Annotated in this window: 103 protein-coding genes and 1 pseudogene (1 of these 104 cut by a window edge); 47 read left to right on the top strand and 57 right to left on the bottom strand. The window is 72.3% G+C overall.

The features are described from left to right. Positions 1-465: 465 nt before the first annotated feature. Positions 466-1,431, bottom strand: coding sequence for a pirin family protein (locus OOJ98_RS27205; protein WP_267057669.1), 966 nt, complete (start codon positions 1,429-1,431; stop codon positions 466-468). A gap of 114 nt (positions 1,432-1,545) precedes the next feature. Here OOJ98_RS27205 and OOJ98_RS27200 point away from each other — a divergent pair, with 114 nt between their 5' ends. Together OOJ98_RS27200 and OOJ98_RS27195 are read left to right on the top strand one after the other, a co-directional pair. Then, the gene (locus tag OOJ98_RS27200) at positions 1,546-1,911 is read left to right on the top strand and encodes a M48 family metallopeptidase (protein WP_267057668.1); all 366 of its coding nucleotides are present in this window, start codon (positions 1,546-1,548) and stop codon (positions 1,909-1,911) included. Positions 1,912-2,147: 236 nt separating this feature from the next. Beyond that, the gene (locus OOJ98_RS27195) at positions 2,148-3,197 is read left to right on the top strand and encodes a M4 family metallopeptidase (protein WP_267057667.1); all 1,050 of its coding nucleotides are present in this window, start codon (positions 2,148-2,150) and stop codon (positions 3,195-3,197) included. Here the strand turns inward: OOJ98_RS27195 and OOJ98_RS27190 are convergent. The 4 genes from OOJ98_RS27190 to OOJ98_RS27175 form a co-directional block, all read right to left on the bottom strand. Next, positions 3,160-3,750: an MgtC/SapB family protein gene (locus OOJ98_RS27190; protein WP_267057666.1), complete on the bottom strand. Its 591-nt coding sequence runs from the start codon at positions 3,748-3,750 to the stop codon at positions 3,160-3,162. The two genes, OOJ98_RS27195 and OOJ98_RS27190, sit on opposite strands and share 38 nt — an antisense overlap. A gap of 330 nt (positions 3,751-4,080) precedes the next feature. Next, complete coding sequence (locus OOJ98_RS27185) at positions 4,081-5,205, bottom strand: phosphodiester glycosidase family protein (protein WP_267057665.1); 1,125 nt, start codon at positions 5,203-5,205, stop codon at positions 4,081-4,083. Between the two features lie 435 nt (positions 5,206-5,640). Next, positions 5,641-6,120 carry a GNAT family N-acetyltransferase gene (locus OOJ98_RS27180; RefSeq protein WP_267057664.1) on the bottom strand — a complete coding sequence of 160 codons (480 nt, stop codon included), beginning with the start codon at positions 6,118-6,120 and terminating at the stop codon, positions 5,641-5,643. Positions 6,121-6,130: 10 nt separating this feature from the next. Continuing rightward, entirely contained in the window at positions 6,131-7,138 is a 1,008-nt protein-coding gene (locus OOJ98_RS27175) for a helix-turn-helix transcriptional regulator (protein ID WP_267057663.1), read from the bottom strand. 60 nt (positions 7,139-7,198) lie between these two features. On the opposite strand from OOJ98_RS27175, the gene OOJ98_RS27170 reads away from it, so the two are divergent. From OOJ98_RS27170 to OOJ98_RS27160, 3 genes are all read left to right on the top strand, one after another. After that, positions 7,199-8,416, top strand: coding sequence for an MFS transporter (locus OOJ98_RS27170; RefSeq protein ID WP_267057662.1), 1,218 nt, complete (start codon positions 7,199-7,201; stop codon positions 8,414-8,416). 63 nt (positions 8,417-8,479) lie between these two features. Beyond that, positions 8,480-9,208 (top strand): rhomboid family intramembrane serine protease, encoded by a 729-nt coding sequence (locus tag OOJ98_RS27165; RefSeq protein WP_267057661.1) that lies wholly within the window; start codon positions 8,480-8,482, stop codon positions 9,206-9,208. A gap of 65 nt (positions 9,209-9,273) precedes the next feature. Further along, positions 9,274-10,287, top strand: coding sequence for an SDR family NAD(P)-dependent oxidoreductase (locus OOJ98_RS27160; RefSeq protein ID WP_267057660.1), 1,014 nt, complete (start codon positions 9,274-9,276; stop codon positions 10,285-10,287). Positions 10,288-10,301: 14 nt separating this feature from the next. Here the strand turns inward: OOJ98_RS27160 and OOJ98_RS27155 are convergent, their stop codons facing one another. Continuing rightward, positions 10,302-11,741, bottom strand: a complete 1,440-nt coding sequence (locus OOJ98_RS27155; protein WP_267057659.1) for an NAD(P)/FAD-dependent oxidoreductase — start codon at positions 11,739-11,741, stop codon at positions 10,302-10,304. A gap of 126 nt (positions 11,742-11,867) precedes the next feature. On the opposite strand from OOJ98_RS27155, the gene trxA reads away from it, so the two are divergent. The 10 genes from trxA to OOJ98_RS27105 all read left to right on the top strand — a co-directional run bounded on the left by trxA (position 11,868) and on the right by OOJ98_RS27105 (position 23,183). Continuing rightward, complete coding sequence (gene trxA, locus OOJ98_RS27150) at positions 11,868-12,248, top strand: thioredoxin (RefSeq protein ID WP_267057658.1); 381 nt, start codon at positions 11,868-11,870, stop codon at positions 12,246-12,248. A gap of 318 nt (positions 12,249-12,566) precedes the next feature. Further along, complete coding sequence (locus OOJ98_RS27145; RefSeq protein WP_267057657.1) at positions 12,567-13,097, top strand: hypothetical protein; 531 nt, start codon at positions 12,567-12,569, stop codon at positions 13,095-13,097. Positions 13,098-13,613: 516 nt separating this feature from the next. Continuing rightward, complete coding sequence (locus OOJ98_RS27140; RefSeq protein ID WP_267058262.1) at positions 13,614-15,773, top strand: hypothetical protein; 2,160 nt, start codon at positions 13,614-13,616, stop codon at positions 15,771-15,773. Positions 15,774-15,873: 100 nt separating this feature from the next. Continuing rightward, positions 15,874-17,424: a GT4 family glycosyltransferase PelF gene (gene pelF, locus OOJ98_RS27135; protein WP_267057656.1), complete on the top strand. Its 1,551-nt coding sequence runs from the start codon at positions 15,874-15,876 to the stop codon at positions 17,422-17,424. Further along, positions 17,421-18,809 (top strand): hypothetical protein, encoded by a 1,389-nt coding sequence (locus OOJ98_RS27130; RefSeq protein ID WP_267057655.1) that lies wholly within the window; start codon positions 17,421-17,423, stop codon positions 18,807-18,809. The genes pelF and OOJ98_RS27130 overlap by 4 nt, the downstream gene beginning before the upstream one ends. Before the next feature lie 105 nt (positions 18,810-18,914). Then, positions 18,915-19,916, top strand: coding sequence for an SDR family NAD(P)-dependent oxidoreductase (locus OOJ98_RS27125; protein ID WP_267057654.1), 1,002 nt, complete (start codon positions 18,915-18,917; stop codon positions 19,914-19,916). Positions 19,917-19,947: 31 nt separating this feature from the next. Further along, positions 19,948-20,661, top strand: coding sequence for a sugar phosphate nucleotidyltransferase (locus OOJ98_RS27120; protein ID WP_267057653.1), 714 nt, complete (start codon positions 19,948-19,950; stop codon positions 20,659-20,661). Positions 20,662-20,668: 7 nt separating this feature from the next. After that, positions 20,669-21,577 carry an NAD(P)-dependent oxidoreductase gene (locus OOJ98_RS27115; RefSeq protein WP_267057652.1) on the top strand — a complete coding sequence of 303 codons (909 nt, stop codon included), beginning with the start codon at positions 20,669-20,671 and terminating at the stop codon, positions 21,575-21,577. Continuing rightward, complete coding sequence (locus OOJ98_RS27110; RefSeq protein WP_267058261.1) at positions 21,574-22,236, top strand: spherulation-specific family 4 protein; 663 nt, start codon at positions 21,574-21,576, stop codon at positions 22,234-22,236. Before OOJ98_RS27115 ends, OOJ98_RS27110 begins: the two co-directional genes overlap by 4 nt. After that, on the top strand, positions 22,233-23,183 hold the full coding sequence (locus tag OOJ98_RS27105; RefSeq protein WP_267057651.1) for an endo alpha-1,4 polygalactosaminidase: 951 nt from the start codon (positions 22,233-22,235) through the stop codon (positions 23,181-23,183). The genes OOJ98_RS27110 and OOJ98_RS27105 overlap by 4 nt, the downstream gene beginning before the upstream one ends. A 16-nt stretch (positions 23,184-23,199) precedes the next feature. Here OOJ98_RS27105 and OOJ98_RS27100 read toward each other — a convergent pair whose 3' ends face one another. From OOJ98_RS27100 to OOJ98_RS27080, 5 genes are all read right to left on the bottom strand, one after another. Continuing rightward, positions 23,200-24,123: an AEC family transporter gene (locus OOJ98_RS27100; RefSeq protein ID WP_267057650.1), complete on the bottom strand. Its 924-nt coding sequence runs from the start codon at positions 24,121-24,123 to the stop codon at positions 23,200-23,202. A gap of 43 nt (positions 24,124-24,166) precedes the next feature. Continuing rightward, positions 24,167-24,334 carry an aldehyde dehydrogenase family protein gene (locus OOJ98_RS27095; protein ID WP_267057649.1) on the bottom strand — a complete coding sequence of 56 codons (168 nt, stop codon included), beginning with the start codon at positions 24,332-24,334 and terminating at the stop codon, positions 24,167-24,169. A gap of 166 nt (positions 24,335-24,500) precedes the next feature. Next, entirely contained in the window at positions 24,501-25,685 is a 1,185-nt protein-coding gene (locus tag OOJ98_RS27090) for a thiolase family protein (RefSeq protein WP_267057648.1), read from the bottom strand. 143 nt (positions 25,686-25,828) lie between these two features. After that, a complete protein-coding gene (locus OOJ98_RS27085) occupies positions 25,829-26,128 on the bottom strand; it encodes a hypothetical protein (protein ID WP_267057647.1) in 300 nt (99 codons plus the stop codon). 57 nt (positions 26,129-26,185) lie between these two features. Next, entirely contained in the window at positions 26,186-27,208 is a 1,023-nt protein-coding gene (locus OOJ98_RS27080; RefSeq protein WP_267057646.1) for a LacI family DNA-binding transcriptional regulator, read from the bottom strand. Positions 27,209-27,445: 237 nt separating this feature from the next. Between OOJ98_RS27080 and OOJ98_RS27075 the strand changes: the two genes are divergently transcribed. Beyond that, positions 27,446-28,693 (top strand): MFS transporter, encoded by a 1,248-nt coding sequence (locus OOJ98_RS27075; RefSeq protein WP_267057645.1) that lies wholly within the window; start codon positions 27,446-27,448, stop codon positions 28,691-28,693. 433 nt (positions 28,694-29,126) lie between these two features. Further along, positions 29,127-29,837, top strand: coding sequence for an alpha/beta fold hydrolase (locus tag OOJ98_RS27070; RefSeq protein WP_267057644.1), 711 nt, complete (start codon positions 29,127-29,129; stop codon positions 29,835-29,837). A 115-nt stretch (positions 29,838-29,952) separates the two neighbouring features. On the opposite strand, the gene OOJ98_RS27065 is transcribed toward OOJ98_RS27070, so the two are convergent. From OOJ98_RS27065 to OOJ98_RS27050, 4 genes are all read right to left on the bottom strand, one after another. Next, positions 29,953-30,591, bottom strand: coding sequence for a cysteine hydrolase family protein (locus OOJ98_RS27065; protein WP_267057643.1), 639 nt, complete (start codon positions 30,589-30,591; stop codon positions 29,953-29,955). 141 nt (positions 30,592-30,732) lie between these two features. Further along, the gene (locus OOJ98_RS27060; RefSeq protein ID WP_267057642.1) at positions 30,733-31,725 is read right to left on the bottom strand and encodes a GlxA family transcriptional regulator; all 993 of its coding nucleotides are present in this window, start codon (positions 31,723-31,725) and stop codon (positions 30,733-30,735) included. Positions 31,726-32,217: 492 nt separating this feature from the next. Continuing rightward, on the bottom strand, positions 32,218-32,916 hold the full coding sequence (locus tag OOJ98_RS27055) for an SDR family oxidoreductase (protein WP_267057641.1): 699 nt from the start codon (positions 32,914-32,916) through the stop codon (positions 32,218-32,220). Positions 32,917-33,407: 491 nt separating this feature from the next. Next, positions 33,408-34,892 (bottom strand): APC family permease, encoded by a 1,485-nt coding sequence (locus OOJ98_RS27050; protein ID WP_267057640.1) that lies wholly within the window; start codon positions 34,890-34,892, stop codon positions 33,408-33,410. Between the two features lie 157 nt (positions 34,893-35,049). Here OOJ98_RS27050 and OOJ98_RS27045 point away from each other — a divergent pair, with 157 nt between their 5' ends. Both OOJ98_RS27045 and OOJ98_RS27040 read left to right on the top strand, forming a co-directional pair. Further along, positions 35,050-36,225 (top strand): ROK family transcriptional regulator, encoded by a 1,176-nt coding sequence (locus OOJ98_RS27045; protein ID WP_267057639.1) that lies wholly within the window; start codon positions 35,050-35,052, stop codon positions 36,223-36,225. 89 nt (positions 36,226-36,314) lie between these two features. Further along, positions 36,315-36,791, top strand: a complete 477-nt coding sequence (locus OOJ98_RS27040) for an SRPBCC family protein (RefSeq protein ID WP_267057638.1) — start codon at positions 36,315-36,317, stop codon at positions 36,789-36,791. Here OOJ98_RS27040 and OOJ98_RS27035 read toward each other — a convergent pair. Then, the gene (locus tag OOJ98_RS27035; protein ID WP_267057637.1) at positions 36,748-38,166 is read right to left on the bottom strand and encodes an AMP-binding protein; all 1,419 of its coding nucleotides are present in this window, start codon (positions 38,164-38,166) and stop codon (positions 36,748-36,750) included. The genes OOJ98_RS27040 and OOJ98_RS27035 overlap by 44 nt on opposite strands. A 243-nt stretch (positions 38,167-38,409) precedes the next feature. Here OOJ98_RS27035 and OOJ98_RS27030 point away from each other — a divergent pair, with 243 nt between their 5' ends. Continuing rightward, positions 38,410-38,871 carry a type II toxin-antitoxin system PemK/MazF family toxin gene (locus tag OOJ98_RS27030; RefSeq protein WP_267057636.1) on the top strand — a complete coding sequence of 154 codons (462 nt, stop codon included), beginning with the start codon at positions 38,410-38,412 and terminating at the stop codon, positions 38,869-38,871. On the opposite strand, the gene OOJ98_RS27025 is transcribed toward OOJ98_RS27030, so the two are convergent. Further along, a complete protein-coding gene (locus tag OOJ98_RS27025) occupies positions 38,825-39,742 on the bottom strand; it encodes a TIGR02452 family protein (protein ID WP_267057635.1) in 918 nt (305 codons plus the stop codon). The two genes, OOJ98_RS27030 and OOJ98_RS27025, sit on opposite strands and share 47 nt — an antisense overlap. A gap of 135 nt (positions 39,743-39,877) precedes the next feature. On the opposite strand from OOJ98_RS27025, the gene egtA reads away from it, so the two are divergent. From egtA to egtD, 4 genes are read left to right on the top strand one after another with little or no spacing between them, the layout of a single operon-like run. Further along, positions 39,878-41,131: an ergothioneine biosynthesis glutamate--cysteine ligase EgtA gene (gene egtA / locus OOJ98_RS27020; RefSeq protein WP_267057634.1), complete on the top strand. Its 1,254-nt coding sequence runs from the start codon at positions 39,878-39,880 to the stop codon at positions 41,129-41,131. After that, the gene (egtB, locus tag OOJ98_RS27015) at positions 41,128-42,426 is read left to right on the top strand and encodes an ergothioneine biosynthesis protein EgtB (protein WP_267057633.1); all 1,299 of its coding nucleotides are present in this window, start codon (positions 41,128-41,130) and stop codon (positions 42,424-42,426) included. Before egtA ends, egtB begins: the two co-directional genes overlap by 4 nt. Beyond that, entirely contained in the window at positions 42,426-43,178 is a 753-nt protein-coding gene (gene egtC, locus OOJ98_RS27010; RefSeq protein ID WP_267057632.1) for an ergothioneine biosynthesis protein EgtC, read from the top strand. Before egtB ends, egtC begins: the two co-directional genes overlap by 1 nt. Then, positions 43,178-44,140 carry an L-histidine N(alpha)-methyltransferase gene (egtD, locus tag OOJ98_RS27005; RefSeq protein ID WP_267057631.1) on the top strand — a complete coding sequence of 321 codons (963 nt, stop codon included), beginning with the start codon at positions 43,178-43,180 and terminating at the stop codon, positions 44,138-44,140. Before egtC ends, egtD begins: the two co-directional genes overlap by 1 nt. A gap of 54 nt (positions 44,141-44,194) precedes the next feature. Here egtD and OOJ98_RS27000 read toward each other — a convergent pair whose 3' ends face one another. Then, positions 44,195-44,641 (bottom strand): nitroreductase family deazaflavin-dependent oxidoreductase, encoded by a 447-nt coding sequence (locus OOJ98_RS27000; RefSeq protein ID WP_267057630.1) that lies wholly within the window; start codon positions 44,639-44,641, stop codon positions 44,195-44,197. A gap of 238 nt (positions 44,642-44,879) precedes the next feature. Between OOJ98_RS27000 and OOJ98_RS26995 the strand changes: the two genes are divergently transcribed. Then, positions 44,880-45,371, top strand: a complete 492-nt coding sequence (locus tag OOJ98_RS26995) for a DUF2243 domain-containing protein (protein ID WP_267057629.1) — start codon at positions 44,880-44,882, stop codon at positions 45,369-45,371. After that, on the top strand, positions 45,368-46,201 hold the full coding sequence (locus OOJ98_RS26990; protein WP_267057628.1) for a cytochrome c oxidase assembly protein: 834 nt from the start codon (positions 45,368-45,370) through the stop codon (positions 46,199-46,201). The genes OOJ98_RS26995 and OOJ98_RS26990 overlap by 4 nt, the downstream gene beginning before the upstream one ends. Here the strand turns inward: OOJ98_RS26990 and OOJ98_RS26985 are convergent. The 3 genes from OOJ98_RS26985 to OOJ98_RS26975 all read right to left on the bottom strand — a co-directional run bounded on the left by OOJ98_RS26985 (position 46,181) and on the right by OOJ98_RS26975 (position 49,646). Then, positions 46,181-47,542, bottom strand: coding sequence for an NAD(P)/FAD-dependent oxidoreductase (locus tag OOJ98_RS26985; protein WP_267057627.1), 1,362 nt, complete (start codon positions 47,540-47,542; stop codon positions 46,181-46,183). The genes OOJ98_RS26990 and OOJ98_RS26985 overlap by 21 nt on opposite strands. 261 nt (positions 47,543-47,803) lie before the next feature. Then, positions 47,804-48,298 (bottom strand): peptidylprolyl isomerase, encoded by a 495-nt coding sequence (locus OOJ98_RS26980; RefSeq protein WP_267057626.1) that lies wholly within the window; start codon positions 48,296-48,298, stop codon positions 47,804-47,806. A 97-nt stretch (positions 48,299-48,395) separates the two neighbouring features. After that, positions 48,396-49,646 carry an extracellular solute-binding protein gene (locus OOJ98_RS26975; protein WP_267058260.1) on the bottom strand — a complete coding sequence of 417 codons (1,251 nt, stop codon included), beginning with the start codon at positions 49,644-49,646 and terminating at the stop codon, positions 48,396-48,398. 276 nt (positions 49,647-49,922) lie between these two features. On the opposite strand from OOJ98_RS26975, the gene OOJ98_RS26970 reads away from it, so the two are divergent. Beyond that, the gene (locus OOJ98_RS26970; protein ID WP_267057625.1) at positions 49,923-50,144 is read left to right on the top strand and encodes a dodecin; all 222 of its coding nucleotides are present in this window, start codon (positions 49,923-49,925) and stop codon (positions 50,142-50,144) included. A gap of 242 nt (positions 50,145-50,386) precedes the next feature. On the opposite strand, the gene OOJ98_RS26965 is transcribed toward OOJ98_RS26970, so the two are convergent. Then, positions 50,387-50,875, bottom strand: coding sequence for a hypothetical protein (locus tag OOJ98_RS26965; protein WP_267057624.1), 489 nt, complete (start codon positions 50,873-50,875; stop codon positions 50,387-50,389). A 105-nt stretch (positions 50,876-50,980) separates the two neighbouring features. Between OOJ98_RS26965 and OOJ98_RS26960 the strand changes: the two genes are divergently transcribed. The 3 genes from OOJ98_RS26960 (at position 50,981) to OOJ98_RS26950 (ending at position 56,483) form a co-directional block, all read left to right on the top strand. Then, positions 50,981-51,985 carry an LLM class flavin-dependent oxidoreductase gene (locus OOJ98_RS26960; RefSeq protein WP_267057623.1) on the top strand — a complete coding sequence of 335 codons (1,005 nt, stop codon included), beginning with the start codon at positions 50,981-50,983 and terminating at the stop codon, positions 51,983-51,985. 185 nt (positions 51,986-52,170) lie between these two features. Beyond that, positions 52,171-54,507 (top strand): excinuclease ABC subunit UvrA, encoded by a 2,337-nt coding sequence (locus tag OOJ98_RS26955; protein WP_267057622.1) that lies wholly within the window; start codon positions 52,171-52,173, stop codon positions 54,505-54,507. 227 nt (positions 54,508-54,734) lie between these two features. Next, the gene (locus tag OOJ98_RS26950) at positions 54,735-56,483 is read left to right on the top strand and encodes a carbohydrate binding domain-containing protein (protein WP_267057621.1); all 1,749 of its coding nucleotides are present in this window, start codon (positions 54,735-54,737) and stop codon (positions 56,481-56,483) included. A gap of 81 nt (positions 56,484-56,564) precedes the next feature. Here the strand turns inward: OOJ98_RS26950 and OOJ98_RS26945 are convergent, their stop codons facing one another. Genes OOJ98_RS26945 through OOJ98_RS26935 form a run of 3 tightly spaced genes read right to left on the bottom strand, consistent with a single transcriptional unit; the run spans position 56,565 to position 59,984 of the window. Continuing rightward, complete coding sequence (locus OOJ98_RS26945) at positions 56,565-57,320, bottom strand: succinate dehydrogenase/fumarate reductase iron-sulfur subunit (RefSeq protein ID WP_267057620.1); 756 nt, start codon at positions 57,318-57,320, stop codon at positions 56,565-56,567. Beyond that, on the bottom strand, positions 57,317-59,266 hold the full coding sequence (locus OOJ98_RS26940) for a fumarate reductase/succinate dehydrogenase flavoprotein subunit (RefSeq protein ID WP_267057619.1): 1,950 nt from the start codon (positions 59,264-59,266) through the stop codon (positions 57,317-57,319). The genes OOJ98_RS26945 and OOJ98_RS26940 overlap by 4 nt, the downstream gene beginning before the upstream one ends. Before the next feature lies 1 nt (position 59,267). Next, positions 59,268-59,984, bottom strand: a complete 717-nt coding sequence (locus OOJ98_RS26935) for a succinate dehydrogenase (protein ID WP_267057618.1) — start codon at positions 59,982-59,984, stop codon at positions 59,268-59,270. Between the two features lie 83 nt (positions 59,985-60,067). Here OOJ98_RS26935 and OOJ98_RS26930 point away from each other — a divergent pair, with 83 nt between their 5' ends. Then, a complete protein-coding gene (locus OOJ98_RS26930) occupies positions 60,068-60,970 on the top strand; it encodes a LysR family transcriptional regulator (RefSeq protein WP_267057617.1) in 903 nt (300 codons plus the stop codon). 107 nt (positions 60,971-61,077) lie between these two features. Here OOJ98_RS26930 and OOJ98_RS26925 read toward each other — a convergent pair whose 3' ends face one another. The 3 genes from OOJ98_RS26925 to OOJ98_RS26915 form a co-directional block, all read right to left on the bottom strand. Beyond that, on the bottom strand, positions 61,078-63,252 hold the full coding sequence (locus tag OOJ98_RS26925; protein ID WP_267057616.1) for a bifunctional diguanylate cyclase/phosphodiesterase: 2,175 nt from the start codon (positions 63,250-63,252) through the stop codon (positions 61,078-61,080). After that, entirely contained in the window at positions 63,249-64,061 is an 813-nt protein-coding gene (locus tag OOJ98_RS26920; RefSeq protein WP_267057615.1) for an SAM-dependent methyltransferase, read from the bottom strand. Before OOJ98_RS26920 ends, OOJ98_RS26925 begins: the two co-directional genes overlap by 4 nt. Before the next feature lie 256 nt (positions 64,062-64,317). Then, positions 64,318-65,271 (bottom strand): SCO0930 family lipoprotein, encoded by a 954-nt coding sequence (locus tag OOJ98_RS26915; RefSeq protein ID WP_267057614.1) that lies wholly within the window; start codon positions 65,269-65,271, stop codon positions 64,318-64,320. Between the two features lie 226 nt (positions 65,272-65,497). On the opposite strand from OOJ98_RS26915, the gene OOJ98_RS26910 reads away from it, so the two are divergent. The 3 genes from OOJ98_RS26910 (at position 65,498) to OOJ98_RS26900 (ending at position 67,641) form a co-directional block, all read left to right on the top strand. Next, complete coding sequence (locus OOJ98_RS26910) at positions 65,498-66,088, top strand: hypothetical protein (RefSeq protein ID WP_267057613.1); 591 nt, start codon at positions 65,498-65,500, stop codon at positions 66,086-66,088. Positions 66,089-66,112: 24 nt separating this feature from the next. After that, positions 66,113-66,877, top strand: a complete 765-nt coding sequence (locus tag OOJ98_RS26905; protein WP_267057612.1) for a DUF4239 domain-containing protein — start codon at positions 66,113-66,115, stop codon at positions 66,875-66,877. A 203-nt stretch (positions 66,878-67,080) separates the two neighbouring features. Further along, on the top strand, positions 67,081-67,641 hold the full coding sequence (locus tag OOJ98_RS26900) for a hypothetical protein (RefSeq protein WP_267057611.1): 561 nt from the start codon (positions 67,081-67,083) through the stop codon (positions 67,639-67,641). A gap of 93 nt (positions 67,642-67,734) precedes the next feature. On the opposite strand, the gene OOJ98_RS26895 is transcribed toward OOJ98_RS26900, so the two are convergent. Continuing rightward, on the bottom strand, positions 67,735-68,220 hold the full coding sequence (locus OOJ98_RS26895) for a hypothetical protein (RefSeq protein WP_267057610.1): 486 nt from the start codon (positions 68,218-68,220) through the stop codon (positions 67,735-67,737). A gap of 329 nt (positions 68,221-68,549) precedes the next feature. Between OOJ98_RS26895 and OOJ98_RS26890 the strand changes: the two genes are divergently transcribed. Beyond that, positions 68,550-69,209: a class F sortase gene (locus OOJ98_RS26890; protein ID WP_267057609.1), complete on the top strand. Its 660-nt coding sequence runs from the start codon at positions 68,550-68,552 to the stop codon at positions 69,207-69,209. A 9-nt stretch (positions 69,210-69,218) separates the two neighbouring features. Here the strand turns inward: OOJ98_RS26890 and OOJ98_RS26885 are convergent, their stop codons facing one another. After that, entirely contained in the window at positions 69,219-70,079 is an 861-nt protein-coding gene (locus OOJ98_RS26885) for a polysaccharide deacetylase family protein (RefSeq protein ID WP_267057608.1), read from the bottom strand. Positions 70,080-70,208: 129 nt separating this feature from the next. Further along, positions 70,209-73,478: a bifunctional lysylphosphatidylglycerol synthetase/lysine--tRNA ligase LysX gene (gene lysX, locus OOJ98_RS26880; protein ID WP_267057607.1), complete on the bottom strand. Its 3,270-nt coding sequence runs from the start codon at positions 73,476-73,478 to the stop codon at positions 70,209-70,211. Positions 73,479-73,549: 71 nt separating this feature from the next. Between lysX and OOJ98_RS26875 the strand changes: the two genes are divergently transcribed. Next, a complete protein-coding gene (locus OOJ98_RS26875; protein WP_267057606.1) occupies positions 73,550-74,029 on the top strand; it encodes a universal stress protein in 480 nt (159 codons plus the stop codon). A 16-nt stretch (positions 74,030-74,045) separates the two neighbouring features. Here the strand turns inward: OOJ98_RS26875 and OOJ98_RS26870 are convergent, their stop codons facing one another. Then, entirely contained in the window at positions 74,046-75,236 is a 1,191-nt protein-coding gene (locus OOJ98_RS26870; protein WP_267057605.1) for a CapA family protein, read from the bottom strand. A gap of 325 nt (positions 75,237-75,561) precedes the next feature. On the opposite strand from OOJ98_RS26870, the gene OOJ98_RS26865 reads away from it, so the two are divergent. After that, the gene (locus tag OOJ98_RS26865) at positions 75,562-76,185 is read left to right on the top strand and encodes a sigma-70 family RNA polymerase sigma factor (protein WP_267057604.1); all 624 of its coding nucleotides are present in this window, start codon (positions 75,562-75,564) and stop codon (positions 76,183-76,185) included. Here OOJ98_RS26865 and OOJ98_RS26860 read toward each other — a convergent pair. Continuing rightward, on the bottom strand, positions 76,086-76,292 hold the full coding sequence (locus OOJ98_RS26860; RefSeq protein ID WP_267058259.1) for a zf-HC2 domain-containing protein: 207 nt from the start codon (positions 76,290-76,292) through the stop codon (positions 76,086-76,088). The genes OOJ98_RS26865 and OOJ98_RS26860 overlap by 100 nt on opposite strands. Positions 76,293-76,414: 122 nt before the next feature. On the opposite strand from OOJ98_RS26860, the gene OOJ98_RS26855 reads away from it, so the two are divergent. Further along, complete coding sequence (locus OOJ98_RS26855; RefSeq protein ID WP_267057603.1) at positions 76,415-76,909, top strand: hypothetical protein; 495 nt, start codon at positions 76,415-76,417, stop codon at positions 76,907-76,909. A 90-nt stretch (positions 76,910-76,999) separates the two neighbouring features. Here the strand turns inward: OOJ98_RS26855 and OOJ98_RS26850 are convergent, their stop codons facing one another. The 4 genes and pseudogenes from OOJ98_RS26850 to OOJ98_RS26835 form a co-directional block, all read right to left on the bottom strand. Further along, positions 77,000-78,226, bottom strand: coding sequence for a sensor histidine kinase (locus tag OOJ98_RS26850; protein WP_267057602.1), 1,227 nt, complete (start codon positions 78,224-78,226; stop codon positions 77,000-77,002). Next, positions 78,223-79,899: a cation acetate symporter gene (locus OOJ98_RS26845; RefSeq protein WP_267057601.1), complete on the bottom strand. Its 1,677-nt coding sequence runs from the start codon at positions 79,897-79,899 to the stop codon at positions 78,223-78,225. Before OOJ98_RS26845 ends, OOJ98_RS26850 begins: the two co-directional genes overlap by 4 nt. 65 nt (positions 79,900-79,964) lie before the next feature. Continuing rightward, a pseudogene (locus OOJ98_RS26840) lies at positions 79,965-80,318 on the bottom strand (hypothetical protein); the annotation flags it as partial. A gap of 45 nt (positions 80,319-80,363) precedes the next feature. After that, the gene (locus tag OOJ98_RS26835) at positions 80,364-81,110 is read right to left on the bottom strand and encodes a LytTR family DNA-binding domain-containing protein (RefSeq protein ID WP_267057600.1); all 747 of its coding nucleotides are present in this window, start codon (positions 81,108-81,110) and stop codon (positions 80,364-80,366) included. 72 nt (positions 81,111-81,182) lie between these two features. On the opposite strand from OOJ98_RS26835, the gene OOJ98_RS26830 reads away from it, so the two are divergent. After that, complete coding sequence (locus OOJ98_RS26830) at positions 81,183-81,800, top strand: zf-HC2 domain-containing protein (RefSeq protein WP_267057599.1); 618 nt, start codon at positions 81,183-81,185, stop codon at positions 81,798-81,800. Between the two features lie 43 nt (positions 81,801-81,843). Here OOJ98_RS26830 and OOJ98_RS26825 read toward each other — a convergent pair whose 3' ends face one another. The 7 genes from OOJ98_RS26825 to OOJ98_RS26795 all read right to left on the bottom strand — a co-directional run bounded on the left by OOJ98_RS26825 (position 81,844) and on the right by OOJ98_RS26795 (position 91,285). Next, the gene (locus OOJ98_RS26825; protein WP_267057598.1) at positions 81,844-82,704 is read right to left on the bottom strand and encodes an Fpg/Nei family DNA glycosylase; all 861 of its coding nucleotides are present in this window, start codon (positions 82,702-82,704) and stop codon (positions 81,844-81,846) included. 29 nt (positions 82,705-82,733) lie between these two features. Continuing rightward, positions 82,734-84,068 carry a wax ester/triacylglycerol synthase family O-acyltransferase gene (locus OOJ98_RS26820; RefSeq protein WP_267057597.1) on the bottom strand — a complete coding sequence of 445 codons (1,335 nt, stop codon included), beginning with the start codon at positions 84,066-84,068 and terminating at the stop codon, positions 82,734-82,736. A 194-nt stretch (positions 84,069-84,262) separates the two neighbouring features. Further along, a complete protein-coding gene (locus OOJ98_RS26815) occupies positions 84,263-86,254 on the bottom strand; it encodes a SpoIIE family protein phosphatase (protein ID WP_267058258.1) in 1,992 nt (663 codons plus the stop codon). 175 nt (positions 86,255-86,429) lie between these two features. Beyond that, positions 86,430-87,461, bottom strand: coding sequence for a hypothetical protein (locus tag OOJ98_RS26810; RefSeq protein WP_267058257.1), 1,032 nt, complete (start codon positions 87,459-87,461; stop codon positions 86,430-86,432). 124 nt (positions 87,462-87,585) lie between these two features. Next, positions 87,586-88,752, bottom strand: coding sequence for a DUF6777 domain-containing protein (locus OOJ98_RS26805; protein WP_267057596.1), 1,167 nt, complete (start codon positions 88,750-88,752; stop codon positions 87,586-87,588). A gap of 138 nt (positions 88,753-88,890) precedes the next feature. After that, positions 88,891-90,939 carry a S9 family peptidase gene (locus OOJ98_RS26800; protein WP_267057595.1) on the bottom strand — a complete coding sequence of 683 codons (2,049 nt, stop codon included), beginning with the start codon at positions 90,937-90,939 and terminating at the stop codon, positions 88,891-88,893. A gap of 172 nt (positions 90,940-91,111) precedes the next feature. Then, positions 91,112-91,285 (bottom strand): hypothetical protein, encoded by a 174-nt coding sequence (locus OOJ98_RS26795; RefSeq protein ID WP_267057594.1) that lies wholly within the window; start codon positions 91,283-91,285, stop codon positions 91,112-91,114. 342 nt (positions 91,286-91,627) lie between these two features. Here OOJ98_RS26795 and OOJ98_RS26790 point away from each other — a divergent pair, with 342 nt between their 5' ends. Continuing rightward, positions 91,628-92,221 carry an inositol oxygenase family protein gene (locus OOJ98_RS26790; protein ID WP_267057593.1) on the top strand — a complete coding sequence of 198 codons (594 nt, stop codon included), beginning with the start codon at positions 91,628-91,630 and terminating at the stop codon, positions 92,219-92,221. 87 nt (positions 92,222-92,308) lie between these two features. Here OOJ98_RS26790 and OOJ98_RS26785 read toward each other — a convergent pair whose 3' ends face one another. The 3 genes from OOJ98_RS26785 to OOJ98_RS26775 form a co-directional block, all read right to left on the bottom strand. Further along, positions 92,309-93,835, bottom strand: a complete 1,527-nt coding sequence (locus OOJ98_RS26785; protein WP_267057592.1) for an SDR family NAD(P)-dependent oxidoreductase — start codon at positions 93,833-93,835, stop codon at positions 92,309-92,311. A 142-nt stretch (positions 93,836-93,977) separates the two neighbouring features. Further along, positions 93,978-94,526, bottom strand: a complete 549-nt coding sequence (locus tag OOJ98_RS26780; protein WP_267057591.1) for a Clp protease N-terminal domain-containing protein — start codon at positions 94,524-94,526, stop codon at positions 93,978-93,980. A gap of 1 nt (position 94,527) precedes the next feature. Then, positions 94,528-94,770 carry a hypothetical protein gene (locus tag OOJ98_RS26775; protein WP_267057590.1) on the bottom strand — a complete coding sequence of 81 codons (243 nt, stop codon included), beginning with the start codon at positions 94,768-94,770 and terminating at the stop codon, positions 94,528-94,530. A 318-nt stretch (positions 94,771-95,088) separates the two neighbouring features. Between OOJ98_RS26775 and OOJ98_RS26770 the strand changes: the two genes are divergently transcribed. Continuing rightward, positions 95,089-96,066 (top strand): DMT family transporter, encoded by a 978-nt coding sequence (locus OOJ98_RS26770; protein ID WP_267057589.1) that lies wholly within the window; start codon positions 95,089-95,091, stop codon positions 96,064-96,066. On the opposite strand, the gene OOJ98_RS26765 is transcribed toward OOJ98_RS26770, so the two are convergent. After that, positions 96,036-97,259 (bottom strand): transglycosylase family protein, encoded by a 1,224-nt coding sequence (locus OOJ98_RS26765; protein ID WP_267057588.1) that lies wholly within the window; start codon positions 97,257-97,259, stop codon positions 96,036-96,038. The genes OOJ98_RS26770 and OOJ98_RS26765 overlap by 31 nt on opposite strands. Before the next feature lie 231 nt (positions 97,260-97,490). On the opposite strand from OOJ98_RS26765, the gene gndA reads away from it, so the two are divergent. After that, complete coding sequence (gene gndA / locus OOJ98_RS26760) at positions 97,491-98,933, top strand: NADP-dependent phosphogluconate dehydrogenase (protein WP_267057587.1); 1,443 nt, start codon at positions 97,491-97,493, stop codon at positions 98,931-98,933. Between the two features lie 394 nt (positions 98,934-99,327). Here gndA and OOJ98_RS26755 read toward each other — a convergent pair whose 3' ends face one another. Then, positions 99,328-100,257 (bottom strand): aspartate/glutamate racemase family protein, encoded by a 930-nt coding sequence (locus OOJ98_RS26755; protein WP_323177941.1) that lies wholly within the window; start codon positions 100,255-100,257, stop codon positions 99,328-99,330. A 95-nt stretch (positions 100,258-100,352) separates the two neighbouring features. Beyond that, positions 100,353-100,808, bottom strand: coding sequence for an aspartate 1-decarboxylase (gene panD, locus OOJ98_RS26750; RefSeq protein WP_267057586.1), 456 nt, complete (start codon positions 100,806-100,808; stop codon positions 100,353-100,355). 560 nt (positions 100,809-101,368) lie between these two features. On the opposite strand from panD, the gene OOJ98_RS26745 reads away from it, so the two are divergent. From OOJ98_RS26745 to OOJ98_RS26730, 4 genes are all read left to right on the top strand, one after another. Further along, positions 101,369-102,598 carry a YhgE/Pip domain-containing protein gene (locus OOJ98_RS26745; RefSeq protein WP_267058255.1) on the top strand — a complete coding sequence of 410 codons (1,230 nt, stop codon included), beginning with the start codon at positions 101,369-101,371 and terminating at the stop codon, positions 102,596-102,598. Between the two features lie 486 nt (positions 102,599-103,084). Next, a complete protein-coding gene (gene guaD / locus OOJ98_RS26740) occupies positions 103,085-104,686 on the top strand; it encodes a guanine deaminase (protein ID WP_267057585.1) in 1,602 nt (533 codons plus the stop codon). A gap of 124 nt (positions 104,687-104,810) precedes the next feature. Then, positions 104,811-105,308, top strand: a complete 498-nt coding sequence (locus OOJ98_RS26735; protein ID WP_267057584.1) for an NUDIX domain-containing protein — start codon at positions 104,811-104,813, stop codon at positions 105,306-105,308. A gap of 95 nt (positions 105,309-105,403) precedes the next feature. Next, the gene (locus OOJ98_RS26730) at positions 105,404-106,099 is read left to right on the top strand and encodes a sugar phosphate nucleotidyltransferase (RefSeq protein WP_267057583.1); all 696 of its coding nucleotides are present in this window, start codon (positions 105,404-105,406) and stop codon (positions 106,097-106,099) included. Between the two features lie 6 nt (positions 106,100-106,105). On the opposite strand, the gene OOJ98_RS26725 is transcribed toward OOJ98_RS26730, so the two are convergent. From OOJ98_RS26725 to OOJ98_RS26700, 6 genes are all read right to left on the bottom strand, one after another. Continuing rightward, positions 106,106-107,281, bottom strand: coding sequence for a DegT/DnrJ/EryC1/StrS aminotransferase family protein (locus tag OOJ98_RS26725; protein ID WP_267057582.1), 1,176 nt, complete (start codon positions 107,279-107,281; stop codon positions 106,106-106,108). After that, positions 107,236-108,309 carry a CDP-glucose 4,6-dehydratase gene (gene rfbG, locus OOJ98_RS26720; protein ID WP_267057581.1) on the bottom strand — a complete coding sequence of 358 codons (1,074 nt, stop codon included), beginning with the start codon at positions 108,307-108,309 and terminating at the stop codon, positions 107,236-107,238. The genes OOJ98_RS26725 and rfbG overlap by 46 nt, the downstream gene beginning before the upstream one ends. Before the next feature lie 18 nt (positions 108,310-108,327). Then, entirely contained in the window at positions 108,328-109,104 is a 777-nt protein-coding gene (locus OOJ98_RS26715; protein ID WP_267057580.1) for an SDR family NAD(P)-dependent oxidoreductase, read from the bottom strand. Further along, on the bottom strand, positions 109,085-109,876 hold the full coding sequence (locus tag OOJ98_RS26710; protein ID WP_267057579.1) for a hypothetical protein: 792 nt from the start codon (positions 109,874-109,876) through the stop codon (positions 109,085-109,087). Before OOJ98_RS26710 ends, OOJ98_RS26715 begins: the two co-directional genes overlap by 20 nt. After that, positions 109,873-110,622 carry an SDR family NAD(P)-dependent oxidoreductase gene (locus OOJ98_RS26705; protein ID WP_267057578.1) on the bottom strand — a complete coding sequence of 250 codons (750 nt, stop codon included), beginning with the start codon at positions 110,620-110,622 and terminating at the stop codon, positions 109,873-109,875. Before OOJ98_RS26705 ends, OOJ98_RS26710 begins: the two co-directional genes overlap by 4 nt. A gap of 73 nt (positions 110,623-110,695) precedes the next feature. Next, positions 110,696-111,202 (bottom strand): VOC family protein, encoded by a 507-nt coding sequence (locus OOJ98_RS26700; protein WP_267057577.1) that lies wholly within the window; start codon positions 111,200-111,202, stop codon positions 110,696-110,698. 224 nt (positions 111,203-111,426) lie between these two features. Between OOJ98_RS26700 and OOJ98_RS26695 the strand changes: the two genes are divergently transcribed. After that, positions 111,427-111,891: a hypothetical protein gene (locus tag OOJ98_RS26695; RefSeq protein WP_267057576.1), complete on the top strand. Its 465-nt coding sequence runs from the start codon at positions 111,427-111,429 to the stop codon at positions 111,889-111,891. On the opposite strand, the gene OOJ98_RS26690 is transcribed toward OOJ98_RS26695, so the two are convergent. Beyond that, on the bottom strand, positions 111,876-112,543 hold the 3' portion of the coding sequence (locus tag OOJ98_RS26690; protein ID WP_267057575.1) for a class I SAM-dependent methyltransferase. The gene runs 601 nt beyond the window's last position; the window shows 668 of its 1,269 coding nt (coding positions 602-1,269); its start codon lies off the right edge, out of view; it ends in the stop codon at positions 111,876-111,878. The genes OOJ98_RS26695 and OOJ98_RS26690 overlap by 16 nt on opposite strands.

The following is a 112,543-nucleotide window of genomic DNA, read 5'->3' as shown; positions in this document are numbered from 1 at the left end:
GGTGCGCATCTACGACACATATTGCGTTCTTGCGGAGTCTGCCAGGCCGGGTGGGTTCTCTGAGGCCGCCCACCCGCGCCTCAGGGATCCTTCGGTGTGTGGGATCCCTACAAGGCAACTCCTCGCGAGACGGGTTCGATCACCCGTCTGGGCACATGGCAATGCACCGGCGAACCTCCTGCCCGAACTACTCCTTGCCGGGCGTGTGTCAGATCGGTGGCAAACCGCACGAGCAGCGGAGCCGTGACCCGCGAGCCATGAGAGGCATACGTGACGGCACGTCAGGAAAGTCGGCATTGAGTCAGCATTCGGGCCGAACCCTGCCGCAGAAGCCCGAACTTGCGACGACAGGCCAGCCCCCGGCGGCGGGGTCACAGGCGCCTCAGCAACTGTGCGCCGCCGCAGGGGGTACCTCCCCGCCATACGGAGCCCGTAGCCAAAACTTGCGGCCGGGTTCGCCGCAGCTCAGCGCACGCGCCCCCGCGGCTTCAGCGGCACCGGCGGGAGTGCCGGCGCCGGGATCGGGGGGCCGTCGTATCCCTTCACCTCACCGAAGCGCGAGCCCGTCATCCACTCCGAACGGGCCTGCTGGATCTCCTCGTTGGTGCGGCCGATGAAGTTCCACCACATGAGGATCTCCTCCTCGAACGGCTCGCCGCCGAGCAGCATGACCGCCGCGTCGGAGTCCGCGCGTACGGGGAGTTCGGTGCGGCCGCAGCCGAGGTAGAGCATCGAGCCGGGGAGGACCGGGACGTCGTCCACGTGGGCCTCGCCCGACATCGCGAGGACCGCGTACTCGAAGTCCGGGTTCAGCGGGAGCCTCGCGTCGGCGCCCGCCGCGAGGGCCAGGTCGGCGCCGACGATCGGGGTGTAGGTGGAGCCCGGCGAGAGCGCGCCGTCGAGTTCGCCGAGGATGACCGTGGCGTCAACGCCCGGCGCGGTGGCGTGGGGCAGGTCGGCGTGGTGCTGGAAGTGCGGCTCGACGTCGCGGTGGGCGTCGGGCAGGGCGACCCACAGCTGGGCCCCCTCCAGGAACCGGCTGTGCGACCTGGGCGTCTCCTCCGAGTGGCTGATGGCGCGGCCGGAGGTCATCAGGCCGAGCTCCCGGGGGCGTACGGTCTGGAGGCTGCCCAGGCTGTCCCGGTGCAGCACCTCCCCCTGGTGCAGCCAGCTGACGGTCTGCAGACCCATGTGGGGGTGCGGCGCGACCTGCATGCCCGCTTCGTCGGCGATGTCGTCCGGCCCGTAGTGGTCGACGAAGGCCCACGCGCCGACCATCCGCCGGCCGAGGTTCGGCAGCAGCCGCCGCACTTCGGTGGACTCGCCGAGCCGCACGGTGCGGGGTGACAGAAGCTCACGCACCGGTTCCGCCACGACGAAGCCGCGTCCGCCGCAGACGGACAGCGTGGGCCGGCGATCGAGATTGCTCATGCGGTCAACCTACTCTCCCGCCGCACCCCCTCAGCACTAGTGGAATGTTCAACCACATTCCGGTGTTGAGCACTCCGTACGGCCCCGGAGCGGGGCCCTCGGACGGGAAGTGCCATGAGCGCGGTACGCAGTGAACACACCGACAGCTACTACGAGTTCGGCACCCCCGCCGAGCGCTGGGCGCGGGCCGGCCTGTTCTTCGAGGCCAAGGAGTATGTCACCGCCGCGGCCATCCTCACCGGCCTCGTCGCCGAGGCGCCCGAGCAGGTGGCCCCGCGCCTGCTGCTCGCCCGCGCCTACTACCACTCCGCTCGACTCACCAAGGCCGAGGCGGAGTTGCGGGCCGTGCTCGACCGCGACCCGGTGGAGCACTACGCGGCGCTCATGCTGGGCCGCACCCTGGAGCGCCAGGGCCGCCCGGATGACGCGGCGCCGTATCTGCGCGTCGCCGCCGCCCTGGCGGGCCAGTTCCCGCAGTGAAGCCGTCCCCTCCGGGCCCCGTTCACCGCGACTGAAGGGCGCCCGCACGCAAAGGGGCCGTGGCCGAGGGGCGCTCACCCCCTGACGCCGGACGCACCCAGGACGACGCCCCTGCGGGCCGGGACCGAATAGCACGGATGCCCCTCCCCCGCGAGGGGCATCCTTCGGGCAGCGCATTCCAGCCAACTCGACTGCGGGCAGTGACAGTTCCATCACTCTGTGCCACATTGCTGCCCATGAACAATCCCGCCGTTTTCTGCGCCGTCGTGCCTCCCCACGTCCTCGACCGGCTCGCCCAGCACGAGGACCCCGCGGTGTACGGGCCCGCCCGCCGCACCCTGCAGCACGACGCCCAGCTGCGCACCCAGCGCCGGATCACCACGGTCCGTGCCACCGCCGCCCCCACCGGCACCCCGTCCGACAAGCCCCGGCGCACCATCTACGACGCCGGGCACCAGGAGACGCTTCCGGGCACCGAGGTGCACACCGAGAGCGACCAGCCCTCGTCCGACGCCACCGTCAACCGCGCGCACGCCGGGCTGGGTGCCACGTTCGAGTTGTATCTGAAGGCGTACGGGCGCCACTCCATCGACGACTCCGGGCTGCCCCTGCTCGCGTCCGTGCACTACGGCGAGGGGTACGACAACGCGTTCTGGAACGGCGATCAGATGGTGTTCGGCGACGGCGACGGCGAGCTCTTCCTCGACTTCACGCTGCCGGTCGACGTCATCGGCCACGAACTGACGCACGGGGTCACGCAGTACACGGCCAACCTCGACTACTTCGGCCAGTCGGGCGCGCTCAACGAGTCCGTCTCCGACGTGTTCGGCTCGCTCATCAAGCAGTACGCGCTCGGCCAGAGCACCGACCAGGCGGACTGGCTCATCGGCGCCGGGCTGCTCGGGCCCCGCATCCACGGCGAGGCGCTGCGCTCGATGAAGGCGCCGGGCACGGCGTACGACGATCCTCAGCTCGGCAAGGACCCCCAGCCGGCCGTGATGGCCGACTACGTACGCACGAGCCGCGACAACGGCGGGGTGCACATCAACTCGGGCATCCCCAACCACGCCTTCTACCTCGCCGCCACCGCGCTCGGCGGCAACGCGTGGGAGCGGGCCGGGCGGATCTGGTACGCCACGCTCACCGGCGGCGAGCTGGGCACGGACGCCCAGTTCGCCGACTTCGCCCGGCTGACGGCGAAGACCGCGCGCGGTCTGTTCGGCGACGGCGACGAGATCCAGGCGGTGCTCAAGGCCTGGTCCCAGGTGGGCGTGCCGACGACCTAGCTCCCGCTCGGTGCGCGGCGGCCCGGTCGCACGGGACCGTCGCGCGCACGCGGGCCGGCGCCCCTCCCGCGTCGGGCTCATCGGCGCGGCTGGTCTCGCCGCAGGAACCGTCGGACGCCTCCGGGTCGTGCTGCGGGGCGCGGTCGATGAGCCGCGCGGCCGGCCGCAGCAGCAGGTGGACGCCGAGGACGGTGACGGTGCCGAGCAGTGCGAGGTCGAGCCGGCCCGATGCCGCGAGCACTCCCAGCGCGGCCGAACACCACAGGGTGGCCGCGGTGTTGAGGCCGCGGACGGAGGCTCCGTCGCGCATGATGACGCCGGCGCCGAGGAATCCGATGCCGGAGACGACGTACGAGGCGACCCGGGTGGGGCTCGTCTCGTCGCCGACGGCCTCGCTGTAGAGGACGAACAGGGTGGCGCCCGCGGCGACGAGGGCGTTGGTGCGCAGCCCGGCGGTGCGGGCGCGCCACTGCCGCTCGACACCTATGAGGGCGCCGCAGCCGACACCGACGGTGAGGCGCAGGGCGAAGTCGACGGTGGTGAGGGCGGTCATGGGAACTCCTCTCACCCGGCCGGAGTTCCGGCCGGACGCGCCGGCCGCCCGGCGGCGCGCCGAGGAGCGCTACCGGGGGCCGGTGGGGCGGGGGGACGGGGGCAAGGGGTCGCTCGGCCGGTGCCGGCCGGCGCGTCCGCGACTTCGCTGCATGCCCTCACCCCCTCCCTCTCTCGTCCGTCTCTCGTGCGTCTTCTGTCCTTCGGCGGCTCCCAGGGGCCCCTGAGGGGCCCTCTCAGGGGCAAGGCCCCCGGCCGTTCCGCCGACGCCGACCCTAGACCTTATTTGCGTATCAACGCAAGTAGGGTGCGGATGGCGTGCGGCCCGCGCTCATTTCGCGTAGACGGCCACGAAGTCCCGCGTGGCCTGGTTGTAGTAGCGCTCCGGCGGGTTGTCGAAGTCGAGGATGTTGGTGGGCTCCGGGTCGGCCGGGTTCTTCGCGCCGTCGTAACTCATGAAGGAGGGCCAGGCGCGGTTCATGTCGAGCGGCATCGCGCGCACGGCGCCCGCCTGCCGCATGAGCTCGGCCAGGGTACGGGCGGTCAGGGCCTGGCCGACGACCATGATGACGTCGCCCTGCGCGGTCACCCCGACGCCCGAGCGCTCCACGAACATCCGGCTCTGGTCGGTGGCTCCCCACTTGGAGTCGACGTCGATGTCCGGGACGACCTGGCCGTTGTCGACCATGAGCTCCAGACACTGGCGCACACCGGCCACATCGCGCGACATTCCCACATCGCGTCCCCACTGGCCGATCTTGATCGAACCGTCCTTGTAGAAGACCTCCGACGCCGCACCGTCGCGCAGTTGGCCGGCCGTGTCGCCATGGAGGAAGAAGCCACCTCGCGAGCCGCCGTCGGTGACCTTGAAGCCGCCGTTCCAGGTGGCGAGCAGACCGGTGCGGCCGCCCTGGGGGATGGTGGGCGGCACGTCGAAGGAGCCGCCGGGCTCGCGCACTCCGGGGTGCAGTTCGAAGCGCGCCTTCTTGCCGCTGATCCAGGCGACGGCCGCCTGGTAGGAGGTGTGGTCGCCGTCGGGGCGTACGTAGGTGCCCTGCACCACGGGCTCTCCGTGCGCGACGCTCAGGACGCGCCACACCCCCTCTCCGGGCAGGCCGGGGGTGACCAGGGGCCGCATCGGGGCGCGCAGGGGTACGTCCCGGTGGCTGATCGGCACGGCCGGGGCCGTCGCCTTCATGCGGGCCAGCGCCGCGCTCGGCAGGTCGCCGCCGACCTGCGGCGGGTCGAGGTCGTACTGGAGGTTCTCCAGCTTGTCGACGACCGGACCCATCTCGTGCTCGCGGGCCCATCCGGCGAGCCGGGCCGCCGTGCTGTCGTCGCCGGGATAGGTGAGCGCCTCCCCCACCGAGTAGCCGACGGTCCCCACGCACAGCAGACACACCGCGAGCGCTCCACGGGTGGCCAGCCCGCGCCGCTTGAGCTGATGCGGCGTCAACTGGCTCCGGGGCTTCCACGGCATCCGGCGCCGCCGGCCGGTCGCTCCCCCCACAGCGGTGGCCCCAGCCCCAGGACCGCTTCCGTCCTGTCGAACCCCGCCGTCCACCGACCGTCCCGCCCTGTCCGCCATGTCGCCCTCTTTCGGCCGTACGGGGACCTCGCGGCCCCTCGCGCGAAGGCGTTTCCCCTCCGCGGGCGGCGGCCGAGGAGGCCCGCCATGCCGATTCACAACATAAGCGCGCTTATCAGACATCTCGACCGGTGTGGAGCGACCGGATGACCCGCTCCGCGCGCCACCGACGCGTGGCGCTCCCCGCGAAGTGACGGATGCTCACGTGCGCGGCTCCGTCGGCGGGGAGCGCCGCCGCCCCCGCTCCGGTGGGCGGCACCGAGAGAGCGCCATCAGCGGGCACAACCGCACGGGATGCTGCAACTACCGCTGTTCCGTGGGGAGTTCGAGCTCGGGACGGTCCCACATCACCGCGGGCGGGCGGGCCCGAACCGTGCCGGTCCGCCGCGCGCCCACACCGAGATAGAAGCCTTCGGCCGGCGGGTGCGACACGATCCGCACCCTGTCGATTCCGGCGGCGCGCGCCTCGCCCCTCATATGGGCGATGAGGAGGCGGCCGACGCCGAGCCCCTGGGCGGCGTCCGCGACGAACATCAGGTCCAGCTCCGGCGGGCTCAGGATCAGCGCGTGGAAGCCGAGCACCCGGTCGTCCGGTCCGAGCGCCACGAAGACCCGGTGGGCCTCGATGTAATCCGGGCCGACCCGGTACCCGGCGATCATCGGCGCGTACGGACCCTCGTAGGCGCTCGACGTGCGGACCAGGCGCGTCAGCCGCTTGGCATCCCGAGCGACCGCCCGGCGCACCCGCACCTCGCGGCCCGTACCCGTAACGCGTGAAGTCATGGGGCGAGTATTACTCAGGCGGGGGCGGGGCGATCGGCCGCCCTTGTTCCCGCCCCCCGGTCGCCGCGACGAGCACGTCCCCCGCCGGGCCCCGGAAGTAGAGGACCGAGCGCCCCGCCCGGCGCCGCCCCACGAGCCCGGCGTCCAGGAGGACCTTCAGATGACGGCCCACCGAGCCGAGTCCTTGGCCCGTCGCGGCCACCAGGTGGGTGGTGCTCATCGGGGCGCCCAGCAGGACGAGCACCCGCGCGCGGGCCGGTCCGAGCAGCGCGCCCAGGGCCTCGGGGGCCGGCGCCCGGCCCGCGTCGGCGAGCGCTCCGTTGCAGGTGTACACGACGGCGTAGTGGTCCTGGTCGTCCCAGGTGACCCAGCGGTGCCGCGGCGTGACGGGCAGGAACAGCAGCCGGGCCGCCGAGATGTCCCGCGGCGCGCAGTCGTCCACGGTGATCTGGAGCCTGCTCTCACCGAGCCAGCGCATTCCGGGGCGCATGTCGTCGAGGACCGCGGCCCAGCCGCCCCGGCCCAGCCGCTCGGTCCGCGCGATGATGTCCGCCTCCATGACCCGGCGCCGCCGCGGCCAGTCCGGCCGGACCGCGTGCTCCCACACCCAGTCGAGCAGGTCGGCCGTGCGGTCCTGCAGGTCGCAGCGGAGCAGCGCGGCGGGCAGCGGGCGACCGGTCGTCTCGGCCAGGTCCGCGTGGACGGTCGCCGTCGGGGTGGCGCGGATCTCCGCCAGCTCCTCGTGGAAGGAGCGCTCCGCGGCACCCGTGGGTGTGGGCACGAGATAGTCGGCGGTCCAGCGGGCGGTGCGTACCGTGTCCATCAACCGTGCCGTGACCGGGTCGTTGGTCAACCGCGCCCGGAATGCGGGCAGTTGGGCGGCGAGCCAGGTGCGTTCACCGGGGTGGGCTGCTGCCGGCGCGAGCAGCGCGAAGAGGCTCGCGGTGGTCTCGGCCAGGGGTGACACGACGAACCGGCTGCCGGCCAGGGTGTCTGCGCCGACCTGCCACCACCCCATGGTTTCGCCTCCCCGCGCAACAGTAACGTCCGCGCGCAGCGGCCATCGAGACTCCCCGGCATGCCTCCCCGTCAAAAGCTCCGTGACACACCGGAGTTCACGCCCTTCCTCCTGGTCGCCACCCTGCAGGTCGCCGCGGCGACGGTCAGCTCTCTGGCGCTCGCCACGCTCGTCTACGCGGCCACCGCCTCGCCGTTCCTCGCCGCGCTCAGCATGTTCGGCGCCTCCCTCACGCAGGTGGCCGGGGCGGTCCTGTTGATGTCGGCGGCCGACCGGCTCCCGCCGCGCGCCGCGACGGCCGCGCTCGCGCTGTTCTTCGCCGTGGGCACCGCCGTGCTCGCCGTGCCGGGTCTGCCTCTCGGTGCCGTCTTCGCCGTCCTGCTCTGCCAGGGCCTCGCCGCCTCGGTCGGTGGCGGGGTGCGCTACGGGCTGCTCGGCGAGATCCTGCCGAGGGAGCACTACGTCCTGGGCCGCTCGGTGCTCGGCATGGGCGCCGGCACCGTGCAGATCTGCGGGTTCGCCGTCGGCGGCGTCCTGGTCGGCGCGGTGAGCCCGCGCGGGACCCTGCTGGGGGCCGCGGGCCTGTACGCGACGGCTGCGGCGGTCGCACTGACGGGGCTGCGCCGCCGGAAGCCGAGAGCCGTGGGGCGCGCCTCGATCGGTGAGACCCGGCGCGTCAACTCGCTTCTGTGGAGCTCGCGTTCACGGCGTCTGCTCTATCTGGCGCTGTGGGTCCCCAACGGTCTGATCGTCGGGTGCGAGTCGCTGTTCGTTCCGTACGCGCCGGGCCACGCGGGGCAGCTCTTCGCGGCCTCGGCCCTCGGCATGCTGGCCGGGGACACCGTCGCGGGGCGGTTCCTGAGCGTGCGGCTGCGGCGCCTGCTCCCCGTACCGCTCCTGCTGCTGCTCGCGGCCCCCTATCCGCTGCTCGCCCTGCGTCCGCCGCTGCCGGTCGCCGTCGTGGCGCTGTTCATCGGCTCCCTCGGCTACGCGGCCGGCCTGCTCCAGCAGGAGCGGCTCGTGGGGCTGGTCCCGGTCGACGTGATGGGGCAGGCGCTCGGGCTGCATTCGTCCGGGATGCTCGCCTGCCAGGGCGTGGGCGCCGCGTTGGCCGGGGCGGTCGCGCAGGGCCGCTCGGCCGGGGCCGGGATGGCGGTCATGGCGGTGGCGTCGGTCGCCGTCACGCTCGGTCTTGCGGTGGAATCAGGACGAATTCGGCGGTCCCGCCGGGGCGTTGAGCGTCAACTCCCCGCACCGCAGCAGGCGTCCGGGGGGTGAGGGGGCGTGGCCGATACCGCGTGGTGATGTCGGGGCAGGACGGTCACGGGGTAGATAAGGATCATGACCGACCATATTGTCTCGCCCGTTCTGTACGTCGTGATGATCGTCCTGGTCATGAAGGTCATGGACGGTCTGCCCCAGCACAGGTTCAGCCGGCGCGAGCCACCCTGGGTGGCGATCGGGCTCTGGCTGATCGTGGCGATCCCCTCGCTGCTCCAGTTCGCGTTCCCGGTCATCTACGACGTGCTGCACCGCGACTCGGACCAGATCATCGACCACGGCCAGTGGTGGCGGGTGTACACCTCGTTCATGGTGCAGGACGGCGGGGTCGGCGGAACCGCGTTCAATCTGTTCATCCTGGCCCTCTTCGGCTTCGCCGCCGAACGGGTGTGGGGGACGCGCATGCTGCTGGCGTTCGTCCCCGCGCTCATGCTGGTGTTCAGCGTCGACACGTTCCTCGTCCACGGGCCGCCCGGAGGCGGGAACTCCGGCCTGACCTTCCGGCTCGCCACCAGCATCGTGGGGCTCGCCCTGCTCACCCGTCCCTGCCGGCGCCACTATCTGATGGCTGCCGCGATCGTCGTCGACGGCGCGGTCCTGCTGCTGCTCGGCGACGGACACGGCGAGCCGATGATCACCGGCATGGTCGCGGGCCTGATCGCCGCCCTCGTCCAGCGCCGCCGACCCCGTGTGTGGCGGCCCGTCGCGGACGACCCCGCCGCCGCGCGGCCGCGCTCCACCGAGCGCGGGCGGAGCCCGGAGGCGGAGGACGGCCTGGAGAGCGGCTGACCCCATGGGCCGTACGAGGGAAGGGAGTTGACTGAGAGCGCGCTCCAGCTCGTAGCGTCGGCACCATGAATTCTTCGCGACAGCACACCCCCCAGCGCGCGATCGGCTCCGGATTCGGGGCGCGGAGCACCGCGGCCGATGTCCTCGCGGGGATCGATCTGACCGGGAGACTCGCCGTCGTCACCGGCGGCTATTCGGGCATCGGCCTGGAGACGACCCGCGCCCTCGTCGGCGCGGGCGCCCGCGTCGTGGTCCCCTCCAGGCGGCTCGACGTGGCGGAGGCCGCGGTGGCGGGGCTGCCCGGTGTGGAGGTCGAAGCGCTCGACCTGTCCGACCTCGACAGCGTCCAGGCCTTCGCCGGCCGGTTCCTCGCCTCGGGCCGCGGCATCGACGTCCTGATCAACAGCGCCGGAGTCATGGCCTGCCCCGAGACCCGGGTGGGTCCGGGCTGGGAAGCCCAGTTCGCGACCAACCACCTCGGCCACTTCGCCCTGGCCAACCGGTTGTGGCCGGCCCTCACCGCGGACGGCGGCGCCCGGGTCGTCGCGGTCTCCTCGCGCGGCCACCAGCTCAGCCCGGTCCGCTGGGACGACCCGCACTTCGAGCAGGGCTACGACAAGTGGACGGCGTACGGCCAGGCGAAGACCGCCAACGCGCTGTTCGCCCTGCATCTGGACGTCCTCGGCCGCGACGTCGGGGTGCGGGCCTTCTCGCTGCACCCCGGGGAGATCAACACCGCGCTGGTGCGCCACGTCTGTGACGAGGAGCGGATCGCGGCGGGCTGGGTCGACGCCGAGGGCACCTGGTCGCCCGACTTCAAGACCCCGCAGCAGGGCGCCGCCACCCAGGTGTGGGCGGCGACCTCCCCGCGCCTCGCCGGCCTGGGCGGCGTCTACTGCGAGGACTGCGACATCGCGGAGCCCGCCGCGGCCCCGGTGCCGGGCGGCGCCGCCGACGGCGAGCTCGACCGCTCCGTCCTCACCAGCGGCGTCGGCCCGCACGCGAGCGATCCCGCGCAGGCCGCCCGGCTGTGGACGCTGTCGGCCGGGCTCACCGGCGTCGACGCGTTCGCGGTGTAGCGCCGCGCACGGCCTCAGCCCCGGTACGTCTCCAGGAGGCGCAGCCACACCTCGCTGATCGTCGGGTACGAGGGGACCGCGTGCCACAGGCGCTCCAGCGGGACCTCGCCCGCGATGGCGACCGTCGCCGAGTGGATCAGCTCGCCCACGCCGGGCCCGACGAAGGTGACGCCGAGCAGGACGCCCCGGTCCTCGTCGACGACCATGCGGGCCATGCCCTTGTATCCGTCGGCGTACAGGCCCGCGCCCGCCACGCCGCTCATGTCGTAGTCGACGGCCCGCACCCGGCGGCCGGTGGCCTGTGCCTCGGCGAGGGTGAGGCCCGCCGACGCGGCCTCCGGGTCGGTGAAGACCACCTGCGGGACGGCCGCGTGGTCGGCGGTGGCGGTGTGCGCGCCCCAGGGGTCGCTCTCCAGGACCGGGGTGCCCGCGGCGCGGGCGGCGATGGCCGCGCCGGAGATCCTGGCCTGGTACTTGCCCTGGTGGGTCAGGAGCGCGCGGTGGTTGACGTCGCCCACCGCGTACAGCCATTCGCTGCCCTCGACGCGGCAGGAGTCGTCGACGGGCAGCCACGAGCCGGGGTCGAGTCCGATGGTGTCCAGGCCGATGTCGTCGGTGCGGGGTGCGCGGCCGGTGGCGAAGAGGATCTCGTCGGCCTCCAGGCGTGCGTCGCCCTCGGGTCCGCGCACCGACACCGTCACGGCGCCGGTCGCCGCGTTGCGGACGACGTCCGTGACGGAGGTGTGCGTACGCACCTCGGCGCCGGCTTCGCGCAGCGCGTCGGCCACCAGCTCGCCGGCGAAGGGCTCCATCTTCTCCAGCAGGCCCCCGCCGCGCACCAGCACGGTGACGCGGGCGCCGAGCGCCTGCCAGGCGGTGGCCATCTCGACGGCCACCACTCCCCCGCCGACCACGACGAGGCGGTCCGGCACCCGCTGGGCGCTGGTGGCCTCGCGGCTGGTCCAGGGCCGTACATCGGCGAGGCCCGGCAGGTCGGGCAGCTGGGCGCGGCTGCCGGTGCACACGGCCACGGCGTGCCGGGCGGTGAGCACGTGGTGCTCGCCCTCGGGGCTGGTGACGCTGACCTTGCGGGTGCCGTACAGGCGCCCGTGGCCGCGGTAGAGGTGGACGCCGATGCCGTCGAGCCATGCGACCTGGCCGTCGTCCTTCCAGTGCGAGGTGTACTCGTCCCGGTGGGCGAGGACGGCCTCGGCGTCGAGCGGGCCCTGCACCGCCTGGCGCAGCCCCGGCACCCTGCGCGCCTCGGCGCGGGCGACGACGGGGCGGAGCAGCGCCTTGCTCGGCATGCAGGCCCAGTACGAGCACTCGCCGCCGACCAGCTCGCTCTCCACCACCGCACAGCTCAGGCCGGCCGCGCGCACCCGGTCCGCCACGTTCTCGCCGACCGGGCCCGCGCCCAGGACCACCACGTCGTATTCCTCTGCTTCCGTCATGGGCCCAGTCTGGTGTGCGGTGTACTCCGTGGCCACAGGGGCACCCGCCAAGGAAGGAATACCGCGGCTGAGCACGCGGTTGTGCGAGGCGGCCCCACCCCCGGGGGCCGGGAAGAGGTGCAGGTAATGGCGACTGTCGAGCTGACCAAGGACAACTTCGACTCGGTCGTGTCCGGCAACGGGTTCGTGCTGATCGACTTCTGGGCTTCCTGGTGCGGCCCGTGCCGGCAGTTCGCCCCGGTGTACGACGCCGCGTCCGAGCGCCACGAGGACCTGGTCTTCGCGAAGGTCGACACGGAGGCCCAGCAGGAGCTGGCGCAGGCCTTCGACATCCGGTCGATCCCCACGCTGATGATCGTCCGTGACAACGTGGCGGTCTTCTCGCAGCCGGGCGCGCTGCCCGAGGCGGCTCTTGAGGACGTCATCGGCCAGGCCCGCGCGCTGGACATGGACGAGGTCCGCAAGTCGGTCGAGGCCGAGCAGCAGAAGGCCGAGCAGCAGAAGTAGGGTTCTCCCGCCCGGCAGGAGGCGCGTCGCGCGCCTCCCCCACGTCCACGCGGCCCCCTCCCCGTCCCGGGAGGGGGCCTTTGTCGTGGCCGGAGCGGAATGCGCCATTACTGACGGCGGCGGGCAGGGTCGGTTATCGGTCAGCTGTTCGTGCCGGGCGAGTGGGGCCGGCGCTCCGGGCTGCGCGGCTCGTTCGGTCAAGAGGCCAACGGGCGCCATTCCACAGCGAGTTCACAGCCACAGGGTTCGAGCCACGGGTTCTCCACACTGTGGCGATCCGGCGGACGTTGCGTGTTCTTCCTCCTACTCTCCGTCCTCATGCGAATCACACACCTGAGGCGTTTCAGCCTCGCCGCGGCCCTCGCCTCCTCCCTCGCCCTGTTCGGCGTGAGCCAGTCCGCAAGCGCCGACACCCCCGATGTGAGCTTCAGTGCCGACCAGACGGCGGCGACGCCCGGCAGCACGGTCAACCTGAGCATGACGTTCACGAACAACCAGACGACCGACGTGTGGTTCGTCTACCAGTCGGTGCAGCCCACCTGGGCGACCACCCAGCGCCCCGATCTCAAGTACTCGCTCGCCTCGTGTTCCGGCACGGGTGTGACCTGCACCGGGACCGGCACCACCACGATCGGCGTCAACTACTCCGTGCCGGTCGCGCCGGGCACCAGCCGCACCGTCACCATCCCGGTGCAGGTGGCGGCGGACTCCGGCTGCAACGGCAATATCGCGTTCTACTCGTACGTCTACTACGAGTACAACGACAGCCAGAGCCACAAGGACGGCGTCTTCAACTCCCCGACGATGCGGGTCAACTGCGCCACTCCCGCCCCGGCGGGCGCGCACTAGCCCTTGGACGGCCGCCGTTGGCGGCGGCCCGCGAACACCGGTCGGCCCATCCCCCCGGGTCGGCCGGTTTCGTATGTCCGAAAACAATCGCACGGGGCCCGGAATCGCGTGAATGTTTCGCTCGCGTGGCCGAAAACCGGATACGTCCCGGATCGCCTGGTTGTCTGGACCATTGGTGGTTTGCGCCCGCGTGCGCCCCCTGCACCGAAAGCGTTTGCCGCACGGAGCCGCTCAGGTTTTACGGGCCCGGCGCGACCCGGCGCGTTCGCCGATCGGCGCTCCCCAGGGGTCGTGCACCCGCCTGCGCCCCATCACGACGTACACAATTTTTCGTCATGTTTCACAGTAGCCACTCGAAAACTCCTCGAAGACCCGCACTATGTGACGCGTCAGAGCGGAACGGGGCGCCCTCCTCATCGGGGCGCGGCCGTTACGCCGTGGGCGGGGTCCGGGCAGGCAGGGGAGAGCCGAACGGACCTCCAGGGGAGGGGACTTCACCGCGTGAAGCGGAACACACTGCGCAGACGCACCATCGGCCTCGCCGTTGGCACCGTGCTGCTCGCCATGGGATTACCGGCCACTTCGGCGTACTCGGCGACGCCCACGCCGCGCATCGACCTCAGGGTCCTCGTCGTCTCCGACGGCGGCCCGGCCACCGCGGCCATCACCGCCGAGCTGGACGGCGAGGGCACCCCGTACACGGTGGTCGACCTGCAGCAGTCGGGCCGGCCGGTGATCGACGCGGCGTTCCTCGCGGACACCGTGGGCGGTGCGCCCCGGGCCAAGTTCCAGGCCGTGGTGCTGCCGAACGACAACCCCTTCCCGGCCGGTTCCGCCGAGATGACCGCGCTCTCCGCGTACGAGAAGACGTATGCGATACCCCAGGTCGACGCCTACACCTACGCGCGTCCCCAGGTGGGTCTGCAGCCGGCCGCCACCAGCGGCTACAGCGGATCCGTGGACGGCCTCAAGGCCCAGGTGACCACCGCCGGGCGCGCCACCGGCCCGTTCGGCTACCTCAATGCGAGCGTCCCCTTCGAGGACAACTCGCCCACGGTGAGCGAGAGTTACGCCTTCATCGCCCAGCCCGCCGCGGGGGCGGACTTCACGACCTACGTCGAGGCGCCCATCCCCGGCAGGAGCGGCAACGGCAGCCTCGTCGGCGAGTACCGCCACGACGGGCGCCGCGAGCTGGTCGTCACGTTCGCGTACAACCAGTATCAGGAGCAGTTCAAGCTCCTCGCCCGCGGCATCGTCGACTGGATGACGCAGAACGTGCGGCTCGGCGCCTCGCGCAACTACTTCGCGGTCCACGTGGACGACGTCTTCGCCGGGGACGACCGGTGGGACCCGAACCTCAACTGCACGCCGGGCGATGTGGACTGCCCGCCCGGACAGGGCGTCGAGGACTCGATCCGGATGACTCCGGCGGACGTGCAGAACGCCGTCGCCTGGGAGAAGGACCGCCGCTTCACGCTCGACCTCGCCTACAACGGCGGCGGCAGCGTCGAGTACCGCGAGAACCACGACGGCGTCGACGAGCTCGCCGACCAGTTCGTGGCCGACAAGAACGACTTCCGCTGGATCAACCACACCTACGACCACGCGTTCCTCGGGTGCGAGCAGAACGTCACGGTCGTCCCCTGGAAGTGCGCCACCAACCCGAACGGCTCCACCAAGTACGTGAGCCAGGCCGAGATATCCAAGGAGATATCGGACAACCAGCAGTGGGCGCAGGGCGTCGGGCTGCCCACCGAACCCGATGAGCTGATCACCGGCGAGCACTCCGGGATGAAGCTCCTGCCGCAGCAGCCGCAGGACAACCCGTATCTGGCTCCGGCGCTGAGCGCCAACCATATCGACTGGCTCGGCGCCGACATGTCGCGCGACCCGGTCCAGCGCCAGGTCGGCCCCGCGCAGACCGTCGCCCGCTACCCCATCAACATCTTCTACAACGCGGGCCACGTCGCCGAGCAGGTCGACGAGTACAACTGGATCTACACCAGCCGCACGCAGGGCGGCAGCGGCCTCTGCGACGACCTGCCGAACACCACGTGTCTGCCGGCGCCGCTCGACGCGGCCACCGGATACTCCGGGTACATCGTGCCCCTGGAGACGCAGACCGCCCTCGGCCACGTCCTGGGCAACGACCCCAGGCCGCACTTCATCCACCAGTCGAACCTCGCCGAGGACCGCATCGGCTACCCCGTCCTCGACGGAGTGCTCGACCAGTACAAGACGCTGTACGCGGCCAGTGCCCCGCTGGTGAACCTGCGGATGAAGGACATCGGCGCCGAACTGCGCAGCCGGGGTGCCTGGAACACCGCGGTGAAGGCCGGCCAGGTCACCGCGTACCGGATCGGCGACAGCGTGACCGTGCAGGCCCCCGCGGGCGTGGCCGTCACCGCGACGATGCCGGGCGGTACCCAGCAGGTCCTGACCGGTGGCACCACGGCGTTCGGCCAGGCCTACGCGGGCAGCGTGTCGGGCTGGGTGTCGCCGCAGTCCGGGCAGAGCAGCGTCGCCCTGACCCTCGCGCCGGCTCCCGCCAAGGCGCTCGCGCCGCAGGCCCGTCCCGCGTCGTCCGCCGGCCGCGCGACGTCGTCGACCGCACCGCGCACGCCGGTCCCCGCCGGTGTCACCAAGCCGGTTCCCTACAGCGCCGGGCGGCGCTGACGCCGGTCCGCCACCACCCCGAACGCTCGCCGCCACCGCGGCGGCGGGCCGCCGGGCCTACTTCACCACCCACCGCTCTCTTCAGCCGCGGAGCGCACGCATGCACGTACCACACCGCGCGCCGCGCTCCGGCGCTGCGCGGGTCACCCTGCTCACCGAGGGCACCTATCCGCACAGCCACGGCGGGGTGAGCGTCTGGTGCGACCAGCTCGTCACCGGAATGCCCGACATCGATTTCGACATCATCGCGGTCACCGGCACCGGACGGGAAGCCACCGTCTGGGACCTCCCGCCGCACGCCTCCGAGGCCGTCTCGGTCCCCATGTGGGGCCCGCCCCCCGGAGGCTCGGCCCCGCGCGGCCGACAGGAACGGCGCCTCATGACGGCGTACGAACGCTTTCTGACCGCCCTGCTCGACCCGTCCGCGGAGGACGGATTCGGGCCGGCGCTCTACGAGATGGCCCGCGCCGCACGGGACGGGCAGCTCAGCCCCGCACTCCGTGGCGACGCGGCGATACGGGTCCTGACCGAGGTCTGGAACCGGCCGGGGCTCGCCGTGCGCGAGGCCCGGCCCACCCTGCACGACGCGGTCACCGCGACCGGGCTCCTGGAGCACGCGCTGCGGCCGCTCGCCGCGACCCCGCCGAGCCAGGGCGTGTCCCACGCCGTCAGCGGCGGAGTGGCCGTGCTGCCGGGGCTCGTCGGCGCCGAACTGCACGGCGTGCCGCTGCTGTTGACCGAACACGGGGTCTATCTGCGCGAGCGCTATCTCGGCTACCGGGCCGCCCCGTACCGCTGGCCGGTCAAGGCGGTGCTGCTCGGGTTCTTCCGGCTGCTCGCCGAGGAAACGTACCGGCGGGCCGCGCTGATCACGCCGGGCAACCAGTACAACCGGCTGTGGGAGGAGCAGGGCGGGGCCGATCCCCAGCTCATACGCACCGTCTACAACGGGGTCGACCCGGCGGCGTTCCCGCCCGCCGGACCGGAGCCCACCGCGCCGACGCTGAGCTGGGCCGGGCGGGTCGACCCCATCAAGGACCTGGAGACCCTCATCCGCTCCTTCGCCAAGGTGCGCGCCGAGCTCCCCGCGGCCACCCTGCGTCTGTTCGGCGGCACGCCGCGCGGCGGAGAGGCCTACCGCGAGCGGTGCGAGGCGCTCGCCGACTCGCTCGGCCAGGGCGACGCGGTCACCTTCGAGGGCCGGGTCGAGGACATCAGGGACGCCTACGCCGCGGGCAACGTCGTGATGCTCTCCAGCATCAGCGAGGGCTTCCCCTTCACCCTCATCGAGGCGATGAGCTGCGGCCGGGCCACCGTCTCCACGGATGTGGGCGGGGTGCGCGAGGCGGTCGGCGAGGCCGGTCTCGTGGTGCCGCCGCGCGACCCGGACGCGATGGCGGCGGCCGCCCTGGAGCTCCTGGGCGACCCGGTGCGGCGCGCGGCGATGGGGGAAGCGGCCCGGCTGCGCGTCGTCGAGCAGTTCACGCTGCGCCAGACCGTCGACACCTTCCGCGCGATCTATCTCGAACTGTCCGTTCGCGGCGGGGTCGTCCCGGCGCGGCGGAGCAAGGACAGCGCGGACGCCACCATGGCGCTGCGCCTGGTGCGGGCGGGGACGCCGGCCGACGAGCCGGTGCGGGTGGCGGGGTGAGCGGGCCCATCCGTCTGGAGCCGCCCGACGGCCGCGACGACACGCTGATGCTCCGGCTCGCCAAAGAGTCCACGATGACGCTGCGTCTGCCGGGCCGGCGCTCCGCGCGCTGGGGCAAGGACGCCGCGGTCGACCGGCTCGCGGCTCAACTGGCCGAGCAGATAGGGCCGGCGGTGCACGCCTACGAGGTGGCCGCGCTGCTCGAATCGGAGGGCCTGACGGCCCAACAGATCGCGGACGAGTACGGGCACGGCAATCTGTTCTCGCTCGCGGAGGACCTGTACACGCGGGTGCCGCGCAGCTTCCCGGAACCGCCGGCGGCCGCCGATCCCTGGAAGCCCGATCCGGTGCGCTGCGGGCTGCGCGGCGCCCTGTTCGCGCTTCCCGGGCTCGCCTATCCGCTGACCGCCCGGCTGTGGCAGAGCGACCGGGCGGTGCTCGCCCTGGTCGTGGCGGGCCTGATCTCGTGGGCCTGGGGGCAGGGGCTCGGCCACCGTGCCTATCTGCGGATGGCCTCGGGCCGGGCCGAGGCGGCCCGCACGCTGCGGGCGGGCGCTCCGCTCGGCGCGCTGCTCGCCTTCGGCACGGGCCTGGCGATCGTGGGGCCGACTCCCGCGGCGTTCTTCGTGGCCGGCCAGTCCTGCTATCTCGCGGCGGCCGGGATCCTGCTGGTGCTGGCGCGCGAGCGGCTCCTGCTGGGGGCGCTCGCCCCGCTGATGGCGGGGGCGGCGGCGCTGCCGTTCAAGGAGCCGGGCGTGCCGCTGCGGATCGGGATCAGCGTGCTGACCCTTGCCCTGGTGGTCGGGGCCGTCGTCCACTGCCTGCGGGAGACGCTGAAGCTTCCCGCGGCGACGGCGCCGGTGACCCCGCGGCTCGTGGCGTCCCTGCCCTACGGTCTGTTCGGGCTGGCCGCCGGGGTGCTCGTGGCCTTCGCCGGGCAGCGCCATCCGCTCGCCGTGATCGCGCTGACGCTCAGCATGGGCCCCGCCGAATGGCTGCTCTACCGCTACCGCGGCATGTCGGTCGCGGCGCTGCGGGCAACGGCGACCCCTGCCGCGTTCCGGTGGCGCTCGGCCGCCGTACTGGGAGGCTGCCTTGCCGTCTATCTGCTTCCGCTGTTCCCTGCGGCGCTGCTGACGGGCGCCGAGCCCGCGCCGCTGCTCGCGCTCGCCGCGCTGCTCTGGACGGCGCTGCTGCTCCAGGCGTTCGGCATCGCCTGGCTGCCGGCCGCCGTGAGTCTGGCGGCGGCGGCCGGGGTCGCCTCGGCCGGCCTGATGGCGCCCCTGCCCGGCCTGCTCACCCAGTACCTCTGCTGTACGGCCGCGGCCCTGGTCCTGACGGGCAGCACCCTGCACCTGCTCGGACGGCCGACCGCGCACTCCTGACCCACGCACCACGGCTCCGGCCGGCGCACCAGCCGCACCACGAGCCTCACAGACCGCACCTGAATGATCACCGTACGTACCGAACCACCTTGAGAGGAGCGGCAGTTGACCTCCGCACCGCTTGTCGCCGTCACCGGAGCCGAAGGCTTCATCGGCTCCCACCTCACCGAGGCCCTCGTCGCCTCCGGCCACCGCGTGCGCGCGATGGCCCAGTACAACTCGTTCTCGTCCTACGGCTGGCTGGAGACGCTCTCCGCGGACGTCCTCGACCAGGTGGACATCGTCCTCGGCGACGTCCGCGACCCGGGCTCGGTGCGCGGCCTGGTCGAAGGGGCGGAAGCCGTCTACCACTTGGCGGCGCTCATCGCGATCCCGTACTCCTACCAGGCCCCGCACAGCTACGTGGACACCAACGTCACGGGCACCCTCAACGTCCTGGAGGCGGTGCGGGCCCTGGAGACGCCGCGCCTGGTGCACACCTCGACCAGCGAGACGTACGGCACCGCGCAGACCGTGCCCATCACCGAGGACCACCCCATCAACACCCAGTCCCCGTACGCCGCTTCGAAGGCCGGCGGGGACCGGCTCGCGGACAGCTACTTCGCGAGCTTCGCCACACCCGTGGTGACGCTGCGCCCGTTCAACACCTACGGGCCGCGCCAGTCGATGCGTGCGGTGATCCCCACCGTCATCGGCCAGGTCGCGTCCGGATCGCGCACGATCACCCTCGGCGATCTGCGCCCGACCCGTGACTTCACCTTCGCCGCCGACACCGCGCGGGCCTTCCTCGCGGTGGGCACCGCGCCCGCCGAGCGAGTGGTGGGGCGGACGTTCAACGCCGGGACCGGCACCGAGATATCGGTCGGGGACCTGGTGCGGCTCATCGGCAAGGTGATGGGCGCCGAGCTCGACGTCCGCGAGGACGAGCAGCGCATCAGACCGGCCAACTCCGAAGTGATGCGCCTGGTGGCGGACGCGAGCCGGCTGACCGAAGCCACCGGCTGGCAGCCGGGGTTCGGCCTGGAGTCGGGCCTGGAGCGGACCGCGGAGTTCTTCCGCGACCCGGGCAACCTCGCGCGCTACAAGACCGGCATCTACAACATCTGACTCTGCAGTCCCCACTCTCAGGGAGGCTCCCATGCACGCAGTGATACTCGCCGGAGGCAAGGGCGTCCGGCTGCGGCCGTACACCACGGCGCTGCCCAAGCCGCTGGTCCCGATCGGCGACCAGCACGCGATCCTGGAGATCGTGCTGCGGCAGCTCGCGGCCGCCGGGTTCACCAGCTGCACCATCGCCATCGGTCACCTGGGCCAGATCATCCGGGCCTATGTGGGCGACGGTGACCGCTGGGGTCTGAAGATCGACTACAGCACCGAGGAGAGCCCGCTCGGCACCATCGGCCCGCTGCTCACCATGCGCGACCGGCTCCCGGAGTCCTTCCTCGTCATGAACGGGGACATCCTCACGGACCTCGACTACGCGGACGTGCTCAACCAGCACCGCACCAGCGGCGCGCCGCTGACCATCGCCACCTACGCCCGCAAGGTCCACATCGACTTCGGGGTGCTGACCACCGTCGACACCAAGGTGGTGGCGTTCACCGAGAAGCCGAGCATGGACTACCGCGTGTCGATGGGGGTGTACGGCCTGTCCCTCAGCACGCTGGCCGACTACACCGAGGGCCTCCCGCTGGGCTTCGACGAGCTCGTCCTCGACCTGCTCAAGGCCGAAACCCCGCCGCACGCCTACGCGTTCGAGGGCTACTGGCTCGACATCGGGCGCCCGGACGACTACGACCGGGCCAACGCCGAGTTCACCACCCACCGCTCCCTGTTGCTCAAGGGGGCCTGACCGTCCCATGCGCATCCTCGTACTGGGTCACAGCGGCTACCTGGGCGGCCATGTCGCCCGGGAGCTGCGCGCCCTGCCCGGCGTGCAGTTCGTCGCCGGGGGGCGGGGGCCCTCCGCCGATCTGACGGTGGACCTCGCCACCGTCACCCCGGGCCCGCTCGCCGAACGGCTCTTCGCGTTCGCCCCCGACGCCGTCATCAACTGCGCGGGGGCGGTGGGCCCGCAGCCGGTGGCGCTGGCCGACGTCAACGTCCGGGCGCCCGCCGTGCTCTGTGCGGCGCTGCGCGAGGCCGCGCCCGGCGCGCGCCTCGTCCACCTCGGTTCGGCCGCCGAGTACGGGCCGACCGGGATCGGCGAGCGCGTCACCGAGCAGTGGGCGGCGCGCCCCACCACGCTGTACGGCGCGACCAAACTGGCCGGCACGGTGGCCGTCACCTCGTCGGGTCTCGACGCGGTGGTGCTGCGGATCACCAACCCGGTCGGTCCCGGCGCGCCGGCCGCGGGGCTGCCGGGCCGGCTCGCCCGGCGGCTGCTCGACCTCGATCCGCACTCCGTGGTGCGGCTCGGTGATCTCTCCGCGCACCGCGACTTCGTCGACGTGCGGGACGTCGCACACGCCGCGGTCCTCGCCGCGACCGGCGGCACCCGGCTGCCTCCCGTGCTCAACATCGCCACCGGACAGGCCGTGCCGGTACGGGAGTTGGTGCACGAGCTGGTCCGTGTCGCGGGGTTCGAGGGCCGGATCGAGGAGGACGCCGAAGGCTCGGTCCGGTCCGCGGACGTGCCGTGGCAGTGCTCCGATCCCAGCGCGGCGCGCGCCGCGCTCGGCTGGTCCCCCCGGCACTCGCTCGCCGATTCGGTGTCCGCGCTGTGGACGGCCGTACGCGCCGAGCCCGACCGGGAACCGGTGCACTGATGCTGCTGGTTCCGCTCTATGTCCACCCCGCCGAGGACCCGGACGCCTGGCGGCGGCTCGCCGAGGCGGCGGCCGATCTCTACGGGGTGGTGCTCAACGCGGCGGACGGGCCGGGCGAGTTCCCCGACCCGGCCTTCACCGGCCCGGTCGAGGCGCTGCGCGCGGCCGGTGTCCGGGTGCTCGGCTACGTCGATCTCGACTACGGCGCCCGCCCCGCGGACGCCGTGGTGCGGGACATCGAGCGCCACCGCGCGTGGTACGGCGCGGACGGCTTCTTCCTGGACCGGGCCCCCGCCGACCGGACCGGGCTGCCGTTCGTGCGCCGTGTGGCACGGGCCGCGCGCCGGGCGGGCGGGACGAGCCTGGTCCTCAACCCGGGTGTGCACCCCGCGCCCGAGTATCTGAAGGTCGCCGATCTGATCGTCACCTTCGAGGGACACTGGTCGACCTATGTGTCCACCTTCACCAGGCCCGGCTGGGCCGACCGGCAGCCGCCGGAGCGCCTGTGCCACCTGGTGTACGGCGTGCCCGACGCGTTTCTCGCGCTCGCCCTGCGCACGACGGGTGAGCGGGGCGCGGGTGTGTGCTGTGTGGTCGGGCGCGAGTTGCCCAATCCGTGGGCGGCGCTGCCGCCCGTGCTTCCCGGAAAGACACCATGAACCGCACCCCGGCCCGCCCCTGGACGGCGCACCTCGCCGCCGTCGCCGCCCTACTGCTCCTCGCCACGGCCTGCTCGTCGGGCGCCTCCGACGACGACGCGGACGGCCCCGACGAGCCCACGCCGACAGCGAGCGCGCCCGCCCCCTCCCACTCCGCCTCCTCCCCCGCCTCGCCTTCGCCCAGCAGATCCGGCGCGTCGCCGTCGCCCGCCTCCCCGTCGCCTTCGGGAAGCGGCCCGGCCGGGGCCCGGATCTGGCAGCCCCGGCCCGGCACCGCCTGGCAGTGGCAGCTCAACGGCCGGGTGAAGGAGGGTCCCGATGTGCCGGTGTACGACATCGACGGCTTCGAGAACACCGCGGCCGACGTCGCCGAGCTGCACAAGCGGGGCCGCAAGGCGATCTGCTACATCAACGCCGGCGCCTGGGAGAACTTCCGGCCCGACAAGGAGGACTTCCCCGCCGCGGTGCGAGGTGAGAACAACGGGTGGGACGGCGAGCGCTGGCTCGACATCCGGCGCATCGACGTGTTGCGGCCGCTGATGGAGCGCCGCTTCGACATGTGCAAGGAGAAGGGCTTCGACGGGGTCGAGCCGGATCTGATGGACGGCTACATCAACAAGACGGGCTTCCCGCTCACCGCCGCCGACCAGCTCGCGTACAACCGCATGCTCTCCACGATCGCGCATGCGCGGGGCCTCGCGGTGGGGCTGAAGAACGATCTCCAGCAGATCCCGCAGCTGGTGGGTGACTTCGAGTTCGCGGTCAACGAGCAGTGTGCACAGTACGAGGAGTGCGCCCAGCTCACGCCGTTCGTGAAGGCGGACAAGGCGGTGTTCCACGTCGAGTACGAGCTGCCCACCAAGGACTTCTGCGCCGAGTCCGACAAACTGGGGCTCTCCTCGATGCGCAAGAACCTCAAGCTGGACGTCTGGCGTCAGCCCTGCTGACCCGCGGACCCGGTCCTCAGCCGAGGAGGACCGCGATCAGGGAGAGGGACGCCATCGACAGCAGCGTCGAGAGCAGCACGGTGTCGCGGGGCAGCGCGGTGTCGAGCCGGTACTCGGAGGCGAAGATGAACGCGTTCTGCGCCGTGGGCAGCCCGGAGCAGAGCACCACCGCGAACAGCTCGTGCCCGTCGAGGTCGAACACCCACTTCCCGAGAGCGTAGGCGAGCAGCGGCTGGACGGCGGTCTTCAGCGTGACGAGCAGCGTGCGCTCGGCGCGCTCCCCCGGGTCGGCCGCGGTGCGTGTGGTCAGGGACATGCCGAGCGCGAACAGGGCGGCCGGGACGGCGCCGCCGCCGAGGATGGTGAGCGGCGAGGTCACCTCGTCGGGCAGCTTCCAGCCGAGCGCGGCGACCGCCACACCGGCGATGGAGGCCCCCACCACCGGGTTGCGGACGGGGAGTTGGAGGATGCGCAGCCAGGGCCTGCCCGTGTCCTGGCGTACGTCGAGCTCTATGAGCACCAGGATCACGGGGGTGATGAACAGCATCTGGAAGAGGGCCGCCGCCACGATGAACGAGGTGTCGTGCAGGACGTGCACCGCGACCGGGATGCCGAGGTTCGCCGAGTTGACGTAGGAGGCGGCCATCGCTCCGATCGCCTGCTCGGCCTTCTTGCGCCGGTACAGCCGCGCGCTCGCCACGAGCCCCGCCGCGAAGACCGCGACCAGGGCGAGGGCGAAGACCGCGACGCCCGGCTGGGCCAGCTCGCCGGGCCGTGACTTCGCCATCGTCAGGAAGAGCAGCGAGGGCATGGCGAAGGTGAACGCGAAGCGGCCCAGCACGTGTTGGGCCTGGTCGCCCAGCAGGTCGAACCGTCCGGCGGCCCAGCCGAACGCGGTGATGATCCAGATGGGCAGGAAGCCGGAGACAACCGAGTGCACGGCCTCAGGATGCCCGACCGGTGTCCGCTGCCCGCGACTGGGGTCACGCCGTCCGGACGGCGCCGGCCCAGCGCAGGACCGCCGCGCGCGCGATGTGCGGGGTGCGCGCCCAGGCGGTCTGCGCAGCCGCCGCGCACACGGCCGCCACCGCGACGTCCTTGTCCGCGGCGAGGTTCACGACGCCGAGCGATTGCCCGGTGGCGGGCTCCACGACCTCCCGCTCGCACCCGGAGAGCGGTGCGGGCTGCCACGTCCGGGGGTCGAGCAGTCGGGGTGCGGCAGTCGGAGATCGGCAGTCGGGGTTCGGCGTGCACCCACGCGCCTATGACCGGGTCGCGTCGGCCCGACCCCTCATGTCACGTACGGCACACGCCTGTTCAGCGTTCCAGGACGAGGGCGAGGCCCTGGCCCACGCCGATGCACAGGGCGGCGAGCCCGGTGCCGGAACCGGCGGCGGCGAGCTGGTGGGCGACGGCCCCGGCCAGCCGGGCGCCGGAGGCGCCGAGGGGGTGGCCGATGGCGATGGCGCCGCCGCGCGGGTTGACGACGGCGGGGTCGAGGCCGGGCCAGGCGGCGAGGCAACCGAGGGACTGGGCCGCGAACGCCTCGTTCAGCTCGAAGGTGGTGAGGTCGCCGAAGTCCCTGCCCGCCTTGGCGAGCGCCTTGCGGACGGCTTCGACGGGGCCGAGCCCGAAGAGCTGCGGTTCGATGCCGGTCACGGCGGAGCTGCGGATCCGGGCCAGCGGCTCCCGGCCGGTGGCGCGCAGCCCCTCCTCGTCGACCAGGAGCAGGGCCGCGGCTCCGTCGTTGAGCGGTGACGCGTTGCCCGCGGTCACCGAACCGTCCGCGCGGAAGGCGGGCTTGAGCCGGGCGAGCGCCTCCAGGGTCGAGGACTCGCGGATGCACTCGTCGCGCGTCAGCCCGACACCGTCGTACGGGACGACCTCGCCGTCGTAGAGACCCTTGGCCCAGGCTTCGGCGGCCTTGCGGTGGCTGTCGAGGGCGAACGCGTCCTGCTGCTCGCGGGTGATGTGGTGCTTGTCGGCGATGAGTTCGGCGCCCTCACCGAGGGCGACGGTCCACTCGGCGGGCATCTTCGGGTTGGTCATGCGCCAGCCGAGGGTGGTCGAGTACATCTGCTGGTGACCGGCGGGGAAGGCGCGCTCGGGCTTCTGGACCACGAAGGGGGCGCGGGACATCGACTCGACGCCGCCCGCCACCGCGATCGAAGCGTCGCCGACGGCGATGGCGCGCGCCGCCTGGATCACGGCTTCGAGGCCGGAGCCGCAGAGGCGGTTGACGGTGACGCCGGGCACCGAGACGGGCAGCCCGGCCAGGAGCACCGCCATGCGGGCCACGTCGCGGTTGTCCTCCCCCGCGCCGTTCGCGTCGCCGAAGTACACGTCGTCGATGCGGGCCGGGTCGAGCTCCGGCGCACGGTCCACCAGCGCCTTCACCACGTGCGCGGCGAGGTCGTCGGGCCGCACGGAGGCGAGCGCACCCCCGAACTTGCCGATCGGGGTGCGGACGGCGTCGACGATGTACACGTCGCGGATGCTCATCGGGTCTCTCCCACGGATCTCTCCACCGCTGCCGGGCCGCCACGACGGCGTCCCGTTCGCCCAGTGAAGTGATGTTCATGAATGGTCGCGCCCGAGTCTCTGCTCCCCGCCGCCCGCTGTCAACGGGCCCCCGAAGACCGGGTTCAGGCGCGCGCGGACCCCGGCACCTCCCTGACCACCGCGGTCAGGCCGATGTCGAGCTCGGAGCCGTCGACGAGCAGCGCCTCCACCGCGTGCGTGGCGGAGTCGATCTCGGCCTCGATGCCGTGGCCGGCGTAGCGCGGGTATCCCGAGACGCCCGTCTCGCCGGTCGCCTCGACGACGGCGGACCGTACGGCGCTGTCCGCGACGGAGGCCCTCCCCCGGTCCTCGACGTGTTCGGGCACCAGCAGGATCTCGAAGCGCCGCGGGTGCCGGCTCGCGTAGTGCGGTTGGTTGCTCATGCTCCGACGCTAGACATGCGGAGCGCCGCTCGCACGCCGTCCCTGCACCATCCGGCTTCAGCTCGATTCGCGCGGCAGCGCGCGGGCGCCCATCAGGTCGTGGCGTTCGGGCGCGCCGTCGGGGTCGCGCACCACCCGGTCGACCAGTTCGGCCAGGTGGCGGCCGGTCACCATCTCGACGTGGACGGTGCTGAGGCGGGGGCGCAGCAGCCGGCCGAGGAGGAGATCGTCGGCGCCGATCACGGCGGCCTCGCCCGGGACATCGATGTCAGCGTCCTGGAGGGCGCGCATCAGGAGCATCGCGTACTCGTCGTTGTAGGCGAACACCGCGTCAAGGCCCGACTCCCGCCAGCGGCCCGCCAGTTCGGCCGCCGACTCCTCCGTGTACGCCATCGTCACGGGCTCGACCGCGGCATCGGTGCCGTGCACGGCCTTGCGGGCACCGGCCAGGCGCGGCGTGGAGAAGAGTTCCAGGCCGGGTTCGGCGGGCATCAGGACGCCGATGCGGCGCCGGCCGCGGTCGCGCAGATGGCCGACGGCGCGCTCGCCGATCTCGCGCTGGTCCATGACGAGCGCGTGCGCGCCCTCGACGCGCTGCGGGCCCAGCGTGATGACCGCGCGGGCGCCGGAGCGCTTGAGGAGCTGGACGCCCTGCGGGGTGAGCGCGATCTCGCCGAGGGAGACCACGGCGACGGGCCGCAGCTCGGCCCAGGCGCGGGCCGCCTCGTCGGCGCCGAGGCCCAGGCTTCCGTACTGGACCACCGTGTAGTCGAGCCGGCGCAGCTCCCACTGGAGCTCGTTGAAGAAGCGGCTGTAGAGCGGGCCCACCGGGATGTGCGCGGTGGGCAGCAGCACGATCCGGGTGTGCCCGGCGCGCAGGCTGCGCGCCGCGGCGTGCGGCACGTACCCCAGCTCCTCGGCGGCGGCGCGGACCTTGATCCGGGTCGGTTCGCTGATCCGCACGGCCGAGGTGTTGTTGAGCACGTAGCTGACGGTCGCCCGGGAGACCCCGGCCAGGCGGGCCACATCGGCGCTGGTCGGGACGGGACGGTCGGCAGGCTGCTTGGGTGTCTGGCTCATCGCGCTCGGCATCTTTCCAGACGGGTACGGGCCAGGGTCTAGCGGATGGCGTGAATTCGATGCTACACAGTGCTTACACGAGCAACTGACACGTGTCACCACACCGTCGGACCCGTCCGGCCCGTGGTGTCACCAGACGGTCCCGGACACCCGGATCCAGGTGTTCCGGCCGTTCGGGGCGCCGCACCGCGCCCGCTCGTGCACCCTCGTCCGCCTCATCCCCTCTCGGAGGGCAGCGTGGCTCTTTCCTCCCCGGGCACCGGCATCCCCGCGCCCGTCACCGCTCCGGCCCCCCGCCCCGCACGCGGGCTGCTGCCGCTGCTCCTGCTCGGCAACACCGCGATGTACGCGCTCTACATCGGCGTGCCCGGTGTGCTGCTCGCGCTCCAGATCGAGCACATCGACGCGGCGCACAAGGTCGCCGACTTCGGGCTCGTCTCGGGAGTCTCCGCGATCTTCGCGACCGTGTTCAACCCCGTGGCGGGGGCGCTCTCGGACCGCTCGGGGCGCCGCAACCCCTGGATCCTGGGCGGCGGACTCCTCTCCCTGCCCGTGATGTTCCTGCTGGGCACGGTCCATACGATCCTGCTGGTCACCATCGTGTGGTGCCTGGGCCAGGCCGTCCTCAACGTGTATCAGGCCGCCCTCACCTCGGTCGTGCCGGACCGGGTGCCGATGGCCGCGCGAGGAAAGGCGTCGGCCGCCGTCGGGCTCGGGCTGCCGTTCGGCTCCGTCGTGGGCGCGCTGCTCGGCGCGGCCTTCTCCGACCACTACCGCACCGGTTACTTGATCTTCGGTGCGCTCCTCGCGGGCGCGGCGGTCATCTTCACGGCGGCGACCCGCGAGGAGCGCCGGCCCGCCAGGGCGCCGCTGCCGCTCGCGAGACAACTGGCCGCGTTCACCGGGGCGCTGCGCGATCACGACTTCCGCTGGGCGTTCATCGGCCGGGCGCTGCTCGTCCTCGGCTACTTCTCAGTGGCCGGATATCAGCTCTACATCCTCCAGGACCATACCCGGCTGCCGTCCGGTCTCTCACCCGAGCACGCGGTGGCGATCCTCATGCCGGTCAACGCGGTCGCGATGGTGGTCTCGACGGTCCTGGGCGGCTGGCTCTCCGACCGCCACGACCGGCGCAAGCTGTTCGTCGGGGCGTCGGCGGCGCTCTCCGCGGCGGCCCTGGTCATTCCGGCCGTCTCGGCGGGCTGGACGGCGATGATCGTGTTCTCCGTCGTCAACGGCCTGGGTTTCGGCTGCTACATGGCGGTCGACACGGCGCTGGTCACCCTGGTCCTGCCGAAGGCCGAGGACGCCGCCCGCGACATGGGCGTTCTGAACGTGGCCAACGCCGGTCCGCAGATCGTCGCCCCGTTCGCGGCCTCCCTGATCGTGTCGCTGAGCGGCGGCTACACGGCGCTGTTCCTCGCCGGAGCCGCGCTCTCGATCGTGGGCGCGCTCGCGGTGCGCCCGATCAGGTCCGTGCGATGAGCCGCCCGACACCACCGGCGACGCCCCGGCCGGCTCAGGCCTGGTGCCCCTCCGGGCGCGGAGGCAGGCGCGCGCCTACCGTCGTACGGGCCAACTGCCCCCATATGCACGGGCGGTGGGCGGCCATGGCCTGACATGCCCGGCCGCTCACCACCCGTATCCGTACGGGGTCCGGGACCAGTCGCGCACCTGACACGCGGGGCGGGTCCCACCCCGTACCCCTCCGGGCACCGAGGCAAGCGCGCACCTGACGGGCGTGCGGGCCGAGGGCCCCCACCCGTGCGGGCCCGGAGGCCGTCGCGTACCTGACCTGCGTGACGGCTTCCGGCCCGTGCCGTACGGCCCCGGAACGGGACCGCGCCTGACCGTGGCGCCCGTTCCGGGGCCGTACACCCCCTGCCCGACAGCACCACCCGTACCGAAAGGCATCACCGTGCAGCTCAACACCCGCACTTGGGGCGAGGGTGACCGCATCGCCCTCCTGATCCACGGGATCATGGCCGACCACCGCACCTGGCGGAAGGTCGGGCCCGCGCTCGCCGCGCGGGGCTACCGCGTCATCGCGGTGGACCTGCGCGGCCACGGAGCGAGCGGACGCGGCGAGTACACCGCCGAGCTCTTCGCCGACGACCTCGTGGAAACCCTTCCGGCCGGCGCCGAGTTGGCCCTGGGCCACTCCCTCGGCGGGCTCTCCCTGTCGCTCGCCGTCGAACGCCTCCGGCCGTCCCGCGCCGTGTACTCGGACCCGGCGTGGTCGGTCAACACCCCCCAGGACACGGCGGGTTCGGAAGGCATCAGCCCGGATCTGTTCGCCCAGTTCAAGTCGGCGACCCGTGAAATGGTCGCGGGGCTCAACCCGCGCTGGGAGGACGAGGACGTCGACATCGAGCTGGAGACCCTGAAGGTCTGGGACGAGAACACCGCGTTCGGGCTGGCCACGATGTTCGGCGCGGACCTGGCCCCGGCGAAGGCCGTCATCCCCTCGCTCGTGCAGTTCGCCGAGGCGAGCTTCCTGTACGACGCGGCCGAGGCGGCCCGCCTGCGAGCGCGCGGTTTCGAGGTCCGTACGGTCAAGGGGGCGGGGCACACCCTCCACCGTGACGACTTCGAGGGGTTCATGGCGTCCCTCGACGGCTGGATCTGACGTACCGTCATAACCCTGAGCGGGGGCGGGGCCAGGGGCTGCCAGCCCGCCACCCGGCCCCGCCCCGGCCGGCGGTCCGGCCCGGCCCGGACCGGGTCGAGCGGGTTGGACCGCATCAGGCCGGGAGGGCGTCGACTGTCGGGACGACGGTGGCGAACAGGTCGGTGATCATGGTGAGCGCGGCGCGCTGGAGCGTCGCGGCGGGCACGACGGTGCCGTCCGGCGCGGTGAGCGCTCGCGTGGCGGTCGCCTCGGCCACGACGGTGGGCCGGTAGCCGAGGTTGAAGGCGCCCTGCGTCGTGTAGTTGACGCACATGTGGGTCATGAACCCGGCGATGACGAGTTCCTTCCCGCTGCCCGGCGCGGCGCCCAGCTCGGTGAGCACCTTTTCGAGCTCCGTCTGGTGGAAGGAGTTGGGGAACTGCTTCACCACGACCGGCTCGCCCTCCCGCGGGGCCACCTCGTCGCTGAGGGCGCCGATGTGGGCGCGGATGTCGTACGGGCCGCCCTCCCCGCCGTCGTGAATGACGTGCACGACCGGGGTGCCCGCGGCGCGTGCGCGCTCGAGGAGGCGCGCCCCGGCGGCCAGCGCCTCCTCGACGCCGTCCAGGGCCATCACGCCGGTGCGGTAGGTGTTCTGGATGTCGATCAGGATGAGGACGGACCGGCTCAGCCCGGCCGGCCGGCTGTCCAGGCCGCTCACCTCGCGCAGGGAGGCGGAGGGACGGGGCTCGGTGGAGTGCTGGGTGCTCATTGGGCGCCTTTCACAAGGGAGTTGGTACGAAGAGGTGGTGTACGGGGTCGAGGTTCCGCCCCGCGTGAGGGCAGGGCGAAGCCGTCCGGCTCGCTTCGGCGCGGCCGGGGGTACGGGGGCGGGGTGCGGGGACGGGCCCGGTCAGGCGCGCTGGGTGCGGAAGCGGCGGCGGTACGCGGCAGGGGTGGTGGCGAGTTGTCGCCGGAAGGCCCGGTGCAGGGTTTCCACCGACCCGAGTCCCGACTCGGCGGCGACCTCGTCGAGCGGACCGTCGGTGGTTTCGAGGAGCCGCCGCGCCGTCTCGACACGGGCCGATTCCACATAGGCGGCGGGGCCCGCGCCGGTCTCCTGCTTGAAGACGCGGGCGAAGTGCCGCTCGCTCAGGCACATGCGCGCGGCGAGGGTCTGTGCGGAGAGTTCCTCCTTCAGGTGGTCGGCGATCCACAGGCGCAGTTCGTCGATGTCGCGCCGGGAGGTGGCGGGCCGGCTGAGCGGCACCGAGAACTGGCTCTGGCCGCCCTGCCGTCGGAGGTACATCACGAGGTTCCGCGCCAGGGCGAGGGCCACGTCCTCGCCCTGGTCCTCGGCGACGAGGGCGAGCGCGAGGTCCAGGCAGGCGCTGATTCCGGCGCCGGTCCACACGCGCCCCTGGTCGGTGCGGACGAAGATCGGGTCGGGGTCGACCGCGACGGCCGGGTGGTCGGCGGCGAGCTGGGCGGCGGTCGACCAGTGGGTGGTCGCCGTCCGCCCGTCGAGCAGCCCGGCCGCGGCGAGGACATGGGCGCCGACGCACACCGACGCCACGCGCCGGGCGTGCGGGGCGGTCTCCTTGACCCAGGCCACGACGGCCGGGTCGACGCGGGCGACGGGACCGCCGTCGGTCAGGTCGACCGCGCCGGGCACCAGCAGGGTGTCCACCCGCGCGCCGACCTCCGCGAAGGAGAGATCGGTCAGCAGCCGCACACCCGCCGAGGTCCGCACCGCGCCGCCTTCGGGCCCGGCGAGCCGCACCTCGTAGCGGGCGCGGCCCGCGGTTTCCCGGTTGGCGAGCGAGAAGACCTCGGCCGGTCCGGTGACGTCGAGGAGGTCGACATCGGGGAAGACCGCGATGACGACCCGGTGCGAAGGGGGCATGGCCCCATCTTCGGGGGGTGGCGGGGGTGGCCGCAATGACGATTTGCTGTCACATTCGGACGTGGGGGTGCGCGGAGCGCGTCTAGGAGGGGCCAGCCTGGCCAGGGTGCCCAGCATCGGCATCATCAGCCCGTCCGACTGCTCGGACCCCGGCCCACGCGGGCCACCTCAGCCCGCCCGGCTGCCCCGACCCCGGCCACTGCGGGCCACCCCAGCCCGCCCGGCTGCTCGGACCCCGGCCCATGCGGGCCCCCCAGCCTGTCCGGCGTTTGAGGACGAGCGCCGTTCAGGCGCGAACGGGGTCTGGGGCGGAGCCCCAGGAACCCCGCCTTCGGGTGCGGACCGTGCCCACGTCTCGCGCAGTTCCCCGCGCCCCTAGGTGGGTTGCCCTTGGCAGGATGCCCAATCCAGGCCACCTCAGCCCGTCCGGCGATTGAGGACGAGCGCCCTCAAGGCGCGAACCGGGGCCCGGGGCGGAGCCCCAGCAACGCCTCAGCCGGCCTGGCCCGTCGGCCGCATCGTGATGTTGTTGATGTCCACGCCCGCAGGCTGGTTGATGGCGAAGACAATCGTGTCCGCGATCTGCTCGGCGGTGATCGCAGGGGTCGCCTCGGGCGTACCACCGCGGGCCTGCCAGAAGGGGGTGTCCACGACGCCGGGGGCGACAACGGTGACGCCGACTCCGTCCTGGCCGACCAGGAGGCGGGTGTTCTCGGCGAGGGCGTGGGCGGCCCACTTCGTGACGGAGTACAGGTTGCCCGGGGTGTTACGGACACCGGCCACAGAGCCGATGATCACGATGCGCCCCTTGGAGCTCCTCAGGTGGGGCAGGGCCTGCTGGACGAGCAGGGCAGGGCCCAGGACGTTGGTGAGGATCATGGCGCGCATGTCATCAGGGGAATGGGTCTCCAGATTACCGGTCAGGGAGAAACCGGCGTTGGCGATGACGTTGTTCAGCTGGCCCCAGGTGTCCAGCACCTGGCGGACAGCGGCGGCGACGTCATCCGCTTCGCCGGCATCGCCGGCGATCGTCAGCAGGCGCTCGCCCGCATCGGCGGTGGCGGCGAAGGCGGCCAGCTTGCCCGCGTCGCGTCCGGTAACGGCCACGCGGTGGCCCTGCTTGAGCAGGGCGCGGGCGGTGGCGGCGCCGATTCCGGTCGAGCCACCGGTGATCAGTGTGACGGGGTCCATGGGACGGCCTCCTCGGCGACAGGGTCATCAGGGCGGAGCGCGTGCACTATACCCAGCGGGCTTCGAGGCTCGCTCCTGGCTTTCTCCGACGGCTCCGTACCTGACTGAGCATCAGGAGGCAGGCCCGTATTGGCTTCCGTGGCCAATTGAGTCATTGGAGGGCCGTAACTGATGCCCAGTGGGCGCGACTTGAGCCGTTCCTGCCGATGGGCGAAGTTCGGCCTGGGCAGGGTGCCCAGCATCAGCGCCCCCAGCCCGTCCGGCTGCTCGACCCCGGCCCATGCGGGCCACCCCAGCCCGTCCGGCGATTGAGGACGAGCGGCCTCCAGGCGCGAACCGGGGTCTGGGGCGCAGCCCCAGGCAACCCCGCTTCCGTCTGCGGACCGTGCCCGCGTCCCGCACAGTTCCCCGCACCCCTAGGGGGGGTTGACCTTGGCAGGGTGCCCAGCAGAGGCCACCCCAGCCCGTCCGGCGATTGAGGACGAGCGCCCTCAAGGCGCGAACGGGGTCCGGGGCGGAGCCCCGGGGGTGGCTGTACCCGGCCGCTCCGCGGGCTGCTCCACGTACTCCTCGTGGATCTCGCGCGGCCCGAACGGCCACACCTTCTCGAAGCGTGCCCACAGGGCGAACGCGACGCAGCCGAGCGCCAGCCAGGCGAGCGACCATTCGATGGGGTGGCGGCCGGGTGAGTTCTTGTCGGAGTAACCGTAGATGGTGAGCCAGCCGACCAGGGCGACGAGGCTCGGCAGCGGATACAGCCACATCCGGTACGGCCGGCGCAGCCCCGGCTGCCGCTTGCGGAGCACCGTGACGGCGAGGATCTGGGCGAGCGCCTGCACGATGACCATCACCGTGGTGAGGAGCTGGATGAGGGTGGTCAGGTCGGTGCGGCGGCCGATCATGAAGCCGATCGCGGTGATGACGCCCATGGTGGCGAGGCCGAGCATCGGGAAGCGGTGGCGGGGGTGCAGCTTGGCGTAGGGGCGGAAGAACACCTTGTCGCGCGCGGCGTCGTACGGCACCCGTGAGCCGCCGAGCAGCCCGGCGAAGACGGAGGCGAACGCGGTGATCAGGATGAGCACGGTCACCACGTCGGCGGCGCCCTTGCCCCAGGCCTTCTCCAGGACGGCGGAGGCGACCGAGGACGAGGCGATGTCGTCGGGGTCCAGCATCCGGTGGTAGTCGATCACGCCGAGCGTGCCGATCTGGAGCAGCAGGTAGATCGCCATGATGCCGAAGATCGAGTAGATGATGGAACGCGGCAGCGTACGGCCCGGGTCCTTGATCTCGGCGCCCATGTAGGCGGTGGTGTTGTAGCCGAGGTAGTCGTAGATGCCGATGGTGAGTCCCGCCGCGAAGCCGATCCAGAAGTGACTGCTCGTCAATTCGAAGGCGCCCGACGGGTAGTGGAAGGCGAGGTGGGGGCTGAAGTCGGTGGCGGCGGCGATGATGACGAGGCCCACCGAGGCGATCATCACGACCCACATCACGGCGGTGATCCGGGCGATGTTCTCGATGCCCCGCCACAGCAGCAGGACGACGAGCACGATCATGCCGAGCCCGATCAGGTCACCGGCGGTCCTGCTCAGGTCCGGCGCCAGGTAGCCGAGGTACTGGACGAAGCCGACGACTCCGGTGGACATGGCCAGCGGGATGAAGAGCATCGCCGTCCATACGAAGAGGAACGGCATCAGCCGGCCCGTGCGGTACTGGAAGGCCTGGCGCAGGTAGACGTAGCTGCCACCGGATCCCGGCAGCGAGGCGCCGAGTTCGGCCCAGATCAGGCCGTCCGCGAGTGCCAGGATCGCGCCGGCGACGAAGCCGATGACGGCCTGCGGCCCGCCGAACGCGGCGACCATCAGGGGGATGGTCACGAAGGGGCCGATGCCGCACATCTGGCTCATGTTGATGGCGGTGGCCTGGAAGAGCCCGATCCGGCGGACGAAGCCGCCGGCGGGCGGAGGGGTTGCGGACACGGAGTCCTCCCTGGCTGATGTCGGGAAAAGGAAGCTACTGCCGATGCACCGGCGGGGGGACTCCCTCGGCATGGGGCGTGATTAAGTTAGGTACCTTTACTTTCACGGTCAAGGGGTCGTCCGCGACCGGAGGGGACCGATGCGTGAGAATGATGCGATGAGCAGCAGCGACGAGGGTGGCGACCTGCCCTGGAACCCTCAGCGGCAGCGCAGTTCCAACGAACGTCTGCTGCTCGACCGGCTCCGCGCGCAGGGCCCCGCCTCCCGGGCCCAACTGGCGCGCGACACGGGCCTGTCCAAGCCCACCGTGTCCAGCGCGCTGGCCTCGCTCGAAGGGGCGGGCCTGGTGCGTGAGGCGGGCACGATCGTCCCCGAACGGGGCCGGGCCGCGGTGCTGTACGCGCCGGATCCGACCGCGGGGTACGCCCTGGGCATCGACATCGGCCGGGCCTGGCTGCGGGTCGCGCTCGCCGATCTCGACGGCACGGTCGTGGCCCGCTCCGAGGTCCGCAACCACGCCCGCACCTCGGCCACCATGGCGGATCTGGTGGTCGCGAGCGCGCACCGGCTCGTCGAGGCGTCGGGGGTGGACGCGGAGCGCGTCGCTCAGGCGGTGGTCGGTACGCCGGGCGTGTTCGACGCCGAGAAGCGTCGCGTGCGCTACGCCCAGCATCTGCCCGGCTGGGGCAGGCCCGGTCTCTTCGACCAGATGCGGGAGCGCCTCGGCTTCCCCCTGACGGTGCACAACGACGCGAATCTGGCCGCGCTCGGCGAGTACACCTTCGGTGTCGGCGCGGGCAGCAGACTCTTCGTGTACGTCATGATCGGCACGGGCCTCGGCATGGGCGTGGTCAGCGAGGGCCGGCTCTTCACCGGGGCGCACGGCGGCGCGGGCGAGATCGGTTTCCTGCCATGGCCCGGCCGGCACAAGCCGGACACCCTGGAGGGCGCGGTCTCCGGCGACGCGGTCGTCGAGGCGGCCCGTTCGCTCGGGATGATGGGCCCGCTCACCGCGAAGGACGTCTTCGACGCGGCGCGGGCCGGAACACGCCCCGCGCTCGAGGCGGTTCAGCTGGAGGGCGAACGGATCGCACACACCGTCGCGGTGGTCGCGGCCGTCCTCGATCCGGACCTCGTGGTGCTCGGCGGGGGCGTCGGGCACAGCGCCGACCTGCTCCTGCGCCCCGTACGGGAGACGCTGCGCACGCTCACACCGCTGCGCCCGAAGGTGGCGCCGAGTTCACTCGGGGAGGACGCGGTGCTGCTCGGCGCGGTCGCCACGGCGCTCGGTAGGGCGCGGGACGTGGCCTTCGAGCGGCGCGCGGCACACTGACGGCACCCGGTCGGCCCCCTGCGTTTGACGTGCGGCCCCCCGCTGCCCAGTGTCGAGCGCGCGCCCATCGACCACCGGAGGAGAGCCTCGTGGACAGCAAGACGTTCGTCTACGTCACCTACATCCGCACCACGCCCGAGCGGCTGTGGCAGGCCCTGACCGAGGCGGCCTTCACCGAGCGGTACTGGGGTGTGCGCCTGGAGAGCGGCTGGGCCAAGGCGTCGCCCCTGGTCTGGACACAGGCCGGGGTCACCGTCGCCGACCCCGAGCAGGTCGTCCTCGTCGCGGACGCCCCGCGTCAACTCGCCTATACCTGGCACACGTTCACCCCGCGGTGGGCCGAGTCGGTCGGCCTCGGCGAGGACGTGCGGGCGCGGATCGCGGCAGAGCGCCGGTCGTCGGTGACGTTCACCGTGGAGCCCCTGCGTGAGCAGGTGAAGCTGACCGTCACCCATGACTTCGACCCGGCGGGCGTCGTGCACGGGATGTGCACCGAGGGGTGGCCGCCCATCCTGTCCAGCCTCAAGACGCTCCTGGAGACGGGCGAGCCCCTTCCGGCCCCCTGATGCCGGGCGCGACGGGAGCGCCCGGCGTCACCACGAGGTCGCCGGCCGCGGTGCGCCGCGCGAGGACGCCGGTGCGGAAGTAGCCGTCCGGGGTGAAGCGGCGCTCGTTGTGGTCGGGCGCACGGTAGTAGCCGCGCACGATGGACGGCCCGCGCGCCAGGAGTTCGCCCGGCTCCCCCGCGGGTACGTCGTCGCCGTCCGGTCCTGCGACGCGGATCTCGTCGCCGGGCGAGAGCGGGCGGCCCCGGGTGGTGCACACGGCCTCGTCCGGATCGCCGGGACCGGTGAGCACGAACGGCCCCTCGGGCATGACGAGGAGTTGCTGAAGGCGACAGCCCCGTTCGGGACCGACGCGCTCGGCCACGGCCCGGTCGGGAAGCCCTGCTTCGCCGACGCGTCCGCCGCCGACCTGAAGGAGCCTCAGATGAGACAAGTCGTCTGTGTGCAGGGTGAGTTGATCGATCCAGAGCCGGGCGGTGGAGGAGGTCACCGACGTCACGGTGACCCGCTCCCGTACCAGGAGCTCCAGGCACGCGGCGGGCTCGGGGCTGTCGGCCAGCACGACGGTGCCGCCGACGGAGAGCGTGCCCACGATGCCCGGACCGCCGAAGCCGAGGGCCGACTCGGCGGGCAGCGCCGCGAGATACACGTCGCCTTCGGTGAGCGCCACCGCTTCCGCCGCCGCCCGCACCTGGTGTCCGTAGTCGTTGTGGGTGCGCGGCACCAGCTGGAGCACCCCGTCGTCGTCCTCGGAGACCAGGAACAGCGCCACTTGGTCGGCGCCGAGCGTGAGCGCGGGGCCGGGCGCCGCGTCGAGCAGGCTCAGTGGGGAGTACTGGCAACCCGCCGCATCGGTCGTGAGACCCCCGTACGGGAATGAGGTGCCCGGCTCGGCCCAGGTGAACACCCGCCGCAGGAAGGGGCGTTGGGCCGCGATTCCGGCGCACATCGCGGTGTGGTCGTAGCCCTGGTACGTCGAGGGCCCGACGTAGGCGACGGCCTGGGTGACGCGTGCCAGTCGGGCCACCTCGGGGCCGCGACGGGTGAGCGGGCAGAGCACGGGGATCACGCCGGCGCGCATCAGCGCGAACACGGTGACCACGAGCTCCGGAACGCCGGGCAGTTGCACGATCGCCCGTTGTCCGGGCCGCAGGCCCCTCATCCGCAGCGCGGCGGACATGCGGTCCACGCGCCGGTTCAGCCGGGCGTAGGTGAGACGCTCGGCGCCGTGCACCAGCGCGGTGCGCGGCCCGTGCTGGTGCGCCGCGTCGCGCAGCAGGTCGTCCAGCGTGGTGCCGCGCCAGTGCCCGGCCGCCCCGTACCGGTCGGCGAACTCCTCGGGCCAGGGCGTGCAGCCCGTGAGCATGGATGGCATGCGGCTTCCTTCCGTACCGGGTCTCCCGCGCGCCCGGTCCCGACCCGCGCCATCCAATCCCCCCGGCCCCTCGGTCCTCAATGCGCGTTCCCCACCACGGAGGCCGCGCCCTCTCGGCCGAAGGTCCAACGGTCCCGGCTGACCAGCCGGAACGGCCCGTCGCACCGCCTCCGGCTGCAACACCCACACCTTCCGGCCACATGTGTGCGTTCGTCGGGGCCGTCCAGGTCCTACGGTGTCCGGATGACCGCATATCTTGACGACCAGACGGACCGTCCCGCGCTGCCCGGCCAGAGCGGCCCGACGGCCACCACCGAGGCCGACCCGCACGAGGTGGGCGCCGTCCGCATGGACTACGCCCCGGACCGGGACGGCGACCCCGACCCGGGCGAGATCGTGTGGACCTGGGTGCCGTTCGAGGAGAACGACGGGCGCGGCAAGGACCGTCCGGTGCTGGTGGTGGCCCGCGAGGGCGCCGGCACGGTGCTCGCGGTGCAACTGTCGAGCAAGCGGCACGACCACGACCGTGAGTGGGTGCCGATCGGCGTGGGGCCCTGGGACCGGGAGGGCCGCGAGTCGTGGGTGGACCTGGACCGGGTGCTGCGGCTGCACGAACGGGGCATGCGGCGCGAGGCGTGCGCGCTCGACCTGCCGCGCTTCACTCTGGTCGCGGAGCGGCTGCGGGAGCGGTACGGCTGGCGCTGAGCGGCCGGCTCCCCCGCGCGGCGGGCGCGAAGGCCGCTTCGAAGGCGCGCAGGGTGGCCCGTTCGCGGGTGCGGTCGAGCACCGCGAAGGTGACCTCGTCGAAGTGGCCCGCGAACCGGCCCTCCCCGACGAGGTGGCGGCGGAAGGCCCCGGCGACCTGTGCGGGGTCGTTGCGGAAGACCCCGCAGCCCCAGGCGCCGAGCACGAGACGGCGGTAGCCGCACAGGACCGCCGTCTCCAGGACCCGCTCGGCGCGCGCGTCGAGCACGGCCGGGACGCGGTGCGTCGCGTGCGGCGTACGGCTCTGGATCACCCCGGCGTTGGGCGCGGGCGAGGTGAGGAATCCGGCGAGGTAGGGCTCGTCGAGGAGGCGGCCGCGGTCGTCGCGGAAGACCGGGACGCCGGGAGAGTGGATGACCCGGTCGCTGTAGAACACGTCGCGGTCCTGGCGGTGGTGGGCGTAGAAGTCCGGCGCGCGCAGCAGCGTGGCGTACAGCGCGGAGGAGCGGCAGAGCGCCTCCTCCTGGGCCTGGGCGCCGTTGAGGAAGCCGCCGCCGGGGTTGCGCGCGGAGGCGAACGTGAGGACGGCGACGGCCCGCTCGCCCCCGGCCCTGCCGCCGGGCCCGCTCCCGTCCCCGGTCACCATCCTGCGGGCCGCGTCCAGGCTGCTCTCCCCGGTAACCTCGACGCGGGTCGTCCGGTCCCGGTCCGGTGTGACCGCGAGGGGCCCGGGACCGTACAGGGCGGTGCCCGCGAGGGCGGCGGCCACCGGCCCGGCGATCGACACGTCGCGGCCGCGCTCGCCGCGGTACCGGCCGCCGTCGGTGATCTCCACCGTGTGGCGGGCGATCCCGCGCAGTCGTGCACTCATGAACGGCATCGTGCGGCCCCCGGCAGGCCGCCGCAAACGAATATCCGTCCGAAGAGGCGCTCTTGTGCGATGCGTCGGCGACGTCTTAGGTGGGACGGCATGTGTTTCCGGACCCAGGGAAGGAGGCCTTCACCCATGACCCCACGGGAGTTGAGCGAGACCGCGGCCGACGATCTGCTGCGCGGCATCTGCTTCAAGACGGGCCCGCCCCGCACCGTCGGCGTCGAACTGGAATGGCTCGTCCACGATCTGGACCAGCCCCGCGTCCGCGTCCCGCGGGACCGTCTCGAAGCCGCCTACGCGGCCTTGCGCACGGTGGGACTGCGATCGGCGCTCACCGTCGAACCCGGCGGCCAGCTTGAGCTCAGCTCGCTGCCCGCCGCATCCCTCATGGAGTGCGTCACCACCGTTTCCTCCGACCTCACCACGGCGCGCGCCACACTGCGCCGGCACGGACTCGCCCTCGTCGGCCTGGGTCAGGACCCCTGGCACCCCCCACGCCGCATCCTGCGCCAGGCGCGGTACGACGCCATGGAGGCCCACCTCGACCGCACGGGCCCGGCCGGCCGGGCCATGATGTGCTCCACCGCCTCCGTCCAGGTCTGCCTGGACGCCGGGTACGAGGAGCCCGGCCCGCTCGGCTTCGGGCGCCGCTGGCTCATGGCGCACCTGCTGGGCGCCGTCCTGGTCGCCGCGTTCGCCAACTCCCCCGTCCGGGAGGCCAGGTCGACCGGCTGGCGCTCGACCCGGCAGGCGAACTGGACCGAGCTCGACCCGGTATGCGCCCTCGCCCCGCCGCTCGACGCCCCGCCGCGCGCCTCCTGGGCCGCACACGTGCTGGACGCCCCGGTCATGTGCGTACGCGCCGAATCCGGTCCCTGGTCGGCCCCGCCGGGGCTCACCTTCCGGCAGTGGCTGCGCACCGGGCTGCCACGGCCGCCCACCCGCGACGATCTCGACTACCACCTGACCACCCTGTTCCCGCCCGTGCGGCCGCGCGGCCATCTGGAACTGCGCATGATCGACGCCCAGCCCGGCGACGACGGGTGGACCGTGCCGCTCGCCGTGACCAGCGCGCTCTTCGACGACCCGGAGGCCGCCGAAATCGCGTACCGGACCGTCAAACCCCTCGCGGAACGGGCCGGTTCACTGCCCGCTCCGCGCAATGCGCTGTGGCGGTCGGCGGCCCGTGACGGGCTCGCCGACCCCGAGCTGCGCGAGGCCGCCACGGCCTGCTTCGCGGCGGCGCTCGGCGCGCTCCCCCGGCTCGGCGCCTCCGGCGCACTGTGCGACCGCGTCGCCGCCTTCACCGACCGCTATGTCGTACGGGGCCGATGTCCGGCCGACGACACATCCTCGCCCGCCCCACCGAAGGACCTCCACACATGACCGACCCGGAGCTGCTCAGGGAACGCGCCCTGACAGCGCTCACCGCCGCGCGCGCCCGCACCAGCGCGCTCACCCACGTCGAGGACAACGAACTGACGGCCCAGCACTCGCCGTTGATGTCTCCCCTCGTCTGGGACCTCGCCCACATCGGCAACCAGGAAGAGCAGTGGCTGCTGCGGGCCGTCGCCGGACAGGACGCGCTCCGGCCCGAGATCGACTCCCTGTACGACGCCTTCGAGCATCCGCGCGCGGCGCGCCCCACCCTTCCCCTGCTCGCCCCCGCCGAAGCGCGCCGCTACGCCGCCGACGTCCGGAGCCGGGTGCTCGACGTCCTGGAGCGCACCCCGCTGCGGGGCGGCCCGCTGACCGACGCCGCGTTCGCCTTCGGGATGATCGCCCAGCACGAACAGCAGCACGACGAGACCATGCTGATCACCCATCAGCTGCGCGGCGGGCCGGCCGTACTCACCGCGCCGGAGCCCGCGTCCGCCACCACCGACGGCCTGCCCGCCGAAGTCCTCGTGCCCGGCGGCCCGTTCACCATGGGAACCTCCACCGAGCCCTGGGCGCTGGACAACGAGCGCCCCGCGCACCAGCGCGTCGTGGCCGCCTTCCATCTGGACACGACCCCGGTGACATGCGGGGCCTACCTCCGCTTCATCGAGGACGGCGGCTATCGCGACAGCCGCTGGTGGGAACCGGCCGGCTGGGCGATGGTCCGCGAGCACGACCTGGCGGCGCCGCTGTTCTGGCGGGGCGAGGGCGGCCAGTGGCTGCGCAGGCGGTTCGGCGTGACCGAACCGGTCCCGGCCGACGAGCCGGTCCTGCACGTCAGCTGGTACGAGGCCGACGCGTACGCCCGCTGGGCCGGGCGCCGGCTGCCGACCGAGGCGGAGTGGGAGAAGGCGGCCCGCCACGACCCGGTCTCCGGCCGGTCCCGCCGCTACCCCTGGGGCGACGCCGACCCGGCCCCGGCCCACGCCAACCTAGGCCAGCGCCATCTGCGTCCCGCGCCCGCGGGAGCGTACCCGGAGGGCCAATCGGCTCTGGGGGTGCGGCAGTTGATCGGCGACGTGTGGGAGTGGACGTCGAGCGACTTCCTGCCCTACCCGGGCTTCGTGGCCTTCCCCTACCGCGAGTACTCGGAGGTCTTCTTCGGGCCGGGGCACAAGGTGCTGCGCGGCGGGGCGTTCTCGGTGGACGAGGTCGCCTGCCGGGGCACCTTCCGCAACTGGGACCTACCGGTGCGACGGCAGATCTTCGCGGGATTCCGCACGGCGAGGGATGCGGCCTGATGTGCCGTCATATCGCTTATGTGGGAGCGCCATTGGCGCTCGAAGAGCTACTCGTGCGGCCCGAACACGGCCTCTACCGGCAGTCGTGGGCGCCCCGCCGTCAGCGGTACGGGACGGTCAACGCCGACGGTTTCGGCGTCGGCTGGTACGCCGGGGACGATCCGGCGCCCGCCCGCTACCGGCGCACCGGCCCCATCTGGTCGGACCCGAACTTCGCGGACCTGGCCCGGGTCGTGCGCACCGGAGCGCTGCTCGCGGCGGTCCGGGACGCCACCGAGCCGGGGGCCGACGGCGAGGCCGCGGCGGCGCCGTTCTCCGCCGGGCGCCTGCTGTTCAGCCACAACGGCGCCGTGCGGGAGTGGCCGCGCAGCGCGGCGCCGCTCGCCGAGCGGCTCCCCGCTCGGGCGCTGCTCGGCCTGGAGGCGCGCTGTGACTCCGCGCTGGTCTGGGCGCTGGTGCTGCACCGCCTCGACCGGGGCGACCCGGCGGGTGAGGCGATGGCCGACACGGTCGCCGACGTGGCGGCCGCCGCACCCGGTTCGCGCCTCAACCTCCTGCTCACCGACGGCGAGACGATCACCGCGACGACGTGGGGCGACACCCTGTGGTTCCGCCACACGCCCGGCCGCTCCACCGTCGTCGCCTCCGAACCGTACGACGACGATGCCCACTGGCGCGAGGTGCCCGACCGCACGCTGCTGCGCGCCGACCGGACCGATGTCCAGCTCACCCCCCTCAAGGAGCCCCAGTAGTGCGCCCGTTCCAGTTGACCCGCACCCTGCCCGAGGACGCCACCGGGGCCGCACTGCGCGCCGATGTGCTCCACGGGCTCACCCGCACGCCCAAGTCCCTGCCGCCCAAGTGGTTCTACGACGCGCGGGGCAGCGAGCTGTTCGAGGAGATCACCCGGCTGCCCGACTACTACCCGACACGGGCCGAGCGCGAGATCCTCGCCCGTCGCGCGGCGGAGATAGCCGGGGCGACGGGTGCGCGCACCCTGGTCGAGCTGGGCTCCGGTTCGTCGGAGAAGACCCGGCTCCTCCTGGACGCGCTGCCCGCGCCGCTCACGTACCTGCCGGTCGATGTGAGCGAGAGCGCTCTCACCGGTGCGGCGCAGGCCCTGCTCGCCGACCGCCCGGAGCTGCGCGTCCACGCGCTGATCGCCGACTTCACGCAGGTGCTCGAACTGCCCGAGGCGCCGGGCCCCCGGCTCGTGGCCTTCCTCGGCGGCACCATCGGGAACCTGCTGCCCGCACAGCGCGCCGAGTTCCTCACCTCGGTGCGGAAGTTGATGGCACCCGGCGATTCCCTGCTGATCGGGACCGACCTGGTGAAGGAGGATTCCGTCCTCGTCCGCGCCTACGACGACGCGACAGGCGTCACAGCGGCCTTCAACAAGAACGTGCTCAGCGTCATCGACCGTGAACTGGGCGCCGACTTCGACCCGGACGACTTCGACCATGTGGCGCTGTGGAACCGCGAGGAGGAGTGGATCGAGATGCGGCTGCGGGCCCGCCGCGAGGTGACCGTGAAGATCCGGGAACTCGATCTGGCGGTGTCCTTCGCGGCCGGCGAGGAGCTGCGTACCGAGGTGTCCGCGAAGTTCCGTGAGGAGGGTGTACGGGCCGAGCTGGGCGCCGCCGGATTCGTGCCGTCGCACTGGTGGACCGATGAAGCCGGGCGGTTCGCGCTCTCGCTGGCGACCGCGGGCTGAGCAACCGGGGCCCCCGCCCGGCGACGGACCGGGCCGGGGCCCCGTCGGAGGCGGTCAGTGGCCTCCCGGGACCGGTTCCAGGACGAACACGGGGATCTCGCGGTCCGTCTTCTTCTGGTAGTCCGCGTACTCGGCGTAGGCCTCGACGGCGCGCTCCCACCACAGGGCCTTCTCCTCGCCCGTCACCTCACGGGCCTTCATGTCCTGGCGCTCGGTGCCGTCCTGGAGCTCGACCCGGGGGTCGGCGACGACGTTGTAGTACCAGACGGGGTGCTTCGGCGCGCCGCCCATCGAGGCGACCACCGCGTACCGGCCGTCGTGCTCGACCCGCATCAGGGGCGTTTTGCGGATCTTGCCGCTCTTGGCGCCGCGCGTCGTGAGCATGATGACGGGCATGCCGCGCATCGTCATCCCTTCCCGGCCGCCTGATCGCTCGATGGCCTCGACCTGCTCGCGCGCCCGCTGGCTGGTGCTCGGCTCGTACTCGCCGTCGAGAGGCATGGTGGGGTCCTTTCGTCAGTGACTTGCGGGCCGGCCCGCCTTCGGCCGGCTTCCGGACAACGCCGGTGGCTCTCTCCATCTTCCCCTCGGGGGGCGTCCGCGCCCCGCAAGGCACCGCCGTACGGGGCAGGAAGGCCGGATCCGGACGCTTGTTCGTGCGGGGGTGCGGGCAGCAGGACCGGGTGCCCCGTTCCACGTCGGACGATCTCCCGCAGACTCCCCCGAGGACGTGCCCGTGATGGCGACTCCGCCCATCTCCTCCCCCGGCCCCCAGCAGCAGCGAACCGCTCCGCGACACGCCCGTTCGGCCTGGTCCGGAGTGCTCATCGGCGTGGGCATCGCGGCCTTCGTCGACGAGACGGTCTTCCATCAACTGCTGCACTGGCACCACTTCTACGACCGCTCGACACCGGACATCGGCCTGGTCTCGGACGGCCTCTTCCATGCCTTCGGCTGGTTCGCCGTCGTCATCGGGCTGTTCATGGTCGGCGATCTGCGCCGGCGCGCGGCCCTCGCCGGCCGTGTGCTCGCCGGAGGCGTCCTGCTCGGCGCAGGAGGGTTCCAGCTGTACGACGGCACCGTCCAGCACAAGCTGATGGGGCTGCACCAGATCAGGTACCACGTCGACCTCACCCCGTACGACCTCACCTGGAACATCCTCGCCGTGCTGTTCCTGGCAGCCGGCGCTTTCCTGCTGCGCACCGCTCGGCGCGTCAACTCGCCCTCATGAACGCCGAATTGACAGGGCATCAGCATCTCGCCGGACAGCCGGGCACGCTCGCGCTGCTCGTGGCGGGGATCGCGCTGACCGGCGGAGTGGCCCAGCTGCTCGCGGCGGCCCGGCTCCGGCGCCGCGGGGACCGCTGGCCGTACGCCCGGGACGTCTGCTGCGCAGCCGGCGCCGCGGCGTTGACGGCGGGGGCGCTCGCCACACCTCCCGGTGGGCCGTTCACGGCCCATATGACGCAGCACCTGGTCACCGGGATGGCGGCCCCGCTGCTCCTCGCCCTGGGCCGCCCGGTCACCCTCGTCCTGCGCTCCCTGCCGCCACCGTCCCACCGCCGTCTCCTCGCCGTGCTGCGCTCGCGGCCGGCCGCCGTGCTCGCGCACCCGGTGACGGCGGCGCTCCTCGACGTGGGCGGCCTGTGGCTCCTGTACCGCACCCCGCTGTTCGCCGCCGCACACGAGCGGCCCTGGCTCTCCGCCCTGGTCCACGTCCATGTCTTCACGGCCGGGCTGCTGCTCTCGGTCGCACTCTGCGCGCTCGATCCGCCGGCGCGCCGCCACGGGACGGCCCTGAAGGCCGCCGTACTCGTCGGCGCGGGCGGCGCGCACTCCGTCCTCGCCAAGACCCTCTACGCCGCTCCCCCGCCCGGCACCCGCTTCGCGCCGGGCGATCTCGCGGCCGGCGCCGAGGTCATGTACTACGGCGGCGACCTGGTCGAGATCGCTCTCGCGGTCGCCGTCGCGCTCCACTGGTACACGGCCGGCGGCCGCCGCCTCGCCCGGGAGAGGCGGCGGGCGGCGGCGCCGCCCGCATCAGCCCCGTACGGTCAGTGAGGCCGTGTGCGAACGGACCTGCTCCGGCGTCAGATAGGCGTCGGTGTACTCGAAGTCCTTCAGCGTGGCGGGCTTCTGCGCCTGGAAGCCGGTGCGGACGAAGTCGTCGCCGGCGATCGCGTTGAGCATCCAGTTGGTGAGCACCCGGGTCTTGGCGACGTTGGTGCGCAGCGCCGACCAGTGGTAGCCGCGCGCCACCGCCTGGGCGGGCATGCCGCGCAGTTCGATGCCGAGCGGCTTGGAGACGGCGTCACGGCCGCCGAGGTCGACGACCAGGCCGAGGTCCTTGTGCACGTAGGGCCGCAGCGGCTCGTTGCGCAGCGCGGCCACGATGTTGTCGGCGACCTTGGGTCCCTGGCGCATCGCGTGCTGTGCGGTGGGCGGGCAGAAGGCGCCCTCGCCCTTGGCGAGGTCAGGCACGGCGGCGGCGTCGCCGAGCGCGAACACGTTGTCCAGGCCCGGCACGGTCATCTCGGGCGTGACGAGGAGGCGGCCCCGTTCGGTCTCGGCCTCCAGGGTGGCGACGAGGGGGCTCGCGGCGACACCCGCCGTCCAGATGAGGGTGCGGCAGGGCAGGACGCGGCCGTCGGTGAAGGTGACCTTGTCCGCGCCGGCCTCGGCGATGGAGACGCCGAGCGACACCTCGATGCCGCGCTTCTGGAGGATCTCCATGGCCGCCCTGCCCAGCTTGTCGCCCAGTTCGGGCATGAGCTTGGGGGCGATGTCGATGAGGTGCCACTTGATCTGCCGCGGGTCGAGCCGCGGGTACCGCTTGAGCGCGTTGGCGGTGATCCGCTGGAGGCAGGCCGCGGTCTCCGTCCCGGCGTAGCCGCCGCCGACGACGACGAAGCACAGCCGTGAGGCGCGCTCGTCCTCGTCGTCGCTCGCGTCGGCGAGGTCGAGCTGGGAGATGACGTGGTCGCGGATGTACGCGGCCTCCGCGAGCGTCTTCATCCCGCGGGCGTGCTCGACGAGGCCGGGGATGTCGAAGGTGCGGGTCACGCTGCCGGGGGCCATGACGAGGTAGTCGTACGGCTGGTCGAGTGTCTCGCCGGTGATCTTGCGGATGACGCAGATCTTCGCCTTGGGGTCCACACCGATCGCGCCGCCCGGAATGATGCGGGTGCGGTGCTTGGCGCTGCGGCGCAGGGACACGGCGACCGACTGCGGGGTCAGCACCCCGGCCGCGACCTGCGGCAGCAGGGGCAGATACAGCTGGTAGGAGAACGGCGTGACCAGGGAGATCTCCGCTTCTCCCGGGGTGAGGCGGCGTTCCAGGCGCCGTACGCATTCGACCCCGGCGAAGCCGGCGCCTACGACGAGAATCCTCGGTCGTGCCACGGTGTGCGTCCTTTCCCTGGGACCTGCGAACGGGGCGAGTACTGAGCCGTCACTGCCCGAGTGCCCCCGACCGGCGTTCGTCAACACCTCCATAGTGATCAACGCAGCACCGCCGCACCACCGAATGCCCCGGCCCGGGAACGCGAAACGGCGCCATCGCGCCGGATGGGGACCCGGGGCGGATGGCGCCGTTCGTGTGGTGCGGGTGGCCGGCCGGCGCGGTACGCGGGGGTGGGTGCGCCGGCCGGCGCTCGGCGTGCGTCAGGCCTCGACGGTGCCGGACTCGCTGATGACGACGTCCTGTCGCAGGGCGCCGCTGCGGGTGCCGAGGGACTCGATCTTCTTCACGAGGTCCTCGCCCTCGACGACCTCGCCGAAGACGACGTGCTTGCCGTCGAGCCAGGGCGTGACGACGGTCGTCACGAAGAACTGGGAGCCGTTGGTGCCCGGTCCGCGGTTGGCCATCGAGAGCAGGAACGGCCGGTCGTGCTTGAGGGAGAAGTTCTCGTCGGCGAAGGTGGCGCCGAAGATGCTCTTGCCGCCGGTGCCGTCGCCGTGGGTGAAGTCGCCGCCCTGGAGCATGAAGTCGGGGATGACGCGGTGGAAGGAGGAGCCTGCGTAGCCATAGCCGTTCTGGCCGGTGGACAGCTCGCGGAAGTTGCGGGCCGTCTCCGGGACGACGTCGTCGAAGAGCCGGAAGACGATGCGGCCGGCCTTCTCGCCGCCGATGGTGATGTCGAAATAGACGTTCTGCATGGCCCCATCCTGACATCCGCCGCCCCGCGACCCCATCCCGGCTCTCCCGACGCTCCCGCCGCCCCGGCGAAACGGCCCCGGGGCGCGGTGGCGGACCTCAGGGGAAGAGCAGCGACGTGATCCGGTCGGAAGCGGTCTTCGCGGCCTTCTTGGGGTCGGCTCCGCCCAGCACGGCCGTCATGTACGGCTTGATGGGGTTGTCCGCCTCGACGGCCGCCCACTGCGGCGAGTTGGGGGTGGCGCGGCCCTGGGCGGCGCCCTTGGCCATGGCCGCGGTGCCCTCCTGGCCCTCGACCGCGCGGGCCAGCGTGGACTTGTTGGGTACGTAGTTCATGGTCATGGCCAGATCGGTCTGCCACTTCTCACCGGTCAGCGCCTCGACGACCTGGACGGCCTGGGTACGGTGGCCGGTCTTGCGCGGGATGATCAGGTCGGAGCCGCCGGTGAAGACGGAGCCGGGTCTCGCGTCGGTGGGCCCGGGGATCGGGAAGTAGCCCAGCTTTCCGGCGAGAGCGGGGTTCGCCTTCTGGATGGCCTTCGCGGCGCCGGGCACCGCGATCATCTGGGCGACCTCGCCCCGCGCGAAGACGCCGGCCTGCGGCGGGGTCTCCTCGTCGGCGTCGCGCGGTCCCCTGCCGAGCGCCTGGAGCTGCTTGTAGAACTGCATGCCGCGCAGCGCGGCCGGGCTGTCGAGGGCACCCTTCCAGTCGCCGGTGTCCTCCTGCGCGAGTTCGCCGCCCTCGTCCCAGACGAACCCCGCGAGCGTGTACCAGTCCTGGCCCGCGAGGTAAATCCCCTGATTCCGGCCGGAGTTGAGCTTCGCGGTGTCGGCGAGCCACTCCGCCCGGTTCTTCGGCGGCTTGGTGATCCCGGCGGACGCGAAGAGGTCCTTGTTGTAGAGGACGACGCGGTTGGCCGCGTACCAGGGGATGCCGTACTGCATGCCGTCGACGTTGCCGGGCTGGGCGAGGCCGGGGAGCCAGTCGCTGCTGCCCCAGTCGCGCAGCGACTCCAGGGTCATGTCGAGCAGGCCGCCGCTCGCCGCGTACTGGGGGACCTGGGTGTTGCCGACCTCGATGACGTCCGGCACGTCGCCGCCGCCCTCCAGAGCGGCCGTGATCTTCTGGCCGATCCCGGTCCACTCCTGGATGCGGACGTCGAGTTCGACGCCGTCGTGCTTCTTCTCGAAGTCCTTCGTGAAGCGCTGCACGAAGTCGTCGGACGCACTGTCCTTCATGAGCCACACGGTGACCTTGGTGGTCTTCTGGCCGAACCCCGGCAGCGCGCCGCAGCCGCTGAGGGCGCAGACCGAGACGAGGGCCAGGGAGCAGGCGAGGGTACGGCGGATCTTCACGAAAGGTCACCTTCTGCGTGTGGGCAAGCAGGCATGGCCCGACGTGGGGGAAGCGCGGTGGCTTGTTCGGGTGCGCATCGTGAGTTTGGTATGGACCAATGAGGTGGTCAAGCCCCGGCGGGACCGAACTTTTCCGGCCACCCCGGGGCGACCGGGCGCGGTCGGGGCGGGTCCGGAGCGGCCGGGGGCGGGCCGCGCGCGAGGCGCTGTCTCGCGGAGTGCGGCCGAGTGGGGCACCGTGGAGGAACGCGACGAGAGGAGAGCACCTCCATGTCCAACCACACGTACCGCGTCAGCGAGATCGTCGGCACCTCCCACGAGGGCGTGGACCAGGCCATCCGCAATGGAGTCACCCGCGCGTCACAGACCTTGCGCAACCTGGACTGGTTCGAGGTGACACAGGTGCGCGGCCACATCGAGAACGGCGTGATCGAGCACTACCAGGTGGGCCTCAAGGTCGGGTTCCGGCTGGACGACGACGCGGAGGTCTGACGCCGGGCGCGCCGAACGGACGGGCCCACGCCGGCCGCCGTACGGAGATGCCCGGCCCGCATGGCCCAACGGGGACGAATCGCTCGGCTCCGGCCAAGTCTCACCCTGGACCTCAGCCTCAGGCCCGGCTCCTCACCTCCGGCCTGCCCGGGGCCCGCTCCCGCCCGCCCGGGTGGGGGCGGTCACGGCGCCGCACCCCGTGGTGCGGGCAGGACGGCCGCCTCCCGTCCGGGGCCCGCGGCTCAGGTACGGCCCTCGCGCTCCTGCGCGTTCTTCATGGCCTCGCTCGCGCCGGTCCACCGGGCCCGTACGACGCGGAAGCCCGCCCGCTCGGCGGCGTCGCACACCAGCTCGTCGTCGTCGACCAGCATGCGGATCTCTCGGCCGCGTGCCAGCTTGCGCAGGATCTCCAGCTTGGTGAGGCGGGCCGGGCGCCGGTCGTCGTTGCGGCGCATGTGCACGGTGCCGTCCGGCAGCCCCTGGGCGGCGAGCCACGCCAGGGTGTCGTCCCGGCACCGCTCGGGGCGCCCGGTGAGGTAGACGACCTCGCACTCCTGCGCCGACTCGCGGCACAGCGTCACCCCCTCGGACAGCGGCGGGTCCGCGGGCGCCGCCGCGAAGAAGGCGTCCCAGTCGCGAGGTTTGCCGTCGAGGAAGCGCTGGCGGTGGGAGCTGTCGGCTAGGGTGCCGTCCAGGTCGAAGACGGCCAGGGGCCGGGTTCTGTCGATCACGTTCCTCAGGCTAGGGCCCGGCGCGCGGGCGACGTGGACCGGGCTTGGCCGGCCCGGTCGGCGGCGTTGCGGGAATCCTGGGGCGGCGCGTGTGTTGAACCCTGTGTGAGCTCACTGATCGCGACGACCCCCTTCTCCGTACTCGACCGCTCGCGCGTCCGTACCGGCCATGACGGACCGCAGGCGCTGCGGGACACCGTCGCCTTCGCACGCGAGGCCGAGCGGCTCGGCTACCACCGCTTCTGGGTCTCCGAGCACCATTCGGTGCCCGGGGTCGCCGGTTCCGCGCCCGCCGTGCTCGCCGCAGCCGTCGCGTCGGCCACCTCGACGATCCGGGTCGGCACCGGTGGCGTGATGCTCCCCAACCACCAACCCCTCGTCGTGGCCGAGCAGTTCGGGGTCCTCGAGGCGCTCTTTCCCGGGCGGATCGACATGGGGCTCGGCCGCTCGGTGGGGTTCACCGACGGGATCCGCAAGGCGCTGGGCCGGGGCAAGGAGGACGCCGACGACTTCGGCGCGCAGCTGGCCGAACTGCTCGGCTACTTCGACGGAAGCCAGCGGGCCCACCCCCAGGTCCACGCGCATCCGGCGGAGGGGCTCACGGTGCCGGCCTTCGTACTGGCCACGGGCAAGGGCGCCCGTGTCGCGGCGGAGGCCGGGCTTCCGCTGGTCATCGCCCAAGTGCGCGGCGAGGAGGCCATGCTGAGGGCCATCGAGGACTACCGCGAGGCGTTCCGCCCGTCCGCGCAGGGCGAGCGCCCGTACGTCGTGGTGTCCGGCACGGTCGCGGTGGCGGACACGAGGGAGGCCGCGCGCCGGATGCTGCTTCCGGAGGCGTGGTCGACGGCGTTCTCCCGCACGCGGGGGGCGTTCCCGCCGCTCGTCCCGCCGGACGAGGTGCCGGCCCGGACCATGACCGACCGCGAGCGCACGCTGTTCGACGAGGCGCTGAGCGGCCAGATGTACGGGACGGAGGATGAGGTGGCCGAGGCGCTGGAGAAGCTTCTCGACCGCAGCGGGGCGGACGAGTTCCTCGTCACGACGAGTACGTACGATCGCGGGGCGTTGCTCGACTCGTACGGCAGGCTGGCGCGGCTGGCAGGAGCCTGACGAATCGCACGCCGCAACCGGCGCCAGGAGCGGCCCCTTGGAGCCCGGCCGCGGACCGTGCGTGGCTGGTCGCGCGGTTCCCCGCGCCCCTGGGTGAGCTGGCCCCTGGCAGGGTGCTCAGTCGAGGCGATCTCGGCCCGTCCGGCGATTGAGGACGCGGGCAGAGCCACCCGTAGGATTCCGGTATGCAAAGCCCCTCTGACCCGTTCGTCCGTGTCCGTGGCGCCCGGGAGCACAATCTGCGCGCGGTGGACGTCGACATCCCGCGCGACTGCCTCGCGGTGTTCACCGGTGTCTCCGGGTCGGGCAAATCCTCGCTCGCGTTCGGCACGATCTATGCCGAGGCGCAGCGCCGGTACTTCGAGTCGGTCGCGCCCTACGCCCGCCGGCTGATCCACCAGGTGGGCGCGCCGGACGTCGGCGAGATCTCGGGGCTGCCCCCGGCCGTCTCCCTGGAGCAGCGGCGCTCGGCACCCTCCTCGCGCTCCTCGGTCGGCACGGTGACCACGCTCTCCAACTCGCTGCGGATGCTGTTCTCCCGGGCCGGCGACTACCCGCCCGGCGCCGAGCGGCTCGACTCGGACTCGTTCTCCCCCAACACGGCCGTCGGCGCCTGTCCCGAGTGCCAGGGCCTCGGCCGCGTCCACCGCACGAGCGAGGCGCTGCTCGTCCCCGATCCCTCGCTGTCGATCCGCGAGGGCGCGATCGCCGCGTGGCCGGGGGCCTGGCAGGGCAAGAACCTGCGTGACGTGCTCGACGCGCTCGGGTACGACGTGGACCGGCCCTGGCGGGAGCTCGCCCAGCAGGACCGGGACTGGATCCTGTTCACCGACGAACAGCCGGTCGTCACAGTGCACCCGGTGCGGGACGCCGACCGCATCCAACGCCCTTACCAGGGAACGTACTTCAGCGCGCGGCGCTATGTGATGAAGACGTTCGCGGAGAGCAAGAGCCAGACCCTGCGGACGAAGGCGGAACGCTTCCTGACCGCGGCGGACTGCCCGGTGTGCGGCGGCGCCCGGCTGCGTCCCGAGGCGCTCGCCGTCACCTTCGCGGGCCGCACCATCGCCGACCTGGTGGCGCTCCCGCTCACCGCGCTGGCCGAGCTGCTGCGCTCGGCGGAGGGCGGCCCGACCGCCGCCGCCGTCACCGGTGACCTCCTCTCCCGCATCGGCCCGGTCGTCGAACTCGGCCTCGGCTACCTGAGCCTGGACCGCACCGCGCCCACGCTCTCGGCGGGCGAACTGCAACGCCTGCGGCTCGCCACGCAGTTGCGCTCCGGGCTCTTCGGCGTGGTGTACGTCCTGGACGAGCCGTCGGCGGGGCTGCACCCGGCCGACACGGAGGCGCTGCTCACGGTCCTCGACCGGCTGAAGGCCGCGGGCAATTCGGTGTTCGTGGTCGAGCACCACCTTGATGTGATGCGGAACGCGGACTGGCTGGTCGACGTGGGCCCGTTGGCCGGCGAGCACGGCGGCCGGGTCCTGCACAGCGGACCGCCGGCCGAGCTGGCCCACGTTGCGGGGTCGGCGACGCGGCGCTATCTCTTCGACCGCGCCCCGGCGCCACGCCGCACCGTCCGGGAGCCGCGCGCCTGGCTGGAGCTGACCGGCGTGACCCGGCACAATCTGCGCGGTGTCGACGCGGCCTTCCCGCTGGGGGCGTTCACCGCGGTGACCGGGGTGTCGGGCTCGGGGAAGTCGACGCTGGTGGACGCGATCCACGAGCAACTCCCGGGCGTAGGGCGCCTGGTGAGGGTCGATCAGAAGCCGATCGGCCGCACACCGCGCTCCAATCTGGCGACGTACACCGGCCTGTTCGACGTCGTACGCAAACTCTTCGCGGAGACCGACGAGGCGAAGGCCCGTGGTTACAAGGCGGGCCGGTTCTCGTTCAATGTGAGGGGCGGGCGCTGCGAGACCTGCCAGGGCGAAGGGTTCGTGTCGGTGGAGCTGCTGTTCCTGCCGAGCACGTACGCGCCGTGCCCGGACTGCCAGGGCGCGCGCTACAACCCCGAGACGCTGGAGGTCACCCACCGGGGACGCACCATCGCGGGGGTGCTCGACCTGACGGTGGAGGCGGCGGCCGAGTTCTTCGCCGACACCCCCGCCGCGGCGCGGAGCCTGACCACCCTGCTCGACGTCGGGCTCGGCTACCTGCGCCTGGGCCAGCCCGCGACGGAACTCTCCGGCGGCGAGGCCCAACGCATCAAGCTGGCAACGGAGTTGCAGCGCACCCACCGCGACCACACGCTGTACGTCCTGGACGAGCCGACCACGGGCCTGCACCCGGCGGACGTCGAGATCCTGCTGCGCCAACTCCACGGCCTGGTGGACGCGGGCCACTCGGTGATCGTCGTCGAGCACGACATGACGGTGGTGGCGGGCGCGGACTGGATGCTGGACCTGGGCCCGGGAGGCGGCGACGAGGGCGGCCACATCGTGGCCTGCGGCCCCCCGGCAAAGGTAGCCACCACACCCCAGAGCCGCACCGCACCGTACCTGGCGCGGGCGCTGGCCTGACGTTCCCACCCCGGCGGCGCGGGGGGCGGGGTGCCGTCGACGCCGCCTCGCCGTAGGGGAACTCGACGTGCGACGGCGCGGCGTACGCCCCTATGTGCCTGCCCCGTAAGCGAGTTGAGCCAACAGCAAAGCGCGCGGAATTAATTGGCCTAGACCCTTGACCGGTTGCTGGTCCAGACCAATCATGGGGCGTCCGCACCCTTCTCTCACCCCGTCGGAGAGCCCCGATGAGACGCCCGAGATCCGTTCGCGCCCTGCTCGCCACGCTCAGTACCGTCGCCGCGTCCGCCGGCCTGGTCATCGGGGCCGGCGGTGCGGCGCATGCCGCGACTCCGCTGCCTGCCCACATCTTCGCGCCGTACTTCGAGGCGTACTCCTCCGACAGCCCCGCCGATCTGGCGCAGAAGTCGGGCGCCAAGTACCTGACCATGGCGTTCGTGCAGGCCGAGGCGAAGGGGTCGTGCACCCCGTACTGGAACGGCTCGACCGACCAGCCGATCTCCTCGTCCGTGTTCGGCGCCGACATCACCACCATCCGCTCGCGCGGCGGCGACGTCATCCCCTCGTTCGGCGGCTATGCGGCCGACAACGGCGGCACCGAGATCGCCGACAGCTGCACCAGCGTCGACTCCATCGCCGCCGCGTACGAGAAGGTCATCACCACCTACGACCTGTCGCGGCTCGACATGGACATCGAGGACAACTCGCTGACCAACAAGGCCGGCGTCGACCGCCGCAACCAGGCGATCAAGAAGGTGCAGGACTGGGCGGCGGCCAACGGGCGCTCGGTGCAGTTCTCCTACACCCTGCCGACCACAACGAGCGGTCTCGCCGACAGCGGGCTCGCGGTGCTCAAGAGCGCGGTCAAGTACGGCGCGAAGGTCGACGTCGTCAACATCATGACCTTCGACTACTACGACGGCGCCACGCACAACATGGCGAACGACACCCAGACCGCGGCCACCGGACTCCACGACCAGCTGGCCTCCCTCTACCCGGGCACCTCGTCCGCCCAGCTGTGGGGCATGGTCGGCGTCACCGAGATGCCGGGCATCGACGACTACGGGCCGGCCGAGACGTTCACCACCGCCGACGCGACCGCCGTCTACAACTGGGCCGTCTCCAAGGGCATCAACACGCTGTCCTTCTGGGCGCTCCAGCGCGACAACGGCGGCTGCCCCGGCACCGGCGGCTCGGACACCTGCTCCGGCATCGCCCAGGACACCTGGTACTTCAGCCACACCTTCGAGCCCTTCACCGGGGGCGGCGGCCCCGTCCAGGACGACTTCTCGGTGGGCGTCACCCCCGGCTCGGCCTCGGTCGCGCCCGGCGGCTCCACCACCGCCACGGTGAGCACCGCCGTCACCTCGGGCAACGCCAAGTCCCTCGCCCTGACCGCCACCGGCGCCCCCGCCGGTGTCACCGCGACGCTCAGCCCCGGCTCCGTCACCGCGGGCGGCTCGGCACAGCTCACCGTCGCCGCGTCCGCCTCGGCCGCGCCCGGCACGTACCCGATCACCGTCACCGGTACGGCCGGCACGCTCACCCACTCCGCCACCTTCACGCTCACCGTGTCCGGCCCCGGCGGCCAGACCGGCGCGCTCGTCAACGGCGGCTTCGAGAGCGGCTCGCTCACCCCGTGGACCTGCGACAGCGGCGCCGCCGTGGTGTCGAGCCCGGTGCACGGCGGCTCGCACGCGCTGAAGACCGCGCCCACCGCCGGCCAGACCGGTGAGTGCGCGCAGACACTCACCCTCGCCCCCAACACCAAGTACACGCTCAGTGGTTGGGTGCAGGGCAGCTACGCCTACCTCGGCGTGCGGGGCGGCGCCACCGGCAGCACCTGGACCAACTCCAGCGGCTGGACCCAGCTGACCGTGCCGTTCACCACCGGCGCCTCGGGCACCGTCACCGTCTACCTGCACGGCTGGTACGGCCAGGGCGCGGTGTACGGGGACGATCTGTCCGTCGCCTAGACACAGCAACTGGCCTAACAAGCAGGTCGGTTGATCAGGCGGGCGCGTCCTTGGGAGTCACCAGGGGCGCGCCCCGCGGCGTCAGCGGCCCACCTTCTTCGCCTTCCTCGTCGCGCGCAGCCACTCCTTGTTCATGGCCGCGATCGAGGGGAGCGGGATGCCCTTGGGGCAGGCCGTCGCGCACTCCCCCGTCAGGGTGCAGCCGCCGAAGCCCTCGGCGTCCATCTGGCCCACCATGTCCAGGACCCGCGTCTCGCGTTCGGGGGCGCCCTGCGGCAGCACGTTCAGATGGTTGATCTTCGCCGAGGTGAACAGCATCGCCGAACCGTTGGGGCAGGCCGCCACGCAGGCGCCGCAGCCGATGCACTCGGCGTGTTCGAAGGCGAAGTCGGCGTCGGGCTTGGGCACCGGGGTGGCGTGGGCCTCGGGGGCGGCGCCCGTCGGCACGCTGATGTATCCGCCGGCCTGGATGATCCGGTCGAAAGCCGAGCGGTCCACCACGAGGTCCTTGACGACCGGGAAGGCCGAGGCGCGCCACGGCTCGACGTCGATGGTGTCACCGTCGTCGAACGAGCGCATGTGGAGCTGGCAGGCGGTGGTCTGCTCGGGGCCGTGGGCATCGCCGTTGATGACGAGCGAACACGCCCCGCAGATGCCCTCGCGGCAGTCGTGGTCGAAGGCGACCGGCTCCTCGCCCTTGAGGATGAGGTCCTCGTTGAGCGTGTCGAGCATTTCCAGGAACGACATGTCGGACGAGATGTCGTCGACGTCGTAAGTGGCCATGCTTCCGGTCGAGTCGGCGTTCTTCTGGCGCCAGACGCGCAGGGTGAGCTTCATGCGTAGCTCCGCTGGGTGGGGTGGACGTACTCGAAGACGAGGTCTTCCTTGTGCAGGACGGGCGGGGCGCCGGTGCCGGTGAACTCCCAGGCGGCGGCGTACGAGAACTCCTCGTCGCGGCGTTCGGCCTCGCCTTGGGGGGTCTGGGACTCCTCGCGGAAGTGGCCGCCGCAGGACTCGGCGCGGTGCAGGGCGTCGAGGCACATGAGTTCGGCGAGTTCCAGGTAGTCGACGATCCGGTTGGCCTTCTCCAGGGACTGGTTGAACTCCTCGCCGCTGCCCGGCACCTTGATCCGGCGCCAGAACTCCTCGCGGATCTGCGGGAGCCGGTCGAGCGCCTTGCGCAGGCCCGACTCGGTGCGGGCCATCCCGCAGTACTCCCACAGGAGTTCGCCGATCTCGCGGTGGAAGGAGTCGGGCGTGCGGTCGCCGTCCACCGCGAGGAGCAGGTGCAGACGGTCCTCGGTCTCGGCCACGGCTTCGGCGACCGCCGGGTGCGCGTCGGTGACGGGCTCCTGGTGCGGGGTGCGCGCGAGGTAGTCGTTGATGGTCGCGGGCAGCACGAAGTAGCCGTCGGCGAGGCCCTGCATCAGGGCGGAGGCGCCGAGCCGGTTGGCGCCGTGGTCGGAGAAGTTCGCCTCGCCGATCGCGAACAGGCCCGGCACGGTGGTCTGGAGGTCGTAGTCGACCCACAGCCCGCCCATCGTGTAGTGCACGGCCGGGTAGATCCGCATGGGCGTCTCGTACGGGTCCTCGGCGGTGATCCGCGCGTACATGTCGAAGAGGTTGCCGTACTTCGCCTCGACGGCGGCTCGCCCCATCCGTGCGATGGCGTCGGCGAAGTCGAGGTAGACGCCCTGGCCGCCGGGGCCGACGCCGCGCCCCTCGTCGCAGACGTTCTTCGCGGCGCGCGAGGCGATGTCGCGCGGCACCAGGTTGCCGAAGGCGGGGTAGACGCGCTCCAGGTAGTAGTCGCGCTCGTCCTCGGGGATCTCGGCCGCCGGGCGGGTGTCGCCCTGGGCCTTGGGCACCCAGATCCGGCCGTCGTTGCGCAGCGATTCGCTCATCAGGGTGAGCTTGGACTGGTGCTCGCCGGTGCGCGGGATGCAGGTCGGGTGGATCTGTGTGAAGCAGGGGTTGGCGAAGAGGGCGCCTCGGCGGTGCGCCCGCCAGATCGCGGTCGCGTTGGAGTTCATGGCGTTGGTGGAGAGGTAGAAGACGTTTCCGTAGCCGCCGCCGGCGAGGACCACGGCGTCCGCGAAGTAGGTGTCGATCTTTCCGGTGACGAGGTCGCGCGCGACGATGCCGCGCGCCCTGCCGTCCACCACGATCAGGTCGAGCATCTCGGTACGGGCGTGCAACTCCACGTTCCCGGCCGCGATTTGGCGGGACAGTGCCTGGTAGGCGCCGAGCAGGAGCTGCTGGCCCGTCTGGCCGCGGGCGTAGAAGGTGCGCGAGACCTGGACGCCGCCGAAGGAGCGGGTGTCGAGGAGGCCGCCGTACTCGCGGGCGAACGGCACGCCCTGGGCCACGCACTGGTCGATGATCTCGACGGAGATCTGCGCGAGGCGGTGGACGTTGGACTCGCGGGCCCGGAAGTCGCCGCCCTTGACGGTGTCGTAGAACAGACGGTGGATGGAGTCGCCGTCGTTGCGGTAGTTCTTCGCGGCGTTGATGCCGCCCTGCGCGGCGATGGAGTGGGCGCGGCGCGGCGAGTCCTGGAAGCAGAACTGGACGACGTGGTAGCCCTGTTCGGCGAGGGTGGCGCCGGCCGAGCCGCCCGCGAGGCCGGTGCCTACCACGATGACGGTGTGTTTGCGGCGGTTGGCCGGGTTGACGAGTTTGGCTTCGAAGCGGCGGGTGTCCCAGCGCTCGGCGACCGGGCCCTGCGGCGCGCGGTTGTCGACGACCGGGTCGCCCTGCGTGTAGTCGGTGTAGGAGGTCATGTCAGCTCACCACTCCGGTCATGACGGCGACGGGTACGGAGACGAATCCGGCGAAGAGCAGCACGGCGAGGACGTTGGCGAGGGCCTTGAGGACCCGGTCGCGGGTGGCGTTGCCGACGCCGAGGGTCTGGGCGGCGCTCCAGAACCCGTGCTGTACGTGGAGGGCGAGCGCGGCCATCGCCACGATGTAGATGGTGTTGCCGTACCAGGTGGAGAAGGTGTCCACGACGTTCTGGTAGGGGTGGCCCGGCCGGAAGCCGGCGTGCACGGTGCCGGTCGTCAGGTCCAGGATGTGCCAGACGATGAACAGCGCGAGGATGATGCCGCCCCAGCGCATGGTGCGGGTCGCGTAGCTCGACCGGGCCCGCCGGTGGACGTAGCGGCTGGGGCGGGCGCGGATGTCGCGGCGGCTCAGCTGGTACGCGGCGACGGCGTGCCCGACGACCGCGGCCACCAGGACCACGCGGATGAGCCACAACGCCCACTCGTAGTGCAGGAAGGGCTCTCCGATGGTGCGCAGCCAGTGGGCGTAGGAGTCGAACTGACCGGCCCCGAAGAAGATCTTCAAGTTGCCCATCATGTGCACGACCAGGTAGGACAGCATGATCAGACCGCTCACGGCCATGATCGTCTTCTTGCCGACGGTCGAGTCCCAGAGGGTGCGCGGCAGGGACGGCCGTTTGTCCGTCCGCTTGTCGGTGCGCGTTGCCAGAGCCATGTCATTGACGCTAGAGGCGAACGACCCAAGAGGTCCAAGACATGGTTCGGCTCATCTCCATAGAGATGCCCTATCGTAGGGGGATGCAGTTCCAGCAGCTCCTCTACTTCGTGGCAGTCGCGGAGACCCGGCACTTCACCCGGGCCGCCGAGCGCGTGCACGTCTCGCAGCCCTCGCTCTCCCAGCAGATCAAGGCGCTGGAGAACGAGCTGGGCGCCGAGCTGTTCAGCCGCGCCCGGGGCAACATCGCGCTCACCGACGCCGGTGAGGCCCTGCTCCCGCTGGCCCGGCGCATCCTGGCGGACGCGGACACCGCCCGCATCGAGGTCCAGGAGCTGGCCCAGCTGCGGCGCGGCCGGGTGCGGCTGGGGGCCACCCCCAGTCTCTGCACGGGCCTGCTCCCCGATGTGCTGCGCGCCTTCCACGACCGCCATCCCGGCATCCAGCTCCTCATCGAGGAGGGCGGCTCGCACGATCTCGTACGCGAACTGGCGCGCGGCGCCCTGGACTTGGCGCTCATCGTGCTGCCGCTGCCGGCCGGCTCCCCGGCCCTCACCACGATCGAGCTGCTCCAGGAGGACCTGGTGGTGGTCTCCTCGCCGGGCGAGACGGCGCCGGGCTCCGGTGGCGCGGTGCGGATCGGCGAGCTGCGCGACGCCCCCCTGGTGATGTTCCGGCACGGCTACGACCTGCGGGAGCTGACCGTGGCGGCGTGCCGGGCCGAGGGGTTCGAGCCCGCGTTCACCGTGGAGGGCGGCGAGATGGACGCGGTGCTCGGCTTCGTACGCGCCGGGCTCGGGGTGGCCGTGGTGCCGAGCATGGTGGCGGCGCGGGCCAAGGACCTGCGGGTCACCCCGCTCGCCCGCCCCGGTCTGCGCCGCGCCATCGCGCTGGCCCACCGCAGCGACGTGGACCCGCCGCGCGCGGCACGGGAGTTGCAGCGGGTGCTGCTCAGCATCGGGACGGGGCGACGCGCGGACGGCTGAGCCGCCCCGCGGGCGGGGGCGGGGCGACGGTCTCGGCACGAGCCGTGCCTCCGCCCGTCCCGCGAGCGGAGGCCGGAGGCCTCGGCCCCGGCCCCCGCGCCGTCAGGTCACACCGCGTCCACGAGGGCCAGCGAGTGGATCCGGTCCGGCGCCCCGGGCCGGGCGTAGTACCAGCCCTGTGCGGTGTCGCAGCCCAGCTCCTTCAGCTGCTCGGCCTGGGCGCCCGTCTCCACGCCCTCCACGGTCACCGCGAGCGACAGGCTGTGCGCCAGCGAGACGATCCCCTCGACGATCTTGATGTCCACGGGGTCGGCGGGCAGTTGCTGCATGGACTGGGTGAAGGACCGGTCCAGCTTGAGCACGCTCACCGGAAGACGGCGCAGGTTGGCGAGGTTGGAGTAGCCCGTGCCGAAGTCGTCCAGGGCTATGTCGACCCCCATGTCGGCGAGCTGCCGCAGCGGCTTGAGCAGGTCGTCGTCGGCGCCGATGAGCGCGGACTCGGTGACCTCCAGGCAGAGGGCGCCCGGGGTGAGCCCGGTGCGCTCCAGCATCTCGACGGTGTCGGCGACCAGACCGGGATGGTAGAGCTGGGTCGGCGACAGGTTGACGTTGATCCGCAGCGGGCCGCCGTCGGTGGCGCCGGGGTGGGCCAGCTGCCAGGCGCGGGCCTGGCGTACGGACTCCTGCATCACCCAGCGGCCGAGCGGCACGATGAGCCCGGTGTGCTCGGCGAGCGGGATGAACCGGTCGGGGCCGAGCACGCCGTGCTGCGGGTGCGACCAGCGCACCAGCGCCTCGGCGCCGTGCACACTGCCGTCGCCGAGGTGCACGAGCGGCTGGTACTCGATGAAGAACTCACCGCGCTCCAGGGCCGCGGGCAGCGCGTTGGTCAGGCCGTGCCGGGTGATCGCACGGGCGTCGGCCTCGGCGTCGGCGAACTCGAAGCGGTTGCCGCCGGCCGACTTGGCCCGGTACATCGTGATGTCGGCGCTGCGCAGCACCTCGGCGGCGCTGCGCTCCCCCGCGGGCCCCTCGACGACGCCGATCGAGCCGCGCACCGTCAGCTCGCGGCCCTCGATGCGGATCGGGGTGGCCAGCGTGTTCAGGATGCGCGAGGCCAGTTCGTCCGCCTCGAACTCGGTGTCCGGGCCCGTGGTCAGCGCCACGAACTCGTCGCCGCCGAGCCGGGCCACCATCTCGCCGGGGCCGGTGGCGCAGCTCTGCAGCCGGTCGGCGACCTCCACCAGGAGCCGGTCGCCCGCGGAGTGGCCGAGGCTGTCGTTGACCGCCTTGAAGCCGTCGAGGTCCAGGTAGCACAGGCCGAAACGCTTGCCGTCGCCCGGCGCGAGCGCCTTTTCCAGCCGCTCGAAGAACAGCGTGCGGTTGGGCAGTCCGGTGAGCGCGTCGTGGGTGGCCTCGTACCGCAGCCGCAGATTGAGCAGCCGGCGCTCGGTGGTGTCCTCCATCAGCGCGAGCTGGTACTTCGGATTGCCCTCGGCGTCGCGCAGCAGCGAGACGGTGAGGTTGGTCCACAGGACGGTGCCGTCGCCGCGGTAGTAGGGCTTCTCGACGCGGTAGTGGTCGCGCTCGCCCCGGACCAGTTCTCCGTACAGCCGCCAGACGTGCGGGGCGTCCTCGGGGTGCACCCACTCGCTGACGTTGCGGCTGCGGATCTGGCCCTCTATGCCGCCGAACATCCGGGTGAGGGTCTCGTTGACCTCGAGGACCCGGCCTTCCAGATCGGCGATGCCGATGCCGATCGCGGCGCCCTCGAAGACGGCGCGGAAGCGCGTCTCCGTGGCGTGCAGGGCCTCCAGGGCCGCGCTCCGCGCCGACATCGCGGAGCGGGCGATGGCCTCCTGCTCGGACCGGGTGCGCTCGCGCAGGGCACCGGCGAAGCCGGCCGCGAGGGCGTGCTGGAGCCGGGCGCAGCGCGCATGCGCCTCCTCGACGGAGATCTCGTCGCCCGCGCCGCAGTACAGGACGAGGTAGGACTCGACCACGCCGAGACTGCGGCTGAGCGCGTCCGGGTCGGTGCAGTGCGCCGCGACCAGGGCGGCGCCCGCCTCCTGCGCCGGCGACGGGTCGAAGTGCCGCCCGTGCAGGGCCTGGATGAGGCGGCGGGCCAGCGGCACCAGGTGCTGCTCGAACTCGGGCCGGGTCAGCGAGGTCGCCGTCACCGGGAAGATCGCCCGGCTCCATATCGTCGCGAACCGTCTGAGCCGGTCTTCGGGGCTGTCCGGCGCGAGGTCCGGAGCGGGCGCCCGGGGCGGGGTGCTCACGCCTTGCGCCCCACGCCGGCGAAGCCGGAGAAGGCGTACGGATCTTCCTGGTCGGTGTCGTTCTCGGGCCGCCACAGCGGCATCGACACCAGTCCGGGCTCGACGATGGTGAACCCGTCGAAGAACCGGGCGACCTCCTCGCGGGCGCGCATCACCAGCGGATTCTTGATGGTGCGGTAGACGCCCACGGTGCCGCCGGCCTCTTCCTCGGTGAGCGGGATGCCTTCGTAGGAGGCGTGGGTGAGCACGAGGAGGCTGCCCGGGGCGAGCGCGTCGCGCAGCTCGGCGACGGCCGCGCGGGGGTCGTCCTGGTCCTCGATGAAGTGCAGCACGGCGACCAGGAGGAGCGCCACCGGCCGTGACAGGTCGAGGAGTTGGGACTGTTCGGCGGCGCTCAGAATGTCCTGCGGCTTGCGCAGGTCGGCCGCCGCGATCGCGGCGTGTTCGTTGCCTTCGAGAACGGCACGGCTGTGGGCGACGGCGACCGGATCGTGGTCGACGTACAGCACGCGCGCCTCGGGGCTGGCCGCCTGGGCGACTTCGTGAACATTTCCGAAAGTCGGGATTCCGGATCCGATGTCCAGGAATTGCGTGACGCCCTCACCCACGGCGAATCGCACGGCCCGGCGCATGAAAGCACGGTTGGCCTGCATGACCTTGGGCAGTCCCGGCATGAACCGCATGGCCTCGCGGGCCGCTTCCCGGTCCACCTCGAAGTTGTGCGAACCGCCCAGGTAGTAGTCGTATATGCGGGACACGCTCGGCACCGAGATGTCGATGCCCTGGGGGGCCCAGGCGGGACGCTCCATCAATGTCTCCAACAAGTCGCCGCAGGAGGCCATGACCATGACCATTGTTTGCGCCTGAGGCTACTGATCGTCCGCCGGGAGAGCGAGTAAAAACGGAAATTGCTCGTCCGTTCTTGGTCACAGGCCCAGGGCATGTGCGCCATATCGTACGGGCACGCGCCGTGGCGTACGCAACCGTACCGGTGGGTGGACACACGCATCGGCCCGGCACCGCGCGTGGGGTCGCGGTGCCGGGCCGACGGGTGGGGGCCCAGGGCTACTTGGGCGCGCCGACGAGCTTTCCCTGGGGGGAGACGGCGTACCAGGTGCCGCCCATGCCCTGGCCGTTGGTGTCGCCCGGCGCGGTGTCACCGGAGAAGGTGTAGACGGGCCAGCAGGTGATGGACTGCTGCTTGACGCCGTCGGGGCGGTCGAAGGTCACGAATCCCTTGAGGGCGATGCCCGTGGTGTCGTTCTTCGCGACGGGCGCGACGGCCGGCCACTTCTGCAGACAGGCGCCGGTGCAGGCCGACTTCATGGGCCAGGCGGAGTCCTTCTTGAACCGGTAGACGGTCATGCCGCGGGCGTCGACGATGACGTCGCCGAGCCGCGCGTCCTTGCGGACCGAGAGGCCGGGCAGCGGAGCGGCGGCCGGCGCCGGGGCGGCCGCGGACGCCTTCTTCCCGTCGGGCGCGGCGGCGTGCCAAGTGCCGCCCACGTTCTGCCCGTTGGTGTCGCCGGGGCTGGTGTCCTTGCTGTAGCGGTACATCGGCCAGCCGCCGATGGTGAGCTGCTTGGTGCCGTCGGCGCGGGTCACCGAGCCGAGCTTCGACTGGTCGGTGCCGGCCGGCGCGGTGACGCCCGCCGCAGGCACCGCGGGCCAGGCCGTCGCGCAGTCGCCCTCGCACTTCGAGGCGGGCGGACTCGCGGTGTCCTTGTCGAAGCGGTAGAGGGTGAACCCCGCGCTGTCGGTGACGACCTTGCCGAGGTCCTTGCTGTCGGTGACCGTCAGCTGGCCCGCCTGTTTGGCGGCGGACACGACGTTGCCCGCCTGTCCGTACGCGCCGCCCGACCCGTAACCGGCGTCGGGGCTCGCGGTGCCGGCGTTGGCGACCGGCTGCCCGCCGCCGGCCCCGTAGGCGCTTCCCTTGTCCTGGCCGCAGGCCGTCGCGGTCAGTGCCAGTACTGCTGCCGCCGCTGCCGCGAGCGCTGTGCTGCGCCAGGTGGTCATGGCAACTCCCGTGGTTCATAAGGCTGTTGAGGCGCCGGTGGCACCGGTTGACGGCTCTAAGTACGGGCGGCGGGTGACGGTGCGTTCAACGCGAACGCGGGAATTTTCCGAACGAACCCGAACAGCAGGTCAACGTGGCGGGCGCAGAGCGCCGGTAAGTCCCTCCTTCAGGCGAATCGGTCCGCCACCCCGACGGCACGGGCCCTCACCGCCCGATGATCATTGAGTGCAAGGACGACACCTCGCCGGACGGCTGCTCGCCGCCACGGCCTTCACCGTGCTGTTGGCCGCACCGGCGCCGGCCGCCCAGGCCGACGCCTGCGCGTACGCCTCCGTGTCGCAGGGCAGTGGCGGCGGTTCGCCCTGGGCGGTGGCGGGCTCCGGCCATCACCACTGCCCCTTCCCGCCCTGGCCGCACCCGAGGCCGACGCACACCCACGCGCCGCCGACGCCGCCGCCGGTCACTCCGCCGCCACGCACGCCGGCCCCGCCCGCGCCCCGGCCCACGCCGCCGCCGCGCCCGGCGCCGCCCGCCGCCTCGCCGCCCCCGGTGGTGCACCGGCCCGCCCCTCCGGTTCCGGCCCGGCCAGCGCCCCCCGCGGCGCCGGTGGTGCCCCCGGCCCCGCCCGCGCCCGGTGCCCCGCCGCACCCGGCGCCGCCGGCCGCGAAGCCGTACGTCCTGCGCGCCTACCGGATGCCGCCGCGCAAGAAGCCGGCGCCGCGGCTGTCCCCCGTCACGCTCACCCTGCTCATCACCGCGCCCGCCGTGCTCGGCGCCGCATTGCTGCGCACCCGCTCCGGCTCCCGCTCGCGCTGAGCCCCACCTTCTTGAGAGGCCCCCTTGTCCGACTGGCTCGTCCTGGTCATCGCCATGGCCGCCGCATGCGCGGTCGTGCTCACCATCACCCTGTTCAGCAACCGCCGGATCGATCCGGAGAACGACGATCCTTCCGACACCCCGGACGTCATCGAGTACATGACGATGATGATCGGCGTGGTGTACGCCATCGTCCTCGGCCTCGCCATCGCCGGCGTCTGGGAGGGCCGCGGGGCCGCCCAGGCCGATGTGCAGCAGGAGGCGCAGGCGCTGCACGAGATCAGCCAGCGGGTCCAGGTCTACCCGGCGGAGGTCCGCGACCGGACCCGGGCCGACGTCGAGGCGTACGCCTCGTACGTGGTGCACACCGAGTGGAGCCACATGGCCAAGCACGGTGACCTCACCGACGAGAGCGCGCAGAAGCTGGAGCAGATCCGCCGCGACGTGACGGACTACCACCCGGCCAACGACTTCGAGGCACAGGCCTACCAGCCGCTGATCGACCAGGTGGGGGCCGTCGACGCGGCCAGGACCGCCCGCGGGCAGGGGGCCGGGGCCACCATGCCCGGGGTCGTCTGGTTCGGCCTGATCATCGGGGCGCTGGTCACGGTCGGCCTGATCTTCACGCTGCAGATCAGGCGCACCTGGCGGGAGCTGCTCCTGGCCGGGCTCTTCAGCGCCCTGATCGCCTTCCTGCTCTTCCTGATCTGGGACTTCGACGCCCCGTTCGGGCGGGGCATCTCGGCGACGGCGGGGCCGTTCCTCGATCTGTTCCCCGGCATCGGCTGACGCGCCGGCGCCCGGCCGCACCCCGGCACCGCGCCGTCGCGGCGCGGTGTCCGCTCGGCCGGGCGGGGGACGAGGATGCCCCATTCGCCGGACACGGATCGCGACACGCCGGGCCGCCTCCTAGCGTTTCGGGCATCGAGGTGCATTTCACCCCTTTGTGGAATCGGTTCCGCAGCTGCTCCTCGGGGACCGGAGGATTGACCATGGGCGCGATACGCATCGCATCCGCCGCACTCATCGGCGCCGGCGCGCTCGCGCTCGCCCCGTCCACCGCCATGGCGGCCCAGACCAGCCCCCACGCCGCCAACGACACGTCGTTCGCCTTCAGCATCACCCCGTCCGTGACCGCACCGGGCGGCCAGGTCACCCTGAACGTCACCAACTGCCCCGTCGAGGCCACCGTGTCCTCCGGGGTGTTCGACACCGTCAGCGTCCCCCAGAACAGCTCGCGCAACGCGACGGTCGACCGGGACGCCAAGCGCGGCGCCACCTACACCGTGACGTTCACCTGCGACGGCACGCGGCGCACCTCGCAGCTGACGATCACCGGCGCCTCGCCGACCACCAGCTCCACCGTCCGGCCGACCGTCCGCCCCACGGTGCGGTCCACCATCTCGCCGCTCGGCGTCCGGGGCGGCCTCGGCGGCAGCGCCGGCGGCGACCTCGACACGGTCGAACTCGCGGTCGGGGCCTCGCTGATCGCGGTGGCCGGCGCCGGGGTGTTCTACGTGCTGCGCCGGCGCTCCGGCGGGCGCCAGCACTGAGCCCCCGCGCCCCCGTCACACCCGTCGCCCCCGAGTCCTGGCCAGGACTCGGGGGCGACGGATCGTTGGGGTCCTCCCGGGAGGTTCGTCCGGTCAGACCCGTACGCCTGCGCGGCGGCGGGCGAGGAACAGCGCGCCGCCGATCGCGGCGGTGCCGGCCAGGCCGCCGCCGATCGCCATCTCGGTGCCGGTCGGGCCCGCGGCGCCGCCGAGGCCGCCGTCGGCGCCCCGGCCCTCGAGGACCCGGAAGCTGCGCGTCGCGACCCGGTCGTTGTCGTTGCACTTGACGGCCAGGCTGTAGTTGCCCGGCGTCGTGTGGTCGTGGATCCGGGCGGTCGCGTAGTTGATGTCGCCCGACGACAGGTGGACCTCGTCGAAGGCGTTCGAGCTGACCCTGCCGCCGTTCTGGCAGCCCCTGGCGGTGATCCTCAGGGTGGCGCCCTGGTGGACCGAGGAGGGGTCGACTTCGACACTGGTCGGGCCGCCGGACGGCGGGCCCCCTGCGACGGCTGCCGGGGCGGCGAACCCGACCGCGGCCCCGACCGCCAGCGCCACCGTTAGAGCGCGTGAAGCACGCATCGTTGAACCTCCATGGGAGGACGCCCCGGAGCCGTGCCCCGGGATGATCGACGAGTACGCCTCCCACGTCGAACCCTCACCGCCGCTCATACAAGCCGCATTTCGGCACTGATCCACCCTGGTGAACCGCGCGTCCCCCAACGGCCCCGGAATCTGACGGACCCGCAGGTCACGGACCGTCAGATCAATTTCGCCGCGCGATGACCCGGATGGGTCAGGCCCGCTGGACGGCACCCGTTCGCCGCCCTCCGATCGCCGAGCGGCCACCCCGCCCTTACGGTGCTCGAAGGCGCGCTGAGGGTGGACGGCGAAGGAGTTGACGAGAAGACATGGCGCACGAAGAGAGCGGCATGGAACGTCGCAGGCGTTCCCCGTGGGGGGCTCTTGCCCTGGTGATGCTCACCGGCCTCGCGCTGATGCGCAACGGTGCGGATGTGACGATGGGCCCGCCGCAGCCGGCCGCGGCGGCGGCGCTGACCAGCGGGGCGGGGACCGCGTCCGCGCCTCCCGCCGCCGCGGCGCTCCAGCCGCTGCCGTTCGCCCCGGCCTCCCGGGTGCGGATCGAGTCGATCAACGTGGACGCGCCGGTCATGGACGTCGGCACCGACGCCCAGGGCTGGGTGCAGGCTCCCCCGCCGGAGGACCCGAACCTGGCGGGCTGGTACCAGAACGGCGTGGCCCCGGGCATGCGCGGTACGTCGGTGATCGTCGGCCACGTCGACAACATGAAGGGCCCGGCGGTCTTCTACGGGCTCGGTTCGCTCCAGAAGGGCAACCACATCGAGGTGCAGCGCTTCGACGGCCGCACCGCGGTGTTCGAGGTGTACGGGGTCGAGGTCTTCTCCAAGGCCACCTTCCCGGGCGCCCGGGTGTACGGCGACACCGGGCACCCGGAACTCCGGGTGATCACGTGTGGCGGCGGCTTCTCCAGGGCCCGGGGGTACGACGGGAACGTGGTGGCCTTCGCGCGCCTGGTGTCCGTGAAGTAGCCGGGGGGCTCATCTGCGGCGCGGCGGCACCTTCAACCGGTAGCCCTGCGCGAGGAGTTCGGGCAGGTAGGTGCGCAGGGCGGCCACGCTCTGCGAGCGGTCGCCGCCCGCGTCGTGCGAGAGCACCACGACGCCGGGCGCCGCGCCGTCCAGGACCCGGCGGATGATGGTCGGCGTGCCGGGCGTGGTCCAGTCGAGGGTGTCGACGGTCCACGCGAGCGGCTCCATGCCCATCTCGGCCTGGATCTCGAACACGTTGCGGTTCCACGCCCCGTAGGGCGCGCGGAACCACTGCGGCGGCTCGCCGAGGGTCTGCTCGATGACCTCGCTGGTGCGGCCGATCTCGTCGCGGATCTTGGCGGGGGGCGTCTTGTTGAGCTGGGGGTGGGTCCAGGTGTGGTTGCCGATGACGTGTCCGTCGTCGCGCATCTCGCGCAGCAGGTCCCGGTTGTCGGTGGCCATCTCGCCGCACAGGAAGAACACCGCGCGCACGTCGTGTTCGCGCAGGGTCTTGAGGATGCCGGGGGTGTAGCGGGGATCGGGCCCGTCGTCGAAGGTGAGGACCATCGAGTGCTCGCCGAGCTGGGGCATGCTCAGGAACGGTCTGGTCCGCACCGGCGGGAGCGCGGTGTGGTAGCGGGGCGGGGTGTAGGCGGTCATGGGTTCCAGGCGGTACGCGCCGGCCCGCGGCCGGACGGGAGCCGCCTTGGGCTGCGCGGCCTTGGGTCCCGCGGCCGGAGCGGAGTGGGGCTCGGGCGCCGGGGCGCCGGTGTCCTCGGCGGTCAGCATGCGGACCGCCGCGGCGGCTCCGAGGCAGGCGGTGACACGGAGCAGTGTCCGCCGACTGGGGACCATCTGATCCCTTTTCATGACATACGGCTTTTGTTCGTCATGGCGGAAGATTAGGACCTGCCGCCCGCGGCGGGGCCCGCGAAACGTCCGCGCCCGCGCGACACCGGCACGAATGGAGTCACCCGGCGGTACCGTTCGCGGCCCCGGTCAGCTACGGCGGACCAGCGGGAAGGGCAGGGTCTCGCGAATGGTGAGCCCGGTGAGGAACATGACGAGCCGGTCCACGCCGATGCCGAGGCCCCCGGTGGGCGGCATCGCGTATTCGAGCGCGTCGAGGAAGTCCTCGTCGATCTCCATCGCCTCGGGGTCGCCGCCCGCCGCGAGGAGCGACTGCGCGGTGAGCCTGCGGCGCTGCTCGACGGGGTCGGTCAACTCCGAGTAGGCGGTGCCCAGTTCGGTGCCGAACGCGACGAGGTCCCAGCGTTCGGCGAGCCTCGGGTCGGTGCGGTGCTGGCGGGTCAGAGGGGAGACCTCGGTCGGGAAGTCCTTGTAGAAGGTGGGCAGCTGGGTCTTCTCCTCGACGAGCCGCTCGTACATTTCGAGGACGACGTCGCCGCGCGTGTTCTCCGGGGTGTGCGGCACCCCGGCGCGGTCGCAGAGCCGGCGCAGCGCCTGTTCGTCGGTGTCGGCGCCGATCTCCTCGCCGAGCGCCTCGGAGACCGCCCCGTAGAGCGTCTTGACGGGCCAGGGCCCCGAGATGTCGTACTCGACGACCTTTCCGTCCGGACCCGCCTTGCGGGCGATCGGGGAGCCGAAGGCGGCGGTGGCGGCGCCCTGGATCAGTTCGCGGGTGAGGTCGAGCATGACGTCGTAGTCGGCGAAGGCCTGGTAGGCCTCCAACATCGTGAACTCGGGGTTGTGCTTGTAGGAGACGCCTTCGTTGCGGAAGGTGCGGCCCATCTCGAAGACCTTCTCCACGCCGCCGACGCAGAGCCGTTTGAGGTACAGCTCGGGTGCGATGCGCAGATAGAGGTCGAGGTCGTAGGCGTTGATGTGGGTGGTGAAGGGGCGGGCGTTGGCGCCGCCGTGGATCTGCTGGAGCATCGGCGTCTCGACCTCCAGGTAGCCCCGGTCCAGCAGGCCCTGGCGCAGCGCCTGGACGGCGGTGGAGCGGTGCCGGACCACGTCGCGCGCCTCGGGGCTCGCCACCAGGTCGAGGTAGCGCCGGCGCACCCGGGCCTCGGGGTCGGCGAGGCCGCGTCGCTTGTCGGGCAGCGGGCGCAGGCATTTGGCGGTCATCTGCCAGCCGGTGGCGAAGAGCGAGAACTCGCCCTTCTCGGTGGTGGCGGTGGTGCCCGTGGCGGTGATGTGGTCGCCGAGGTCGACGTCGTGGGTGAACCGGCCGAGGACGGTGGCGCCCGCACCCTCCCGCGTGAGGACCACCTGGAGGTCGCCGGACCAGTCGCGCAGCACGGCGAAGACGACGCCGCCGAAGTCGCGTACGGCCATGACGCGTCCCGCGACCGTGGCCTCCATGCCCTCGCCGGCGGCCCTGAGCCGGGCCAGGGTGTGGGTGCGGGCGGCGATGACGACGGGGTAGGGCTCGGTGCCGTCCGCGCGCAGCCGGTCCAGCTTGCGGTGGCGTACCCGCTCCTGGTCCGGGAGTTGACGTTCCGTCAGCCCGGTGGGGTCGATGCCGGCGAGGCCGAGCGCCTCGATGGAGGGGAGCCCCGCGGTGGTGACGGGCTTGGTGACGCCCCTGGGCCGCCCCTTGCCCCACAGCTTGCGCAGGCTCGGTACGGAGACGAAGCCCTCGGCGATGCCGGAGGCGAGGCCGATGCGGGCGAGCGAGCCCGCGTCGCCGTAGCACAGGAAGCGGGGGAACCACTGGGGCTGGTACTTCACGTTGGAGCGGTAGAGGGCTTCGAGCTGCCACCACTTGGAGAAGATGAGCAGCAGTCGGCGCCACAGCCGCAGCACGGGCCCGGCGCCGATGCGGGCGCCCTCCTCGAAGGCCGAGCGGAACACCGCGAAGTTGAGCGAGACCCGTCGGACCCCCAACTTCGGCACGGCGGCGCACAGTTCGGCGACCATGAACTCCATCACGCCGTTGGGGGCGCTGCGGTCGCGGCGCATCAGGTCGAGCGAGATGCCGTCGGGGCCCCAGGGCACGAAGGAGAGCAGCGCGATCAGTTTGCCGTCGGCGTCGAAGGCCTCGACGAGCAGACAGTCGCCGTCGGCGGGGTCGCCGAGCCGGTCGAGCGCCATCGAGAAGCCGCGCTCGGTCTCGGTGTCGCGCCAGGCGTCGGCGCGGTCCACGATCTGCTGCATCTCCTCGTCGCTGAGCGCCGAGTGGCGGCGGATGCGGGTGGTGGCGCCGGTCCGCGCGACGCGGTGGACGGCCTGCCGGGTGACGCGCATGTCGCGGCCGTCGAGGTCGAACTTGGCGACGTTCAGGATCGCCTCGTCGCCGAGCTGGATGGCGCCGAGCCCGTGCCGTGCGTAGGCGGTCGCGCCCTCTTCGGACGCGCCCATCACGGCGGGCGCCCAGGCGTACTGGCGGGCGATGTCGAGCCAGGCCTCGATGGCCGGGCCCCAGGCGCCGGCGTCGCCGACGGGGTCGCCGCTGGCGAGCGCCACACCGGTCTCGACCCGGTAGGTGACGGCGGCCTTGCCGTTGGGCGAGAAGACCACGGCCTTGTCCCGGCGGGTGGCGAAGTAGCCGAGCGAGTCCTGGCGGCCGTACGCGCCGAGCAGGGCCCGGATACGGGGCTCCTCGTCGCCGTGCAGGGCGGCTTCCATGCGCTGCGAGCGGAAGAGCGTGGAGGCCGCCGTCAGCAGCGCGATGGCGCCGAACAGGCCGAGGAAGAAGTACAGGGGTCTGGGTGGGTTCCCGTCGAACTGGCCGCCCGACGCGAGCCCGCCGAGGACGCGGTTGGAGGCCCACAGCAGGCGCTGGCCGCGCGGCAGCGTGCCGGGGAACAGCTCGACCAGGCCCCAGCCGACGAGGACACCGGCGGCGAGGCCTAGACAGAGCACCCCGATGGCCCGGCGGAAGGCGCCCCTGCGGGTCTCCGCGTAGAACTGCTTGCGGGCCACGACGAGGATCACCAGGGCCGCGCCGCAGAAGACGCCGTTGGGGATCCAGGCCCATTCGGTGACGGAGACGAGCAGCACGTCGAGCAGGAACAGCAGGCCCAGGTAGATGACGACCAGCCACCAGGCGACCTTCTTGCGGGCGCCGATCGCGGCCGCGAGCAGCAGCAGGAAGACGGCGTACGCGAGGTTGGCGCTGACCGGCACGGTGACCCGGTCCAGGAACCACGAGACGGGGTGGAGCCCGCTGCGCAGCGGGGGGATGAGCGCGATGACGGCGCAGAACAGGCCGAGCACGCCGAAGAACATCGCGAACCCTTCCGGGACCCGGCCCGAGAAGCCGGTCCTGGACGGTATCGGCGCCGTCTCGCTGACAGTCATGTTCAGCACTCTAGGGAGACCGGCGCCGGGCCGCCTGTCGGAGCGGCCACCCGGCCCGTTAGCCTCACAGCGTGACAGAGCAGCGGCCCCAGCCCCACCCCGAGTCCCAGCGTTTCGAGCGCGGCACCGACGGTCCGAAGGTGATCGTCGCCGGCGTCGACGGCTCGGACTCCTCGCTCAGAGCGGCGGCGTACGCCAGTGGTTTGGCCCGGCGCCAGAACGCGCTGCTCGCCATCGTGTACGTCCAGCCGGTGCTTCCGGCGGGTGCCGCGCTCGGCGCGCCCGTCGCCGACAGCACCGGGGAGATCGCCGAGGGGCTGGTCGCCGAGATCAGGGCCGCGGCGGAACGGGTGCGGGAGATCTGGGACGTCCGCTGGGAGTTCCACACCTTCCGCGGCGACCCCTACTCCGGTCTGGTGACCGCGGCCGACGAGCTGACGGCGGACGCGGTGGTGGTGGGCGCGTCCGAGTCGGCGGGCCACCGCATCATCGGTTCGGTGGCCGTGCGCCTCGTCAAGGCGGGCCGCTGGCCGGTGACCGTGGTGCCATAGCACTCCGCCCGCCGGGTCAGCGGGACATCTTCAGGCCGTCCTTCGCGGCGCCGCGGCTGAGCACCGCCTCGCTGATCTGCTGCTGTGTCGCGGTGTAGGCCTCGCTGCCGGGGGACTTCGCGAGGGCGTCGGGCAGGCTCATCACCCGGCCGCGCTCCACGTCGATCCACTGCGGTACGAACTCGGCCTTGCCGACCTCCCAGCGTGCGCCGGGTCGGGCCGGCGGGGTGAAGGTGAAGCGGGCGATCGAGCTCATGTTGCCGCGCTCGTCGCGCGCGCCCGTCTCGTTGAACATCTCGCCCGCGATCTGGTCGCCCTCCCCGTAGACGATCCAGGTCCCGTTGACCTTCTCGTAGGGCTGCGGGATGTGTGCGTGCGTGCCGAGGATCAGGTCGATGTCGGGGCGCCCGCCCGTCTTCGACGCGGTGAGCGCCTTGCCGAGGGAGAGCTGCTGCTCGTCGGGTTCGGTCTGCCATTCGGTGCCCCAGTGGAGGCTGACGACCACGACGTCGGCGCCGCCGGCGCGGGCCGCCCTGGCATCCGCGATGATCTTCTTCTGGTCGATGAGGTGGACCGCCCACGGCTGCCCGTCCGGCATCGGGTAGCCGTTGGTGTCGTAGGTGTACGCGAGCTGCGCGACCTTGGCGCCGCCGGCCGTCATCAGCGCGGGCCGCGCGGACTCATCGGCGGTGCGGCCGGAGCCGGTGTGTTTCAGGCCCGCCTTGTCGAAGGCCTTCAGGGTGCGGGCGAGCCCGTCGGCGCCGTCGTCGAGGGTGTGGTTGGACGCCGTCGAGCAGGAGTCGTATCCGGTGTCCTTCAGGGCGGCCGCCACCTGCGGCGGGGAGGTGAACGCCGGGTAGCCGGTGAAGGGGCCCTCGTCGGGGCCGTACACCGTCTCCATGTGACAGATCGCCAGATCGGCCCGGGAGATGATGGGCTTCACCCCGGCGAGCATCGGCCGGAAGTCGTAACTCCCGTCCTCGGCATCGGACTTGGCGCGCTGGATCGTCGAGTCGTGCGGCAGCACGTCGCCGGTGGCGACCAGGGTGAAGGGGCGCTGGGCGGGTGCGGCGCCGGAGGCCGGCGAGTGCTGCGCGTCGTGCGGGTGCGCGGGCCGGGGCCCGCCGGAGCAGCCCGTCGTGGCCGCGAGCAGGAGGGCCGCGACGGCCGCCGCCCGGTGGCGGGCGCGTGGGGTCGGCTTGTGCATCGGCGTCGGACTCCGTTGATCGAGGGTCGGTCGAGGGGCTGGGGCGAGCGGGCGCGTGATCGCGAGGCGGATGCGATCGGGGTGTGTCCGAAATCCACCCCGCGAGAACCGGCCGGTCAAGCCGAAAAGCCGTTGATACGACTAAAGATCGCTGGATCGGACGCACTCCCGCGGCGCCCGGCCGCGCCCCGGTGACCGCTCGCCGCACCATTCGCCGCCCGGGTTCGACCGCTTGTCGCAGCGTGCTGCGCGGACCCTGTCCACCCCCGGCCGTACGCGCTCGGATACGGAGCGTTCGACGGGTTCCGGGGAGAGGGCGTGCACGGTGACGACGGCGGTCGCGGAGATACGGCGCTACGCCCGCGAGCGGGACCTGGCCGAACTGCAGCGTGCGCACGGCCCCGCGCTGCTGCGGTTCCTGCTCGGACTGACCTACGGCGACCGTCAGCGCGCCGAGGACCTGGTGCAGGAGACGCTGGTGCGGGCCTGGCAGCACCCGGAGGCGTTCGACGCGCCGTACAGCTCGATGCGGCCCTGGCTCTTCACGGTCGCCCGGCGGCTCGCCATCGACGCGCGGCGCGGCCGGCTCGCGCGCCCCTGCGAGGTGGGCGACGAGGTACTGCTCACGACGCCGGCGGAGGGCGGCGACCCCGGCGAGCGGTGCGCCGCGGCCCTCGACGTCCGTACGGCCGTGAGGTCGCTCACACCTGAACACCGCGCGGTCCTGGTGCAGTTGTATTTCCGCGGCCTCAGCGTGACCGAAGCGGCCGATGCGCTCGGTGTGCCGCCCGGGACGGTCAAGTCCCGTTCGTACTACGCGCTGCGTGCGCTCGGCCGGCTGCTGCCCGGCTATTCTGCGTCAGGCCCCGAAGGGCTCTCCTCGGTGGGTTCCAGGTCCGCCTCGGTGAGCAGGGCGAGCAGTGAGGGCGCTTCGGCGACCTCCAGATAGGCACGGCGGCACGCTGCGCACCCGCGCAGATGCGCGGCGACGGCGCGGTCCTCGCCGGGCGCGAGAGCGCCCAGTACATAGGCGCCGAGCAACTGCCGCACATGCATGGGCACCTCGTGTCGTGTGACGGATCCTGCCCTTCTGGCCACGGCGGGCACGCGCCCCCGGTTCAATGCTCCCTGGAGCTCCCCGGGAGCGCCGGGACGGTCGATGAAAGAGGCGAGACAGGATGCGTCCGGAGGGAAGCAACGGGACCAGCGGTGGCGAGCTGGTGGTGCCGATGGCATGGATGTACGCGGAGTACATCGCGGATGAACTGCTGCGGACCGGCGATCTGATGCCGCCGACGACACTGGAGTTCCGGGCGGGGCGCCATGCCCTCGCCCTGACGATCTTCCTGTCGGACGGTGCGGTCGGCGGGGCGCGGGTGGTGGCCCGGCTGGAGGAGTGGAGTTCGCTCACCGCGGCGGGCCGGCCCTGGCGGCTCTGGGTCTGCGGGCGGCTGCACCGGCTCTCCCTCGATCAGGAGGCGGGGCCCGATCTGGCGCTGGCGCGGGCCGCCTGGCGGTGGCTGGAGGAGACCGAGCTGCTCGCGGCGGACTTGGACGCCGTGGTGCCGGGCGGGGTCGATCCCCGTTCCCGCGAGGAGGACGAGCCGCGGGTGTGGACGCCGGCCTGGGAACTCGGCCTTCCGCTGGGCCACCTGGCCATCCACTTGTTCTGAAGGCCGGCCTGCGCCGAGGCCGCCTGTTCCGAGGCCGCCTGCTCTGATCCCGTTTGGCCACGCGTCCGGGGGCGCACACCGGCCTACGCCTCAACTGTGCACGCCCGCACGGTACTTGGGGATGCGCGCCGTCACCTTCATGCCCGCGCCGACGCCGGTCTCGATGACCAGGCCGTACGCGTCGCCGTAGACCTGCCGCAGCCGTTCGTCGACGTTGAGCAGGCCGATGCCGCCCGAGGGCTCGCCGTCGCCGCGCAGGATGCGGCGCAGGCGTTCGGGGTCCATGCCCGCGCCGTCGTCCTCGATGACGACCTCGGCCTCGTTGCCCGCGTCCAGGGCGCTGATGGTGATGCGCAGGGCGGCGTTCTCCGCGCGCACGGGGGCGGGGGCTTCGCCGGGGGGCCGGACGACCGCGCCCTCTATGCCGTGCTTGACCGCGTTCTCCACCAGCGGCTGGAGGCAGAGGAACGGCAGGGCGACCGGGAGGACCTCGGGGGCGACCTGCAGGGTGACCAGGAGCCGGTCGCCGAAGCGGGCCCGCACCAGGGCCAGATACTGGTCGATGCAGTGCAGCTCCTCGGCGAGCGTGGTGAATTCACCGTGCCTGCGGAACGAGTAGCGCGTGAAGTCGGCGAATTCCAGCAGGAGTTCGCGGGCGCGTTCGGGATCGGTGCGGACGAACGAGGCGATCGCGGCGAGGGAGTTGAAGATGAAGTGCGGGGAGATCTGGGCCCGCAGCGCCTTGATCTCGGCCTCGATGAGGCGGGTGCGGGAGCGGTCGAGCTCGGCCAGCTCCAGCTGGACCGAGACCCATCGGCCGACCTCGCCGGCCGCGCGTGCCAGGACCGCCGACTCCCGGGGCGCGTAGGCGACCAGCACGCCGAGCACCCGGTGGTCCACCGTGAGCGGGACGGCCACCGCCCAGCGCAGCGGACAGTCCGCGTCGTCGCAGGAGAGCGCGAAGGCCCTGTCGCGTCCGGTGTCCAGCAACGTCCTTATCTGGCGCATCACTTGGGGCCCGTGGTGCTGCTCCCCCGCGCCGTCCCAGGTGAGGATGGTGTCGCGGTCGGTGAGGCAGAGCGCGTCGGTGCCGAGCAGGGAGCGCAGACCGCGGGCGGACTTGCGGGCGGCCTCCGCGGTGAGCCCGGCCCGCAGCGGGGGCGCGGCGAGCGAGGCGGTGTGCAGCGTCTCGAAGGTGGCGTGTTCGACGGGGGTCCCCACGTCGCTGGGGCGGGACCGGCGCGCGGTGCGGCGGCCGAGCAGGAACCCCGCCGCGGCGAGCAGCGGGCCGAGGAAGAGCAGCGCGGCAAGGGTCATCGGGGGCCTCCTCGGCGGACCGCCGCCTCGGGCAGGTGGAAGCGGGCCAGGGCGGCGTTGGTGCCGGGCGGGACGCGTCCCGGGGTCGCGAGCGAGACCCCGGCCATGGTGAGGAACGCGAGGGGCACCGACCACACCGCGGGCCAGGCGAGCAGCGCGTGCGCGAGGCCGGGCGGGACCGCACCGAGTGCGGTGACGGCGACGGCGACCAGCGCCGATCCCCCGCCGATGAGGAGCCCCGCGGCCGCGCCGGGCGGGGTCAGCCGCCGCCACCAGATGCCGAGCACGAGCAGCGGGCAGAACGAGGAGGCCGACACCGCGAACGCCATGCCGACGGCGTCGGCGACGGGCACCGCGCTGACCAGGAGCGCACCGCACAGCGGTACCAGGATGGCGAGGGGAACCGCGAGGCGGAAATGGCGGACGCCGCGTGAGGGCAGCACGTCCTGGGTGAGGACACCGGCGACCGCCATGGTCAGGCCGGAGGCGGTCGACAGGAACGCGGCGAAGGCGCCGCCCGCGACCAGTGCGCCCAGGAGGTCGCCGCCGGGGCCGCCGACCAGTCGCTCGGGCAGGAGCAGCACGGCGGCGTCGGCGTCACCGGTGAGGGCCAGTTCGGGTGCGTACAGCCGTCCCAGCGCGCCGTAGACGGGTGGGAGCAGATAGAACGCGCCGATGAGGGCGAGCACGACGACGGTGGCGCGGCGGGCCTCGCGGCCACCGGGGCTGGTGTAGAAGCGCACCACGACATGGGGCAGGCCCATGGTGCCGAGGAACGTCGCCACGATGAGTCCGTACGTGGCGTACAGCGGATGGGCGGTGCGGGTGGCGCTGCCGGGGACGCGGGCCGCGGCGGCGAGGTCGAGCCGGGTGCCCGCCTCGACGCGGTGCTCGCCGGCGGCGAGCGTCAGCGGCCCGCCGCCGTAACGCCGGCCGTCGACGGTGCCGCTGGCGTGCACGGGCAGGGGCTCGGTCAGGCGCAGGGTGAGCGGGTCGGCGAAGCGGACGGACTGCTGGTGGCGCAGGGCGGCCGGTTCGTCGTAGACGGGACGCGGCGATCCGTCGCCCCGCCACGCGATGACCAGGAAGAACACGGGGATGAGCAGCGCGGTCAGCTTCAGCCAGTACTGGAAGGCCTGCACGAAGGTGATGGAGCGCATGCCTCCGGCGGCGACCGCGAGGACCACGACTCCGGCGACGAGCACCGGCCCGAGCCAGCCCGGAGCCCCGGTGAGGATCTTCAACGTGAGCCCCGCGCCCTGGAGTTGGGGCACCAGGTACAGCCAGCCCGCGCCGACCACGAACACGCTCACCAGTCGGCGCACGGCGCGCGATTCGAGCCGGCCCTCGGCGAAGTCGGGCAGGGTGTACGCGCCCGAGCGGCGCAGCGGGGCCGCGACGAACAGCAGCAGCACCAGGTAGCCGGCGGTGTAGCCGACCGGGTACCAGAGCATGTCCGGGCCCTGCACCAGGACGAGGCCCGCGATGCCGAGGAAGGAGGCGGCGGAGAGGTATTCGCCGCTGATGGCGGCCGCGTTGAGGGCCGGGCCGACGGTGCGGGAGGCGACGTAGAAGTCGGAGGTGGTGCGCGAGAGGCGCAGGCCGAACCCGCCGACGAGGACGGTGGCGAGCACGACGGTGGCCACCGCCACCACGGCGTACGTCTGGCTCACGGGGCGCAACGCCCTTGCGTCGGGAGGCCGTCGGCGGGGCGGTCCCCCGTGGGGCGGCCTTCCGTGGGGCGGTCCGCTATGAGGCGGGCGAAGTCGCGTTCGTTGCGCTCGGCGGTGCGCACGTACCACCAGGCGATGAGGCCGAGCGGCGGGTAGAGGCCGAAGCCGAGCACCCACCAGGTGACGGCGTCGTCGTCGAGGGCGCGGAAGGCCAGGGGCAGCGTGGCGACGGTGAGCGCGAGGACCCCGAACCCGCTCAGCGCTGCGCGGAGTTGACCACGCATCAGGGAGCGTACGTACGCGCCGCCGAGCGCCGTCTGCTCGTCGATCTCGGACTGGGCGCGGTGGCGCGGCAGCGGGCGGACCCGCCTCGGCTCCCCCGTGACCGTCTCGCGTCGCGCCACCTGCTCCCCGGGCATGGCGCGGAGTGTACGCAGCGCCCGGCCCATCGCGAAAGGGCCAGGTCAGTGGGGAGCGCGCCGCAGGAGGCGGTCGCGCACGGTGCGGGCGTGGCGGCGGCTCACGGGCAGCTCGGCGTCGCCGACCCGCACGCTCATGCTGCCCGCGTCCAGGCGGAGTTCGTCGATCCGGTCGAGCGCGACGAGGTGGCTGCGGTGGATCCGGACGAAGCCCCGGCTGCGCCAGCGCTCCTCCAGGGTGGAGAGCGGGATCCGGACGAGATGGCTGCCGCGGGCGGTGTGCAGCCGGGCGTAGTCGCCCTGCGCCTCGGCGTACGCGATGGAGTCGATGGGCAGGAAGCGGGTGACACCGCCCAGTTCGACCGGTATCTGGTCGGGTTCCTGCACGGTGGCGGCGCGGTCGCCGACGAGTTCGGCGACCCGGCGGACCGCTTCGGCCAGGCGTTCCCTGCGGACCGGTTTGAGGACGTAGTCGACGGCCTTGAGGTCGAAGGCCCGCACGGCGAAGCCCTCGTGCGCGGTGACGAAGACGATCAGGGGCGGCCGGGCGAACCCGGCGAGCAGGCGGGCGATGTCCAGGCCGGTGAGGCCGGCCATGTGGATGTCGAGGAAGACCACGTCCACGCCGCGCTCCCCCTCCTCCCCCGCGTCGAGCGCCGCACCGATCAACCGCAGGGCGTCGGTGGCGCCGGTGGCGCCTTCGGCGCTGTGGACGCGGGGATCGGAGCGCAGGAGGTAGAGGAGCTCTTCGAGGGCGGGGGCTTCGTCGTCGACCGCCAGTACGCGCAGCATGGGGCCGGAGTTTAGGGGCGGGGGCGCCGGTGTGTCTTGAGTGTTCGGCACGGTTTCCGCGTACCTGAGGGCATGAGTTCGCCGCAGATCCACCAGGACGCCGGGGCCTACGCCCTCGGCGTGCTGGGCGCCGCCGACGCCTTCCGCTACGAGGAGCACCTCGTCGGCTGCGTCCCCTGCCGGGCGCTGCTCGCCGAGTTCGGCGGCGTGACGGCGCTGCTCGCCGCGTACGTGGCGCGGGGTGGTGTGCCGGCAGGACCGGTGGAGCCGGAGCTGCTGCACCGGATGACGGCGCTGGTGGCGGGGCGGCGCCGGCGGGGGCGCGCGGTGCGGATCGCCCTGGTGGCCGCGGCGGCGGCGCTGGCCGCGGGCGGGGTCGGCGCGGTACTGGAACCCGCGGCTCCGCAGTGGCGGACGGCCTCGCACGCGCCCGGCGTGACGGCGACCGTGCTGACCGGCGCGCATGGGTGGGGCACGGATGTGGAGCTGGCCCTCGCGGGCGCGGCGCCGGGGACGTGCACGCTGGTCGCGGTGGGGCGGGACGGAGCGCGGCAGACGGTGGCGACCTGGGCCGAGCGGGGCGTCCCGGTGCGGTTGCGGGGCGCGGCGGCCCTGCCGCAGGACGCGATCGCCCGGTTCGAGGTGCGGACGGCGAACGGCACACGGCTCGCGGCGCTCACCCCCGGGTGAGGACGGCCGCGGGGCTCCGCTTGCCGGGCGGCGCCGGGCCGCGCTACTTGAGGAACTTCGACGTGCGGCGGTCGGCGAGGATCTTGCCGTCGGTCTGGCAGGTGGCGCAGTACTGGAGCGAGGAGTCGGCGAACGACACCTCGCGCACGACGTCCCCGCAGACCGGGCACGGCTCGCCCGTCCTGCCGTGCACGCGCAGCCCGCTCTTCTTCTCCGCCTTGAGCCGGCCCGCCGCCACTCCTCGGGAGCGCTCGACGGCCTCGGTGAGCGTGGTGCGCGTTGCCTCGTACAGCGCGGTGATCTCGTCGTCGGTGAGGTGGCCGGCGGGCTTGAAGGGCGACATCTTGGCCACGTGGAGGATCTCGTCGCTGTAGGCGTTGCCGATCCCCGCGATGAGGGACTGGTCGCGCAGGGCGCCCTTGAGCCGGCGCCGCTCACCGGCGAACAGCGCGGCGAACTCGTCGCGGCCGAAGCCGGGGGCCAGCGGATCGGGGCCGAGCCGGGCGATGCCGGGGACCTTGGACGGGTCGTGGACCAGGTAGGCGGCGAGGCTCTTGCGGGTGCCGGCCTCGGTGAGGTCGAAGCCCGCGCCCCCGGTGAGCGTCACGCGCAGGGCGAGAGGGCCCTTGCCGGGCTTCGGCGGGGCGGTGGGCACCGTGTCGTACCAGCGCAGCCATCCCGCGCGGGCGAGGTGGACGCACAGGTGAAGACCCTCGGCGTCGATGTCGAGGAACTTGCCGTGGCGCGCGACACCGGTGACGGTGCGCCCGGCCAGCTCGGTGTACGGCGGGTCGTACGTCTTCAGGACGCTGATCGCGACGGGCAGGGCGCCCTCGATCTCCTGCCCGACCAGGTGGTCGGAGAGGAAGTCCCGCAGGGCCTCGACTTCGGGCAGTTCCGGCATACCTACCAGGGTGCCCCGGCCCGGCGCGCTCAGCGAGCCGCGCTCGCCCCGAGGAGTTCCGCCAGGTCCTTCCCGAAGGATGCGGCGAGCCGGTCGAGGTCGGGCACGGCCTTGCCGTCGGCGACCAGGCCGATGTGGACCCGGCCGCCGTAGGTGGAGAGCGCGATCGCCAGGGACTGGCCGCGGGCGAGCGGCGCCATCGGATACACGGCGCGCAGGGGGCAGCCGCCGAGCGAGAGCCGCGTGCGGGGCAGCGGCACGCTGGTGACGAGCACGTCGAAGAGGAGGCGGGCCGCGCTGCCGGCGAGCGGCGCACCGAACCGGTGGGCGAGCGGCGGGAGTTGGTCGGCGAGCAGGGCGACCGCTCCGGCGCCCCGTCCCGGTCCGGCCGCCTTGTTGCGGTCCATGGCGGTGCGTACCGCGGTGAGCCGGGCCAGCGGGTCGGGCTCGGCGACCGGAAGGCCGAGCAGGTAGGCGGAGAGCCGGTTGCCGGAGCCGGCCGGGGCGCCGGGGCGGCGGCGCGAGACGGGGACGAGGGCGCGCGGTTCGGCGCCGGGGACGCGGGCGTCGCGCTCCAGGAGCCAGCGGCGCAGCCCGCCCGCGACGACGGCGAGGAGTACGTCGTTGGCGGTGCCGCCCTCGGCCCTGCGGACGCGCTGGACGTCGTCGTGGTCGAGGACGGCCGTGGCGAGGCGGCGGGTGCCGCTGGAGTGGGCGGCCAATGCGGAGTCCGCACCGAGACCGAGGCGGCTCGCCCGGATCACGGAGGCGCCGATGTCCACGGCGCGGGTGAGTTCGCCGACCCGCTCGCGGGCCAGTCCGGCGACCTGGCGCGGGTCCGGCAGCCAGGAGCGGGGCGGCGCGGGGTGCGGGCGCCGGGCGCCGGGCACGGCGAGCTGGTCGAGGACGGCCGCGCCGATGGCGACCGCGCTCATCCCGTCGGCAAGCGCGTGGTGCAGCTTCACCAGGACCGCGAACTCCGCGTCCCGCTCGCCGGTCAGGACGTACATCCGCCAGGGCGGCAGGCCGCGCTCCAGGGGCTGTTCCATCAACTCCCCCGCCGCGCGGGCGGCTTCGGCGGCGAAGTCGCCCGCGGGAAGACGGACGGCGCTGACATGACGGCGTACGTCGAAGTCCGTGTCGGCGACCCAGGCGGCGCCGCCCACGGGCAGCCACACTCCGCGGACGCGCATCCGCAGCCGCGGGATGGCCGCCGCGCGCGCCGCGAGCAGGTCGAGGATCTCCTCGCCCCGGGTGGCGGGGAGCGGGTCGAAGTGGGTGAGCGCCCCCAGGTGCATGGGGTGCTCCGCCGATTCGAGGTGCCAGAACGCCAGGTCGAGAGGGGCCAGCAGCTCACTGCTCAAAGGGTCCTCGTGTCGCTCGGAGGCCGGTCGGGCGACGCCGGTGGCGCCCGTACAGGGTGAGCAGTCAAACCCTCGTGAACGGTTACGGTCAAGTAATCGCTCGTTACTTTTGGTTACTTTGGCGTTTCGAGTCGTGTCTTGATCGGTTTCCGCGGGGCGGCGGGAGCCGCCCGGGTCCGTCGCGGGCGCGCGCGTCAGCCCGTCCCCGGCTCCGGGACGACGAATTCGCACCACACGCACTTGCCGCTGCCGCGCGGCTCCACGCCCCACACGTCCGCGAGCCGGTCCACCAGCATCAGACCGCGCCCCGAGACCCCGGACGCACCGGCCTCGCGGCGGCGCGGCAGGGCGCTGGAACGGTCCTCCACCTCCACGCGCAGCCGGCGTTCGGGCCCGGACAGCGCCCGGATGGTGACGATCGCGCCGCCGTCGGTGTGCATCAGGGCGTTGGTGATGAGCTCGTCGGCGGCGAGCTCGATCTCGTCGGACCGCTCGCGGGCGCCCCAGGCGCGTACGGCGGCGCGGATCATGTGGCGGGACGAACTGAGCGCCTCGGGGTCGTTCTGCGCCACGTGCTGGCGCAGTCTGCCGCCGCCCTGCGGCAGCTCCGTGGTGTTCCGGCGCAGGAGCAGCAGCGCCACGTCGTCGTCGCCGGCCCGCTCGTCCACCACGTCGCAGAGCCGGTCCGCGAGCGCCTCGAGCTCCTCGGGCCCCGTGCGGACCAGGGACGCCAGGAGCTGCATCCCGTCGTCGAGGTCGGTGCCCGGCTGCTCCACGAGGCCGTCGGTGTAGAGCAACAGGGTCTGGCCCGGGTCGAGTTCGACCGTGGAGACGGGGTATTCGAGCCGGCCGAACTCGGCGGACAGCCCCAGCGGAAGGCCGCCCTCCACCGGCAGTCTGCGGCAGTTGCCGTCCGGCAGGCGCACCAGCGGGTCGACGTGCCCGGCCCGCACGATCTGCAGCACACCGGTGCCGAGGTCGGCCTCCGCGTACGTACAGGTCGCGAAGCGGTCGGTGTCCAGCTCGTGCAGGAAGACCGAGGCGCGCGCGATCACGGTGGCCGGCGAGTGGCCCTCGGCCGCGTACGCGCGCAGCACGATGCGCAGCTGACCCATGACCGCCGCGGCATGCGTGTCGTGTCCCTGTACGTCGCCGATGGCCACGCCGACCCGGCCGCCGGGCAGCGGCACCACGTCGTACCAGTCGCCGCCGATGTCCCGGCCGAGCCGGGCGGAGCGGTAGCGGACCGCGAGCTGGGCGCCGGGCACGTCGGGGATGCGGCGCGGCAGCATCGCCTGCTGGAGCCCCTCGGCGAGGTCGTGCTCCTGCTCGTACAGCATGGCTCGCTGGAGGGACTGCGCGATCGAACTGCCCAGCGCCACCAGGAGGTTGCGCTCCTCGCTGCTGAATCCGCGCTTGTCGCTGTAGAGCAGGCCGATCGCGCCGATCGGGCGGGCCTGGGCGATCAGCGGCAGATAGGCGGCGGAGGTGATGCCGAGCCCGCTGATGTTCGGCCACAGGCCCGGGTAGGACTCGGCGAAGTCCTGCGGCGACTCGATGAACCGCGGCGCCAGGGTCCGTACCACCTCGCTCATCGGATACCGCTCGTCGACCCGGGTCCACCGGGTGCCCGGCACGAAGCTGCCCTCGGGGCCCTCGGCGATGAGGTGGATGCGGCCCGCTTCGAGCAGGCCCATCACCAGGCTGGTGGCGCCCAGGTACTCGGGGCCGCGGGAGTCCTTCATGACGTCGATGACGTCCTTGACGGTGCGCGCGTGCGCGAGGGCCGCGGTGGTGGCCTCCACGACGCTGGTGGTGCGGCGCCGCTCGTCGTCGAGGCCGACCCGGGCGGTGGCGTCGGCGAGTTCCTGGGCGGCGTCACGCACGATGCCGACGATGCGCAGCGGGCGGCCGGTCTCGTCGCGGCGTACGAAGCCCTGGGTGTGGGTCCACTGCAGGCTGCCGTCGCGCCGGCGGATGCGGAAGTACACGCCGTAGTTGACGCTGCCGTTCTTGAGCGCCTGCGAGACGAGCGCGTCGAGCCGCAGGGACTCGGCGGGCGGCACCCGCGCGGCGAGCGTCTCGGGTCTGTTGTCGTACTCGTCGGGGCGCAGGTCGAACACGCCGAGCGCGGGCTCGTCCATGTGCATGAGGCCACTGACCAGGTCCCAGTCGAAGCTGCCCATGCGCAGGTCTGGGCCGTACGAGTGAAGGAAGCGGCATTCCTCGCCGTCGGCCGGGCCACCGCAATGGCACAGGTCGGCCGCCCCTCCGCCCCCTTCAGCCACGTCCATGGGGCCACGCTAGGCGCAGCCAGGATCGCGCGCATGCGGGAGGCGGGGGCGGAGCGTCGTGCGGGTGTCAGTGCGCGGGGGACGCCTTGCGCAGGGCGGTGATGCAGGTGCCGATGGCGGCCTGGAGCGCTTCGAGGCGCTGGACCATGTCGTCCTCGTAGATGTCGTCGGCGTCGTCGAGGGTGAGCTCCTCGAACACCTTGGTCGCCTTCTGCAGGCTGCTGTAGAACTTCGTGCGCCGCTCCTGGACGCGCAGCTCGGGGTCGGCCTCGACGGCCTCGGCGACCAGGCCCTTGACGGTGTCGTACGCCTCGGTGGCCCACTCGCCGGCCTCTTCGGAGCCGTCGAGCTCGTCGAGGAGCGACAGGTGCCGCTCGGCCTCGGCGCGCAGCTCCGCAGGGGCCTCGACGGTCTGGCCCGCGGGGGTCCTGATCTGGCCGTTCTCGACGATCTGGCGGACGTATCCGATGCGGTCGGCGGCCCGGGACTCGCTGGCCACCGCCTTCTTCAGCTCGTCGGCGCGGACGATGTCGCGGGCCAGCTCGGTCTGGAACGCCGGGTCTTCCCTGACGCGGTCGAGGAGCGCCGTGCGAGCGGCCTGGGCGGTGCCGGGGTCGGCGAGGATGGCGGCCCGCAGCGCGGTGGGGTTCTCGGCGACCTCCAGGGCCTTGGTCGGCCGGATGCCCTCGGCCTCGGCGGCCGCCGTGATCGCGCTCCCCCGTTCGGAGGCCGCGCTGGAGCGCGACACGTAGTACGTCGACCACACGTCGGCGTCGGGCAGTTCGATGTCCTCGCCCGGTACGAGCGCCTCGAAGAGCGGGACGAGGCCGTCGTCGGACGCCTTGTCCCACGCCTTGTAGTAGCGCATGACGCGCTCGGCGGAGCAGTCGGCGAGAGCGCTGAACTCCTTGGCCGAGACCTTGGGCGTCTCGCCGGCCGCGTGCCCGCCGGGGCGCACGCTGCGCGCCACCTTCAGGGCGAACGCCCAGCCGCCGGTGCGGGCGTAGGCGCCGAACTCGCGGGCGTCGCGCGCCACGCTCTCGTGCACTTCGCCGATGGGCGGCGCGGACGGTTCGGGCAGGTCGATCGCGACGGTCACGGAGAACGCTCCTGGCTGCTCGGGGAGGACGACGAACGAGTCGGACAAGGGGTGCAGCCTATATGCACCCCTTGGTCCGGCTTTTCGTCGCTCCCCCGTGTCGAGCCCGGGGCGGACCGGCCGGTCAGACGTTCTCCGACTCGGGCGAGGGCCCGTAGATGTCGTAGTCGTCGGGCCCGCTCGGCACCCCGCTCGGGATGTCTCCGGGCTGCGACGGCAGGTCGCCGGGCGGGCTCGACTCCGGGGCGGGCGAGGACGAGGGCGGCGACGGGGAGAGCGAGGGCGGCGGTGCGGTGACGGTCGCGGTGGCCGTCGGGCAGCCGCTGGTGTCCGGTGCCGGCCGGCTGGGCGGTGCGGGCGGCGTGGAGGACGCCGACGGGCTCGGCGTCTCGGTGACCGTCACGGTCGGCGTGGGCGTCGGGCAGTCGGGGCTCGGCGGCGGGCTGGTGACCGGCGGCGAGGTGCTGGGGCTCGCGGGCGGCGACGGCGGCTCGGGAACGGGCGGCTTGACGGGGTCGATGTGGATGTCGGGACGACGGCGGTCGCGCCCGCCGTCGTCGCCGCTCTGCCGCTCGATCCACGTGTTGTTGACGACGTTGACGATGATCAGGTTGTTGATGACGACCGTGGTGGGCCGCACCACGATGACGCGGTCGCCCCGGTAGCCGGGCCAGGGCCTGCCCTTGTCGTTCCAGCTGCCCTGGTGGGCGTTGGGCGGCTTCAGCGGGTTTCCGCAGGCGCATCGCACCCGGGGCGCGCCGTGGTCGTCCACGAGGACCGCGGTGCCGGCCTGGAGCACCGACTGGAAGCTGGTGGCGGCGCCGTCGCGGAAGCCGTGGTTGGTGACGCGGGTGTCGGCGCGCAGCACCACGGGCGTCAGACCGCGCAGGAACCCCGCGACCGAACCGGGGTCGACCCCGGCGGCGTCCGCGAAGGCCCGGTTCTTGGCCCGGTCGCCGCCGAGGAAGCGGATCTGCTTCTCGATGTCGCAGCTGGCGACCGACTGCGTGCCGCCGTACAGGCCCGGTGTGGAGCCCGACACGGTACGCGTGGGGGAGAGCCCGGCCGTGGGGTTGCCGGTCCCGGCGCCGGGCGGCGCGGCCGGGGTGGGGGTCGCCGTGGACTCGGCCGTCGACGGGGTGAACGGGTCCGGTCCCTGGGCCGCGACCGGCTGGAGGTTCAGGTCCTGCCGGCTGTCGGCTCCCTTGGCGCCGCCGCCGCATCCGGCGGCGAAGGCGCCGACGCTGAGCACGGCGACGGCAGTGGCGATGGTGCGCGGGGTCGAGGGCACGTGGATCTCCCACCTGTACGCCCCGAGTTGACCCCTCATTGTGTGCGGCAGGCGTGCGCCGCGCGCAAAGGGACAGGGCGAAACGGGTGAGTCACCCCCCGCACGCCGGACGCGCGGCCCGGTCGCCTCCCGGGTGCGTCACAGCAGCTCGGGGCGGCGCCAGGGGGCTCCGAGCACGTGGTGGTCGAAGAAGTTGAGCAGGGCGGCGTACCAGAGCCGGGCGTGGCCCGGACCGAGTATCCAGTGGCCCTCGTCGGGGAAGTGCAGGAACTTCACGGGGACGCCGAGGCGCTGGAGGTCCTGGAAGAGCGCCATGCCCTGGCCGACGGGCACCCGGTAGTCCTTGCCCCCGTGCACCACGAGCATCGGCGTGCGGATGCGGTCGGCCGCGAGGGCGGGGGTGTCCTGCTCGTACCGTTCCGGCGTGGTCAGGGGGTCCCCGAAGATCCGCCGGAAGTACATCGAGGCGTCCGCGTCGCCCTGCCAGGAACGCAGCTCCCAGGGCGCCGCCTGGGAGACGATCGCCCTGAAGCGGTCGGTGCGGGTCGCGATCCAGTTGGCCATGTAGCCGCCGTACGAGGCCCCGGCGAGGCCGGTGCGCGTCGCGTCGATGTCGGGGCGCGCCTCGGCGGTGTCGGTCATCGCCATCAGGTCCCGGTAGGGCCGGCCGCCCCACTGGCCCCAGCCGCGCTCGTGCATCCGCGGCCCGTAGCCGGTGGAGAGCGCGGGGTCGGGCAGCAGGACGGCGTAGCCGCGGGCCGCGAAGGGCCACGGGTTCCAGCGCCAGGTCCAGGAGTTCCAGGAGGACTGGGGGCCGCCGTGCGGAAAGACGATCAGCGGGGCGGGCCGTCCGGCGCGGGCGCCCTCGGGCAGCACCAGCCAGGAGCGGAGCGGGAACCCGTCGTCGCCGGTGGTGTGCACCTCGGTCAGGGTGCCCGGCAGCCGCCCCACGCCGCCGGGCGCCTTGAGCGCGACGGGTTCCTGGTCGGGCGCGGCGGCGTCGAGGCGCACCGGGGCGGGCGGCGCGTCGACGGCGCTGCGCAGCGCGTACAGGGTGCGGCCGTCGGGTGCCACACACAGCGAGGTGTACGCGCCGGAGGCGGTGAGCCGGGTGACCGTGCCGTCCGGGTCGCGCCGGAAGACGGGCGCGTGGCCGAGTTCGTCGGCCGTGAACCAGAGGGTCTCGTCGTCGGGGCGCGGCGAGGGCAGCGCCTCCAGGGGCCAGTGGTCGCACTCCGCCAGGAGGTCGCTCTCGGCGCCGCCCGGCAGGGCGATGCGGACCAGGGTGGAGGAGAAGGGCCTCTCGTACGTGGCCATCAGCTCGCGGACGCACAGCACGGCGGCGCCGTCGGCGGTGAACAGCGGGGCGCTGTACTGGTATCCGTCCCGGTCGACGAGGTGCAGCTCCTCGCCGGTGGCGGCGTCGGCGACCACCACGACCGTACGGTTGCCGTCGGGCACGTGGCCGTGCACGAAGCGGGCGTAGGCGACCCGTGTGCCGTCGGGCGAGAGGGCCGGCTCGGACTCGACGACGAAGCCCTGCGCGCCGGCGTCCACGACCGGGGCGTCGTCCCCGCCGGGGGCCCGGCCGCCCTCGCGAGCGCCGCGGACGAAGGTGTGCGGCTCGTCGGGGCCGAGGTCGGAGTCCCAGAACCGGGTCATCCCCGACTCGTAGAGGATCGCGGTGACCCCGGCTCCGGCGCGGGCGTCGCGCAGCTTGCCGTGGGACGCGGCGTCGGTCGCACCGGGCAGCAGCCCTGCGGTGTAGACGAGGGCCCCGGCGTCCCTGGCGACCCCGAATCCGGTGACGCCCCCGGGGTGACGGACCGTCAGGCGCGCCTCGCCGTGCTCGGGCAGCGCCCACACGCCGTGGCCCCCGGCGTCGCCCTTCGCCCCGGCGGGGCCGTTGTCGTCGCGCTCGGAAAGGAAGTACACGGTGCCGTCCGCGGCGAACGCGGGTGCGGATTCACCCGCGCGGGACCGGGTCAGCCGGACGGGTTCGCGCTGCGCGGCGGGGTCGATGTCCCACAGGGCCGACACCCGGCGCGTGCCGTCGGCGGCGAGGCCCTGTACGGCGGCCACGAGACGGCGCCCGTCGGGCGAGAGGGTGAGGCTCGTGACGCGCGGCGTCGCGAGAAAGGCGGACAGGTCGTGGAAGGCGGTGGGCTCGCCTGCTGTCTCGGGCATGCCGGCCATCCTGCCCGCGGGCGCTCCCGGCCGACAAGAAGGCTGGGCACGGGATGCACTGACACACCCTCACCTCACTTGCGGGGTAAGGGAGTTGCCCCCTGCCCGGCGGCGGTACCCCACGGTCCGTGCCCCCTGCGGACAGGGGGCACGGACCGGTGGATCGCGCGGGTCAGTCGATGCCGGGCAGGATGTGCGGCTCGGCGAGGTCCTCTTCGTAACCGGCGAGGCGGATCGGGGCCGACCTGGCCCAGACCTCGATGTTACGGAGCTTCTCGGGCCGGCCGGCGCGGTCGCCGCCGCGTTCCGGTGTCCGGCGTTCTCGCTCTGTCGTCTCTGGTGTCACCGCGCACTCCTCTGTGTCGCGTAACCCTGGGCGTCCCGGTTGCGTCGTCCCGCGACCCGGTTTCCGTCCACCCGAGGGCGGGGGCAAGGGCAGTTCTGACGCGGTGGCGCCGGCACTCTGTCCGCATCACGGCCACAGGTTGCGGGACGGATCCGGAACGGGCCTGGAGGGTTGGTGGACCCGCCGTGGCTACCGTGCGCACCAGAGTAACCAAATGAGCGCGGTCGCGCTCGATAGGGCCACTTCCTTTGCGTCAACTTTCCTTCGCCGGGAGTTCAGCCCGGCGTTCACCCGCCATGATCTGCTCACCGGGTCGGCTGCCGCGCGCGGGGAGGGGAACACATGGAGCTGTCCAGCGGACCCGGTACGGAGCGGTCGGTGGGCTCGGTCGAGGAGCTGATGGAGCTCCTCCGTTCCTGCCGCGGCGCCTGGGACACCCCCGACCGCAGCGGCGATCCGGTCGACCTCCACGACCACGCGCTCCAGACCGCGCACCTCCTGCGCCGCTCCCATCCGGCCGACAAGGAACTGCAGGTCGCGGGGCTCGTGCACGATCTGGGCCATGTGCTCCGTCCGGGTGATGACGCCGGACACGCCGACACCGCGGCGCGGGCGGTGCGTCCGCTGCTCGGCGCGCGGGTGGCCCGGCTCGTGCAGCTGCACGTGGCCGCGAAGCGTTATCTGGCGGCGGTCGAACCGGACCGTACGCTCTCGCCGCAGAGCGCCCTCACCCTGCGCGCCCAGGGCGGGGTGATGGGGCCCGAGGAGGCGGCGGCCTTCGCCCGTGACCCGCTGGCCGATGACGCGGTGATCCTGCGGCAGGCGGACGACGCGGGAAAGGTCGTCGGCCTCGACGCGGGTGTCATGGACGACTGGCGTCCGGTTCTGGAACTCGTCGCGGGGCGGGCCGGGGCGCCGTCGGGCAGCGGCCGCTGACGCCACGGGCCCGGCCCGCCGACGCCGAAGGGGCGCCGCGATGTGCGCGCGGCGCCCCTTCGTCATGGCCCGTGGCCGGCCCCGGGCCTACCAGTTGCCGGGCCGGTAGTCCTTGAGGAAGACGCTGTGCAGGTCCTCGCCCAGCTCGCCGCGGACGATCGGGTCGTAGACGCGGGCCGCGCCGTCGACCAGGTCGAGCGGGGCGTGGAAGCCCTCCTCGGCGAGGCGGAGCTTGTCGTGGTGCGGACGCTCGTCGGTGATCCAGCCGGTGTCGACCGACGTCACGAGGATCTTGTCGGTCTCGAACATCTCCTGGCCGCTGGTGCGCGTGACCATGTTCATGGCGGCCTTGGCGGCGTTGGTGTTGGGGTGTCCCGCGCCCTTGTAGCCGCGGCTGAACACGCCCTCCATCGCCGACACGTTGACCACGTAGGCGCGGCCGTTCGGCGCCTTGCGGGCGGCGTCGGCCATCGCCGGGCGGAGCATGCTGATCAGGATGAACGGCGCCGTGTAGTTGCACAGCTGGGTTTCCAGGAGCTCGACCGGGGAGATCTGGTCGATGGACTGCACCCAGGTGTTGCTGTCGACGACGTCCGGCAGGAGACCGCCCGCGTCGAGGGCGGTGCCGTCCTGGTAGCGGGCGAGGCTGGCGTTGCCCGCGGTGAGGGCGAGGTCGGCGACCCGCTGGGCGTCGAGCCCGGAGGCGCCGACGGGAAGCGCGGTCAGACCGTCCACGGCGCCGGAGTTGAAGGCCCCGATGACGTGGTGCGCGGGCAGCTCGCCGGCCGGGAGCGCGGCGCTCTCGCCTTCCACCAGGGCGGCGTAGGCGGAGGGCAGCCGGCGCACGGTCTGGGTGGCGTTGTTGATCAGGATGTCCAGCGGGCCGCGCTGCGCGGTCTGCTCGGCGAGGGCGACCGCCTGCGCCGGGTCGCGCAGGTCGATGCCGACGACTTCGAGGCGGTGCATCCACTCGGCGGAGTCCTCCATCGCCTTGAAGCGGCGGATGGCGTCCTTGGGGAAGCGCGTGGTGATGGTGGTGTGCGCGCCGTCGCGCAGCAGCCGCAGCGCGATGTACATGCCGATCTTCGCGCGGCCGCCGGTGAGCAGGGCGCGCTTGCCGGAGAGGTCCGTGCGGGCGTCGCGGCGGGCGCGGTTCATGGCGGCGCACGGCTGGCAGAGCTGGTGGTAGAACGCGTCGACCTCGACGTACCGGCCCTTGCAGATGTAGCAGGAGCGGGGGCGCTGGAGTATGCCCGCGATCTCGCCGGTCACGGAGGAGCTGGGCAGCAGGCCCTCGGTCTCGTCGTCGATGCGCTCGGCCGAGCCGGTGGCGGTCGCCTCGGTGACGGCCCGGTCGTGGGCGGTCTTGGCGGCGCGGCGCTCCTGTCGGCGGCGCTGCTTCACGGTGCGGTAGACGCCGGCGGTGGCGCGGCGCACGGCGATCGCGTCGGGGTGGTCGACGTCGATCGTGTCGAGTTCGGCGAGCACACTCAGGCAGAGCGCGAGCCGCTCGGGGTCGATACCGGGGCCGAAGTCCGGATCGACGCCCTGGCCGGGCCGCTCGTCGACACCGGGACCGTGCTCCTGGTCCTGGAAGTCCTCTGTCACCGTCATGGCCGCCGCGTTCCTCGATCACTCGTGAATATCAAGTTCCCAAAAGCGCCATGGTACGGAGCGACCCCCCTCCGCACCAAACCGCTCGCCCCGGCAGGAGCGGGGCGAGCGGGGGCGGCGGAGGCGGCGGGCCTCCGGTGATCTACGCGCTGGGGGGTGCGATCGCGGCCAGGACCGCCGCGCGCAGCCGCGCCCGGTCCGCGCCGAGGGCCGTCAGCACCTCGACCCCGCGGCCGCCGTCGCCCGCCGCCAGCAGGCCGAGCAGCATGTGCTCGGTACCGAAACGGTCGTGCCCGAGCTCCTCGGCCTCGCGCAGGGTGGCTTCGAGGACCTTCTTGGCGCGGGGCGTGTAGGCGGGCCGCGGGTACTGGAAGGCGCCCGGTCCGAAGGCGTTGTCGGCCTGGCGCTTGATCTCCTCGACGTCGATGCCGATCGAGGCGAGGGCGTCCTTGGCCGGCTGCCCGCCGGTGCTCGGCACCCCGGCCGCCTCCAGGACCCGTACGGTCTCCGCGCGGACCCGGTCCACGGCCACGCCCTGCGCGGCGAGCACCTGCCCCGCCGTGCCGTCCTCGGTTCCGGCGAGCCCCAGCAGGATGTGCTCGGTGCCGATGAAATCGTGGCCCAGAGCGATCGCCTCGTCCTGCGACGCCACGATCGCCCTCCTGGCCCGCTCGGTGAAAAACTCGAACACCTCAGTCCTCCTTGCCCGTGGCTTTGCGCCTGCTCGCATGCTTTTCGTGCACCGACTGCCTGCTGACCTGCAGCGAGGTGGCGATGTTCTGCCAGGACCAGCCCTGTTCGCGGGCGTTGTCCACGTGGACGCGCTCCAGTTCCTCCAGGAGGCGGCGCAGCGCGACGACCGCCGCGAGTCCGACGGCGGGGTCCTTGTTGGTGACTTGTCCGGCCAGCGAGGCCGGTGTGTCCTCAGCTCCCATGGACGTCAGGTTGCCCTGACAGAAGGAGAGTGTCAAGGAATCCTGACACGCATGGCAGTACGTGCCACCATGGCACGACCACACCATGGCCGGATCCGGGCCCGTGGACAGGCATGTTTCACCAGCGGCTCACCGGCGGCCCCCCACGGGCGGAAGCCGTTCTTCCGCTCCTCTTGACGCCCATTTTGAGCTGCGGTTTTACTGAAAGTCCGATATCTGGGGCGACTCCGGTCGTATCTCTCTACTCCTCCTGGAGTACGGCGCATTCGGTGCTCAGGGACGACGACACGGGGTCCACAACGAGACATCGTGGGAGCCATGAGCGCCCTTGTCCTGGCCGTGCTGCTGTCCCTGGTCTCCGCCGTCGCGTACGCGGCGGCGGCGATCGTTCAGGAGCGCGTCGCCGCCTCCGCCCCGAGCAGCGCGTACGCCCCCGTGCGCCGCCCGGCGTGGTGGGGCTCGGTCGCTCTCAACGGGCTGGGTGCGACGCTGCACGTCGCGGCCCTGGCCTTCGGCCCGCTGACCCTGGTGCAGCCCCTGGGCGCGCTCACCATCGTCTTCGCGCTGCCCATGTCGGCGGTGTTCGTGCGGCACAGCGCCGGGGCCGCAGCCTGGCGCGGGGCGGTCATGGCCACCGTCGGCCTCGCGGGCCTGCTCGTCCTGACCCGCGGCGTGGACACCGATGTGCTCGCACCCGAGTCACGGCTCGTCCTGGTCGCGGCCGGGTTCGGCGGGGTGGCCGCGCTCTTCCTCGCCTCACGGGCGCTGCGCAGGTCGGCCACCCGCAGCGTCCTGCTCGCCACGGCGGCGGGCGCCGCGTTCGGCCTCGCCTCGGTGTTCACCAAGTCCGTCGCCGAGGACTGGGACGCGGGGCTGCCCCTGCACGAGGTGCCCATCCTGTGCGCGACAGCCGGGTTCGCGTGCGCGGGGCTGCTGCTCTCACAGGCCTCCTACCGCGGCGCGGGGCTCGCGGCGCCGCTGGCGACCGTCACCGTCGTCAACCCCGTGGTCGCCGCGGCGATCGGCTTGACCCTGTTCGGCGAATCCTTCCGGTACGGGGTCGCGGGCACCGCGATCGCCCTCGGATCCGGCGCCGTGGCGGCGGGCGGCCTGGTCCTGCTCACCACGGAGCGGCTCGCCGCCACCCGTCACGACGAGCCGGCCACGACGGAGGGCCCGCCCGCCCGGCCATCCGGCGACGAGTGTCGCGCGAAGACCCCGGATCCCCGGGAGGGCACCCCCGATCACCGGGAGGACACCCCGGATCAGACGGCGACGCCACCCGCCCTCAGATAGGCCAGCGGGTCCACATCGGAGCCGTAGTTCGGGCCGGTCCTGATCTCGAAGTGGAGGTGCGGCCCGGTCGCGTTGCCCGTCGCGCCCGAACGCCCGATCCGCTGGCCGGTGTTGACCTTCTGGCCCGCCTTCACGGTGAGCGCGGAGAGGTGCCCGTACTGGCTGTAACGGCCGTCGGGGTGGTGGATCACCACCTCGTATCCGTACGCGCCGCCCCAGCCCGCCTCGACGACCGTGCCCGAGGTGACCGCCTTGACCGAGGTGCCGGTGGAGACGGGGAAGTCGACGCCGGTGTGGTAGCCGCTCGCCCAGGACGAACCGGCCTTGTGGTACGGGGTGCTGGGGTGCGCGTCGACCGGCGCGGTGAACCCCGCTGACTTGGCGGCCGTCTTCGCCGCGGGCTTGGCCGCGGGCGCCTTCGCCACGGGCTTCGCGGCGGGCCTGGGCACGCTCTTGGGCGGGGCCGTGGGCTTGGCGGGAGCGGCACCGGGCAGCGTGAGGTGCTGTCCCGGGCGGATGAGATCGGGGTCGGCGCCGACGACCGTGCGGTTCTCGGCGTACAGATGCGGCCAGCCGCCCTGGACGCGCTCGCGCTCGGCGATCAGGGAGAGCGAGTCGCCGTGCACCACGGTGTACGCATCGCGCACGCCCGGAACCTTGGTGGGGCCGGCCTGTTCGGCCTGCTTCGCGGCGGACGGCTTGGCGGACGGCGCCGAGGCCGACGGCTTCGCGGCGTGCGCCCTGGCCGCCGGGGGCGCGGCCGGCTTGATCTCGGTGCGGTGCTGGGTCGTCGTGGTCAGGTGCGGGGCCGAACCGCCCCGGGTGAGCCCCGCCTCCCCCGAGCAGACCGGCCAGGCGCCGGGGCCCTGCCCCTTGAGCACCTTCTCGGCGACCGCGATCTGCTGGTCGCGGGTGGCGAGGTCAGCGCGCGCCGCGTACTGCCGGCCCCCGTACGCCGCCCAGGTGGACTGGGTGAACTGGAGCCCGCCGTAGAAGCCGTTGCCGGTGTTGATGTGCCAGCTGTTCGACGACTCGCAGGCCGCGACCTTGCTCCACACGTCGACGGACGCGGCGTCCGCGGTGCCGGCCGCGATCAGCGGAAGGGCGATGCCCACCCCGCCGGCCGTGACCGTCAGGGACGCCTGGTTGATCCGGCTCGGCTGATACCGGCGGTGCCGGCCGCGTAAGGCCATGAGTCCCCCTCGAAGGCATCAAGAGCCGCCAAAATAGGGGCTGCCAACCGGCCATGACAAGGGGTCGGACGAACAGAGGGCCGCACCCGGGACCCCGCGGGACTTTCGCCGCCCGTGTCGGGCACCCGGTCCATCCCGCCTGACGTGCTGCGTTCCGTAGGGTGGGCGGCAACCGCGCGTCGTGACGGTTGCTCGTGGCGCCGCGAACCCCGAGGATCCAGGAGCACACGCATGAGTGGAACAGCCCAGATCGGCGTCACCGGACTCGCGGTCATGGGCCGCAACCTCGCCCGCAACTTCGCGCGCAACGGTTTCACGGTCGCGGTCCACAACCGGACGGCCGCCAAGACCCGCGCGCTGGTCGAGGAGTTCGGTTCCGAGGGCAGCTTCGTCGCGGCCGAATCGCCGGAGGACTTCGTGGCCGCGCTCGAACGGCCGCGCCGTCTCGTGATCATGGTCAAGGCGGGCGACCCGACGGACGCGGTCATCAAGGAGTTCGCGCCCCTGCTCGACAAGGGCGACGTCATCATCGACGGCGGCAACGCCCACTTCGAGGACACCCGCAGGCGCGAGCGCGAACTGCGCGAGCGCGGCATCCACTTCGTGGGCGTCGGCATCTCGGGCGGCGAGGAGGGCGCCCTGAACGGGCCGAGCATCATGCCCGGCGGCTCGGCCGAGTCCTACAAGTCCCTCGGCCCGCTCCTGGAACGGATCGCGGCGAAGGCCCCCGACGGCGCCCCGTGCGTCACCCATGTCGGCCCGGACGGTGCGGGCCACTTCGTGAAGATGGTGCACAACGGCATCGAGTACGCCGACATGCAGCTCATCGCGGAGGCCTACCACCTGCTGCGCACGGTCGCCGGCTACTCCCCCGAGAAGATCGCCGAGACGTTCCGCGGCTGGAACACCGGGCGGCTCGACTCGTATCTGATCGAGATCACGGCCGAGGTGCTGGCCCATGTCGACGCGGCGACCGGGAAGCCGTTCGTCGACGTGGTCGAGGACCAGGCGGAGCAGAAGGGCACCGGCCGCTGGACGGTGCAGATCGCGCTCGACCTCGGGGTGCCGGTGTCGGGGATCGCGGAGGCCGTGTTCGCCCGCTCGCTCTCGGGCCACGCCGAACTGCGGGAGGCCGCCCGCTCGTTGACCGGCCCCTCGGTGGCCCCGCTGGACGAGAAGGAGGCCGCGGCCTTCGCCGATCAGGTCGAGCAGGCGCTGTACGCGTCCAAGATCGTGTCGTACACGCAGGGCTTCCACCAGGTCCAGGCGGGCAGCCAGAACTACGACTGGGAGGTCGATCCGGGCGCGGTGGCGGCGATCTGGCGCGCGGGCTGCATCATCAGGGCCGCGTTCCTCGACCGCATCCGGGCCGCCTACGACGCCCAGCCCGAGCTGCCCAGCCTGCTGTCGGACAAGCGCTTCGGCGACGAGATCGGGGCGGCGCAGGACGACTGGCGCGCGGTGATCGTGGCGGCCACCCGCCACGGCGTACCGGTGCCGGGCTTCTCGGCGGCGCTCGCCTACTACGACGCGCTGCGCGCCGAGCGCCTCCCGGCGGCCCTCACCCAGGGCCAGCGTGACTTCTTCGGCGCGCACACCTACCGCCGCACCGACCGCGAGGGCTCATTCCACACGCTGTGGGGCGGGGACCGTTCGGAGGTGGACGCGGGCTGACGGCGCACAGGCACGGGCCCCCGCAGCCTGAGGTTCCGGCTGCGGGGGCCCGTGTACGGGAGCTCAGCCCGCCGGCTCCGGCTGCGGCGGGCCCGGTACGGGGTCGGGGCCCGGGGGCTGGGGCACGGGGTCCGGCACGGCGGGGTCCGGGTCCGGCTGCGGGGGCCTGGGGTCGGGCCCCGGGCCCGGAGGCTGCGGGTCGGGACCGGGGCCGGGCCTCGGCGGGACCGGATCGGGGCCGGGCCCAGGACCGGGGTTGGGGATCGGTCCCGGTTCGGGGTCGGGCAGCGGTGTGGGCCACGGCGGGGTCGGTTCCGGGTGCGGCACGGTCATGGTCGGCCTCCTCAAGGTTCGAGTTCAGCTTCACCCGCGCGCCTGCCCGGCGCCCGCCGGTTCAACCCGTCCGGGTCGGTCCCGCCGCGGCTGCCGCCGCCCGCAAGCCGAGCCGGGGGCTGGCCAGCACGGGAACGCGGGTCGTGACCCGTGCGACGGCGGGGGCCATCGAGGCCTGCGCGAGGACGACGACGTCGACGTCGCGCAGCGCGTCCACGGTGCGGGCGATCTCCGCGCAGTACGCGTCGGTGTCACCCGCCTCGAAGTGCGGCCAGGCGTCCCGGGCCAGGACGGTGTGGAGGGCGAGGGGGGTGTGGGGGGCGAGGGGGGTGTGGGGGGTCAGGTGGTCGCCCAGGCGTTGGGCGACGGGCGGGACTCCGATCGCAGCGCGATGCGCGTCCCCGTCGCGACCGGCGCCCGCCCGGCGGCGAACCCCCCTCGCCCCGGAGGCCGCCCCCACCTCGTGGCTCGCACCCTCCACCCGCGCCGCGAACTCCTCGCGGATCAGCGCCGCGGTCGGCTCCAGGGTGGACTCGACCGTGGCCACCACCGCGATCCGGCCGCCGTGCGCGACGGCGGCCGCGGCCATCGGCCGGTCGACGCGGAGGACCGGAACACCGAGCGAGGCGGAAGCCGTCTCGGCGACGGCGCCGATCGTGGAGCAGGTGCACAGGACCGCGTCCGCTCCCCCGGCCACCGCGTCGGCCAGGACGTCCCGCACGGCGCCGGCGACCGCGTCGGGCCCCGACTCCCGTGCCCTGTCGAGCAGTTGAGGATGGACGAGGTGCCGCAGTCCGAGGTCCGGCGCCTCCTCGACGCGCAGGGCGTCGAAGACCGGAACGTGCGCGGAGGAGGTGTGCAGGAGCGCGAGCGTCGCGCTCGGCGGGCCGCTCTTCGCGTCGAGCGTGACGCGGTCGACGCGGCCGGCCTCGTGACCGTCCTCGGACGCGGTGAGCGGACCCCGCGAACGGTCGTCCCGTATCTCCACCATGGTGCTGCTCCTCTCCAAGGTGCCTCTCCAAGGCGTGGGCCCTCTTGGAGGCGCGGGTCCTCTCCGCCGGACGCGGTGCCGGGCTGGGCGCGCCTTCAGCCCTGCGGGGCGCTCTCCGACGGGTTCTGCGGCGCCGGGATCCGGGCGTGCGGGCTGCGCTGCTGGTCGCTGCCGGGGACGGGGGCGGAGGCGTCGGTGCCGAGCTGGACGATGCGGTTGTCGCCGTCCACATGCACCACGCTGGGCTTGAACGCCCGCGCCTCGATGTCGTCGATCTGGGCGTAGCTGATGAGGATCACCAGGTCCCCGGGGTGCACGAGATGGGCGGCGGCCCCGTTGATCCCGATGACACCGGAGCCGCGCTCGCCCTCGATGACGTACGTCTCCAGGCGGCTGCCGTTGTCGATGTCGACGATGTGGACCAGCTCACCGGGCAGCAGATCCGCCGCCTCCATCAACTCCGCGTCCACGGTCACGGAGCCGACGTAGTGCAGGTCGGCCTGGGTGACGGTGGCTCGGTGGATCTTGGACTTGAACATCGTACGCATCATCGAGGCGCTCCCGGATTAGGCTCCCTGCCCACGTTTTTGCAGGTCAAGGGCTGTTTCCTACCCTACAACGAGTCGCATGCCCGGACAGCGGTCCCCAAGGTCCCGGAACTCGTACTGACCACTCGCAGGCTTCCCTGACACACCGCCGGGCGACCGGCGCGAGCCTTCGCACTCCCCCGTCCACCGCAACGACCCCACCAGGGTACGCAGCCACCTCGCCTCCGGAGGGCGTCCGTGATCACCGTCACGCCCGCGGCCGCCGCCCCGCCCCGCCCCGCCGCCACCCTGGGGCGCCCTGTCGGCAACGTCCGCCGCGTCGCAGGAACACAGGGCGAGCCGTGCCACGGTTCGCACCACGCCGAGCGGCATGCTGGTGCCCCGTGCGACCGACGGGCCTCACGCGTCCTGTCGGCCGCAGCCGAGAACCAACTCCCCCGCACCTGCGGGAAGTACGGAGACCGATGCCCGTGCCCAGCGCTCCAGACCCCGCCGCTCCGGGACCCGGCCGTGCCGGTTCGGGACCTTCTGGCACCGGCTCCCCCGGAGTACGCGCCGCCACACTGGTGCGCCGTCCACGGCTGTGGCTGGTGCCGACGATCCTCACCGGGCTGCTCGCCCTGCTGTTGTCCCTCCTCTACATGGGCGGCGTCGTCCACCCCAGCCAGGATCTGCGCCACCTGCCCATCGCCCTCGTCAACGATGACAGAAGTGCGCCGCCGCCCGGCCAACGGGCGAACCTGGGCGCACAGATCACCGCGGCCATCGGCGCCGACGACGCGGCCGGCAAGGCACAATGGCGCGCCCTCACTCGAGCGCAGGCCCAGGACCAGCTGGACTCCGGAAAGATCTACGGAGCGCTCGTCGTCCCGCCACGATTCACCGACTCCGTGGCCGCCCTCGCGACGCAGGGCGCCGAGCGGACGCCGACGATCAACGTGCTCACCAACCCCGGCAAGGGCAGCCTCGGCTCCTCCCTCGCCTCCCAGATCACCACCCAGGCCGCCCGGCAGGCCTCGCTCACCATCGGCAAACAGCTGACAGCCTCCCTGGGCGCGCAGGCCGGCCCCACCACGAAGCTGCTGCTCACCGACCCCGTCAGGGTCGTCACCGTCGTGGGCCACCCCATCGGGACGCACAGCGGACTCGGCCTGACCGCCTTCTACTACACCCTGCTGCTCGTCCTGGCCGGGTTCATGGGAGGCAACGTCATCAGCAACGGAGTCGACACCGGGCTCGGCTACGCCGACAACGAGATCGGCCCGTGGCACACCCGCCGCCCCACCGTCCCGGTCGACCGCACCCAGACACTCCTCGTGAAAATGGTCATGACCGCGGGCATCACGCTCATCAGCAGTTCCCTCGTGCTGCTGGCCTGCGTCACCATCCTCGGCATGGACGCCTCCCACATTCCACTGTTGTGGGTCTACTCGTACTGCGCCTGCCTCGCCGTCGGCCTCGGCGTACAAGCCATCAACGCCGCGTTCGGCGGGCTCGGCCAGCTGGTGTCCATGTTCGTCTTCATCGTGCTCGGCCTCCCGTCGTCGGGGGCCACCATCCCGCTCCAGGCCGTCCCCGGCTTCTACCGCTTCCTGTCCCACTTCGAGCCGATGCGCCAGCTCAGCGACGGAACCCGCGCGATCCTGTACTTCGGCGCACGGGGCGACGCCGGCCTCGGCCGCGCATGGCTGATGATCGCCGTCGGCACCGTCCTCGCCCTTGCCTTCGGCTTCGCCATGACCCGCTACTACGACCGCAAGGGCCACAAGCGCCTCACGCCCCAGCCCGCCTGAGGAACCGGCCCGCCCGAGCCATGCGCCTAGCCATCAGGTCAAGCGTCCTGATCACGGACCAGCTTGATGACGCGACACCGGGGGCTCCGAGGGCCGTTCAGTTGCCCGGCGAGCGGGAGCCGCTACCGCCGGGAGTGGAGGGCGCCCAGTCGGGGGCCCTGGCGGCTTCGGCCGGGTCGGTCTCGTCCCGCGCCCGGCGGCGGCTGCCACGCGCCCTCGCCGCGCCGTTCGGGTGAACCTCACCCGTGTTCGGCCGCTGCGGCCCGTCAAATCCCTTGTCCCGTAACCGAGATGGACTGTAGGAGTCTACGAAGAGGCGATCCTGATCTGCGGACGTTTTCATGTTTTCGGTCCTGTGCGTTCACCCCTGGCTTGGCTGTCTACTCCTCAGTGCCATCATCCGCATCCGGCGTTTGAACGCCCCGGTCGCGCTGGTCGTCCGCCCGGAGGGATTCCGTCGAAACCGCTCGGAAGGAAGAAGCGAGTATGACGAAGAACGCCCCGCACGAACCGAAGCCGCATGGTGCGCATGCAGGCACTCGGAAGGCTTACCGCGCCGCGATCCTTGATTTCATCGAAGACCCAGGGCAGTCCCTGGAGCCGAAAACCATCGGCCCCGATGCGAAAATGCGGTTCTTCCCCGACGGCATCTTGGTGGTATCCGCCGACGGCATCGTCGAATTCACGGGCGAGTGGTCGGAGTTCGAGCACGGGCACTGGCTGGATTCCGGTCGGCTCGAAGACTACCGGGGCTGTCTGATAACGCCCGGGTTCATCGACACCCACATCCACTATGTGCAGATGGACGCGATCGCAGGATACGGAGACCAGGTCCTCCAGTGGCTGGAGAAGTACATCTGGCCCGCCGAGGCGAAGTTCGAGGATCTCGACCACGCCAGGGAGATCGCCCGGTTCTTCCTGGACACGCTGCTCAGCGCGGGCACCACCACCGGCCTCGTCCTGTCGAGCACGCCCTGGCAGTCGGCGGAGGGCTTCTTCCAGGAGGCCCTGAAGCGCAATATGCGCATGCTCACGGGCAAGGTCGTGCAGGACCAGCCGCCCCAGAACGTGGTGCTGCCGGAGAACCAGTTCGACAGGAGCGTCGCCGACGCCCGCCGGCAGAATGTCGACCTGATCGAGAAGTGGCACGGGAAGGGCCGACTTCTGTATGCGGTAACTCCGCGGTTCGCGATGACCTGCAGCGATTCCATGCTGCAGATGTGCTCGGATCTGATGGACGAGTATGACGAGCGGGGCAAGCCGCTGTGGTTGCAGACGCACCTTTCGGAGAACCTGGAAGAAGAGTCCATTGCCCGCCGGAAGTTCGACGTGGGCACCTACACCGAGGCGTACGGAAAGTTCGGGCTGCTGCGGGAGCGGGCCCTCTACGCCCACTGCGTCTCCATCAATGGCGACGACCGGGAGCTGATCGCCAAGGGCGGTGCGACCATCGCTCACTGCCCGACGTCCAATTTCTTCCTCGGCAGCGGTGTGCACAACCTTGTGGACGCGATCGACAAGGGAATCCGGGTCGGCATGGGCACCGACTGCGGTGGAGGCACCAACTACTCGATCCTGCACACACTCGGCGCGGCGTACAAGGCGCAGGCGATCGAGGCACTGAACCACGTCCCCGAGGAATTCAACCCGCCGACGTGTGCGCCCCGGCCGGAAGGCTGGACGAACCCCTACCCGAAGCTGACCGCCTGGCGCGCCTTCTACCTCGCGACCCTGGGCGGGGCTCGGGCGCTCTACCTGGACAAGCCGTACGAGAACAACAAGGGACTGGGCGGGCCCGGTATCGGCTCGTTCCGCCCCGGCAACGAAGCGGACTTCGTGGTCCTCGATCTGGCGGCCACCCCGGTGATCAAGCGGCGGATCGAAAGCGTCGATCCGAGGGATGTCAACGGCGACGAGCGCAGCCTGCTGGACCAGTGGCACGAGAAGCTCTTCGTGCTGATGACCCTGGCCGACGACCGAGTCGTCAAGGCGACCTACATCATGGGCCGGCTCGCCTACGAGCAGCAGGCCTATGCGAGGGAGCGCTGGATTCACGCGGCGGGACCCGCCGGCCCGCCGTCCGAGTGATCATGCAGTGCCCTGCTGAAGATCCGTCGGCAGGAGCACTGCGCAGCCCCCTGCCGGCAGTCGGCTGCAGTTCCTGCCGAAGCGCTACTAGGCGCAGGCGCAGGGGACTTGGCATGCTGACCGCATGACGGCTGTGCAAGCGACCGACATCGACGGCTTTCCTCACGACATCCCCTTGGCTGAGCTCTCGTGGCGGCCGAGCGTCTACGCCGTGCTCCTGCGGCAGAACGCCGTCCTGCTCGTCCCGCAGAAGGACAGGGGGTTCGATCTGCCGGGCGGCGGGGTCGAGTTGGGCGAGTCGCTCGCGGCGGCGGCCGTCCGGGAAGTCGCGGAAGAGACCGGCCTGCGGGTCGTCCCCGGTCCCGTCGTGACGGTCCGGGAGTCCTTCTTCGTGTGGGCCCCGGGCGATCCGGCCGCACGAGCGGCCTACCAGTGCCTGATGTTCTATGTCACCGCAGCGGTGACCGGCGGAAGCCTGAGCACCGAGGGCTTCGACGAAAGGGAGCGCCAGGACGCGGATCTGGCTCGCTGGGTGCCGTTGGACGCCCTCCCCACGCTGAAGGTCGCGAGCAGCGTCGACTTCCGGCCTGTCGTCATGGCCGTTGCCGTTGAGCACCGTTGAGAGTTCGGGCCGCGCTTTCTATGCTGGCTCCGGTACAGATCTGCCGCACGGCTTGACACACGTCCGAATCAGGCTGATCTAAGGATGTATCGCCCGTGGAGCCGTTGTCGCTGATAGTTCTCGCGGGAGGGCGCGGAAGCCGCCTGGGCAGGCTGACCGATTCCCGGCCCAAGCCACTCGTGACGATCGGCGGCCGGCCCATCCTGTGGCACATCCTCAAAGCCTACGAAGCGGCGGGCATCTCCCATGTCGTGATCGCGGGCGGCTACCGCCACGAGCAATTGAGCCAGACGTTCTCCGGCGACGGGACGGTGGACGTGGTGGACACCGGTCAAAGCACCAATACCGCGGGGAGGCTTCTGCGGCTCGCCGACCGGCTGCCGGAGACCTTCTGTCTCACCTATGCCGACGGCCTCAGCGACGTGCCGTTGACGGACGTCATCGATCTCCACCTCAGTCGACGGCCCCAGGCGACCATCACCGCCGTACATCCTCCCTCGCGTTTCGGCACCGTCGCCCTGTCCGGAAGCGCGGTCACCAGCTTCGAGGAGAAGACCACGCTCCGGTCGATGTGGGTCAACGGCGGGTTCATGGTGCTCAACAGGAGCGTCCTCGACCTCGTGGCGGGCGACGAGACCAGCCTGGAACAGGAAGTACTGCCCAAGCTGGCCGCCAGTGGGCAGTTGGCGGCTTACCGGCACGACGGCTTCTGGCATCCGATGGACACGACGGCGGACATGGAACTGCTGAACAGGCTCTGGCACGGAGGAGCGCCATGGCGAACATGGTGATCCCGCTCAACTCCGGCGCCCGTGTCCGGTGATCGCCTTCTCCAGCGTCGCGCACACACGGTCGATCTCGGCCGTCGACATGTCGTGGTAGCTCGGCAGGTTGACGGCGCGCCCGGCGAAGGCGCGGGCATGGGGGCAGGCGTCCGGAGTCTGCCTGAACATGGGCAGCGCCGAGAGGCTCGGGAAGACTAGGCGGGCATCGATGCCCGCCTGGAGGAACACGTCCCGCAGATGGCGGCCGCGGACACCTCCGGGCTCGACGCATTCAGCAGTCGGCATCCAGGCTCCGAGCCTGTCCTGCTGCCGGCACGTGTTCAGACGCACCGAGGGGAGCCCTTCCAGACGCTCGCGGTAGAGCTCGAGGATCTGTGTCTTCCGCTGGATCAGTTCATCGAGCCGCTCCGTCTGGCCGAGGCCGAGTGCCGCCTGAAGATTGGACATCCGGTACTTGTGACCGATCCTGTCCGGCACGAAGTCCGCCGCCCGCCCCGGCGCCCGTCCATGGTTGTTGAGGACGCGCACCGCACCGGCGAGGTCCGTGTCCCGCGTGACGAGCATGCCGCCCTCCCCGGTCGTGAGTGTCTTCGTTCCGTGGAACGAGAAGACCGAGAACCGGCCGATGCTGCCGGCCCGTCGGCCGTCGACCGACGTCCCGAGGCCCTCGGCGGCGTCCTCGACCAACGCGACACCCCGCCTCGTGCACAGCTCCGCCAGCCCCACGACGTCACAGGGGTTGCCGTACAGGTGCACGGCGATCACGGCACGGGTCCTGTCCGTCAGGCGCGATTCGACGGACTCCGGGGTGAGACACCAGGTCACCGGATCGATGTCGGCGAACCGGATCGTCGCGCCGAGATGGACGGCAGGCGCGACGGACGCTATCCACGTGATGTCCGGGGCGATGACCTCGTCGCCCGGCCCGATCCCGAGAGCCGCCAGGCCCAGATGGAGGGCGCCGGTCGCGCTTGAGGTGCTGACGGCACACGGAACACCCACATGGTCGGCGAAGGCCCCTTCGAACCGCCGGATGTAGTCGTAGCAATGGTCACCCCACCCGTGCGTCGCGGCGTCCAGGACGTAGCCGATCTCCAGGTCGGTGATCGAGGGGCGGGTGTAGGGAATCGCGTCGCGCCGCGTCATGCCGCACCGCCGCTCCCGTACGCCGTGATCATGTCCCGGCACACGGCCAGCGGCTCCTGCCCCTCGTCGACGAGCCGGTACCAGCGGAACGTCTCCCGAAGGGCTTCGTCGATGCCGAACCTGTTGACGAAACCCAGCTCTCGACGGGCCTTCGACGGGTCGATCGTCAACCAGTCCGATTCGTGCGCGGCGTTGTCACCGCTGCCGAGTACCGCCTCCCCTCGTGGATACAGGGTCCGGGCGCGGGCCACCACCGAGGCCACGTCGATGGCGTCGCCGGCGCGCGGACCGAAGTTGTAGGGGCCGTCCTGGGCCTCTCCCCGGCATAGCCGTTCGGCGAGCGTGAGATAGCCCGCGAGGACGTCGAGCACGTACTGCCAGGGGCGCACATGACGGGGATTGCGTACGAGGACCGGCTTTCCCGCCTCCCATGCCCGGACGATGTCCGGAACGAGCCGGTGTTCACCCCAGTCGCCGCCACCCACCACGTTCCCCGCGCGGGCACTCGCGACGCGGATGCCGGCCGGGTTCAGGAAGGCCTCTCGGTAGCACTCCGTGACGAGTTCGGCGCATGCCTTGCTCACCCCGTACGGCTCGTTCCCGCCGAGCGGGTCGGACTCCCCGTGGCCGTTGCCGCGGCCCCGGTTGCGGTAGACCTTGTCCGTGGTCGCCACCACGACGGCGGTCGCGGAACCGCAGCGCCGCACGGCCTCCAGCAGCGCCGCAGTTCCCAGCACGTTGTGCGACATAGTGCCGAACGGATCCGCGAGCCCGCGCCCGACGATGGCCTGGGCCGCCAGGTGCACGACAATCTCGGGCCGCGCGTCCTCCACAGCCCGCTGCAGCGCGCGGAGGTCCCGCACATCTCCGCGGAGGTCCCGGCAGATGTCACCCACGCCCGCTGCCGAGAAGAGGCTCGGATCGCCCACCGTGGGCAGGCTGTATCCCGTCGTCTCCGCCCCGAGCCGGTCGAGCAGGACGACGAGCCAGCTCCCCTTGAAGCCGGTGTGCCCGGTGACGAAGACCCGCTTTCCGGCCCAGAACTCCTCGCTCAACAGCCCGATACGCATACGCGCCCCCAGCATTCGTCAGTACGTCAGCAGCCCGCCGCTCACGTTGAGCACCGCTCCTGTCATGTACTCGGCCGCGCCGGAGACCACGAACGCCACGACTTGGGCGATCTCCGAGGGGTCGGCCAGGCGCTGCCAGGGGACGGCCGCGGTCTGCCGTGCGAGTCCGTCCGGAGAAAGCTGACCGCGCAGCATCTCGGTGTCCACGAGTCCCGGCACGATCGCGTTGACCGTGATGCGCAGAGGCGCGAGCTCGCGCGCGATCCCGCGTACAAGCGTCACTACGCCTCCCTTGCTCGCGGCGTAGGCCAGGGAGCCGTCGTATCCGCCCGTCCACCAGGCGTCGGAGGCCAGGGCGACGATACGGCCGCCGCTCCCCTGACGACGCATGACCCGGGCGCACTCCTGCGCAAGGAAGAACGTGCTTCTGAGATTGGTGCGGAGATGCAACTCCCAGTCGTCCACGTCGACTTCGAAGAACGGGGTGCGCTTGAGGACGCCTGCGGCGTGGACCAGGATGTCGATGCCGCCCAGTTCCCGCTCGGCCGCCTCCACCACTCGGCTCGCGGACGGAACGGCCGAAAGGTCCTCGGCCACCCGTACGACCGGTGCGTTCCCCCAGGGCTCCAGATGGCGCAGGCTGCGGTCGACGACGCAGACCGCGGCGCCCCGCTCCACGAGCAGCTGGGCGACCGCGGCCCCGATGCCGCTTCCGGCTCCCGTCACGATCGCCCGTCTGCCGCCGAGGCCGTGCGTGCCGCAGTCGCCCCCGGGCTCACTCCGCCACGACGCCATGGGCGTGCCGTTCCGTGAGAGTCGCGTCGTACGCGGGCAGGACGGCGGCGCCGGAGTTCTCCAGGAACTCCTGGAGTCGGGAGGATTCGGCCAAGGACCGGGTGAGTCCCAGCGGCGTGCGCCTGCTGAAGTTCTCGTGATGGAAGATGCCGTCGGTCCAGACCACCGGCCCGTTCCGTGTGCTGATGGTGACGGCCAGGGATTCGGGGTGGTGGACGCCGACGGCGACCGATGTGACACCGGGCGCGATCACGTCCTGGTCGTCGAGGAGGTGGACCCGGTTCCGGGCGTCGAACAATACGTACTCCACGACATCTCTGGGCACGGACAGCTCATGTGCCTGCGTCTGGTCGACCACATGAGAGTGCGAGGGCGCGAGGAACTCGGCCCATCCCGAGCGCAGCAGGTGCACCGTGGCACGGGGGAACTCCCGTACGTCCGAGAGGGAGTAGGCCTGGAACGGGGACAGGATCACGTCGGTGACGGCTTCCGGACCGATTCCGAGGGCACGGAGCTGATCCCGGACGGAGGTGCCGAGCCGCATCCTCGCTCGGGGATGGCCCGAGTACTGCTCCCACAGCCGGTCCAGCTCGGGATCGGCGCGTGACATCCCCGCGTTCACGAGCATGCAGCGGGAGGCGTTGCGGATCAGCACGACCGAGAAGGAGAGGGTGACCCACGCGTCCCAGTGGCGCATCCAGAACACCTCCGGTCCCCGCACATCAGCCCGGCCGAACTCCAGCACGCGCACCGCATACCGGTCGGCCGTCACGCGCTGAAACCCCCGTCGACCAGGAGCGTCGCCCCGGTGGTGAAGGAAGAGGCGGGGGACATGAGGAAGTACGCCGACTCGGCCACCTCACGGGGTGAGGCGTACCTTCCCAGCGGGTGGGCAGCCAGCTCGGCCTCGACGGCTGCCGCGTAGGGGACCGGCCTGGCCAGCATGTCGGCGTGCTGCATGGGCGTGTCCACCGCACCGGGGGCGATCACGTTCACCCGGATTCCCTGCGGAGCCAACTCCAGCGCGAGCGCTTTGGCGAACATCATGAGGCCTCCCTTGCTGGCGCAGTAGGCGGCGAAGTTCTCCGCGCCGCGCAACGAGGAGATGGACCCGGTGAACAGGATCGAAGCGCCGCGGTCGAGGAAGGGAAGCGCCGCACGTGTGACGAGGAACGCGGCCGTCAGATTGGTGCCGAGGATCGCGTTCCAGGTCTCCACGGAGGTCTCCGCCAGCCCCTGGTAGTGGGCCACGCCGGCGTTGCTCCAGAGTCCGGACAGGCGTGTTCCCGGCGGAACGACTGCGCCGAAGGCGTCCTTGACGCTCTCGGCGTCGGAGACGTCGCATCCGGCGAACACGGCGTCACCCCCGCGCTCGCGTATCTCCGCAGCGACGGCCGCACCGGCCGGCTCGCGGTCGAGCAGGACGACGGCGGCTCCCCGCTCGGCGAACAGGAGGGCGCCGGCGCGCCCGATGCCCGAAGCCGCGCCCGTGATGACCACTCGGTCCTGAGTCTCCACTCGGTATCCTCCCGTGTTGACCGCGCGCCTGGGATGGGGCCGCACGCCAGGCTGTCGAGTGCCGCGACGGCCGTCAGGGCAGGTGGCCGGTGTCGTGCAACCAGTGCGGGGACTCGATGAGTTCCACCCGTACGCCGTCAGGTCCGAGGGCGAGCGTGACCTTGCCGCCGCAGATGGGGCCGATGGTCGGCACGACCGGATCGGACAGCAGCTCGTATCCGGCTTCCCTGACCCGTCGGCACATGGCGTCGATGTCGGACACGGCGAGGGCGAGGTGAGCCGTGCCCGGCGCCGCTCTGCGGGCGTCCGCGGCCTGGACGGAGACATGTCCGAAGTGCACGAGCTCCACCGCGAACGTGGAACCGGGGACGCGCAGTACGACCGCCTCCATCTCGTACCCGGGATCGGCCAGCAGCGTCCCGAGATAAGGCGCGCGGGGTGACCATCGGAAAGCGACGTCCAGTCCGAGGACGTCCACGAAGAACGGGAGAGCCGCGTCGATGGACGTGACGTGGATGCCGATGTGGTGCGGTGCCACCACCCTAGGAGCCGGCTGTTCGCTCGGTTGCTGTACCACCACGGGCTCTCCCCCATGAGCATGACAGTCACTCGCCCAGCCTTCGTCAGGCTAACGGAGGCCCTGGGCCCTGTCGATGGCCCGGGATGCGGCACCGCGTCGGGGGCCGGGCGCAGCCGCGCCTCCGTTGACTGGCGGGGGGCATCTACGACTGTCGCGGCGTCGCCGAGCGGGATGCTCCGGCCCTAGACTTCGGCGCTTATCCAGAAACTGCGGAGGGAGCCACCGTGGCGTCGGACGATCGGCAGCGGCCCCAACGGCTGAACACCGGTGGCGGGGCTTATGTGGGCGGCAATGTCGACACCGCCGGGGGTGACTTCGTGGGCAAGGACAGCGTCAAGTCCGTCGTTCACGGATCGGTGGAGCGTCTGTCCGTCGGCGCGGCAGGCGCGGGAGCAGCCGAAGGCTCGGACGACCTCTCCGTCGCCGGGTTCCAGCAGGCGCTGGCGGACTTCGTGGACCAGCTGCAGCACGCAGAACTGAGCCCCGGTCTCAAGCAATCCGTCATCGAAGACGTCGAGACCGTCACCTCACAGACTCAGGAAGACGAACCGGACACGGACCTGATCATTCACAAGGTCGACTCGATCGGCCAGTTGCTCGGGAGAATGGCCGGCACGGTCACCTCACTGACGGGTCTCACCGAGGGTGCGCGTCAACTCATCGACTGGGCGGCTCAGTTGTTCCGCTGAGCCTCGTACCTGGTCCGGGAATCCGGCGCCCTCAGCAGCGTGAGTTCGGGCACCGCCACGACGAATGTCGTCCCGGCCGTGGCCGGCGCCGTCAGCTGGGCGATGACTTCGTCCGCCAGATTCCAGGGCAGAATGAGGACGTAGTCCCAGTCACCGGCGTCCAGGGATGAGGCCGGCTCGATCGGTATGTGACTCCCCGGCAGGTATTGGCCCTGCTTCGAGGGAGCCGCGTCATAGACGACGGGCAACAGGTCGGGGTGCACACCGGCGAAGTTCAGCAGCGTATTGCCCTTCGCCGCGGCACCGTATGCGCAGACCCGTGCTCCTCGGCGTCTCGCGTCGAGCAGGAAACGCAGGAGATCGTCCTTGATCGTCTCGGCTCTGCGCTGGAGTTGTGTGTAGGTCGCGCGCTCCGCGAGGCCTGCCTCGGTCTCCGTCCGGACGAGTTGGTGCACGCCCGGCGCGAGGGGCCGGCCCGCACCGTGATGTTGCGCGTGGATACGCAGGCTCCCGCCGTGCGTGGTCAGCTGTTCCACGTCGAAGATCTCAAGCCCGGCTCCCTCCAGTACATGGCGCGCGGACCTGAGTGACAGGTACGAGAAGTGCTCGTGGTAGATCGTGTCGAACTGAGCATGGCGCAGCAGGCTGAGTA

Origin of the sequence: Streptomyces sp. NBC_00083 (assembly GCF_026343295.1) — a bacterium.
Taxonomy (GTDB): Bacteria; Actinomycetota; Actinomycetes; order Streptomycetales; family Streptomycetaceae; genus Streptomyces.
This window is presented reverse-complemented; position numbering and strand designations above follow the sequence as displayed.

Excerpts from the sequence above, each read along its gene's own strand:
- OOJ98_RS27205 (WP_267057669.1), bottom strand. The coding sequence starts at position 1,431 with ATGAGCAATCTCGATCGCCGGCCCACGCTGTCCGTCTGCGGCGGACGC.
- OOJ98_RS27200 (WP_267057668.1), top strand. The coding sequence starts at position 1,546 with ATGAGCGCGGTACGCAGTGAACACACCGACAGCTACTACGAGTTCGGC.
- OOJ98_RS27195 (WP_267057667.1), top strand. The coding sequence starts at position 2,148 with ATGAACAATCCCGCCGTTTTCTGCGCCGTCGTGCCTCCCCACGTCCTC.
- OOJ98_RS27190 (WP_267057666.1), bottom strand. The coding sequence starts at position 3,750 with ATGACCGCCCTCACCACCGTCGACTTCGCCCTGCGCCTCACCGTCGGT.
- OOJ98_RS27180 (WP_267057664.1), bottom strand. The coding sequence starts at position 6,120 with ATGACTTCACGCGTTACGGGTACGGGCCGCGAGGTGCGGGTGCGCCGG.
- OOJ98_RS27175 (WP_267057663.1), bottom strand. The coding sequence starts at position 7,138 with ATGGGGTGGTGGCAGGTCGGCGCAGACACCCTGGCCGGCAGCCGGTTC.
- OOJ98_RS27170 (WP_267057662.1), top strand. The coding sequence starts at position 7,199 with ATGCCTCCCCGTCAAAAGCTCCGTGACACACCGGAGTTCACGCCCTTC.
- OOJ98_RS27165 (WP_267057661.1), top strand. The coding sequence starts at position 8,480 with ATGACCGACCATATTGTCTCGCCCGTTCTGTACGTCGTGATGATCGTC.
- OOJ98_RS27160 (WP_267057660.1), top strand. The coding sequence starts at position 9,274 with ATGAATTCTTCGCGACAGCACACCCCCCAGCGCGCGATCGGCTCCGGA.
- OOJ98_RS27155 (WP_267057659.1), bottom strand. The coding sequence starts at position 11,741 with ATGACGGAAGCAGAGGAATACGACGTGGTGGTCCTGGGCGCGGGCCCG.
- trxA (WP_267057658.1), top strand. The coding sequence starts at position 11,868 with ATGGCGACTGTCGAGCTGACCAAGGACAACTTCGACTCGGTCGTGTCC.
- OOJ98_RS27145 (WP_267057657.1), top strand. The coding sequence starts at position 12,567 with ATGCGAATCACACACCTGAGGCGTTTCAGCCTCGCCGCGGCCCTCGCC.
- pelF (WP_267057656.1), top strand. The coding sequence starts at position 15,874 with ATGCACGTACCACACCGCGCGCCGCGCTCCGGCGCTGCGCGGGTCACC.
- OOJ98_RS27120 (WP_267057653.1), top strand. The coding sequence starts at position 19,948 with ATGCACGCAGTGATACTCGCCGGAGGCAAGGGCGTCCGGCTGCGGCCG.
- OOJ98_RS27115 (WP_267057652.1), top strand. The coding sequence starts at position 20,669 with ATGCGCATCCTCGTACTGGGTCACAGCGGCTACCTGGGCGGCCATGTC.
- OOJ98_RS27105 (WP_267057651.1), top strand. The coding sequence starts at position 22,233 with ATGAACCGCACCCCGGCCCGCCCCTGGACGGCGCACCTCGCCGCCGTC.
- OOJ98_RS27090 (WP_267057648.1), bottom strand. The coding sequence starts at position 25,685 with ATGAGCATCCGCGACGTGTACATCGTCGACGCCGTCCGCACCCCGATC.
- OOJ98_RS27085 (WP_267057647.1), bottom strand. The coding sequence starts at position 26,128 with ATGAGCAACCAACCGCACTACGCGAGCCGGCACCCGCGGCGCTTCGAG.
- OOJ98_RS27080 (WP_267057646.1), bottom strand. The coding sequence starts at position 27,208 with ATGAGCCAGACACCCAAGCAGCCTGCCGACCGTCCCGTCCCGACCAGC.
- OOJ98_RS27065 (WP_267057643.1), bottom strand. The coding sequence starts at position 30,591 with ATGAGCACCCAGCACTCCACCGAGCCCCGTCCCTCCGCCTCCCTGCGC.
- OOJ98_RS27060 (WP_267057642.1), bottom strand. The coding sequence starts at position 31,725 with ATGCCCCCTTCGCACCGGGTCGTCATCGCGGTCTTCCCCGATGTCGAC.
- OOJ98_RS27055 (WP_267057641.1), bottom strand. The coding sequence starts at position 32,916 with ATGGACCCCGTCACACTGATCACCGGTGGCTCGACCGGAATCGGCGCC.
- OOJ98_RS27045 (WP_267057639.1), top strand. The coding sequence starts at position 35,050 with ATGAGCAGCAGCGACGAGGGTGGCGACCTGCCCTGGAACCCTCAGCGG.
- OOJ98_RS27035 (WP_267057637.1), bottom strand. The coding sequence starts at position 38,166 with ATGCCATCCATGCTCACGGGCTGCACGCCCTGGCCCGAGGAGTTCGCC.
- OOJ98_RS27030 (WP_267057636.1), top strand. The coding sequence starts at position 38,410 with ATGACCGCATATCTTGACGACCAGACGGACCGTCCCGCGCTGCCCGGC.
- OOJ98_RS27025 (WP_267057635.1), bottom strand. The coding sequence starts at position 39,742 with ATGAGTGCACGACTGCGCGGGATCGCCCGCCACACGGTGGAGATCACC.
- egtA (WP_267057634.1), top strand. The coding sequence starts at position 39,878 with ATGACCCCACGGGAGTTGAGCGAGACCGCGGCCGACGATCTGCTGCGC.
- egtB (WP_267057633.1), top strand. The coding sequence starts at position 41,128 with ATGACCGACCCGGAGCTGCTCAGGGAACGCGCCCTGACAGCGCTCACC.
- egtC (WP_267057632.1), top strand. The coding sequence starts at position 42,426 with ATGTGCCGTCATATCGCTTATGTGGGAGCGCCATTGGCGCTCGAAGAG.
- OOJ98_RS27000 (WP_267057630.1), bottom strand. The coding sequence starts at position 44,641 with ATGCCTCTCGACGGCGAGTACGAGCCGAGCACCAGCCAGCGGGCGCGC.
- OOJ98_RS26995 (WP_267057629.1), top strand. The coding sequence starts at position 44,880 with ATGGCGACTCCGCCCATCTCCTCCCCCGGCCCCCAGCAGCAGCGAACC.
- OOJ98_RS26990 (WP_267057628.1), top strand. The coding sequence starts at position 45,368 with ATGAACGCCGAATTGACAGGGCATCAGCATCTCGCCGGACAGCCGGGC.
- OOJ98_RS26980 (WP_267057626.1), bottom strand. The coding sequence starts at position 48,298 with ATGCAGAACGTCTATTTCGACATCACCATCGGCGGCGAGAAGGCCGGC.
- OOJ98_RS26970 (WP_267057625.1), top strand. The coding sequence starts at position 49,923 with ATGTCCAACCACACGTACCGCGTCAGCGAGATCGTCGGCACCTCCCAC.
- OOJ98_RS26955 (WP_267057622.1), top strand. The coding sequence starts at position 52,171 with ATGCAAAGCCCCTCTGACCCGTTCGTCCGTGTCCGTGGCGCCCGGGAG.
- OOJ98_RS26950 (WP_267057621.1), top strand. The coding sequence starts at position 54,735 with ATGAGACGCCCGAGATCCGTTCGCGCCCTGCTCGCCACGCTCAGTACC.
- OOJ98_RS26945 (WP_267057620.1), bottom strand. The coding sequence starts at position 57,320 with ATGAAGCTCACCCTGCGCGTCTGGCGCCAGAAGAACGCCGACTCGACC.
- OOJ98_RS26940 (WP_267057619.1), bottom strand. The coding sequence starts at position 59,266 with ATGACCTCCTACACCGACTACACGCAGGGCGACCCGGTCGTCGACAAC.
- OOJ98_RS26935 (WP_267057618.1), bottom strand. The coding sequence starts at position 59,984 with ATGGCTCTGGCAACGCGCACCGACAAGCGGACGGACAAACGGCCGTCC.
- OOJ98_RS26930 (WP_267057617.1), top strand. The coding sequence starts at position 60,068 with ATGCAGTTCCAGCAGCTCCTCTACTTCGTGGCAGTCGCGGAGACCCGG.
- OOJ98_RS26920 (WP_267057615.1), bottom strand. The coding sequence starts at position 64,061 with ATGGAGCGTCCCGCCTGGGCCCCCCAGGGCATCGACATCTCGGTGCCG.
- OOJ98_RS26915 (WP_267057614.1), bottom strand. The coding sequence starts at position 65,271 with ATGACCACCTGGCGCAGCACAGCGCTCGCGGCAGCGGCGGCAGCAGTA.
- OOJ98_RS26900 (WP_267057611.1), top strand. The coding sequence starts at position 67,081 with ATGGGCGCGATACGCATCGCATCCGCCGCACTCATCGGCGCCGGCGCG.
- OOJ98_RS26895 (WP_267057610.1), bottom strand. The coding sequence starts at position 68,220 with ATGCGTGCTTCACGCGCTCTAACGGTGGCGCTGGCGGTCGGGGCCGCG.
- OOJ98_RS26890 (WP_267057609.1), top strand. The coding sequence starts at position 68,550 with ATGGCGCACGAAGAGAGCGGCATGGAACGTCGCAGGCGTTCCCCGTGG.
- OOJ98_RS26885 (WP_267057608.1), bottom strand. The coding sequence starts at position 70,079 with ATGAAAAGGGATCAGATGGTCCCCAGTCGGCGGACACTGCTCCGTGTC.
- lysX (WP_267057607.1), bottom strand. The coding sequence starts at position 73,478 with ATGACTGTCAGCGAGACGGCGCCGATACCGTCCAGGACCGGCTTCTCG.
- OOJ98_RS26870 (WP_267057605.1), bottom strand. The coding sequence starts at position 75,236 with ATGCACAAGCCGACCCCACGCGCCCGCCACCGGGCGGCGGCCGTCGCG.
- OOJ98_RS26860 (WP_267058259.1), bottom strand. The coding sequence starts at position 76,292 with ATGCATGTGCGGCAGTTGCTCGGCGCCTATGTACTGGGCGCTCTCGCG.
- OOJ98_RS26855 (WP_267057603.1), top strand. The coding sequence starts at position 76,415 with ATGCGTCCGGAGGGAAGCAACGGGACCAGCGGTGGCGAGCTGGTGGTG.
- OOJ98_RS26850 (WP_267057602.1), bottom strand. The coding sequence starts at position 78,226 with ATGACCCTTGCCGCGCTGCTCTTCCTCGGCCCGCTGCTCGCCGCGGCG.
- OOJ98_RS26835 (WP_267057600.1), bottom strand. The coding sequence starts at position 81,110 with ATGCTGCGCGTACTGGCGGTCGACGACGAAGCCCCCGCCCTCGAAGAG.
- OOJ98_RS26830 (WP_267057599.1), top strand. The coding sequence starts at position 81,183 with ATGAGTTCGCCGCAGATCCACCAGGACGCCGGGGCCTACGCCCTCGGC.
- OOJ98_RS26825 (WP_267057598.1), bottom strand. The coding sequence starts at position 82,704 with ATGCCGGAACTGCCCGAAGTCGAGGCCCTGCGGGACTTCCTCTCCGAC.
- OOJ98_RS26815 (WP_267058258.1), bottom strand. The coding sequence starts at position 86,254 with ATGGGCAGCTTCGACTGGGACCTGGTCAGTGGCCTCATGCACATGGAC.
- OOJ98_RS26800 (WP_267057595.1), bottom strand. The coding sequence starts at position 90,939 with ATGCCCGAGACAGCAGGCGAGCCCACCGCCTTCCACGACCTGTCCGCC.
- OOJ98_RS26790 (WP_267057593.1), top strand. The coding sequence starts at position 91,628 with ATGGAGCTGTCCAGCGGACCCGGTACGGAGCGGTCGGTGGGCTCGGTC.
- OOJ98_RS26785 (WP_267057592.1), bottom strand. The coding sequence starts at position 93,835 with ATGACGGTGACAGAGGACTTCCAGGACCAGGAGCACGGTCCCGGTGTC.
- OOJ98_RS26775 (WP_267057590.1), bottom strand. The coding sequence starts at position 94,770 with ATGGGAGCTGAGGACACACCGGCCTCGCTGGCCGGACAAGTCACCAAC.
- OOJ98_RS26770 (WP_267057589.1), top strand. The coding sequence starts at position 95,089 with ATGAGCGCCCTTGTCCTGGCCGTGCTGCTGTCCCTGGTCTCCGCCGTC.
- OOJ98_RS26765 (WP_267057588.1), bottom strand. The coding sequence starts at position 97,259 with ATGGCCTTACGCGGCCGGCACCGCCGGTATCAGCCGAGCCGGATCAAC.
- gndA (WP_267057587.1), top strand. The coding sequence starts at position 97,491 with ATGAGTGGAACAGCCCAGATCGGCGTCACCGGACTCGCGGTCATGGGC.
- OOJ98_RS26755 (WP_323177941.1), bottom strand. The coding sequence starts at position 100,257 with ATGGTGGAGATACGGGACGACCGTTCGCGGGGTCCGCTCACCGCGTCC.
- panD (WP_267057586.1), bottom strand. The coding sequence starts at position 100,808 with ATGATGCGTACGATGTTCAAGTCCAAGATCCACCGAGCCACCGTCACC.
- guaD (WP_267057585.1), top strand. The coding sequence starts at position 103,085 with ATGACGAAGAACGCCCCGCACGAACCGAAGCCGCATGGTGCGCATGCA.
- OOJ98_RS26735 (WP_267057584.1), top strand. The coding sequence starts at position 104,811 with ATGACGGCTGTGCAAGCGACCGACATCGACGGCTTTCCTCACGACATC.
- rfbG (WP_267057581.1), bottom strand. The coding sequence starts at position 108,309 with ATGCGTATCGGGCTGTTGAGCGAGGAGTTCTGGGCCGGAAAGCGGGTC.
- OOJ98_RS26715 (WP_267057580.1), bottom strand. The coding sequence starts at position 109,104 with ATGGCGTCGTGGCGGAGTGAGCCCGGGGGCGACTGCGGCACGCACGGC.